The 115,343-nt window shown below is 33.7% G+C and carries 100 protein-coding genes and 2 tRNA genes (2 of these 102 cut by a window edge); 37 read left to right on the top strand and 65 right to left on the bottom strand.

All coding sequences use genetic code 11. The features are described from left to right. The 3 genes from accC to LPC20_RS09960 form a co-directional block, all read left to right on the top strand. A protein-coding gene (accC, locus tag LPC20_RS09970; RefSeq protein WP_229324995.1) for an acetyl-CoA carboxylase biotin carboxylase subunit crosses the window boundary here: on the top strand, nt 1–909 show its 3' portion. Its footprint begins 534 nt before the window's first position; the window shows 909 of its 1,443 coding nt (coding positions 535–1,443); its start codon lies beyond the left edge, outside the window; it ends in the stop codon at nt 907–909. A 3-nt stretch (nt 910–912) separates the two neighbouring features. Beyond that, a complete protein-coding gene (locus LPC20_RS09965; RefSeq protein ID WP_229324993.1) occupies nt 913–2,454 on the top strand; it encodes an acyl-CoA carboxylase subunit beta in 1,542 nt (513 codons plus the stop codon). Nucleotides 2,455–2,895: 441 nt separating this feature from the next. Then, nucleotides 2,896–3,885 (top strand): outer membrane beta-barrel protein, encoded by a 990-nt coding sequence (locus tag LPC20_RS09960; protein ID WP_229324992.1) that lies wholly within the window; start codon nt 2,896–2,898, stop codon nt 3,883–3,885. Nucleotides 3,886–3,973: 88 nt separating this feature from the next. Here the strand turns inward: LPC20_RS09960 and LPC20_RS09955 are convergent, their stop codons facing one another. The 5 genes from LPC20_RS09955 to LPC20_RS09935 form a co-directional block, all read right to left on the bottom strand. Continuing rightward, on the bottom strand, nt 3,974–4,777 hold the full coding sequence (locus tag LPC20_RS09955; protein WP_229324990.1) for an N-acetylmuramoyl-L-alanine amidase: 804 nt from the start codon (nt 4,775–4,777) through the stop codon (nt 3,974–3,976). A gap of 14 nt (nt 4,778–4,791) precedes the next feature. Beyond that, nucleotides 4,792–5,286 carry a hypothetical protein gene (locus tag LPC20_RS09950; protein ID WP_229324988.1) on the bottom strand — a complete coding sequence of 165 codons (495 nt, stop codon included), beginning with the start codon at nt 5,284–5,286 and terminating at the stop codon, nt 4,792–4,794. A 38-nt stretch (nt 5,287–5,324) separates the two neighbouring features. Beyond that, nucleotides 5,325–6,638: a 30S ribosomal protein S12 methylthiotransferase RimO gene (gene rimO, locus LPC20_RS09945; protein ID WP_229324986.1), complete on the bottom strand. Its 1,314-nt coding sequence runs from the start codon at nt 6,636–6,638 to the stop codon at nt 5,325–5,327. 231 nt (nt 6,639–6,869) lie between these two features. After that, nucleotides 6,870–8,372, bottom strand: coding sequence for an OmpP1/FadL family transporter (locus LPC20_RS09940; protein WP_229324984.1), 1,503 nt, complete (start codon nt 8,370–8,372; stop codon nt 6,870–6,872). Nucleotides 8,373–8,408: 36 nt separating this feature from the next. Further along, a complete protein-coding gene (locus tag LPC20_RS09935; RefSeq protein WP_229324982.1) occupies nt 8,409–9,335 on the bottom strand; it encodes a hypothetical protein in 927 nt (308 codons plus the stop codon). Nucleotides 9,336–9,493: 158 nt separating this feature from the next. On the opposite strand from LPC20_RS09935, the gene proS reads away from it, so the two are divergent. From proS to typA, 5 genes are all read left to right on the top strand, one after another. Then, nucleotides 9,494–10,972: a proline--tRNA ligase gene (proS, locus tag LPC20_RS09930; RefSeq protein ID WP_229324980.1), complete on the top strand. Its 1,479-nt coding sequence runs from the start codon at nt 9,494–9,496 to the stop codon at nt 10,970–10,972. A gap of 78 nt (nt 10,973–11,050) precedes the next feature. Next, nucleotides 11,051–11,122: transfer RNA gene (locus tag LPC20_RS09925), tRNA-Glu, on the top strand. A 47-nt stretch (nt 11,123–11,169) separates the two neighbouring features. Continuing rightward, nucleotides 11,170–11,241, top strand: a tRNA-Glu gene (locus tag LPC20_RS09920). A 163-nt stretch (nt 11,242–11,404) separates the two neighbouring features. After that, a complete protein-coding gene (gene rpsT / locus LPC20_RS09915; protein ID WP_229324978.1) occupies nt 11,405–11,656 on the top strand; it encodes a 30S ribosomal protein S20 in 252 nt (83 codons plus the stop codon). Nucleotides 11,657–11,793: 137 nt separating this feature from the next. Beyond that, nucleotides 11,794–13,590 carry a translational GTPase TypA gene (gene typA, locus LPC20_RS09910; RefSeq protein WP_229324976.1) on the top strand — a complete coding sequence of 599 codons (1,797 nt, stop codon included), beginning with the start codon at nt 11,794–11,796 and terminating at the stop codon, nt 13,588–13,590. Between the two features lie 63 nt (nt 13,591–13,653). On the opposite strand, the gene LPC20_RS09905 is transcribed toward typA, so the two are convergent. Then, nucleotides 13,654–17,958: a T9SS type B sorting domain-containing protein gene (locus LPC20_RS09905; protein ID WP_229324974.1), complete on the bottom strand. Its 4,305-nt coding sequence runs from the start codon at nt 17,956–17,958 to the stop codon at nt 13,654–13,656. Between the two features lie 23 nt (nt 17,959–17,981). Next, nucleotides 17,982–19,799 carry a T9SS type B sorting domain-containing protein gene (locus LPC20_RS09900; RefSeq protein ID WP_229324972.1) on the bottom strand — a complete coding sequence of 606 codons (1,818 nt, stop codon included), beginning with the start codon at nt 19,797–19,799 and terminating at the stop codon, nt 17,982–17,984. A gap of 109 nt (nt 19,800–19,908) precedes the next feature. Here LPC20_RS09900 and LPC20_RS09895 point away from each other — a divergent pair, with 109 nt between their 5' ends. Beyond that, on the top strand, nt 19,909–20,973 hold the full coding sequence (locus LPC20_RS09895) for a hypothetical protein (RefSeq protein ID WP_229324970.1): 1,065 nt from the start codon (nt 19,909–19,911) through the stop codon (nt 20,971–20,973). A gap of 44 nt (nt 20,974–21,017) precedes the next feature. Here the strand turns inward: LPC20_RS09895 and LPC20_RS09890 are convergent, their stop codons facing one another. Both LPC20_RS09890 and LPC20_RS09885 read right to left on the bottom strand, forming a co-directional pair. Then, nucleotides 21,018–22,076 (bottom strand): nucleoid-associated protein, encoded by a 1,059-nt coding sequence (locus LPC20_RS09890; protein WP_229324968.1) that lies wholly within the window; start codon nt 22,074–22,076, stop codon nt 21,018–21,020. Nucleotides 22,077–22,182: 106 nt separating this feature from the next. Then, entirely contained in the window at nt 22,183–22,722 is a 540-nt protein-coding gene (locus tag LPC20_RS09885) for a plasmid pRiA4b ORF-3 family protein (RefSeq protein ID WP_229324966.1), read from the bottom strand. 287 nt (nt 22,723–23,009) lie between these two features. On the opposite strand from LPC20_RS09885, the gene LPC20_RS09880 reads away from it, so the two are divergent. Genes LPC20_RS09880 through LPC20_RS09870 form a run of 3 tightly spaced genes read left to right on the top strand, consistent with a single transcriptional unit; the run spans nt 23,010 to nt 25,489 of the window. Further along, entirely contained in the window at nt 23,010–24,344 is a 1,335-nt protein-coding gene (locus LPC20_RS09880) for a 2TM domain-containing protein (RefSeq protein WP_229324964.1), read from the top strand. Nucleotides 24,345–24,364: 20 nt separating this feature from the next. Further along, nucleotides 24,365–24,682: a 2TM domain-containing protein gene (locus LPC20_RS09875; protein ID WP_229324962.1), complete on the top strand. Its 318-nt coding sequence runs from the start codon at nt 24,365–24,367 to the stop codon at nt 24,680–24,682. Nucleotides 24,683–24,733: 51 nt separating this feature from the next. Further along, nucleotides 24,734–25,489: a LytR/AlgR family response regulator transcription factor gene (locus tag LPC20_RS09870; protein ID WP_229324960.1), complete on the top strand. Its 756-nt coding sequence runs from the start codon at nt 24,734–24,736 to the stop codon at nt 25,487–25,489. Here LPC20_RS09870 and LPC20_RS09865 read toward each other — a convergent pair. The 12 genes from LPC20_RS09865 to LPC20_RS09810 all read right to left on the bottom strand — a co-directional run bounded on the left by LPC20_RS09865 (nt 25,486) and on the right by LPC20_RS09810 (nt 38,506). Continuing rightward, nucleotides 25,486–26,256 (bottom strand): CDP-alcohol phosphatidyltransferase family protein, encoded by a 771-nt coding sequence (locus LPC20_RS09865; RefSeq protein WP_229324958.1) that lies wholly within the window; start codon nt 26,254–26,256, stop codon nt 25,486–25,488. The genes LPC20_RS09870 and LPC20_RS09865 overlap by 4 nt on opposite strands. A gap of 28 nt (nt 26,257–26,284) precedes the next feature. Beyond that, on the bottom strand, nt 26,285–27,313 hold the full coding sequence (locus LPC20_RS09860; RefSeq protein ID WP_229324956.1) for a COX15/CtaA family protein: 1,029 nt from the start codon (nt 27,311–27,313) through the stop codon (nt 26,285–26,287). Between the two features lie 60 nt (nt 27,314–27,373). After that, nucleotides 27,374–28,798 (bottom strand): CCA tRNA nucleotidyltransferase, encoded by a 1,425-nt coding sequence (locus tag LPC20_RS09855; RefSeq protein ID WP_229324954.1) that lies wholly within the window; start codon nt 28,796–28,798, stop codon nt 27,374–27,376. Between the two features lie 65 nt (nt 28,799–28,863). After that, on the bottom strand, nt 28,864–29,247 hold the full coding sequence (locus tag LPC20_RS09850; protein ID WP_229324952.1) for a GxxExxY protein: 384 nt from the start codon (nt 29,245–29,247) through the stop codon (nt 28,864–28,866). 41 nt (nt 29,248–29,288) lie between these two features. Beyond that, nucleotides 29,289–29,855 (bottom strand): L-threonylcarbamoyladenylate synthase, encoded by a 567-nt coding sequence (locus tag LPC20_RS09845; RefSeq protein ID WP_229324950.1) that lies wholly within the window; start codon nt 29,853–29,855, stop codon nt 29,289–29,291. A 64-nt stretch (nt 29,856–29,919) separates the two neighbouring features. Continuing rightward, nucleotides 29,920–31,521, bottom strand: a complete 1,602-nt coding sequence (locus LPC20_RS09840; protein ID WP_229324948.1) for a capsule assembly Wzi family protein — start codon at nt 31,519–31,521, stop codon at nt 29,920–29,922. A gap of 18 nt (nt 31,522–31,539) precedes the next feature. After that, nucleotides 31,540–32,532, bottom strand: coding sequence for a glycosyltransferase family 2 protein (locus LPC20_RS09835; RefSeq protein ID WP_229324946.1), 993 nt, complete (start codon nt 32,530–32,532; stop codon nt 31,540–31,542). 36 nt (nt 32,533–32,568) lie between these two features. Next, the gene (locus LPC20_RS09830) at nt 32,569–33,561 is read right to left on the bottom strand and encodes a glycosyltransferase family 2 protein (protein WP_229324944.1); all 993 of its coding nucleotides are present in this window, start codon (nt 33,559–33,561) and stop codon (nt 32,569–32,571) included. Further along, nucleotides 33,561–34,676, bottom strand: coding sequence for a glycosyltransferase family 4 protein (locus LPC20_RS09825; protein ID WP_229324942.1), 1,116 nt, complete (start codon nt 34,674–34,676; stop codon nt 33,561–33,563). The genes LPC20_RS09830 and LPC20_RS09825 overlap by 1 nt, the downstream gene beginning before the upstream one ends. 101 nt (nt 34,677–34,777) lie before the next feature. After that, nucleotides 34,778–35,755: a glycosyltransferase family 2 protein gene (locus LPC20_RS09820; protein WP_229324940.1), complete on the bottom strand. Its 978-nt coding sequence runs from the start codon at nt 35,753–35,755 to the stop codon at nt 34,778–34,780. Between the two features lie 12 nt (nt 35,756–35,767). After that, complete coding sequence (locus LPC20_RS09815) at nt 35,768–36,583, bottom strand: 2,3,4,5-tetrahydropyridine-2,6-dicarboxylate N-succinyltransferase (RefSeq protein ID WP_229324938.1); 816 nt, start codon at nt 36,581–36,583, stop codon at nt 35,768–35,770. Then, nucleotides 36,584–38,506, bottom strand: coding sequence for an acyltransferase family protein (locus LPC20_RS09810; protein WP_229324936.1), 1,923 nt, complete (start codon nt 38,504–38,506; stop codon nt 36,584–36,586). A 400-nt stretch (nt 38,507–38,906) separates the two neighbouring features. Here LPC20_RS09810 and ruvX point away from each other — a divergent pair, with 400 nt between their 5' ends. The 5 genes from ruvX to LPC20_RS09785 all read left to right on the top strand — a co-directional run bounded on the left by ruvX (nt 38,907) and on the right by LPC20_RS09785 (nt 42,259). Beyond that, entirely contained in the window at nt 38,907–39,323 is a 417-nt protein-coding gene (gene ruvX, locus LPC20_RS09805; RefSeq protein WP_229324933.1) for a Holliday junction resolvase RuvX, read from the top strand. Nucleotides 39,324–39,453: 130 nt separating this feature from the next. Next, entirely contained in the window at nt 39,454–40,041 is a 588-nt protein-coding gene (gene def / locus LPC20_RS09800; protein WP_229324931.1) for a peptide deformylase, read from the top strand. 19 nt (nt 40,042–40,060) lie between these two features. After that, nucleotides 40,061–40,519: a DUF5606 family protein gene (locus tag LPC20_RS09795; RefSeq protein WP_229324929.1), complete on the top strand. Its 459-nt coding sequence runs from the start codon at nt 40,061–40,063 to the stop codon at nt 40,517–40,519. Nucleotides 40,520–40,603: 84 nt separating this feature from the next. Beyond that, nucleotides 40,604–41,377, top strand: a complete 774-nt coding sequence (gene mazG / locus LPC20_RS09790; RefSeq protein WP_229324927.1) for a nucleoside triphosphate pyrophosphohydrolase — start codon at nt 40,604–40,606, stop codon at nt 41,375–41,377. Nucleotides 41,378–41,386: 9 nt separating this feature from the next. After that, on the top strand, nt 41,387–42,259 hold the full coding sequence (locus tag LPC20_RS09785; RefSeq protein WP_229324925.1) for a DMT family transporter: 873 nt from the start codon (nt 41,387–41,389) through the stop codon (nt 42,257–42,259). Here the strand turns inward: LPC20_RS09785 and LPC20_RS09780 are convergent. Both LPC20_RS09780 and LPC20_RS09775 read right to left on the bottom strand, forming a co-directional pair. Then, the gene (locus LPC20_RS09780; RefSeq protein ID WP_229324923.1) at nt 42,240–43,553 is read right to left on the bottom strand and encodes a hypothetical protein; all 1,314 of its coding nucleotides are present in this window, start codon (nt 43,551–43,553) and stop codon (nt 42,240–42,242) included. The two genes, LPC20_RS09785 and LPC20_RS09780, sit on opposite strands and share 20 nt — an antisense overlap. Before the next feature lie 549 nt (nt 43,554–44,102). After that, the gene (locus tag LPC20_RS09775; RefSeq protein WP_229324921.1) at nt 44,103–44,783 is read right to left on the bottom strand and encodes a Crp/Fnr family transcriptional regulator; all 681 of its coding nucleotides are present in this window, start codon (nt 44,781–44,783) and stop codon (nt 44,103–44,105) included. 112 nt (nt 44,784–44,895) lie between these two features. On the opposite strand from LPC20_RS09775, the gene LPC20_RS09770 reads away from it, so the two are divergent. The 8 genes from LPC20_RS09770 to LPC20_RS09735 all read left to right on the top strand — a co-directional run bounded on the left by LPC20_RS09770 (nt 44,896) and on the right by LPC20_RS09735 (nt 53,500). Continuing rightward, nucleotides 44,896–47,277, top strand: a complete 2,382-nt coding sequence (locus LPC20_RS09770) for a heavy metal translocating P-type ATPase (RefSeq protein WP_229324919.1) — start codon at nt 44,896–44,898, stop codon at nt 47,275–47,277. A gap of 90 nt (nt 47,278–47,367) precedes the next feature. Then, nucleotides 47,368–47,559: a cbb3-type cytochrome oxidase assembly protein CcoS gene (gene ccoS, locus LPC20_RS09765; protein WP_229324917.1), complete on the top strand. Its 192-nt coding sequence runs from the start codon at nt 47,368–47,370 to the stop codon at nt 47,557–47,559. Nucleotides 47,560–47,561: 2 nt separating this feature from the next. After that, on the top strand, nt 47,562–49,742 hold the full coding sequence (gene ccoN / locus LPC20_RS09760; protein ID WP_229324915.1) for a cytochrome-c oxidase, cbb3-type subunit I: 2,181 nt from the start codon (nt 47,562–47,564) through the stop codon (nt 49,740–49,742). Between the two features lie 5 nt (nt 49,743–49,747). Further along, on the top strand, nt 49,748–49,927 hold the full coding sequence (locus tag LPC20_RS09755; protein WP_229324913.1) for a CcoQ/FixQ family Cbb3-type cytochrome c oxidase assembly chaperone: 180 nt from the start codon (nt 49,748–49,750) through the stop codon (nt 49,925–49,927). A gap of 17 nt (nt 49,928–49,944) precedes the next feature. Further along, on the top strand, nt 49,945–50,844 hold the full coding sequence (locus LPC20_RS09750; protein ID WP_229324911.1) for a cbb3-type cytochrome c oxidase N-terminal domain-containing protein: 900 nt from the start codon (nt 49,945–49,947) through the stop codon (nt 50,842–50,844). A 59-nt stretch (nt 50,845–50,903) separates the two neighbouring features. Further along, nucleotides 50,904–52,322, top strand: coding sequence for a cytochrome c oxidase accessory protein CcoG (ccoG, locus tag LPC20_RS09745; protein ID WP_229324909.1), 1,419 nt, complete (start codon nt 50,904–50,906; stop codon nt 52,320–52,322). A gap of 20 nt (nt 52,323–52,342) precedes the next feature. Then, a complete protein-coding gene (locus LPC20_RS09740; RefSeq protein WP_229327155.1) occupies nt 52,343–52,792 on the top strand; it encodes a FixH family protein in 450 nt (149 codons plus the stop codon). Nucleotides 52,793–52,798: 6 nt separating this feature from the next. Next, on the top strand, nt 52,799–53,500 hold the full coding sequence (locus LPC20_RS09735) for a sulfite exporter TauE/SafE family protein (protein WP_229324907.1): 702 nt from the start codon (nt 52,799–52,801) through the stop codon (nt 53,498–53,500). A gap of 3 nt (nt 53,501–53,503) precedes the next feature. On the opposite strand, the gene hemN is transcribed toward LPC20_RS09735, so the two are convergent. The 6 genes from hemN to LPC20_RS09705 form a co-directional block, all read right to left on the bottom strand. Further along, complete coding sequence (gene hemN, locus LPC20_RS09730) at nt 53,504–54,868, bottom strand: oxygen-independent coproporphyrinogen III oxidase (RefSeq protein WP_229324905.1); 1,365 nt, start codon at nt 54,866–54,868, stop codon at nt 53,504–53,506. A gap of 135 nt (nt 54,869–55,003) precedes the next feature. Next, entirely contained in the window at nt 55,004–56,959 is a 1,956-nt protein-coding gene (locus tag LPC20_RS09725; RefSeq protein WP_229324903.1) for a DUF349 domain-containing protein, read from the bottom strand. A 208-nt stretch (nt 56,960–57,167) separates the two neighbouring features. Next, nucleotides 57,168–57,917: a shikimate dehydrogenase family protein gene (locus LPC20_RS09720; RefSeq protein ID WP_229324901.1), complete on the bottom strand. Its 750-nt coding sequence runs from the start codon at nt 57,915–57,917 to the stop codon at nt 57,168–57,170. Nucleotides 57,918–57,919: 2 nt separating this feature from the next. Beyond that, nucleotides 57,920–59,314, bottom strand: coding sequence for a tetratricopeptide repeat protein (locus LPC20_RS09715; protein WP_229324899.1), 1,395 nt, complete (start codon nt 59,312–59,314; stop codon nt 57,920–57,922). A gap of 113 nt (nt 59,315–59,427) precedes the next feature. Beyond that, complete coding sequence (locus LPC20_RS09710) at nt 59,428–60,615, bottom strand: aspartate aminotransferase family protein (protein ID WP_229324897.1); 1,188 nt, start codon at nt 60,613–60,615, stop codon at nt 59,428–59,430. A 67-nt stretch (nt 60,616–60,682) separates the two neighbouring features. Continuing rightward, nucleotides 60,683–62,251, bottom strand: a complete 1,569-nt coding sequence (locus LPC20_RS09705; RefSeq protein ID WP_229327154.1) for an OstA-like protein — start codon at nt 62,249–62,251, stop codon at nt 60,683–60,685. Between the two features lie 223 nt (nt 62,252–62,474). Here LPC20_RS09705 and LPC20_RS09700 point away from each other — a divergent pair, with 223 nt between their 5' ends. Further along, nucleotides 62,475–64,334 (top strand): alpha-amylase family protein, encoded by a 1,860-nt coding sequence (locus LPC20_RS09700; RefSeq protein ID WP_229324895.1) that lies wholly within the window; start codon nt 62,475–62,477, stop codon nt 64,332–64,334. A gap of 10 nt (nt 64,335–64,344) precedes the next feature. Here the strand turns inward: LPC20_RS09700 and LPC20_RS09695 are convergent, their stop codons facing one another. The 7 genes from LPC20_RS09695 to rsfS all read right to left on the bottom strand — a co-directional run bounded on the left by LPC20_RS09695 (nt 64,345) and on the right by rsfS (nt 69,943). After that, nucleotides 64,345–65,115 carry a superoxide dismutase gene (locus LPC20_RS09695; protein ID WP_229324893.1) on the bottom strand — a complete coding sequence of 257 codons (771 nt, stop codon included), beginning with the start codon at nt 65,113–65,115 and terminating at the stop codon, nt 64,345–64,347. Between the two features lie 7 nt (nt 65,116–65,122). Further along, nucleotides 65,123–65,392, bottom strand: coding sequence for an acyl-CoA-binding protein (locus LPC20_RS09690; RefSeq protein WP_229324890.1), 270 nt, complete (start codon nt 65,390–65,392; stop codon nt 65,123–65,125). Beyond that, nucleotides 65,392–66,045, bottom strand: a complete 654-nt coding sequence (locus LPC20_RS09685; RefSeq protein WP_229324888.1) for a phosphatidylserine decarboxylase family protein — start codon at nt 66,043–66,045, stop codon at nt 65,392–65,394. The genes LPC20_RS09690 and LPC20_RS09685 overlap by 1 nt, the downstream gene beginning before the upstream one ends. Continuing rightward, on the bottom strand, nt 66,035–66,925 hold the full coding sequence (locus tag LPC20_RS09680) for a phosphatidate cytidylyltransferase (protein WP_229324886.1): 891 nt from the start codon (nt 66,923–66,925) through the stop codon (nt 66,035–66,037). The genes LPC20_RS09685 and LPC20_RS09680 overlap by 11 nt, the downstream gene beginning before the upstream one ends. 1 nt (nt 66,926) lies before the next feature. Further along, on the bottom strand, nt 66,927–67,529 hold the full coding sequence (locus LPC20_RS09675; RefSeq protein ID WP_229324884.1) for a lactate utilization protein B/C: 603 nt from the start codon (nt 67,527–67,529) through the stop codon (nt 66,927–66,929). A 110-nt stretch (nt 67,530–67,639) separates the two neighbouring features. Continuing rightward, nucleotides 67,640–69,556 carry an ATP-dependent zinc metalloprotease FtsH gene (gene ftsH, locus LPC20_RS09670; RefSeq protein WP_229324882.1) on the bottom strand — a complete coding sequence of 639 codons (1,917 nt, stop codon included), beginning with the start codon at nt 69,554–69,556 and terminating at the stop codon, nt 67,640–67,642. A gap of 15 nt (nt 69,557–69,571) precedes the next feature. After that, nucleotides 69,572–69,943: a ribosome silencing factor gene (rsfS, locus tag LPC20_RS09665; protein WP_229324880.1), complete on the bottom strand. Its 372-nt coding sequence runs from the start codon at nt 69,941–69,943 to the stop codon at nt 69,572–69,574. Nucleotides 69,944–70,039: 96 nt separating this feature from the next. Here rsfS and LPC20_RS09660 point away from each other — a divergent pair, with 96 nt between their 5' ends. After that, nucleotides 70,040–70,768: a biotin--[acetyl-CoA-carboxylase] ligase gene (locus LPC20_RS09660; RefSeq protein WP_229324878.1), complete on the top strand. Its 729-nt coding sequence runs from the start codon at nt 70,040–70,042 to the stop codon at nt 70,766–70,768. A gap of 51 nt (nt 70,769–70,819) precedes the next feature. Here the strand turns inward: LPC20_RS09660 and LPC20_RS09655 are convergent, their stop codons facing one another. Together LPC20_RS09655 and pyrE are read right to left on the bottom strand one after the other, a co-directional pair. Beyond that, entirely contained in the window at nt 70,820–71,212 is a 393-nt protein-coding gene (locus LPC20_RS09655) for an SRPBCC family protein (protein WP_229324876.1), read from the bottom strand. 17 nt (nt 71,213–71,229) lie between these two features. After that, nucleotides 71,230–71,871, bottom strand: a complete 642-nt coding sequence (pyrE, locus tag LPC20_RS09650) for an orotate phosphoribosyltransferase (RefSeq protein WP_229324865.1) — start codon at nt 71,869–71,871, stop codon at nt 71,230–71,232. Between the two features lie 7 nt (nt 71,872–71,878). Here pyrE and LPC20_RS09645 point away from each other — a divergent pair, with 7 nt between their 5' ends. Then, nucleotides 71,879–72,478: an NUDIX hydrolase gene (locus LPC20_RS09645; protein WP_229324863.1), complete on the top strand. Its 600-nt coding sequence runs from the start codon at nt 71,879–71,881 to the stop codon at nt 72,476–72,478. A gap of 11 nt (nt 72,479–72,489) precedes the next feature. Here the strand turns inward: LPC20_RS09645 and LPC20_RS09640 are convergent, their stop codons facing one another. Continuing rightward, nucleotides 72,490–74,220, bottom strand: coding sequence for a M14 family metallopeptidase (locus tag LPC20_RS09640; protein WP_229324861.1), 1,731 nt, complete (start codon nt 74,218–74,220; stop codon nt 72,490–72,492). Between the two features lie 114 nt (nt 74,221–74,334). Here LPC20_RS09640 and LPC20_RS09635 point away from each other — a divergent pair, with 114 nt between their 5' ends. After that, on the top strand, nt 74,335–75,678 hold the full coding sequence (locus LPC20_RS09635) for a DEAD/DEAH box helicase (RefSeq protein WP_229324859.1): 1,344 nt from the start codon (nt 74,335–74,337) through the stop codon (nt 75,676–75,678). Between the two features lie 190 nt (nt 75,679–75,868). On the opposite strand, the gene LPC20_RS09630 is transcribed toward LPC20_RS09635, so the two are convergent. The 5 genes from LPC20_RS09630 to LPC20_RS09610 form a co-directional block, all read right to left on the bottom strand. Further along, complete coding sequence (locus LPC20_RS09630; protein ID WP_229324857.1) at nt 75,869–76,447, bottom strand: PhnA domain-containing protein; 579 nt, start codon at nt 76,445–76,447, stop codon at nt 75,869–75,871. A 63-nt stretch (nt 76,448–76,510) separates the two neighbouring features. After that, a complete protein-coding gene (gene coaD, locus LPC20_RS09625; protein WP_229324854.1) occupies nt 76,511–76,966 on the bottom strand; it encodes a pantetheine-phosphate adenylyltransferase in 456 nt (151 codons plus the stop codon). 15 nt (nt 76,967–76,981) lie between these two features. Then, on the bottom strand, nt 76,982–77,323 hold the full coding sequence (locus LPC20_RS09620) for a DUF5615 family PIN-like protein (protein WP_229324852.1): 342 nt from the start codon (nt 77,321–77,323) through the stop codon (nt 76,982–76,984). Continuing rightward, nucleotides 77,320–77,544 carry a DUF433 domain-containing protein gene (locus LPC20_RS09615; RefSeq protein ID WP_229324850.1) on the bottom strand — a complete coding sequence of 75 codons (225 nt, stop codon included), beginning with the start codon at nt 77,542–77,544 and terminating at the stop codon, nt 77,320–77,322. Before LPC20_RS09615 ends, LPC20_RS09620 begins: the two co-directional genes overlap by 4 nt. 41 nt (nt 77,545–77,585) lie before the next feature. Beyond that, nucleotides 77,586–78,557 (bottom strand): D-alanine--D-alanine ligase, encoded by a 972-nt coding sequence (locus tag LPC20_RS09610; protein WP_229324848.1) that lies wholly within the window; start codon nt 78,555–78,557, stop codon nt 77,586–77,588. 216 nt (nt 78,558–78,773) lie between these two features. Between LPC20_RS09610 and LPC20_RS09605 the strand changes: the two genes are divergently transcribed. After that, on the top strand, nt 78,774–79,394 hold the full coding sequence (locus tag LPC20_RS09605) for a PASTA domain-containing protein (RefSeq protein WP_229324846.1): 621 nt from the start codon (nt 78,774–78,776) through the stop codon (nt 79,392–79,394). Beyond that, the gene (locus LPC20_RS09600) at nt 79,384–80,421 is read left to right on the top strand and encodes an RluA family pseudouridine synthase (protein ID WP_229324844.1); all 1,038 of its coding nucleotides are present in this window, start codon (nt 79,384–79,386) and stop codon (nt 80,419–80,421) included. Before LPC20_RS09605 ends, LPC20_RS09600 begins: the two co-directional genes overlap by 11 nt. Nucleotides 80,422–80,444: 23 nt before the next feature. Here the strand turns inward: LPC20_RS09600 and LPC20_RS09595 are convergent, their stop codons facing one another. Next, entirely contained in the window at nt 80,445–80,822 is a 378-nt protein-coding gene (locus LPC20_RS09595; protein WP_229324842.1) for an iron chaperone, read from the bottom strand. Between the two features lie 122 nt (nt 80,823–80,944). Here LPC20_RS09595 and yaaA point away from each other — a divergent pair, with 122 nt between their 5' ends. Then, a complete protein-coding gene (yaaA, locus tag LPC20_RS09590; RefSeq protein ID WP_229324840.1) occupies nt 80,945–81,703 on the top strand; it encodes a peroxide stress protein YaaA in 759 nt (252 codons plus the stop codon). A gap of 68 nt (nt 81,704–81,771) precedes the next feature. Here yaaA and LPC20_RS09585 read toward each other — a convergent pair whose 3' ends face one another. The 11 genes from LPC20_RS09585 to clpB form a co-directional block, all read right to left on the bottom strand. Beyond that, entirely contained in the window at nt 81,772–82,179 is a 408-nt protein-coding gene (locus LPC20_RS09585) for a DM13 domain-containing protein (RefSeq protein WP_229324838.1), read from the bottom strand. 65 nt (nt 82,180–82,244) lie between these two features. Continuing rightward, nucleotides 82,245–82,928: a Crp/Fnr family transcriptional regulator gene (locus LPC20_RS09580; protein ID WP_229324836.1), complete on the bottom strand. Its 684-nt coding sequence runs from the start codon at nt 82,926–82,928 to the stop codon at nt 82,245–82,247. Between the two features lie 9 nt (nt 82,929–82,937). Next, nucleotides 82,938–83,843 carry a hypothetical protein gene (locus LPC20_RS09575; RefSeq protein ID WP_229324834.1) on the bottom strand — a complete coding sequence of 302 codons (906 nt, stop codon included), beginning with the start codon at nt 83,841–83,843 and terminating at the stop codon, nt 82,938–82,940. A 193-nt stretch (nt 83,844–84,036) separates the two neighbouring features. Further along, complete coding sequence (gene trpA / locus LPC20_RS09570; protein ID WP_229324832.1) at nt 84,037–84,801, bottom strand: tryptophan synthase subunit alpha; 765 nt, start codon at nt 84,799–84,801, stop codon at nt 84,037–84,039. A 2-nt stretch (nt 84,802–84,803) separates the two neighbouring features. Then, nucleotides 84,804–85,985, bottom strand: coding sequence for a tryptophan synthase subunit beta (trpB, locus tag LPC20_RS09565; RefSeq protein ID WP_229324830.1), 1,182 nt, complete (start codon nt 85,983–85,985; stop codon nt 84,804–84,806). A 12-nt stretch (nt 85,986–85,997) separates the two neighbouring features. Then, the gene (locus tag LPC20_RS09560; RefSeq protein WP_229324828.1) at nt 85,998–86,621 is read right to left on the bottom strand and encodes a phosphoribosylanthranilate isomerase; all 624 of its coding nucleotides are present in this window, start codon (nt 86,619–86,621) and stop codon (nt 85,998–86,000) included. A gap of 117 nt (nt 86,622–86,738) precedes the next feature. After that, nucleotides 86,739–87,518, bottom strand: a complete 780-nt coding sequence (gene trpC / locus LPC20_RS09555) for an indole-3-glycerol phosphate synthase TrpC (RefSeq protein ID WP_229324826.1) — start codon at nt 87,516–87,518, stop codon at nt 86,739–86,741. 109 nt (nt 87,519–87,627) lie between these two features. Then, entirely contained in the window at nt 87,628–88,620 is a 993-nt protein-coding gene (gene trpD / locus LPC20_RS09550) for an anthranilate phosphoribosyltransferase (RefSeq protein WP_229324824.1), read from the bottom strand. Nucleotides 88,621–88,766: 146 nt separating this feature from the next. Then, entirely contained in the window at nt 88,767–89,384 is a 618-nt protein-coding gene (locus tag LPC20_RS09545) for an anthranilate synthase component II (protein WP_229324822.1), read from the bottom strand. Nucleotides 89,385–89,451: 67 nt separating this feature from the next. Beyond that, on the bottom strand, nt 89,452–90,852 hold the full coding sequence (locus tag LPC20_RS09540; protein ID WP_229324820.1) for an anthranilate synthase component I family protein: 1,401 nt from the start codon (nt 90,850–90,852) through the stop codon (nt 89,452–89,454). A gap of 269 nt (nt 90,853–91,121) precedes the next feature. After that, a complete protein-coding gene (gene clpB, locus LPC20_RS09535; RefSeq protein WP_229324818.1) occupies nt 91,122–93,725 on the bottom strand; it encodes an ATP-dependent chaperone ClpB in 2,604 nt (867 codons plus the stop codon). A gap of 144 nt (nt 93,726–93,869) precedes the next feature. On the opposite strand from clpB, the gene ytxJ reads away from it, so the two are divergent. Then, the gene (gene ytxJ, locus LPC20_RS09530) at nt 93,870–94,259 is read left to right on the top strand and encodes a bacillithiol system redox-active protein YtxJ (protein WP_229324816.1); all 390 of its coding nucleotides are present in this window, start codon (nt 93,870–93,872) and stop codon (nt 94,257–94,259) included. Between the two features lie 175 nt (nt 94,260–94,434). Here ytxJ and LPC20_RS09525 read toward each other — a convergent pair whose 3' ends face one another. The 9 genes from LPC20_RS09525 to LPC20_RS09485 form a co-directional block, all read right to left on the bottom strand. Then, nucleotides 94,435–96,858, bottom strand: coding sequence for a TonB-dependent receptor (locus tag LPC20_RS09525; RefSeq protein ID WP_229324814.1), 2,424 nt, complete (start codon nt 96,856–96,858; stop codon nt 94,435–94,437). An 89-nt stretch (nt 96,859–96,947) separates the two neighbouring features. Next, nucleotides 96,948–97,982, bottom strand: coding sequence for a helix-turn-helix domain-containing protein (locus tag LPC20_RS09520; RefSeq protein ID WP_229324812.1), 1,035 nt, complete (start codon nt 97,980–97,982; stop codon nt 96,948–96,950). Nucleotides 97,983–98,077: 95 nt separating this feature from the next. Then, complete coding sequence (locus LPC20_RS09515; RefSeq protein ID WP_229324810.1) at nt 98,078–98,830, bottom strand: phosphatase PAP2 family protein; 753 nt, start codon at nt 98,828–98,830, stop codon at nt 98,078–98,080. A gap of 334 nt (nt 98,831–99,164) precedes the next feature. Next, nucleotides 99,165–99,359: a DUF6132 family protein gene (locus tag LPC20_RS09510; protein ID WP_229324808.1), complete on the bottom strand. Its 195-nt coding sequence runs from the start codon at nt 99,357–99,359 to the stop codon at nt 99,165–99,167. Further along, entirely contained in the window at nt 99,359–99,658 is a 300-nt protein-coding gene (gene trxA / locus LPC20_RS09505; RefSeq protein ID WP_420827825.1) for a thioredoxin, read from the bottom strand. The genes LPC20_RS09510 and trxA overlap by 1 nt, the downstream gene beginning before the upstream one ends. A gap of 5 nt (nt 99,659–99,663) precedes the next feature. Beyond that, on the bottom strand, nt 99,664–99,858 hold the full coding sequence (locus tag LPC20_RS09500) for a hypothetical protein (protein WP_229324806.1): 195 nt from the start codon (nt 99,856–99,858) through the stop codon (nt 99,664–99,666). A 3-nt stretch (nt 99,859–99,861) separates the two neighbouring features. Further along, a complete protein-coding gene (locus LPC20_RS09495) occupies nt 99,862–100,698 on the bottom strand; it encodes a cation transporter (RefSeq protein WP_229324804.1) in 837 nt (278 codons plus the stop codon). Between the two features lie 114 nt (nt 100,699–100,812). After that, nucleotides 100,813–102,231, bottom strand: coding sequence for an MBL fold metallo-hydrolase (locus LPC20_RS09490; protein ID WP_229324802.1), 1,419 nt, complete (start codon nt 102,229–102,231; stop codon nt 100,813–100,815). A gap of 78 nt (nt 102,232–102,309) precedes the next feature. Further along, nucleotides 102,310–103,098 carry a sulfite exporter TauE/SafE family protein gene (locus LPC20_RS09485; protein WP_229324800.1) on the bottom strand — a complete coding sequence of 263 codons (789 nt, stop codon included), beginning with the start codon at nt 103,096–103,098 and terminating at the stop codon, nt 102,310–102,312. 325 nt (nt 103,099–103,423) lie between these two features. On the opposite strand from LPC20_RS09485, the gene LPC20_RS09480 reads away from it, so the two are divergent. From LPC20_RS09480 to LPC20_RS09465, 4 genes are all read left to right on the top strand, one after another. Further along, a complete protein-coding gene (locus LPC20_RS09480) occupies nt 103,424–103,735 on the top strand; it encodes a rhodanese-like domain-containing protein (protein WP_229324798.1) in 312 nt (103 codons plus the stop codon). Between the two features lie 29 nt (nt 103,736–103,764). After that, nucleotides 103,765–105,345 (top strand): NADP-dependent glyceraldehyde-3-phosphate dehydrogenase, encoded by a 1,581-nt coding sequence (locus tag LPC20_RS09475; RefSeq protein WP_229324796.1) that lies wholly within the window; start codon nt 103,765–103,767, stop codon nt 105,343–105,345. A gap of 281 nt (nt 105,346–105,626) precedes the next feature. After that, entirely contained in the window at nt 105,627–115,328 is a 9,702-nt protein-coding gene (locus LPC20_RS09470) for a PKD-like domain-containing protein (protein WP_229324794.1), read from the top strand. Between the two features lie 6 nt (nt 115,329–115,334). Continuing rightward, nucleotides 115,335–115,343 carry the 5' end (the start) of a type IX secretion system membrane protein PorP/SprF gene (locus tag LPC20_RS09465; protein WP_229324792.1) on the top strand. The gene runs 1,002 nt beyond the window's last position, so the window shows 9 of its 1,011 coding nt (coding positions 1–9); the start codon lies at nt 115,335–115,337; the stop codon falls past the right edge of the window.

Below are 115,343 nucleotides of genomic sequence, written 5' to 3'. Positions count from 1 at the left end.
CAAATGGACAGAGCGATTAGTGAAGCTATTGCTGCATTTGGAGATGGTTCTGTTTTTATTGAAAAATATGTAGCATCCCCAAGGCATATCGAAATTCAAGTAATGGCGGATAGTCATGGGAATATCCTCTATCTTTTTGAAAGAGAGTGTAGCGTTCAAAGACGCCATCAAAAAGTTATTGAAGAAGCGCCTTCGTCAGTGTTAACGCTAGAATTGCGCAAGCAAATGGGAGAAGCGGCTGTTTTGGTTGCTAAATCATGTGATTATTTAGGAGCGGGAACTGTAGAATTTTTATTGGACGAAAACAATAATTTCTATTTCCTCGAAATGAATACCCGTTTGCAAGTAGAACATCCTGTAACCGAAATTATAACCGGAACAGATTTAGTAGAATTGCAAATCCGAGTGGCTAGAGGTGAAGTTTTACCACTTCAACAAGATGATTTAAAAATCAAAGGCCATGCTGTTGAATTACGTGTATATGCTGAAGATCCATTGAATGATTTCTTGCCAAGTGTGGGGCATTTGGATGTATATCAGTTACCTGTTGGAGAAGGAGTTCGTGTTGATAATGGTTTTGAACAAGGAATGGACATTCCAATTTATTACGATCCAATGTTGTCTAAATTGATTGCTTACGGAGCAACTCGTGAAGAAGCGATTCAAACGATGATTCAGGCCATTGATAATTATAAAGTAGAAGGTGTTTCGACCACTTTGCCTTTTGGAAAGTTTGTTTTTGAACATGAGGCATTTCGTTCGGGGAACTTTGATACGCATTTTGTAAAAAAATATTACAGCGTTGAAAAGCTAAAAGAGCAAACCCAAAAAGAAGCTCAAATCGCTGCTATGGTAGCCTTGCAACAGTATTTTGAAGATCAAAAAATCGTACGCTTACCAATTCAATAAAGTATGGAATCAAAAATAAAAATAGTACAAGATAAAATTGCTGAAGCTCATTTGGGCGGAGGAAAGAACAGAATTGCTAAACAACATTCAAATAAAAAGTTAACGGCTAGAGAACGTATTGATTATTTGTTGGACGAAGGCACATTTGAAGAAATCGGAATGTTGGTTACACACCGTACAACTGATTTCGGGATCGAGAAAGAGGTGTATTTAGGAGATGGAGTGGTTACCGGATATGGAAATATTAATGGTAGACTAGTTTATGTCTTTGCGCAAGATTTTACTGTTTTTGGAGGATCATTGTCTGAAACGCATGCCGAGAAAATTTGCAAAGTAATGGATATGGCGCTAAAAGTGGGTGCGCCCATGATTGGTTTAAACGATTCAGGTGGTGCGCGTATCCAAGAGGGTGTTCGTTCATTAGGTGGTTATGCTGATATTTTTTACAGAAACGTTCAAGCTTCTGGAATAATTCCGCAAATTTCAGCGATTATGGGTCCTTGTGCTGGGGGAGCGGTTTATTCGCCTGCGATGACAGATTTTACGATGATGGTGGAAGATACCAGCTATATGTTTGTTACAGGGCCTAATGTAGTTAAAACTGTAACTAATGAAACCGTAACTTCTGAAGAGTTAGGAGGGGCAAGTACTCATTCAACCAAATCTGGAGTGGCACATTGTACGTCGGCGAATGATGTAGAATGTTTAGAAGATGTAAAGCGATTATTGAGTTATTTACCTCAATCCAATAAAGAAAAACCTAAAAATCTTGCTTATGAGCTTAATGATGAAGTAAGAGAAAAATTATTGACTATAATTCCAGATAATCCAAATAAGCCGTATGATATGCACGAAGTAATTTCGGGTATTATTGACGAAGATTCGTTTTTTGAAATTCATAAAAACTTTGCAGAGAATATTATTGTAGGTTTTTCACGAATTGGCGGCCGTAGTGTTGGTATTATTGCTAATCAGCCTATGATTTTAGCTGGTGTATTGGATGTGAATTCATCGATCAAGGCAGCACGATTTACTCGTTTTTGCGATTGTTTTAATATTCCTTTATTAGTATTAGTAGATGTTCCGGGATTTTTACCAGGAACTGATCAAGAATGGAATGGTATTATTGTGCACGGGGCTAAATTGTTGTACGCTTTAAGTGAGGCTACGGTACCAAGAGTAACCGTGATTACGCGAAAAGCATATGGAGGGGCTTATGATGTAATGAACTCCAAACACATTGGTGCTGATATGAATTTTGCTTGGCCTACAGCCGAAATTGCAGTAATGGGTGCCAAAGGGGCTAGTGAGATTATCTTTAAAAAAGAAATTAATGAAGCAAACGACCCTGCGGCTAAGTTGTTAGAGAAAGAAGCGGAATATGCCGATTTGTTTGCGAATCCTTATACAGCTGCACAGAGAGGTTTTGTTGATGAGGTAATTTTACCACAAGACACACGCAAAAAATTAATAAAAGCCTTTAGCATGTTAGAAAATAAAGAAAGTGTATTGCCAAAACGCAAACATGGAAACATTCCTTTATAGTATTTTTTAAGCCTAATTTTAAAACCACCTTTATTAAGGTGGTTTTTTTATGGGTTATAATTTTATTTTTAAACAATTTAAAATTGATACCCCTTATTTTTTAGGGGTAAATTATTTTTTAACTTATAATTTTAGAGTAATTTACAGTTTTTTTATGCAAAAAAATAAAATACCCCTAAAATTAAAAGGGTATAATAAATTTTAATGTTATTAATAATGCATTTTAATGCTATTTTTAGCTTTAAATATCTTTTTTTTATGAATTTTAATTCTAATTTCATAAAAATGACTATTTTATTGAATTTAATTTACTTGTTTTTCATTTTCGTTGATAAAAGTTGATAGTTTTGCTTCGGATAAAGGAAATAACTTTAGATAGTATTTTTTGAAAATTATTTCTTTTTCTTAAACAAACGAATTAGTAAATTAAAATCTTTCAACATGAAAAAAGTAATTATCATTTTAGTTTTAGTTTTAACAAGTAGTTATTTATTCGCTCAAGATACTCCACTTGAATTTTCAGGATCTGTAGATGCGTATTGGAAATATGATTTCGCCAAAACTGAAAATATTCAAACAAGTTTTGCAACAGATCATAATTCATTATCATTAGGAATGATTGACTTGGTATTAAAAAAGAAAACAGGAAAGACTTCATTTGTTGGAGAGGTTTCTTTTGGTCCTCGAGGCGCGGGACAATCTATACCAGATGTTGAAGGACAATCTTTTCATATTCAAAATTTATATTCGACCTATGCAGCAACTGATAAGTTAAGTTTAACCGCAGGTTACATGGGAACTTTTATAGGTTATGAGTTAATTTCTCCAGTATCTAATTTTCATTACTCTACTTCGTATTTATTTACATCAGGTCCATTTCAAAATGCAGGAATTAAAGCAAACTATGTAGTTTCAAGTAAAGTTTCAGTTATGGTTGGTTTGTTCAACGATCAATGGAACGCTTACAAGGCTATTCCAGAATTTGGTTTGAATGCTTTTGGAGCACAATTATCAGTTACGCCAGCCGAAGGATTCACTGCTTATTTCAATTTGTTGACTGGTTCTCAAAGCGGCACTATAGTGGATCTGACTGCCGCATATCAACTATCACCAAAATTCAAATTAGGATTAAATGGCGCAGATTATTCAGGTGTTGAAACAGGAACTGGGTATTCTGGAATTGCACTGTATCCTTCTCTATCGCTTTCTGATAGTTTTGCTTTAGGATTACGTGCTGAGTCTTTTAAATCGAAGACAACCGATACCTCTGTTGCCGCATTCACTTTGTCAGCCAACTTAAAATCAGGAGGGCTAACTTTTATTCCTGAGATACGATTAGACAGTGCCTCTGAGAAAGATTTTTATTTGGCTAATGGTAATCCTACAAAATCAGCTTCTCAGTTTGCTTTGGCAATGGTATATGGTTTTTAAAATATAAACAAAAGTTTTTTTGTTTTTAAATGGAGTGTTTTAAATATGAATAACTGCTCAATTACAACATGTTTTTGAGCAGTTTTTTTTATTGCTTTTTGTAAATAGAGTAAATTGTATTTATCGTTTTTTCATTCAATACATCGTCCACTTCATTTTGAATATAATGGAGTTTAAATGCTCTTATGGCTGCTGATAAATTTCGAGTATCATAACCAATTATGCGTAAAGCAAGTATCGCATCAAAATTCTCAGGAGCATTTTCAATAGCGGCATCAGGCCAAATACCAAAGCCTAATTCCGATAGTCTTTTCCATGGAAAAAACGCACTTGGGTCTGATTTTCTTGAAGGTGCTATATCAGAGTGGGCAATTATATTTGTTGTTGGAATATTGTATTCTTTTTTTAATCGAGTAAGTAAAGCGATTAAACTACTTATTTGTTCTTCAGAAAATGGTTCTGAACCGTTATTGTCTAATTCAATTCCTATTGATGCTGAATTAATATCGGTGTTTTTTCCCCATATTGCATTTCCGCCATGCCAAGCCCTTAAATAGTCATTAAGCATTTGAACTACTTTCCCATCATCACTAATTACATAGTGCGCACTTACTTGTGTTCTAGATAGCGTAAATGTTCTTATGGTTTGTTCTAAAGAGTTCTGAGCGGTATGATGAAGGATTATAAAATTAGGTTTTCGTAAATTGAAATTGACCGTATTGATCCATTCCGGATTTTTGCCATTCGATAGAGGGACAGATTCCTTGTGAAAGATTGTTTTCTTTACTTTTCTAAATTGTTTTCGTATGCTATCACTTTCATTTCTATAAATGTTGCTTTTGCATGATACCAATACACCAAAAAATAATGAATAAATAAATAATTTTTTCATACCATTATCTTAGACTAATTAGATTCTTTTTCTTCTTTTTCCTCCTTTTTTTTCTTTTTCTTTTTAGGTGGATTTTTAGCCTCTTCTTGAATAATTTTATATTTCTCCTTTTGGGATTGCGATAAAAGTTGTTTTATTTTAGAATCTGTAATTTCTGAAAGCGTTTGGATTTCTTTGATTTTACTATCCTGACTAATTTCTTGCTTGATTATAGCGGTTTGCGTTTTTATGCTTTGAGTCAATATATTGGAAATTGCCACTTCTTGAAGTGCATCCAAGCCTAAATCAGGCTTTAAGCGCTCCATAATTTGACCTACAGTTACTTCAACTGGAATTTCTTTTGGTTTATCTGGAGTCATAGGTTGTTGCTGATTCATTCTACCCATTCCACCCATTTGATTCATTCTACCATTTCCCATACCATTTCCTCCAAAACCAAATTGAGCATTTGCGGTTGAAAACGAAAGCATCAGAATCAATATATAAACGATTTTAAATAGTGTCTTCATAGTATATAGTTTTATCAAATATAAAAAAAGAAATTAAATTATGCAGGTTCGCCGTACAAATCAAACTCGGTAGCCTCTGTAATTTTAATAGAAGCAAACTCACCAGTTTTTAAATAATATTTGGTCGCATCAATTAATACTTCATTATCTACATCAGGGCTATCAAATTCAGTTCGCCCTACAAAGTGTCCGCCTTCTTTTCTGTCAATGATGCATTTAAAAGTTTGACCCACTTTTTCTTGGTTCAAATCCCAAGAAATTTGCGATTGCAGTTCCATGATTTCGTTGGCACGCTCTTTTTTTACATCATCTGGGACATTATCTTCAAGCAAATATGCCGAAGTGTTTTCTTCGTGTGAGTAGGCAAAACATCCCATTCGGTCAAACTTCATTTCTTGAACAAAATCTTTCAAGATTTCAAAATCTTCTTGAGTTTCCCCAGGATAACCAACAATTAAGGTGGTTCTAATTGCCATTCCTGGAACTGCTGCTCTAAAATCTTTCAATAATTGAGTTGTTTTAGCTTGAGTTGTCCCACGTTTCATGGATTTTAGTATTGAATCAGAAATGTGTTGCAATGGAATATCGATATAATTACAAATTTTTGGTTCACGTTTCATAATTTCCAAAACGTCCATTGGAAAACCGGTAGGGAAGGCATAATGCAATCGAATCCATTCAATTCCTTCTACTTTAACTAAAGCTTCTAATAGTTCGGCTAAGTTTCTTTTTTTGTAAATGTCAAGACCATAATAGGTTAAATCTTGAGCAATCAAAATTAATTCTTTTACACCATCACGAGCTAAACCTTCAGCTTCTTTAACTAATTTTTCAATGGGTTGCGAAACGTGTTTTCCACGCATTAATGGAATAGCACAGAAACTACATGGTCTGTCACAACCTTCCGCAATTTTTAAATAGGCATAATTTTTTGGCGTAGTAGTCAAACGTTCCCCTAATAATTCGTGCTTATAATCAGCTCCTAAAGCCTTCAATAGTTGAGGTAATTCAGTGGTGCCAAAAAACTGATCTATATTTGGAATTTCTTTTTCTAAATCAGGGCGATAACGTTCAGATAAACATCCAGTCACAAAAACTTTATCTACTAATCCGCGCTCTTTTTTATCGGCATATTCTAAAATCATATTTACTGATTCAGCTTTTGCGTTATCAATAAATCCACAAGTGTTAATTACAATAATATTACCTTCTTCTGCTTCAGGTGCTTCATGTTCTACTTCTTTGCCGCTAGCTCGAAGTTGACCCATTAAAACTTCACTATCATAGATGTTTTTGGAACATCCCAGGGTAATCACATTGATTTTATTTTTCTTTAAAGACTTTGTTCTCATAGTGGTAGGCTTTCATTAACTTGAAAGGTCGGCAAAATTACGTTTTTTATTTTTAGGAGCACAAATCTTTACTGTTTTTATGGCGTATGGTCCTGCTGTACGCTGTATCTTTTTATCTGTTAACTTCCCGCGCTCCAGCCAACAGATAAAAAGGATGTCGCTTCCATCAGGGCTAAAAAAAACATCTTGTTTTTCAGTACAAGATGTTTTTAAAATTTTGCAATCTAAAGTTTACAATTCAAACAACAGCGTTAAAGTTACCGTATTGTTTTTTGAATTGATTTTGGCTCCATCGGTTAATCCTTGTTCAAAAAAACCTTGTTGATTATTTCTACTAAATGAGGCATACGATAAATCTAATTTAGTACCGCCAAAATTGTATCCAAAACCGGTCGAATAGCCAGTTAAATCTCCAACTGTGGTTTTGTTTTTATAAGGACTTTGTTCGTAGCGGTAACCTCCTCTTAAACTCCATGCTTGAATTCTATATTCCGCACCAATTCGCAATTCATTTGCACTAGTTAGCAAGTTCGAAATAGCATTGTTTATCCCTGCAAAATAGGCGTCATTAACCGGTTTAAATTGGGTATTACCATAATTTCTTCTGGAGCAATCCACACTAAGCAAACCTTTCTTTCCAAAAATATAGGCAAGACTTCCTGTAATTTTACTTGGAGTTTGTAGTCGGTATGGCTCGTAAAAATTAGTGATATTAGGATCGACAACATCTGGTGCAAGTTCTTCAGTAGTGTTAGCACTAACACCCACTAATTTTTGGCTAAACTCATCATTTAATCTGTGCCATGTCGAAGATTCATAAGCTAATCCTAATCGTAATTCATTAGTTACTTTTGCAATAGCTCCTAATTGAAATGAAAATCCAGTACCATAAGTATATAATTCGTTATCAAATTGTAATCTTGAAATGGTGTATCTAGAAGTTAATGGAGCGTTATTGTCTTCGTAAAATCGAGAAGTCTGTCTGTAATCTGTAAAATGAGAGTTTAAGTTCAATCCGATGAACAATTTGTCTTTATAAGATGTTGCTGCGTTAAATGAAAGCTTACCATTATAGCCATTACTCACTACTGAGTTTTCCTGAAAATAATTCCCACCTCTTGGAACATTCGATGTATATGCTCTGTTATTAGCATTAGTGTTTACTGGATTAATGACATAAGCTTGATAGCCCAAAAATGCTTGTTGAGCGCCATGACCTAAATCTTGGTAATCAGAATCTTCAAGTGTGCTTAATGGGACACCGTTTGCATAATTCAAAAAGTAAGAATCAATAGAATTAGTTGGATTTACTCCAGCCGAAAAGGTTGAATTGTTAAGATTATTGGTGTTTTCATAGTTGATAGCCACAGAAAACTTTTTCCAATTGCTGGATTGCGATTGATTTTTGAACACAAAGACACCACCAGCTTGATTCAAATCAGATGAATTATCTTTTTTATTTGATTGTGTGCCAAAATAATTTGAATTGTTATTAATTGAAGTGGTGTTTATCGAAAAACTCAATTGATTATTCGAAAAAATAGCAGATCCTGCAGGATTAACATTAATTGCAGACAAGTCTCCCCCAAGAGCACCAAATGCTCCACTCATTCCTCTAAAACGAGCAGTTCCATTTATATTGTCTTGTGCATATCGAACAGCATCTCTTACCTCTTGTGCATTCAAATTGGTAATTGAAAGTGCTAAAATTAGAATGAATATATATTTTTTCATAGTAGTCCTATTTAATTGTATTTTTAAATCCAGTAATTATCTTCCGCCTCTTCTTCCACCGCCTCCTGATGATCTTCCACCACCACCGCTGCTACTACCACCAAAGCTTCCTCCTGAATTTCCAGAATTGCTTTCCATCATAGAACGAGATGGAGTGTATCCTTCGTTGTTGTTAGGAGAGGAAGTCCTTGTAGGTCTAGCACTATTGGTTCGTGTTGGATTATTTTCTCTACTGGATTGATTTGAATTGGATCTATTTTGAAACGAATTTTGGTTAAAATTTGTCCGTGTTTCTGTGTTGATGCTATTTCTTCGATTAGTACCATATGCATTATTTCTATCAAAATTGCCTCTATAGTTATCTGAAGTATTTATAGAAGAGCTTCTGCCAATATTGTTTCTATCGGGATTATTTTGAGAAAAACTGGAACCTCTTCTTGTAGGATTGTAATTATATCCTGAATTAAAATTGGAAGTACCATAAAAAGGCATTCCCCAACCCCAGTTATTAAAACCATTTCCCCAAAAACCACTGAAACCACCAAAACCCCAGCCGAAATTCATTGTGTTCCAATATCCAAGAGGCATTCCCCAGCCCCAATTGTTAAATGGCATTCCCCAACCCCAATTATTGAAGGGCATTCCCCAACCTAAGCCCCAATTCATCCCAAAATTATTTGGGAAGTAATTAATGTTTATTCCCTGAGAATTTCCGCCCCAACCAGGGTTTCCGGATAAAGTATTTGAATTAGAATTTTCATCGTAACTATTGTAATTTTCTACGTCTGTGAAAACTTCATTTTCTTGTTGTAAAGAATTAAAATAGCTTTGGTAGGCAATACCTGAGTCGTCATTTGTTTTTTGTTTTCGAACTCTAGTATCTGAACTACCATAAATTCCATCGGTGTCATAAAAGGAACTATTTTGATATGTTCCGCACGAAGCGAAAAAAAATAAACTCAAAAAACCAAAAATTGATTTAAGAGAGGGCTTTGGGAGATTAACACAATAAGTTTTCATAATCTGTAGGTTTTTATTGTTGTACATTACAAAAATAGTTAGTTTTGTCGAACTATTTAGTTAATAAATTGTGAAACAAAATTTGTGCCAAAATAAAATATATGAGTAAGAACCTTACTACGCGATCAGAAGATTATTCAAAATGGTATAATGAATTAGTTGTTAAAGCTGATTTAGCCGAAAATTCAGGAGTTAGAGGTTGTATGGTAATCAAACCCTACGGCTATGCTATTTGGGAAAAAATGCAAGGGGAGCTAGATCGAATGTTTAAAGAGACTGGGCATAGTAATGCTTATTTCCCTCTATTTGTACCGAAGAGTATGTTTGAGGCTGAAGAAAAAAATGCAGAAGGCTTTGCCAAAGAATGTGCTATTGTTACTCACTATAGGTTGAAGAACGACCCGGATAAGCCTGGGAAATTGATGGTTGATCCCAATGCTAAATTAGAAGAAGAATTAATTGTTCGTCCAACTAGTGAGGCAATTATATGGTCTACATATAAAGGATGGGTGCAATCGTATCGTGATTTGCCATTGTTAATTAATCAATGGGCGAATGTAGTTCGATGGGAAATGAGAACACGTTTGTTTTTGAGAACTGCTGAATTTTTATGGCAAGAAGGGCATACGGCTCACGCAACTCGTCAGGAGGCAATAGAAGAATCAGAACGAATGATGAATGTGTACGCTGATTTTGCTGAGAATTTCTTAGCAATTCCGGTGGTTAAAGGATTGAAAACAGAGACAGAACGTTTTGCAGGAGCAGATGAAACGTACTGTATTGAAGCATTAATGCAAGATGGAAAGGCACTACAGGCTGGAACATCTCATTTTCTAGGTCAAAATTTTGCCAAAGCTTTTGATGTTAAGTTTGCCAATGCTGAAGGAAAGCAAGAATACGTTTGGGGAACTTCTTGGGGAGTTTCAACTCGATTGATGGGAGCATTGGTAATGACGCATTCGGATGACAACGGATTAGTTTTGCCACCTAACTTAGCACCAATTCAAGTGGTAATTGTTCCTATATACAAGTCAGATGAAGAATTAGATAAAATTACTTTGGTTGTTAATGATTTAATGGCTCAGTTTAAAAAACTTAACATCTCAGTTAAATTTGATAACAGAACTACTCAAAAGCCAGGATTTAAATTTGCTGAATGGGAATTAAAAGGGGTTCCAGTTCGTATTGCTGTTGGACCTAAAGATCTAGAAAATGGAACTTTTGAAGTAGCGAGAAGAGATACTTTGAGTAAAGAAATAGTTGCTAAAGACGGAATCGTAAATTACATCAGCGACTTATTAGAAACAATTCAGAATGATTTATTCCAACGTGCATTAGAATATAGAAAAGATCATATTACTGAAGTAAACTCTTTTGAAGAATTTAAAGAGGTATTGGAAAGTAAAGGCGGCTTTATTTCGGCGCATTGGGATGGTACTCCTGAAACTGAAGAAAAAATCAAAGATTTAACCAAAGCAACTATCCGTTGTATCCCTTTAGATAGAGTAGAGGAGCAAGGAAAGTGCGTGTTCTCAGGTTCGGAATCTGCTGGTAGAGTGTTGTTTGCGAAAGCCTATTAAAAAAAAATATTTTTTTTCGTTTCTACTATTGTACGTCTAAAAAATAGTTGTATTTTTGCATCCGCATTACAGAAATGAGGTCCGTTCGTCTATCGGTTAGGACGCCAGGTTTTCATCCTGGTAAGGGGGGTTCGATTCCCCCACGGACTACAAAATCTGTTTAATGATAAAGCACTCCTGAGCTTAGAAGGAAAAATGGTCCGTTCGTCTATCGGTTAGGACGCCAGGTTTTCATCCTGGTAAGGGGGGTTCGATTCCCCCACGGACTACAAATTAGTTTTGAAATGGTTTTATGAAACAAATAATGGTGTCTCCTTGTTTGTTTTGTTAGTTAAAACTGAAGTGATTAATTTAAAAATTAATTGTGGGAGGTTTTTCTAATTTTATTTCTAATATATTAATTAGTTATTTACATTTTAAAATATACACCAAATGGCAAATCATAAGTCAGCTTTAAAAAGAATTAGAAGTAACGAAAAGAAAAGAGTATTAAACAGATACCAACACAAAACTACTCGTAACGCTATTAAAGCAATTCGTTTAGCTACAGATAAAGCGGATGCTTCATCTAAATTATCTGCTGTAATCTCTATGATTGACAAGTTAGCTAAGAAAAATATCATTCATGATAATAAAGCATCTAACTTGAAATCTAAGTTAACTAAACACGTTGCTAAATTGTAATCAAATACAATTTTATATTCTAAAGCCTTTCTTATTGAAAGGCTTTTTTTATGGATAATTTTTAGGTTTTAACTATTAAAAAGAAACAATTTTTTATCTCGAAATAAAGTGTACCTTTGCGCCATTAAAATTCACAGATGGAATCTATTAGAAACATTGCAATTATTGCCCACGTTGACCACGGTAAAACCACTTTGGTTGATAAAATTATGTATCACTGTCAGTTATTTCGCGATAACGAGAACACAGGTGACTTGATCCTTGACAACAACGACTTAGAACGTGAAAGAGGTATTACCATTACTTCAAAAAACGTTTCTGTTGTATACAAGGGAACAAAAATCAATATTATTGACACTCCTGGTCACGCCGATTTTGGTGGTGAAGTAGAGCGTGTATTAAATATGGCTGACGGAGTTTGTTTACTAGTAGATGCCTTTGAAGGACCAATGCCACAAACGCGTTTTGTTTTGCAAAAAGCAATTGATTTAGGTTTGAAACCATGTGTGGTTATTAATAAAGTAGACAAAGAAAACTGTACTCCAGAAGAAGTTCATGAGAAAGTTTTCGACTTAATGTTTGAACTAGGTGCTACCGAAGAACAATTGGATTTCCCAACCGTTTACGGATCAGCTAAAAATAACTGGATGTCTGATGATTTCAGAAACCAAACTGAAAACATCGAACCATTATTAGATATGGTAATCAGTAATGTTCCAGCTCCAAAAGTTTCTGAAGGAACTCCACAAATGTTGATTACTTCATTAGATTTCTCTTCTTTTACAGGACGTATCGCTATTGGTCGTTTGGAAAGAGGTGTTTTAAAGGAAGGAATGCCAATTTCTTTATGTAAAAGAGATGGTTCAGTATTAAAATCTAGAATTAAAGAATTACATACTTTTGAAGGTCTTGGACGTAAAAAGGTAACTGAAGTTGTAGCAGGTGATATTTGCGCAATTATTGGTGTGGAAGGATTTGAAATTGGTGACACAATCGCCGATAATGAAAATCCAGAAGCGTTACAAACTATTGCGATTGATGAACCTACAATGAGTATGTTGTTTACAATTAACGACTCACCATTTTTTGGTAAAGAAGGAAAATTTGTAACATCTCGTCATATCCGTGAAAGATTAACTAAAGAATTAGAGAAAAACTTAGCTATGAAGTTAGGAGAAACTGATTCAGCTGATAAATTTATGGTTTTTGGTCGTGGTGTATTACACTTGTCTGTTCTTATTGAAACTATGAGAAGAGAAGGATATGAGTTGCAAATCGGTCAACCACAAGTTATCATCAAAGAAATTGATGGTAAAAAATGTGAGCCTATTGAAGAATTAACCATTGATTTACCAGAATCACTTTCAGGAAGAGCAGTAGAGTTTGTAACTTTACGTAAAGGGGAAATGTTGAGTATGGAAACCAAGGGGGAACGTATGATTATAAAATTTAATATTCCATCTCGTGGAATTATTGGATTGCGTAACCAATTGTTAACTGCTACGGCAGGTGAAGCAATTATGTCACATCGTTTTATAGGGTACGAACCTTTCAAAGGAGAAATTTCTGGACGTAATAAAGGATCTTTAATTTCAATGGAAAAAGGAAAAGCAATTCCTTATTCTATCGATAAATTACAGGATCGTGGTAAATTCTTTGTAGAACCAAATGCTGAAATATACGAAGGTCAGGTAATTGGAGAAAATTCTCGTGGTGATGATATGTGTGTCAATGTAACCAAAGAGAAAAAACAATCTAACGTTCGTTCTTCAGGTAATGATGAAAAAGCGAGAATTATTCCGCCAATCATTTTCTCTCTTGAAGAAGCGTTGGAATACATTCAAAAAGATGAATACGTTGAGGTTACTCCAAAAAGTATTCGTTTAAGAAAAATTTATTTGACAGAAACAGATAGAAAAAGATTCAAAATCTAAGGATTAAAGTATCTTACTTAAATAAAAAACCATCAGCGAAAGTTGATGGTTTTTTTTATCAAATTATCTTTTTAAGCTAAAATGCCCTTTAGCTTCCCGACCATCTTCTAATAGTAGTGTAAACCAATAGTCATCAGAAGGAAGTGGATCGCCATTTAAAGTGCCGTCCCAACCTAAGCTAGATGGTAGCATTTGCTTCAATAATTTTCCATAACGATCAAAAATATAAATTATTGATTTCGAATTAAAAGTCGCATCGATTCCTTTTATATTCCAAAAATCATTAAAACCGTCTTGGTTAGGGGTGAAAAATTTTGGTACGCCTACCACTGCTATTGTTTTTTTAACTGTGCCACATCCTTTAGTATCAATAACATAAACATCACGAATACCGGAAGCAACATTGTCAAAGAAATTGGATTCTTGAAACGGTCCGTTGGGTAAATCTATGCTGAACTCATAATTTCCTTTTCCTGAGATAGTAATTGTGACTGTATTATTTACAGACAAATCCACTATGTCAATATTCTCAATTTTAGCTATATCAGAGGAGGTAACTTTGATAATTCGGTTTCTAAAACATCCTTTAGGCGTATTCACTTTAACTGTGTAAACACCTTCCTGGTTTACATTTAAAATTGAATTAGAACTCAAAATTTCATTGTCTTTAGTCCAAAAATAGAAGTAATTGGATTCTGGACTACCGTCATTTATTCCTGGATTCAATTCAACATAAAATTCAGGCAAATTAGAACAAACTAATTTATCTTCTTCACCGTTTTCATTTGTATCGATACTGGGCTTAGGATTGACAATTAATTTAATGCGTGGTCCTATCCCAAAACATGAATTATCTAAAGTACTTTCTACCCTGACCCAAATATCTTGCTCATTTGGATAGCCAATATTGCGATAGTTGGTACTATTGTTAATAGGATTATTTTCAGCTAAAGCGTCAGCTTCATTTCTGTAATATTTAATTGAATAAGGATTTAATGGATCTGGTGGAGGTAGAATATTTTTAATATCTTGAGTAACACTACTAAAATCAAATTCAGCTATTCCATCTGTATCGGTGCTAATTGCATTAACTGAATCATCACAAAGTTCAAATTTTTTACTAAAACTTGCTGGAATTTGAGTTGTAGATACAATAAGATTTAATTTTGAAACACTAAAACAATTGTTTGCATTCTCCACTCTAACCCAAATAGTAGTTGAACCTGAATTATATGCTGTTGGATTAGTAATTAATGAGGAAATATCTTTAGTATTGGCTCCGTCCAATGAAGTATAGTAGGTGAATGTTTCTGCTAGAGAATTAGTGGAAATTGCATTGTTTTTTTCGGTTAAATTAAAATCTGAAATCCTATCCGAATCGGTATCGCATTGTTTTAAATCTACTGAAGGAATAAGTATGGGTAATGCATAAACTATTAATGTTGTAGCATCAGAAATCAGACTACAACTATTTCCAGTTTTTTGTAATATTACTCTGTAACGGTAATCATTCATTGAATTACGTACTTGATTAATGTTCAAACTACTTGAAGTAACTCCTGAATAGGTAGTGTCATTTGATAAATTATTCCAGTTTGTTCCATCAAATAACTGCCATTGATAGGTGTTTCCACCATTATCGGTTATTAAAATAGAAGTATTTTGCAATTCGCAAGTTGGTTGAGCTATAGGTTGTGTGGTTATAACTATGGGTGCTGCAATGCTATAATCTGTATTTGGAATTGAGTAAGGTGCGCTATTTACTAATCCAAAAGAATTAACCGTTATAGGGGCGACACCATATTCTCCATCTAAATCACCATCTGGAAATCCAGCTTCTATTACATCGTTACAACCGTCATTTTCTCGATCTAGATCACGATAGTTTCTTATGCCATCATTGTCTTGGTCTTGGTCTGTTTCTAATTCGTCCTTGATACCATCATTATCACTATCTAAATCCAAATAATCAGGAATACCATCTTGATCGGAATCTTGCGGTATGGTTCCGGTTCCAAAAACATCATAAATTCCATCTTTATTGGCATCTATTACAGAAGTCCCTACTAGAGTATTAGCTTGCGATTCAATTACATCTAAAATTCGGTCATTATCACTGTCTAGATCTAAATAATCAGGAGTTGAATCCGAGTCAGAGTATCTAGGAATACATTTTGCTTTAATTGAAAAAGAAGCTTTATTGTTTGTGTTTTCTGATAAGTTTTTATGAATAAATGTAAGTGAAGTTGTTAGATAAGATTGAAAACTAAAGGTTCCAGTTCCAGCAGCAAGGGGAGTAGTACTATTGAGTCTGAAACGGATTTCAAAAGAAGAATGTTGTGTAACGCCACTCTCGTATATTCCGTCAGCATTAGTATCAATCAACAATTGATTAGTAGGATTCAAAACTGTTACCGTTTTATTGCTATCTGATTTTATAATAAAATCCCCATCCGAGTTAGTTAAATCAGTTGAATTCCCATTAGCTACATATTCTAAGGTTAGCGCAATTGGATTGGTAAAAGCAATTCTATACTCTGTAGAATTATTTACTCCAGCAGGAACTTCACTTATAAAGTCTCCATTGCTTTTAGCAGATAAAAGAACTGAACTTGTAGTGGGCACATATGTAGTGCTAGTAGAATAAGTATTAGAATAGGTGTTTTTTATAAGGTTTGGTCCTGTAAGATCTACTGCTACACTCCCAAATGACTCTTCGCAATTAGTAATCCCATCATTATCGAAATCCAAATCAACATCATCCGGAACAGAATCTCCATCACCATCTGTAGGACAAGTACTCACAGGAATTTTATCTGAAAGTGTACTTGTATTGCAACTTGGAATACTTCTTTTCACTTGATAATAACCAGGTGATAACGGTTTAAATGTATTTCCTGTTTCGCCATTAATATCTACCCCATTGTTTAACCATTGATAGGTATAATCACTATCAGGTTCTGTTTTAAGAACAACGTTTGGTATACAATTTCCAGAAGTAGATGTTGAATTATCAATAGAAAGTTCGGGTTTGATGTCAAAACCAGAATAATATCCTCCATAAGTAGCATTTACATTTGTTCCATAATAAGAAACATAGACTTGTTTGCTTGATTTGATAGCCACATTTCCAGTAAGTCCCGTAATTGAGAAATAAACAAACTTTGGATTTCCTGTAATTTGTGTAGGAGCTACTCCTATTGGAGTTTCATTAATTAAAACATTAGCATCTGCTTCTGTCACAATATTAACTGTACCATCATAATTTCTACTTCCAATTAAGTTAATTTGAGGAATATAATCTACAATTTTTGGTGTAGAGCAGTTTAAAGGTGGTACAAAAAATAAATTTTGATTGGCATTTGAATTTCTAGCACCTATACTTTGGTAGGCAAATACATTTTTTGAAGTTTTTATATATAAGTTGTTGTTTACAAATCGGTTTCCATCTAAAATATATTTTTCACCAGCCTGAATTGTTGCTATAGATGTATTGTTTCCGTTGACATATATTTCGGTGTTATCTGCATCAGCTATTAGAAGTACCCTCTCTAAAACATCAGTTCCTTGGCCTTTTACAAATATATATTCAGTACCAATTTTATCGGCACCCACGATTTGATCAAATCCAATATCTCTTCCTGCATTTAGATCAGTTGTAGGGTCATTGGTTCCACCAAAAGAACCACTATTGACCACAATATCTTTATCAGATTCGATTAATGCTCCAATTAGATTACCCCCCATATTGCCATTAATTGCTAAGGTGTAACTTTCGTTTTTATTTAGATTAATTATTTCAGGACCTGTGAATGTGTTTCCATTAGCTAAAACAGTTCCATTTGGGATATTTGATATAGTAACTTTTGTATTGTTTTCTGTTGCTAAAACTGAGAAAAAATTTAATAATCCAGTTATATTAGTAGTATTCAACATGGCTCCAGCTCGGAAACGTTTTCCCAAGCCACTAATTCCTTTAGCCACTAATCCTCCTGCTTGATTTCCTCCACCAGAGTTAGTTCTTATATTAGCATAAATTAATCCTTCACTTTCTATTATAAAACCTTTATGTGAACTTTTTCCAGTATTAGAACTAGATTCAAATAGTTGACTATTATCGCCTGAACCAATACTATATCTATACGGGGTGACTTTGTTTACTGTTCCTAAAATAGGAGTACCACCAATTGGGAAAATTTTAAATTTTACATCTTGAATACTGGGTGTGGAGATATATATATAATGATCTTGTGGAGTCACACCAGCGCTACTACTAGAAGTTAATGGTGGAATATAATGCGTTTTGCTAAATTGAGCAAAGCAATTAAACGAAATTAAAAAAATGAAAATAAGTGGTATTTTTTTCATTTTCTAAAAATAGTAAAAATAGTTTACCTTTTTAAACTAAAATGACCATTAACTATTTGGTTATCATTTAGAATTAAACGAAACCAATAGTCATCTGCTGGGAGCGGCAAACCATTTAAAGTTCCGTTCCAGCCCACCGAACTTGCATTCATTTGTTTTAATAATTTACCATAACGGTCAAATATATAGACAACAGATTTTGGAAATTTGATCATATCTGAGATTTTCCATTCGTCATTAATTCCGTCTCCATTTGGAGTGAAAAATGTAGGATAATCCAAAATTGTAAACGGAAAAGAAATAAATTCACAATTTGTAGTATTTCGAATGTATGCAAAATACTTCCCTTTTGGTACATCTGTAAATAGTGAATTCTCTTTATAATTAAAACCATCAATCGAAAACTCTAAATTAGAAGCAGTCCCACTTGTAATTAGTTCAATCGAATTTTTTCCTCCAGCAAATTCTTTAATAATCGGATTTGGCTCACTAGCTGAGTTTTGACTACTAGGGAGTGTTTTTAAGGTTATCTTGGCGGTTTCAAAGCATGTAAATTTTGGATTGATTCCTTTAACATACACCACTTGATTTCCAAGATTTGTTTTCTCAAAAGCTTTTGGATCTGAAATTTCAAACATTAAATCAGCATCTGTATAGAAACCAGAAATAGAGGTTTCACTATCGTTATTAATGACAACTTTTTGAACCGTAGTTAAGTCAAAAATTGCTTTGCCAGTTCCGTTATCATCACATTTAGCTAATTCAACATCTTTTAAATTCATTCCAGCGGCATATTCAATTTTAATTTCTCCTGTAAATGTACAGCCCGAATTAATCACTTCTACTTTATAGGTTCCTTGTTGATTAATTGTAAGGACATTACTGTTTTCTGTCAGTTGGGTAGTTGAGCCTGAATCGGTTTTTGACCATTTATGAACCCCTGTTATTCCAGTAGAAACAGTAATCGTTTCACCATTACATACCGCATTTTTAGTTGCTACCAAGCGGTTTTTTCCTAAGTCTAATTTAGATGCAAAACTACCAGCTTCTATGAATAAGGCTGAGAATTGTGAGCGACTTGGACCTTCAGCAATTACGAATTTAATCCTATATCGATGTCCAATTTCTAATTTACTTTGTGCATTTAAAACCTTCGTTTGACCAGCATAATTGATTGGGCTTGGAATTGTTAAGTTGGTATTGAATTTTTCAAAATACATTTCATTTTTAGCATCACATTTTGTTAATGATGGATCAGAAAGATTAATTCTGGGACGTATATTTCTAGATGAAACCGGAGTGCCATCGGGTAATGTTGCAATGTTGATGTAGTTACCATTACTTGTTACATCTTGTATTAAAATAGCCAATCCATCGGAATAGTTGCATGGATAATCACGAATGTATTCGTTTGAAGCAAAAATATAATTGAAGCTTAAAAAATTGGTTTTAGATTCAAATTCAAATTCTAAAGTTGTTGCGTTAGATGAGTTAACTCCTAAAATAGCATCCATATTACTGTCGCCACCCCAACTACTAACAGTTCCACTAAAACTAGGATTGTATGGTCCTTTTGAATTTTGGCTTTCCCAAGTGCTTAGAACGACTCCATTTGAAAACGGAAAATTTGTTCCATTTTTATCAAAATAAGCAATACTTTTTTTAGTTGTTGCACCAGTTGATGCTTCTGAAAAAACGGATAAACAGCTGTTATTGTTGGTTAACACTTGAACTAATTCATTTGCATCTTTAGTATCATCCACATTAATTGATTGGGCCGAAATCCCGATTGGGAAGCAGCTAATCCATACAATAATAAATAAGGTTTTTGTCCAATTCATCACCTAACAAAGATACTACAATTCTCTTTTTGGTTGTGCTAACGGAAAAGGAAACCAAAAATTATTTTGGAGTATAAATTTCAGTAAATTTGTCTTAAATACATTTTCCATGAGCGATGAACCATTAATGATTTATAAAAAGCCATCTTATCCTATAAACACTGATTTGTTGGATTATTTGGAACGATTTGATCGGATATCCAAATTTCCAATTGCTTACGATGATTTACTTCGTTTTTCAGGTTCTGTTAATGTGTACGACAAAGAGGATCAAGATACTTTATGGATTCGAGTGTATTATAACGAATTTGAACGCGAAGAAATTGATTTGACACTTAAAAAAATCTATTCTTTGCTTCATTCGGATGGTAATTTAGAGATAATCAAATTTTTAAATGTTGACTCAATCGACTATTGTACATTTGGTAATTCAAAGCCATTTCGAATTAAAATACGTAATGTTCTTAATGATAATTATACGCATTTTTACGTAAAAAAAGCGGATGCTTCTCGCGTGTATGGTTTAGAGTTAGAACACATTTTGTCTCCTGATAAAATTAACTTTTTAGTTCATCAAGATACATTAATTGAAGAGCATATTATGGGAATTGCTGGTGATGTTTTTATAAATAATCATCTCAAGGATTGTACCGAAACGGAAAAAGCTCAAATTGCCAAGGAGTTTGTTAAATTTAATGAGCGTTCTATGATTCGTTTACTTGGGGATATGCGTGCTTATAATTATGTAGTGATACCTATTCACGATTTTGATCAAGTTGTGTACAGGATTAGAGCGATTGATTTTGACCAACAATGTTACGAAGGTAATTTTAAAGTGTACAGACCACAGTTTTTCAAAGAAAATTATCCAATGGTACAATTAGTAAAAGATAAATTACAAGAAAGCTCTATCAACCAATATAAAAACGAAGAGCGTTCTGTTTTGGCTAAAAGAATTCACTCAGCTGAAAATAGAATCAAACGACTTTTAAAAATTATGGGAGACGATACCTTATCAACATCGTCACATTTGGAACAATTGAAAATGGAATTGTATCGTTACACCAATGATATGAATTTTAAGAAAGCCAAATCCATGGGAAATATTATGAATGCTTCGTTTTTATATATTACACGAAATTTCAAAAATATGACAATGTTTAAATCGCATTGATTTAAAAAAGAAATCCCTAATGAATACTCGTTGGGGATTTTATTTTAATTTTTCTCTTCTTTATTGAAGTAAACTAAGTAGTAGTACATTTGTTTTTCTTCGTCCCAACCTTTTTCTACAAATTTCTCGGCGCTTTCAGGGTTAATAAAATCCATTTTGATTTGGATGTGTGTGTCTAAATTAATCACGTTCTTGATTGACTTTCTAGCATCAGAAACTGCTGCATTGGCAATAGGGAAGGTGGTAATGTCTTCAATACTGTATTTATCTCCCTTATCTACTTTATAATTTTTAAATTCAGGAATCAAATCAGGATTGTCTAATACTTCGTTGAGGAAATTAGTTTCTTCAAACTGGTCGTTTTTTGCAAAATAATTCACAGAACGATTCATAAACATCACTTCTTCTTTTTTGTCTTCAGCAGGGAAAACCACGTCTTTGGCAAAGCCTTGACAGAACTTTAAATATTTTTTAGTGATGAAATTTTCGTCTTCAAAAGCATCTACAGATAAGAAATGTTCTAACCAATAACGGGCATCGTAACGGTTACTATCTACCGTTAGTATTTTATATCCTTCCTCTTTTTTGTAATTGAAAATCAAACAACCTTTGTCTAATTTATTCAAACTTACCCCGTGTTGTAAAATCATTTCAAGGTGAGTATCTTTTTCTTCAAATTGCAAAAAGTCAGCTTGTATTTCGCTTTTAAATATCCCAATGGCATCGACCACATTGTTGTCAATAGCTAGGTTTGTTAAATAAGTAACATATACTTCGCCATTTTTGATGTGTGGATGATTCGATTGTTCAAATAAATGTTTGGTGATTTGTTTTGAAACCTCATGTACATTAGATGGATTCTCGAATATTTGAGAAGCGAATTTGTACATTTCGTTGTAATCCAAATCTACTTCGTGCGCAAACTGAAAATAATTTTCTTCTTTCTCTCTGAAAGGCTTGAAGAAAAATTCTTTGATCAAAGGAACAATTTCATCGTTTAGATTGAATGGTTGTTCTGATAAAAAAATAGCTTCGTTACGGCTCTTATTTCCTACACGATGTATAGAAAGGGAGTCGATATGGGTATTGAATAAGTTAATCATTTTAATTTAATGTTTAAGAGTGTAATAGGTTAGTAGTTTACTAAGTTGATGCGTTTAAAAGTTTTGTTTTTTTAAACTTTTAACCATGTACCTTTTAACCCTTTTTTTAATTCCAATTTTCTTCGTATCCGAAATCTTCAAAGCTGTCGTCTCCTTCAAACATATCTAGATCGTCTTCGTCTAAATCGTCTTCAAATTCGCCATAAATATCATCGTTCATATCGGCTTCAAAGTTTTTTTCAATAGCTTCATCAGGCATTTCACCATGAGAAAAAAGCGTTTCAGGATATAGCGCTCCTGCTTGTGGTTCTTCAACTGCAGCTAATTCTACTAAGAAAGTCCACATATTGATAAAGTCATATACGTAGATAATTTTAGTATTTTGTTTGTCTAAAAGATCGACTAATTTATAATCGCTCATGATGGTTTGTTCTCCAGGAACATCACCTGCGTCAAACATCGGAATTTCATCTTCTTGATTCCAAGTATCATCACAAGTATAAAAAGAAGCCACTTCCATTCCGTCAAATCCAAATGAATTGAAGATAGCGTTGTGTAAATCTTCTAAAGTGTCTTCGGCAAGGATAGCAATATCTCTAAAAATATCTTCTTCTGCGTCTAGAATTACTCTGAATTTATAAACCATAATCATTGTTTTTATAGAAAGTTCAAAGGTAAATTATTAATTATGACTCGAGCAAAATAAATCAAATTTATTTTTTTGAATTAATGAATTTCATTTACTCTAAATTAGTTTCTTTACAATTCATCTCAGTTTTTTGACAATTCAGTTTATCTTATTTTTATAGTCGGATTCTTTGAACCAAATTTGTCTCATCAAAAAAAAAATAGAAAGTTATGATTCGAATAGTCATTTATATAACCCTAAGTTTGATTGCTTTTTTGCAACAACTTTTATTTTAATCTAAAAGTATGATTGATAAATTAATTAAAGAATTTCCTAGAGCTTTTGTAATTTCAAATTTAGTATTTATTGTACTGTTACTAATTAAATTTGTGACTGGAGCCGTAATTGAATTTAATTATAGTTTACTAGAATTTTACAGCTACACCAATCTGTATAGTTTGAGTTTGTACTTTGCTAATGCCAGTTTATTCATTTTCTTAGATGATAAATTTGCTAACGATCGCTTTTCTTTAAAAAGAATAATTTGGGGTTTTATTCTTTCACTTATAATCTCAATAGCAATTATTTTTTTGCTTCGAATTATTGAAGATGTATTAATTGAAGGAAAGAGTTGGAGTGTTTTCATAAGTAACGAGACTAGGTACAATTATTTTGTTTCCTTTTTTATGACTTTTATTGTTACTCTTCTTTTTCATGTTTTTTATATTTATAAATCATTTCAAGAAAATAAAGTCAACCAACAAAAAATCATTGCTACTACTGCCAATGCGCAATTTGAAAGTTTAAAAAATCAAATTGACCCTCATTTTCTATTCAATAGCCTCAATGTGTTGAGTTCATTGATTGAAGAGAATCCTTCAACTGCTCAAAAATTTACGACTTCCTTGTCTAAAATTTACCGCTATGTGTTGGAACAAAAAGACAAAGAGTTAGTAGCAGTTTCTGAAGAATTGGCTTTTGCCAAAATCTATATGCAATTATTGGAAATGCGTTTTGAGAACAGTATTTCCTATGAATTACCCGAAAGCACCAACGAAGATGCTAAAGTAGTACCATTGTCCTTGCAGCTATTGTTAGAGAACTGCATCAAACACAATGTGGTGAGCAGTTCAAAGCCTCTACATATTAAAATTAGTGTCGAAGACAATCAATTGGTGGTTGAAAACAATTGGCAAAAGAAAGAAGTTCTTTCGGACGGAAAAGGAGTTGGATTGCAAAACATTGTGAATCGTTATGCCTTATTAACGGAACGACAAGTTACAATTATTCAAAATGAAAAATTATTTAAAGTCTATTTACCTATATTAACCAAACAGATTACCATGATGAGAACTAGTCAATTTAACGAAGAAAATAATGCGTATTTACGTGCTAAAAAGCGAGTTGATGAATTAAAAGGGTTTTACGGAAACTTAACTTCCTACTGTATTGTAATACCCTCCCTTGCTTTGATTAATTATATTACTTATTGGGATCACAAATGGTTTATTTATCCCATGTTAGGATGGGGACTGGGAGTTACTTTTCATGCCATTGGCGTTTTTGGATATGGAAAGTCCTGGGAAGAACGAAAAATACAGGAAATAATCAATAAAGATAAATCTAACAGTTGGGAATAATTTTAAAAGAAACAATTACGATGGAAAATACTAATTTAGATCAAATCCGTTATGAAGAGGCGGTAAAAAAAGTAAAAAAATTAAAAGGGTTTTATACACACGCTTTAGTGTATGTGGTAATTAATATTATGGTTATAATTGCTAACGTTCAGAATTATGAACCGGGAGAAAGTTTTTTTCAATTCAAGACTTTTATGACTGCATTTTTCTGGGGAATAGGTTTGTTGGCTCATGCTATGGGAACCTTTATTCCTTATTTCATTCTAGGTAAAGATTGGGAAGAGCGTAAAATAAAAGAGTTAATGGAAAAAGAAAGAAATGTAAATAAGTGGGAGTAATATCATATTGATTAATCAATAACGAATGTTGAATTTTGAAATGTATTTGCAATGAATATTATCATCATCGAAGACGAAAAACCTGCAGCCAGATTATTGCAGCGTAAAATTGAAAAATTAGAATTGCAGGTGAATACATTGTTGCATTCTGTAGAGGAATCAATGAATTGGTTTCAAAATAATTCGCATCCGGATTTGATTTTTTTGGATATCCAATTGTCGGATGGTTTGTCGTTTGAAATTTTTGAACAAATCAATATCAAAAGTGCTGTGATTTTTACCACCGCTTATGATGAATATGCATTACGTGCTTTTAAATTGAATAGTATTGATTATCTATTGAAACCGATAGATGAAGAGGAATTGGCTACTGCAATTGCAAAGTTCAAGAATCAATTTCAGCAGCACAATATTAATTCCTTAGATTTTGAAGCCATCAAACGGATGTTAGTAAATCCTGTTTCGAAGGATTATAGAAAACGTTTTTCAGTTAAAATAGGCCAACAACTCAAAGTAATTGATGTCGCTGAAATCGAATGTTTGTATAGCGAAAACAAAGGCACTTACATCCACACTATAGATAATCGCGATTATTTGATTGATAGTAGTTTGGAAGTAGTGGAAACGGAATTGAATCCGAAAGATTTTTTCCGCATCAATAGAAAATTTATTATCCCGATGCAGTCTGTAAAAGAGATTCAGGTATATTCCAATTCGAGATTAAAAATTAGCCTACCAACTTACAAAGTCGATGAAGTAATTGTTGCTCGAGAACGCGTTTCTGATTTTAAGGAATGGTTGGGTTAGTTGAAATAGGTTTTCCGAATCCCAATCAAAATAAATATCAAGATAGAATACGCAATAAAAAAAGGAATAATCCATTCGATTTGACCTAATGGTAAAAGCACTGCGATAATTAGTAATTGAAATCCTAATCCATACAAGGAAACTAAGGTCATAAACCAATTGGGCAAGGTTTTTACCTTATAGGCATCGCTGTCTAAGGCATGAATAATTTTATCAAAACCGCCATAAACTATAGTATAGATTTTGAATAAAATATTGACTGATTTTTGAGTTTCTCCAGGTAAAGCTCTCGGTGTTTTGTATTCAAATACCTTACTAGTTGTATCACCACCAACCGATTTATTTCTCAGAATCACATAGTAGTAGTTGTACAAAGTACCTTGCAATTGAATGCAAAAAAATGCAATTAAAGTAAGCCAAAATGAAGTTTGAGATACATAACAAATCGTCATTAAAAACAGAAAATTTAAAATAATGTCAAACACACTATCAAGGTACCTACCAACATAGGAGGGCGTGTTTTTTAAACGAGCTAATTCACCATCGGCTGCGTCTATTCCAGACTTTAAAACAATAAAAAAGCCCGCCCATACATAGCTTCGGTTAAAAATACAATACATCGCGATTAGTCCAGTAATGCCAAACAATAATGTGACATGAATAGGAGTAAAGCGCGTATTTTTTAAGCTATTGGCAAGAAATTTTCCAAAAGGTCTTCCGTAATCTGATAAATCTAAAAATTTATCTTGAGCGGCTAGTTTAGACATTGATTATGGTTAAGACGATATTGTGACATTATAGTCGGTTATAATTGTTTGTTTTTTTGAAGTTTTCCAAAACTAAATAGAATTGTAAGCCAAATAAAAGGGTAGCCATTACGATATGAATCGTTTGAGATCCGAATGGGAAATTAAAATAATACATCGCAATTCCAGAAAGAATTTCAATGCAAAGAAGTCCTATTACCCAATTCATTTTAGTAAATCCTAATTCTAGTTTTCTATTTCTCCAAAACAAAAAAGCATTGGCACAAACCACTAAAATTGAAAAACTTCGGTGAGTATAGAAACCTCCTTTAGGATTTTGCAACCAAACCTCTTTAGGTAAACCTGATTCTACAACAGTATCTACAGATTCTCTAACTTGCGTTCCAAAAATGACTTGTAGGATGGTTAAAACCAATGTTATTAATAAAACCCATTTGAATTCTGTATCCAACGATTTTATTTTTTGCTTTTCTTGGACGGAATATATCACATACAATTGCACCGCGACAATCACTAAAGCAGCCAACATATGAGTTGTTATTTTATATGGATTCAAAACGGAATCAACTACTGTTTTACCTAACCAGGCTTGGAAGCCCATTAAAAAACAGATCAACAGATTTAAGAACACTAACTTTTTGTTTTCTTTCCAAAAACCGAAAGAAAATACCAAAGCAATAAGACACGCAATTCCGGCTAAGGCTCCAACTAATCTATTGAGGTATTCTACCCAAGTGTGAAATGGATTAAATACAGCATAATCATGTTTGGTATATTTTACCCAATGTGTACTTTCAAAATTGGTTGGGGCAGTAAAATCATCTTTAGCAACTAAAAGACCTTCGTTTTTAATAATAACTTGTCCTTTTGAATATTCTTTGCCAACAGTATAAAGTAATTCTTTTTCTTCAGTAGGAGGTATGTAATATCCAAAGCATTTTGGCCAATCGGGACAACCCATTCCTGAGCCCGTCATTCGTACCAATGCTCCCGCAAGAATTACTAGATAGACTAGAATTAAAGCTATTTTAGCCGATTTTGGAAAATATTTTTTCATTAATTTTTTTGCAAATCTATTTTAATATTTTTATTTCAAAACTGGAACAAAAGTTAATCTTTACTTATTATTTTTCACTTTTAATCCTAATTTTTCAGCTCTTTTCAATACAAAATTATAAGCAGCATGGTATTCGTTTGGAATTTCTCCTTCTAAAATAGCTTCTTTTACAGCTTCTTTCAAAACACCAATTTCGCGCGACGGTTGTAAGTCAAAAATCGCCATAATTTCTTCACCAGAAATGGGAGGTTGAAAATTACGAACGTGATCTCGAGTTTCTACCTCAATAATTTTCTTTCTAACTAAGTCAAAATTATTATGGTATTTTTTGAATTTTGCTGGGTTCTTTGTTGTAATGTCCGCTTCGCAAAGTGTCATTAAATCATCTACATCTTCGCCTGCATCAAAAACTAATCTTCTCACAGCTGAATCGGTTACAATTTCGTTAGCCAAAACAATTGGTCGGGAACTCATCATGACCATTTTTTGTACAAATTTCATTTTTTGGTTCAACGGCATGTGTAATCTTTCAAAGATTTTCTTTACCATTTTTCCGCCTAAAAATTCATGACCGTGAAAAGTCCAACCTTGTTTTTTGTTAAAACGTTTGGTTGGTGCTTTACCAATATCGTGCAATAAAGCCGACCAACGCAACCATACATCATCTGTATTTGGACAAATATTGTCTACTACTTCCAAAGTATGATAAAAATTATTTTTGTGCGTATGACCTTCAATTTCCTCAACTTGATTCAGTGCGGTCAGTTCAGGTAAAATAATATCCAAAAGTCCTGTTTTATATAACAATAAAAATCCAACAGAAGGTTTTTCGGCAGATAAGATTTTATTTAGTTCGTCAACGATTCGTTCGCCAGAAATAATTTTAATGCGTTCTGCATTTTTCTTGATTGAATCTAGTGAATTTTCTTCAATTTCAAAACCCAACTGGGTTGCAAATCGAATGGCACGCATCATTCGCAACGGATCGTCAGAGTAGGTAATGTCCGGATCAAGAGGTGTTTTTATGGTTTTGTTTTCCAAATCCAAAACCCCATTAAACGGATCGACTAAATCGCCAAACGTATTTTTGTTTAAGGATAACGCTAAAGCATTTATTGTAAAATCGCGACGGTTTTGGTCATCTTCTAATGTGCCATTTTCAACAACGGGATTTCTACTTTCAAAATGATAGGATTCTTTTCGAGCACCTACAAATTCAATTTCGGTATCTTCAAAACGAAGCATAGCTGTCCCGTAGTTTTTGAATACTTGTACTTTTGGTTTTTTTGGAAGCAATTCAGATACTTTTAAAGCCAATTCGATTCCGCTACCCACAGCTACAATATCGATGTCTTTTTTAAATTTTCTTCCTAGAAGTAAATCCCTAACAAATCCGCCAATAACGTAGCTTTCTACATTAAGTTCAACTGAAGCCTTGGATATGACTTCAAAAATTGTATTATGTAAGGCCGATTTGTAGTTCATTTATTTTACCCCTGCAGGATTATGGAATGGTTTATGTAATTCATTTTTTACCGCAAATTCGCAAATTAATATTTAGATTGTACAATTCTTTTGTATTCTAGTGATATAAGATTAAAATTTGCTAGAATTGCTAATTCAAATTTGGCTATTTTTAAATAATTTAAACATTGATTATAATGGCTATTATTGAAGCAATCGACTGTTTTAATTTCAAGAATTATTTTGTCAAAAACTACAAAATCAGCATAAAATTTATGTTTTAAAGTTGTATTTTTATAATTTACAGTAAATTCTTTTTCCCTTACAAAAGGAATATTATGTTGAGTAAATTCGTATTCGAGAGCGTCTTTATAAACAATCTCTGAAAATCCTTTACCAAGATTCTTATGAACTTCATAAAGAATACCTACAATTTTGTAGCTTTCTTCTTTGTGTAAATAATCACCCATAAATAATAGATTATAATTTGCGAATTTGCGGTAAAACTTAATTACTTTCTAATCACTTTTACCTGTGCATCATTTGTCAATTTTATAATTGTAGATGGCTTACCGGCAATTTTTTCGTGGTGCAAATTTACAACATAGTCTACACCTTTTATAATTTCGGGACTGATTTCTTTAAATGATTTAGGAGTCGGTTGCCCCGATATATTGGCTGAGGTAGAAACTAATGGTTTTTTCATGCGCTCCATTAATTTGAAACAAAAAGGTTCTTTAACAATTCGTATGCCTAAGGTTTGATCTGACGCAATTAAATTAGAAGCTACATTTCTTGGATTATCAAGAACTAAAGTCGTAGGATTTTCGGACAAATCTAAAATTTGCCATGCCACCTCCGGAATTTCTTTGAACACATTGTACATCATTTTCTCACCATTCATCAGGCAAATCATACTCTGGGTTTCAGTTCTTTTTTTGAGTTGGTAAACTTTAGCTACCGCCTCAGGATTTGTAGCATCACAACCAATCCCCCATACCGTATCGGTAGGGTAAAGAATAATTCCTCCGTTTTTTATAACTTCAAAAGCGTTGTGGATTTCTTGATTGATGTCCATTAAGGTATTATAATATATTAGATTGTTTTAACTTAAAAATACTTTTCAATTATGTTAAATATGTTTACAGTTGGTACTGAAGTGATAACTGTATTTGGAAGTTATTTTTATTATTAGGAATTTGCCATTGGTAATTTCTCACTACACTATGGGTAAATCGTCCATTGAATCCAAATTTTTTAATTTGCTTAAATACATACACATTAAAGTTTAAATCTACCCATCTGCGATTGTATTCTCCAATAGAATAATCAGTATATACATCATGAGAAAAATCAAGATTATGAGAATATCTTTCCACTTGAAATCCGAATACATCTGTTTTTTTCCATAAACTGATATCTAAAGTTTGCGCATTACTTCCTGGACCTATTCCAGCTCCAATTACTTGGCTCATATGAGTATAGCCGTGTAATACCGATCCATGTTGGTACCAAGCTCCGGCTGGTCTAGCAATTCGAGAAGCGCTTTGTTGAAGTAAGGTATTTTCAAAATTGAATTTAAGATATTTATTTAGCCCAGATTCTAAAGTAAATATTTTACCTAAACCAAAAGTATATGCCCTAGCATGTGATGGATCTTGGAGCAAATCCCAAAAATCTTGTTTATGATCGTTCCAACCATTTTCAAAATAAATCTCTGCCTTAGACTCTTTGAACACCCATCTTAAAAATAGTGAGGCTATTTGATCTCTATTTTTTCCATCTTCATCTGTTACATTCTTTTTTTGAAATGGAGAAATTACAGGGAAATAGTCAGCAAACCCTTTTCCTAAATCATTATTATATAATTGAAATACTCTATTTAATCCAAGATACAAACCTGGAATCCATTTGGGTTGGTAGTTTAAGGTTAATCCTGATAAATAGCGCCATTCTTTGGACTTTAAAACTTTGTGGTTTACACCATTAACCATATAAAATTCTGCTGGAATATCTAAGCCTGACTCAACAAGCCTGCCAGAGATAAGTTGCCATTCAAAGGAACCTATTGGTGTGGAGATAGGTTTAACTGAATTAAAAGTAAAATGAATAAAACCTGGAGCATTATTGCTCATAATTAAAGAATTGTATTTACCTGGACCCCACCATAAGTTTTCATTTGATATCCCAATATTCACTTTCCCGATTCTATAATTCAAAGCGCTCTGTCCCCAAAATATTTTTTTGTAGGGGCTAGAACCTAATCTGTCCGGAATGTCGTAGGTATTTAAATATCTGATATAGTTTAATCTAACGGAACTATTTATGTAGTCGGGAAAAATTTCAAAAGGTAAATTCTCAGCATTTACATATTCTGGATTAAATTGAAAACTTAAATTTTTATAACTCACAAAAAATCCCGCACTAAATTTCATTTGATAGCCTTTTGAAGGAATCATAACCCCATCATTTCTTCCAAGTGGAAGTAATGAATTGTACTGTTGAACGAGAGAGACTGGAAGAATTTTAAAATTAAATTGGTTTGTTTTTTGGGAGTTTTGAGTAGAATCAGATTTTCGTAGTAATGGTCTTATCGTAAATGAACTGTTGTCTACATTAAAATTTAAAAGTTGTTCATTTCGTAAACGTTCGTCCATATAATCAATGGAACCTACAGGTATTGATTGAGCAGTTAAACTAATTGAAAATAAAAATAGAACGAATTGGAATAGGATTTTTTTCATGAATTTAATAATGGTAGATTACAATACTTTTTTCTTTCTGAATAGGAATTTTGAAACTTTTCTAAGCTTGTAGCGATACCAGCTATTTTCTCTTAATTTTTTTTCAGCTTTGTTATAAAGTTTAAGGTTTTCTTGTGCGATTGCATTAAAATCTACGGGTGATTTTTTGTCTTTATAAAAAATGGCAAGAGTGTTAAATTTCTTATAACAATTATAATAAATACGACTAATTCTTCTACATTGTGTAAAACTATTTGGTAGGTATTGATTTGTAATTTGTAAGGTATAAATAAGGTGTGGATGAGGAACTATCACATCGTCTAATTTTTTTCTTCCAATACCAATCTGTTGACTTGTATGGATTCTATATGAGATAAGATTTTCATTAATATAGTCTAAACTATTTCTAGAGGCCAAAATTAAAGCAATCCATTCGTCGTGAAAAAACTTCTTTTTTGTTAAATCTGGAAATGGTAAAATAATATCTCGTATTGATTTTTTTATACATAATGTTGCCCCAGTAACCATATTAGCATGGTGTTTAAGTAAACATAATAAATCAATGGGCTTATCTAAATTTTTTTCAAAAAAATAGAAAGTATCCCACATATTAGTATTTGGAAAAATTTCACCATCATCATCAATTAAGTTTCCATTAGTAAAAATTCCTTCCAAAGATTCATTTGCTTCAAATTTCGTAATTATTTTTTCTACTTTATAGAAGTCCCAAATATCATCCTGATCTGCTAAGAATATATAATCACCTGTACAATGTGAAATTGCATTTTCAAAATTCTTAGTGCTTCTAAGGTTTTCTTTGTTTTGATACAGTTGGATTAAACCAGGATATTTATTTATATAGTCATTAATGATTTCTATGGTATTATCTGTAGAACAGTCATCACAAATAATAATTTCATTAACTGGTCTAGATTGTTCAATGATACTGTTTAATTGATCTTTAATAAATCTTGAACCATTATAGGTACACATAGCTACAGATAATGCCATTATTTACATTTTAAGTTACGAAATGATTTAAATCAATTAAATCCATTTAATTGATTTGTTTTTCAATGAATTTTTAAAAATACTTAAAATATCATCAATACCAATAGTAATATTTAATTCAAGTTGTATTTTTTTTATTTTGGTTATGGATTCTTGTATTTTCTTTTTGTTTTTTAAGAAATCAATTAGACTATAAATAATCCAAAACTCTCCTTTAATTAAGTGCCACAATAGAGTAGAAGTAAATAACTGAGAATACCATATTTTTTTTCTAAACCCATTTAAATGGATAGCGTGTAATATAAAACTATTTCTATAATAAATCCGGTTAACTAGATTTGACTTGTTTAGATTTTTAGTAGTAGCACTTACTTTATGAAAACAAATTGACTGATGCTCGTAATACAGTTTCCATCCCATCTTCCATGCTCGTAATCCTAAATCAAAATCTTCAAAATAAAATGGAGAATATATCTCATCAAAGCCATTTAATGATTTCAATTTTTGATTACATATTAATGCATTTGCCCCAGATAAGTAGGTTGTGAATACTTTTTCAGAAGAATTGGTTGAGTAGTAAAATTTAGTTGCTTTAAGTTTGACTCCTTTAAATCTTGGAAATCGAGCATGATCTTCAGTTTTAAGACTCTCATAATTTTTGATCTGTCCCATTACTCCAAAAGTCTCATTCATTTCGAAATACTTTAATTGCTGTTCAAAATAGTCAATAGAAAGTTTTACATCAGAATTCACTAAAAAAACAAGATCTTTTTTAGCTATTTCAATCCCTCTATTGCAAGTGAAAGAAAAACCTCTGTTGATTTTATTTTCAACCAATATAATTGAAGGAAAATGATTTTTTATATAATCAACAGAATTATCAGTCGATTGATCATCTACAAGAATGAATTCGTATTCAATATTCGAAAAGGTGAGCGCCTCAATAATTGAAGGGATAAATTCTTCAAGCAATTCTCTACCATTAAAATTTGGCAAAATGACAGATACTGTTTTTTTTGAAGTTTTCACTACAACAAAGATTTATAAACATTGTAAACATTAGCAGCAATAAGTTCATCATTGAATTTTTGAACATAATCATAGCCTTTGTTTGCCATTTCGGCTCTTAATTCGTGATTGTTTAACAACAGTTGGATTGAATTCTTGATCTCTTCAATATTGTTTGAGTCAATATATAAGGTGCTTTGGCCACCAGATTCATGAAAAACGCCCCCTTTTGTTGTGATTACGGGGGTTTTAGAGTATAATGATTCTATTATTGGAATACCAAAACCTTCATATAAAGATGGATAAATAAATAAAGTAGCGAGTTGGTAAATGATTGCTAATTCTTCAACATCAACATCATTTAGAAATAGAATTTTATGTTCTATATTATTTTCTACAATGTAATCTTCAACTTTTTTCTTGTATGGTGTTTGATTACCAATAATTACAAGAGATATGTCAATATCTTTTATTGCTTTGACAGCTGATAAAACATTCTTTCTACATTCAACAGTACCAACATTTAAAATAAAATTAACCGGTAAGTTGTATTTCTCAATTACTGTTTCTTTTTGTTTAGTTGAATAATCTTTTTTAAAAGCAGGATTACACCCTTGATAGATCACTTTTATTTTATCCGATGGAACATTAAAATATTTAATCAAATCAATTTTAGTTTGCTCGCTTATTGCGATAACTATATCAGCTTCACGTGTAGATTTTCCAAATTTATAGAAATAAATTACCCTGTCCCAAAATGGATAAAATTGGGGTAATCTCATGAAAATTAGATCATGAACGGTTACAATACTTTTAATTTTAGTTTGCTTAAGTCCTCTCGGTATTTCTCCGGATAGTCCATGAAACAAAATAATTTCATCGGTTACTAAATCTTTTACAACTCCTTTTTGTCTCCAGATGTTATAGAACCTTGAATAAAAATTTGAATTAGGTTTTTTTTCAAAAACACTACTATTATTTGTTTTAAAAAGATTTTTGTTTGTTGGAATTGGATTATATAAAAAATACTTGTTTTCAGGAAAGTATTGACTAAGAATCCTCACCAAATCACGGCTGTAATTGCCCAGACCAGTTCTGTTGTGAAATATTCTTTTTGCCTCAAAACCTATATTCATTTCAAAAATTTTAGATTGGGATTTTTTGTAATTATAATGGGATAATTATATAATAGATTAATTAAACATTCAAAAGTAAGTTTTTTCTCTAAATAGACATCCTATTTTTGTAAGTATTTTACTGATCGAGGGCTAATCCATGTTTTTTTTGAAATTGCATTAATATAATATTTTATTAAATTAATAAAAATAAAAATATTCACTTTTAACTTTGGGATGTAAAAGAAAATTAATCCCAGTATTGCCAAGGTTAATTTTTCAAATAGCAGTGAGGTTACTAATAAACTTTGAATCAAATGCTTTGTTATTCCTGATTTATGTTCACTAAAATAAACATGTTTAGAAATAAGTACTTCAGTTTTAGTTAGCGCCTTAGTCTTTATGTTTATTCTGGTTGAACCACCATGTTTATGAAATATATTTGTGGTTCGAATTAAACAAATTTCTCCATTATTTTCTTTTATTTTCTTGCACAAATCAACGTCTTCAAAATACAACCAGTATTTTTCAGTCCATCCATTTACACTTGCAAACCATTCCTTACTAATGAAAACTGCTGCTCCAGTAACCCAGTCTGGAAAAACGATTTCTTTGTGAAAATTAAACTTATTATTAAGGTGAAAGTAATTTACAATTCTATAAATGACTCTTGAATATCCAAAAAGCGTAAAGAATGAAGGGAAAAATCTTATTTCCGTATATTTTCCATAATTTTCATTGGTCTGACGACAACTAACTATACCATAGTTAGAATTCTCATTAGAAGTTTTCCAAAGTTTAAAAACGGCGTCTTCGTTAATTACTGTGTCTGGATTTAAAAAGAACAAATACTTTCCTTTAGCTATAGAGGCTCCTAAATTACATCCATTAGCAAATCCATTGTTTCCACTATTCTCAATAAACGTAACAGTTGGAAACAATTGTTTGAATTCATTTATTTTATAATCATTAGATTCGTTATCTACGACAATTGTTTCTAATGTAAATCGATCACTATTGATAGCAATAATTGATTGGAGGCAATTATTTAATTCGCTCCAACTTTTGTAATTTACAATAATAATCGAAATATCAATCATTTGAATTTTAATTTAAACCGCTACGTCGTATTCTCTCAACGCATTATTCAATGAAGTTTTTAAATCTGTTGAAGGTTTACGAGTGCCAATTATTAAAGCACAAGGCACTTGGTATTCTCCAGCAGCAAATTGTTTGGTATAACTTCCTGGGATCACAACAGAACGCGCAGGAACAAAACCTTTCATTTCTATTGGTTTCTCTCCAGTTACGTCAATAATTTTTGTTGAAGCAGTTAAACATACATTGGCTCCAAGAACAGCTTCTATACCTACGTGAACTCCTTCTACAACGATACAACGTGAACCAATAAATGCACCGTCTTCAATAATTACTGGTGCGGCTTGTAAAGGTTCTAACACCCCACCAATTCCTACACCTCCGCTTAAGTGAACATCTTTACCAATTTGAGCACAGCTTCCTACTGTCGCCCAGGTATCCACCATAGTTCCTTCGTCAACATAGGCGCCAATATTCACATAACTTGGCATCATGATCACACCACTTGAAATGAAAGAACCATAACGAGCAGAAGCTCCTGGTACAACACGAACACCTTTTTCAGCATAGTCTCTTTTCAATTCCATTTTATCGTGGTACTCAAAAATTCCAGCTTCCAAAGTTTCCATTTTTTGAATAGGAAAATACATTACGACCGCTTTCTTTACCCATTCGTTTACTTGCCAACCGTCTCCTTTTGGTTCGGCGACACGTAATTTTCCAGCATCTAATAATTCGATAACTTCTCTGATGGCATCAGTTGTAGCAGTTTCTTGTAATAAAGCTCTATCTTCCCAAGCTTGTTCGATTGTTGTTTGTAATTGGTTCATTTATTTGGTTTTATTTAATGCTTTCAAAGGGTTATTTTTTTTTGATAAATATTCTTTTCCTAATAACATTGCGCCACTAGTATTTAAGTGATCTGAATTTCTGTATACAATGGTATTATTTAATTGTATATTACAATAATTTCCTTCACAAATCATTTCATTTAAATCAATTATTAAAATTGATGGGAATAGTTTTTTTATTTTATAAATAATATAATCTTTCGGTCTTTGGTATTTTTTAAATGAAAAATTTCTTTCGTCAAAGCTAACAGGAATTCCTGACTTTACTAATTTTGCACGATGAAGATTCATTTCTGTTGTAGCTCTTAACGCGTCAAAAATAATTATTTTTTTCCCGTCTTTTAACAAATTCCTCAAAGTTTCTATAGTATTCAAGTATGTCATCTTATTTTTTTGTTCAGACAAGCTTTCCCAATTAGCAGCTATAAATATATTTTTGAACTTTTTTGCGTAATTAATTCTGTCTACTGCATATTTTTCAGAAAAAAGTGGAGTTCCGTCTTCATTCAATCGATTCATCAAAGGATATCCCCCTGCGGCAGTGTCATGTATATATAATCCGGCATCTTTAGCTAATACATCTAAAAATGCTGCAGTATGATTAGCAAATGAGTCTCCAATTAGTAATCCATCTAAAGTATCTTTTTTAATTCCCAAATAACATTCATCACAATTACCTAATTTAAATTTGTCAAAGCATTGTTTTCTGACAACATTTGGATAATTTTTTTTGGGATTAAATTCTGAGAGTTTTTGAAATCGATCAGGAAATCCATCTTTAGCATCAATAACACCATAAATAATTGCGATTGTAAGCAAAGAGGGCGCTAATATGATTAGAATTGTTTTTCGAAAATTGAAAGTATATTGAACTCTAAAAGGTTGTTCAACGTACTTCCAAGAAAGAAAAGAGAGAATGAATATCAAAACAAGTGCTAAAAGTTTAATTGTTGTACTGAAATCAATCCCTAAATATTTTATTAGTACAAAAACGGGCCAGTGCCACAGGTACAAGGAATAGGATATCAAGCCGACAAAAACAAATAGTTTATTTTGAATTAACATATTTACTACACCTCTTTTTTCTTCGTTTTTACCCGAAAAAATTAAAAAAGTTGTGCCTAAACAAGGTAAAAATGCATTTAATCCGGGAAACAAACTAGACTTATTAAGGAAAGATGCTGGGACTAAAATCAGTATTAATCCGATAATAGATAGGGAATGATTTTTAAAATTGCTTAACTCGGGTAATTTTGACCATGAGACCGCAAGACATGCTCCCATTAGAAGTTCAAAAAGTCGAGCAGGTAGAAGAAAATAAGCCATTCTTGGATTAACATTGGTTTGGTATATTGAAAATAACAATCCAAAGACAAAAAGTAAAATTAGAAATAGCAGTCGAACATTTAAACTTAATTTTTTGTGAAGAAAAAGAAGCAATAATGGAAATATAAAATAAAATTGTTCTTCAATTGAAAGTGACCAAGTATGAAGAAATGGAATTAAATCAGAGTTTTCGGAAAAATAATCTCCAGAATTGACATACAAATGAAAATTATTTGTACTAATCATAGTGTGAATAAGTGTTCTAGAGTAAGCTTCTAAATTATTTGAAAATAAAATAAAACTAGCGGGTATTGTAACAACTAACATAACAAATACCAATACGGGAATAATTCGACGTATACGTCTTAAATAGAATGTTTTAAATGAGAATTTTTGCTCTTTAATTTCGTAATCTATAAGTGAAGTAATTAAAAAGCCAGAAAGAACAAAAAAAACATCTACACCGATAAAACCACCCGGCAGAAAAGAAAAACCTGCATGGTAAATGATTACTAAAATGATAGCGATTGCTCTCAAGCCATCAATATCTGGGCGATATGGGATTTTTAAATTCATTTGAGGTTTTTAATTAGATATAACGGCAAATTCTTCAAATGCAAATATACTATTTACATGTTTTTAGCAGCCAATACACATGTAAAATGTTTTATATTTGTAAATAAACGTATTAATTACCTCATACATTTGATTGTAAGACACAGCTGTTCATAAAAAAAACATTCGTATTTGTATAGCGGTACCGTTAGAAGTAATTATCATTAAGTGTGATATTTCAAAAAAAATCAACATAATTAATCGTTGGAAAATTAAACTATTTAGAGTTAAATCAGGAAGTTTAAATTTATAAGTGACGTTAAAGGATATGGGCTTTTTTTCATCTTATTATAAAATGAAATCATGCAATTATAATTTGATGTTATATTTGCCAATTTAATCAATAGAAAACATACAATTAATGCCCAGAATACTAGCGATAGATTACGGACAAAAGCGAACAGGAATTGCAGTAACTGATGAGCTACAAATCATTGCCTCAGGTTTAACAACTATTCCTTCTGCAACAGCAATTACTTTTTTGAAAGATTATTTTGAAAAAGAAAAAGTAGAAGCGGTGCTTATTGGCGAACCAAAGCAAATGAATGGACTACCATCTGAAAGCGCGTCAATTATTAAAGGATTTGTAACTCATTTTAGCAATCATTTTCCTGAAATGAAAGTGATTCGAGTAGATGAAAGGTTTACTTCTAAGATGGCATTTCAATCAATGATAGATAGTGGCCTAAGTAAAAAGAAACGCCAAGATAAAGCTTTGATTGACGAAATTTCAGCCACGATTATGCTTCAAGATTATTTGACTAGAAAAATGTTTTAATCCATTTAAATTCAATTGTTAAAGAATTTAATTAGTTAAATAGTAGTATTTAGCATGCTATTTTCACTACTTTTGCCAACAATTTTTTTCAAAAAATATTTAAACCGCTAAATTTTAATATAGAGCCACAATGATTTTACCAATAATAGGTTACGGTGATCCTGTTTTAAGAAAAGTAGCTGATGCTATTGTGCCTAGTCATCCAAATTTAAAAGAGATAATTGCAAATATGTATGACACTATGTACAATGCGCATGGAGTTGGACTGGCTGCACCTCAGGTTGGTTTACCAATACGTTTATTTATAATTGATACTACTCCATTTAGTGATGATGAAGATTTATCTGAAGAAGATCAAAAAAAAATGAACGGTTTCAAGCGTACTTTTATTAATGCTAAAATTCTTAAGGAGGAAGGGGAAGAATGGAGTTTTAACGAAGGTTGTTTGAGCATACCAGATGTAAGAGAAGACGTATATAGAAATCCTGTAGTAACAATTGAATACTGTGAAGAGGATTTTGTAATGAAAACAGAAGTTTTCGATGGTTTAATTGCAAGAGTAATTCAGCACGAATACGATCATATAGAAGGAATTTTATTTACCGATAAAATTTCGTCTTTGAAAAAACGTTTGATTCAAAAAAAATTAAAAAACATTATCGAAGGAAAGACTTTTCAAGAATACCGAATGAAGTTTTTTGGTAAAAAGGGAAGATAATTAAATAAAATATTATAAAATGAATATCGAAAAAATACTTGCTATTTCTGGGAAACCAGGTTTATACGAATTGAAAATTCAAACTCGTACAGGTTTTGTTGCCGAATCTTTATTGGACGGAAAAAAAATCACTGTTGATTTAAAGGCTAATGTAAGTTTGTTATCTGAGATTTCAGTATATACCTATGAAGCTGAAACGCCTTTGGCTGAAATATTAAATAGTATTTCTAAAAAAGAAAAAAATGGGCCTGCAATTTCTCATAAAGAAGATCCAGCTACTTTAGCCGCTTATTTTAAAGAAATCTTACCGGATTACGATGAAGAGAGAGTTTATGGGTCTGATATTAAAAAAATTATCAATTGGTATAATATGTTGCAAGCTAAAGGTTTGGTAAATGATGAAGCGCCTAAAGCATCAAGCAAAGAAGAATCAGTTACGGAAGAAAAACCTAAAAAAGCAAAAGCTTCAAAAGCATAATTTTTTGTTTTAAACAGTATTAAATCCTGCTGAGATCAATTTCTTAGCAGGATTTTTTTATTTTTACCAAAACCAATTTTTACCATGAATTCAAGAGAATCACAACTTCAGGCTTTCGACAGATTGTTAACCATTATGGACGAATTGCGCGAGCAATGCCCTTGGGATAAAAAACAAACCATACAAAGTCTGCGTCACCTTACTATTGAAGAGACTTATGAGTTGGGCGATGCAATTTTAGAGAATGATCTAGATGAGGTCAAAAAGGAATTGGGCGATTTGTTATTGCACATTGTTTTTTATGCTAAAATTGGAAGCGAAACGCAAGATTTTGATATGGCTGATGTATGCAATTCCATTTGTGAAAAGTTGATTCATCGTCATCCTCATATTTACGGAGATGTTGAGGTGAAAGATGAAGAAGAGGTGAAGCAAAATTGGGAAAAACTAAAACTAAAAGAAGGAAAAAAATCCGTTTTAGAAGGAGTTCCAAAAGGCTTACCGGCATTGGTAAAAGCGAGCCGAATTCAAGATAAAGTAAAAGGTGTTGGTTTTGATTGGGAAGAACCCCATCAAGTTTGGGATAAAGTCCAAGAGGAATTGGAAGAACTACAGGTTGAAATAGCCGCTGGAAATCAAGATAAAATAGAAGCTGAATTTGGAGATGTACTCTTTTCAATGATTAACTACGCCCGCTTTTTAAATATCAATCCCGAGGATGCTTTGGAACGAACCAATAAAAAATTCATTTCCCGTTTTCAATATTTAGAAAGCAAAGCAACTGAATTAGGAAAACCATTGATGGATATGACTTTGGCAGAGATGGATGTGTTTTGGAACGAGGCGAAGAAAATGTAAAATCAAACTATGATATATTTAATTATTTCAATTGTATTTTATTCATTAAACAACCTGCTCTGGAAAAAAGTTTTACAGCAAGCGAATAGTTGGTTAGTTATGTCCTTAAGGGCACTATTAACTAGTTTTATAGGAGTGGGAGTACTTATTTTTTATTCTCCCGGAATACTATATGAAATTGATTTTAATTCGGTTTGCAGAGTTACAATAGCATCTTTACTTGGTGCTTTTGGATTGATTTGTATGTTATCGGCTCTCCAAAAAGGGACATTAAGACAATTAGGAATATTTAATCTTTTGACAATTGCGTTTACGGTACTCTACCTTTTTCTTTTTGAAAAATTTAATTTTTTAGATTTTCTGTCTGGAGCAAGTATAATTATAGTAGGATTTAGCATTTACATTTTTCAAATACAAAAACAGCCTTCAGAAGAATCCAACATCAAGACTATAATTTATTTTATTTTAATGTCGCTATTCTTTGCATCATCTGAATTGGTACATTGGTATAATTTCAAACAATCAATTCCACCACTATTTTCAGTAGTCAATCAAGAAATAATTGTTTTTTTGGTGGGTGGTATCGGATTGATAATGCAACCTAAATCAGTAAAAATACAATGGTCACAATCGATTGTAAAATCAGGTTATCTTATAGTAATAATGGCTGTATTTATTTTTGCAGCCGTTTGGACTGGTTTTTTAGGATTGAAAATTACTAATCCACTTTTAGCGTCACTTTTCCCATTGGCAACTCCTATTTTAACAATTCTATTTGGCGCAATATTTTTTAAAGAAAAATGGAATAAAATAATGGGTTTCGCTCTTGTATTAATTGCAATTGGAGCCTATGTGTTACATATTAACTTAAATCAGATGTAATCAAGTAGTGTTTCAAGAAATCAACTGAAAATCGTTTGAATCCAGTTTGATCAACAATTGATTCATATTCAGTTTGAATTTCATTTAGTTTTTCTTCATTTAAAGATAAGGCGATTGCTAATTGATACTTGGCAAGTAGATAAAAAAGCTTTATATAATCAGAATACGAAAGACTGAATTTAGACAAATCAATTAAATCAAAACCAATTTTAGCTTCTTTAATTTTATTTTCCCTAATTAAGTGTAATGTTTGAGTCAATAAAATCATTGCTTGAGATGGGTAACCACTCCAATTTTCAATAGTTAAGAGTTCTTCATAGTAATTTTGAATTAAGAATGTAGTTTTTTCAAAATCTTTTAGGAACAGTAATGCTGGAAAAATTTCAATGGTAAATAAATTAACTTGGCCCGATTGATTGATTTTTTTTAATAAATCTTTCCAAGTTTGTTCATATTTAATTTCATCATTTCGTTTGTTAAAATAGAGTAAGTTGTAGGCATAACAACGTCCTTGTAAAACAGAAAAAAAGTCAGGTCGAATCCTATTTAATTCGATAGGAATTAAATTAGTACCATAAGATAAATAATGATTGTAATTTAAAATTAAATCGTAAAACAAAGCTTCATGACTTTCGACTTGAGCATATTTTTTTGCTTCTTTAATGAAACTTCCATAATAGCCGTTAAAGTAGGAGTAATCAACAAACCAATGCAGTATATTTTCTCTAAATATTTTATTTGGGGTTATTTTTTGTATAATTTGGTTGATTTCCTTTTTGTCTAAACTTCTAAACAATAAACAGATGTTAGCTGCAAGTTTAAGTTGGTTAGCTTCGTCAAATTGGAATATTCTTTTGTCAAAAAATTGATTAAGTACGTTGTGTTTTTTTTTATAAACGAACGTTTTAATTATTGAAGCAATCTTAATATGGTAGTCATCCGTTTTTTGTTGTCTTTCAAGCCATTCAAGATCTTCTTTCGTTATCGAATCACTTAATTCTATTTTTATAGTTTGAGTCCATACAAACCAATCCTCGTCTCTTAAATACTCTTTTTGGTAGGCACTATAATTTTTGTAACCCACAAAAACACTAAGTGTATTTAAGGTTTTACTATTTGGAGTTGTACTTTTTAGAAAACCAAAAAATCGTCGAAGTGTATTGAAACCAATTTTTTTTTTGGTTTCCCATTCTATTGCTTCTTGAGCCATTTTTAACTCCGAAAGTTTTTTTATTCGAAATCCAATTTGTTTCTCAACATCGATTCGTAATTGATTGTAATTGTCGGAATTCATGAGTGCGAAGTATTATGGGCTAACAATGGGCTAAATATACAATTTTTCTCTTATAAATTTGTTTCAAATTACAATTCATTGCCCTCGAAGTAAAATTTGATAGAAGGTTTTCAATTAATCAAATACAAAGGGTATGTTTTACACTAAAAATTTAGATCAAATTCAGATAGTTGAATCAGAGCTCCTAATAAATATAAACTTTGTTAATCAGAAGAGAATACCATTAAATGAGATTAAGAAAGTATTTGTTTCAGTAAAAAAGATTCCGCTACAGTATGAAATCTTTTACATTATAATTGGAGGGATTTATATCGGACTAAATTTTAGTTTTTATCCAATTGGCTTTTATTTCTGGTTGGTATCCGGGATCTATTTATTTGGGGAATATGTAGTTCACAATTACAGAACTTGTACTTTAAACGTAGAACTTCAAAATGAAAAGATACAGTTTGGATTTATACCATATGAACTTAAGTATCAATTAGTAAATAAGATTAACGAAATAAAAGTTTGTCTTTCTTAAAGCTTTCTTGATGAGATTTAGATAACCTATTCTGCCATTTTTTTTAATTTACCAATATCTTTCAAAGTGATTTTTTTACCGGCTAACTCAATCAAACCTAGTTTGTTGAAATCAGAAAGTAGTCGGATACAACTTTCAGTTGCAGTACCGATCATACTAGCTAATTCTTCTCTAGATAATTGCACTTTCAAACTGTTGTCTTCATTTTTTCCGAAAGTGTCAGCTAAATAAAGTAGCGTTTCAGCCAATCTTTCTTTAACGGTTTTTTGTGCCATATTTACAGTATGAACATCAGCCTCTTTTAAATCGCCACAAATTGTTTTCATAACGTTCATGGAAAACTGATTGTTTTTTTCAAAAAATCCCATTATTTCAGATTTAGGGATAAAACAAACTTCCATATCTTCTAATGCAACGGCACTAAGATTGACAGGCTCATCACTAATTATAGAACGTTGTCCTAACAATTCCCCTTTGGAGATTAGTTTTACAATATGGTCCTTACCATTGGCACTTAACTTGGACATTTTGCAAACGCCATCTTTAATACAGTAAATTCCATTAATTGTATCTCCTTCCTCAAAAATCACATCGCCCTTTTTTATAGTATAGGACTCTTTGCACTCTGAAAGTTTCACGAGTTCTTCTTTGTTTAACGCTTTCAAAGAGCTGAATTCTCTAACGATACATTGTTCACATTTACTCATAATACAAATAGGTACTTTATTAAAAAACAAATTTAATGAATATTATGACAAATGTCATATTTTAAGTAGTAGCTATTGGTGACCTTTGTCACAGGTAAATTGAGCAAAGAGTATGGACACACAAAACTGTTTCCATTGTGGTTTAGATATTGTAAAAAAGGAAGAAGTTATTTTTGACGACAAATCATTTTGTTGCACGGGTTGTAAGACAGTGTATGAAATATTTAGTCTCAACGATATGACTTGTTATTATGATTTTGAAAAATCACCTGGAGCAACTCCGCAAGACATTAACGGTAAATATGATTTCTTAGATAATGAAAGTATTGTTTCAAAACTGTTGGAATTCGAAGAGAATGCAACCGCTATTGTTTCACTTAGCATTCCTCATATACATTGTAGTTCGTGTATTTGGATTTTGGAAAATTTACAGCGTCTTCAAAAGGGAATAAGTAATTCTCAAGTTAATTTCCCTCAAAAAACAGTCCGTATTACTTACAAACCAGAAGAAGTTTCACTTAAAGAAATTGTCTATTTATTAAGTGGCATTGGTTATGAACCGTATATTAGTTTAGAAAACTATGAAGCGGGTGCTAATAATGTGGATAGAAGTTTAACTTACAAATTAGGTGTTGCTTTCTTTTGTTTTGGTAATATTATGTTGCTTTCGTTTCCTGAATATTTTGAAGTAAAAGAATATTGGTTGGATCAATACCGCGGCTTTTTTCGTTGGTTGATTTTTGCCTTGTCATTGCCAAGTTTTTTCTATTCGGCTAGTGGTTACTATGTTTCAGCCTACAAAAGTATCAAATCTAAAATGCTCAATATTGATATTCCTATCGCTTTGGGAATCATCGTCATGTTTGTGCGAAGTACTGTGGATATTATAATGGATTATGGGTCTGGTTTTTTTGATAGCTTGACTGGATTGGTTTTCTTTATGCTTTTAGGGAAAATGTTCCAAATAAAAACCTATAGTTTTTTAAGTTTTGAACGTGATTTCAAATCGTATTTTCCAATTGCAATTACAAGAATTCAAGGAAACTTAGAAGAAAGTATTCCCGTATATGATATTCAAAAAGGGGATCGATTACTCATTCGCAATCAAGAACTGATTCCTGTAGATGGTATATTAATCTCTGAGTCGGCCGAGATCGATTATAGTTTTGTAACTGGCGAAGCCATTCCGATTACAAAAAAATCCGGAGATAAAGTATTTGCCGGAGGAAAGCAAATTGGCAAAATGATTGAAATGGAAGTGTTGTATTCCGTTTCACAAAGTTATTTGACGCAGTTGTGGAGTAATGATGTATTCCAAAAAAATGTGGAGCAAAAACACAAGACAATTACCGACCAGATTTCGCGCTATTTTACACCTATTTTACTTTTAATTGCCTTTTCGGGCTTTGGCTACTGGATTTTTAAAGATGTTAATATTGCATTTAATGTTTTTACTGCGGTATTGATAGTGGCTTGCCCTTGTGCATTAGCGCTAACTGCTCCATTTACATTCGGTAATATTTTAAGAATACTGGGTAAGAAGAAGTTTTATCTTAAAAATGCTTTAGTAATTGAACAACTAGCTAAAGTAGATACTATTGTGTTTGATAAAACAGGAACAATAACTACTAACAAGAAATCCAATATTTCATTTCAAGGAAATCCACTCTCAGAAAGGGATGTTGTTTTGATTAAAAATGTATTACGCGCTTCCAATCATCCTTTGAGCAGAATGTTGTATGATTTTTTACCGGAAACCCAAAAGTTAAAATTGGATCATTTTGAAGAAATAACAGGAAAGGGTATTCGAGCAACTATTGACGGAGCTAACATCCAATTGGGTTCGGCTTCTTTTGTGGGTTGCAATGAAGAAACCGATATCCAACAAACATCAGTTCATATTACAATCAATGATACTTATGTTGGTAAATATGTCTTTAACAATCAATATAGAGAAGGCTTGTCAACTCTTTTTGTGAATCTAAGTCAACTTTATCAATTGAAAATTTTATCGGGTGATAATGAAGGAGAGCGAGAAGCATTGGAACGATTATTACCTCCAGGTACCGAATTGATTTTCAATCAAAAGCCGGAGCAAAAATTAGAATTTATTAAAAAATTACAAGAAAAAGGACACAATATAATGATGGTGGGTGATGGACTGAACGATGCGGGTGCTTTGGCGCAAAGTAATGTAGGGATTTCCATTTCAGAAAACGTAAATGTTTTTTCACCTGCTTGTGATGCTATTTTAGACGCCAGTGTTTTTGATCAACTAGATGCTTTTATGTTGCTTTCTAAAAAAGCCATTACTACCATAATTATGAGTTTTACAATTTCATTAGTATATAATTTAGTGGGCTTGTTATTTGCAGTTACTGGTAATTTGTTACCACTTGTTGCTGCTATAATTATGCCTTTGAGTACTATTACAATAGTCAGTTTTGTTACTTTAATGAGTAATTATTATTCACAAAAAAACTTACAACAATAGATAGTAATTATCAACTATTTATTGAGGTATGATAAATGTCATATTTTATGAGATTTTGGAGGCTTAATTTTGTTAACATAAATGTAAGTTATGAGTGTTATTTATTTATTGATCTCTATTAGTATCCTTGTTGCCATTGGTTTTTTTATTGCGTTTATACGAGCAGTAAAAACAGGGCAGTATGATGATGATTATACGCCATCAGTTCGAATGCTATTTGACGATGAGCTTAAAATAAACCCAAATAAATCAGTACAAACAACAGAAGAAAAACAAATTTAATTATGGAAATGCAACAATTTTATTACGACAACAAAATTGTAAAGAAATTCATTTATGCTACCATCGTTTTTGGTGTAGTTGGAATGTTAGTTGGACTTATTCTGGCTTTTATGTTTCTTTTTCCCAATATCACCGACGGAATTTCGTGGTTGAGTTTTGGTAGATTGAGACCTTTACATACGAATGCTGTTATTTTTGCTTTTGTGGGTAATGCTATGTTTGCTGGAGTGTATTATTCTTTACAGCGATTGTTAAAAGCAAGAATGTACAGCGATTTTTTGAGTAATCTTAACTTTTGGGGATGGCAATTAATTATTGTTGCTGCAGCAGTTTCACTGCCATTAGGGTTTAGTACTTCAAAAGAGTATGCCGAATTAGAATGGCCAATTGATATTGCGATTGCCTTGATTTGGGTTGTTTTCGGGATCAATATGATTGGTACCATCATAAAAAGAAGAGAGCGTCACTTGTATGTAGCGATTTGGTTTTATATAGCCACATTTGTTACTGTAGCTGTATTGCATATCTTTAATAGTTTGGAATTACCTGTTTCTGCTTTAAAGAGTTATTCAGTTTATGCAGGGGTTCAAGATGCTTTAGTACAATGGTGGTATGGACATAATGCAGTAGCTTTCTTTTTAACTACACCATTCTTAGGATTGATGTATTATTTTGTTCCTAAAGCTGCTAATCGTCCGGTATATTCATATAGACTTTCAATTGTTCACTTTTGGTCTTTAATCTTTATCTACATTTGGGCTGGACCTCATCACTTATTGTACTCGGCACTTCCAAATTGGGCTCAAAATTTAGGGGTTGTTTTCTCAGTAATGTTGATTGCTCCATCTTGGGGTGGTATGATTAATGGGTTATTAACTTTAAGAGGTGTTTGGGATAAGGTAAGAGTAGAACCTGTATTGAAATTTTTCGTAGTAGCAATTACGGGTTACGGAATGGCAACTTTTGAAGGACCTATGTTGTCTCTTAAAAATGTAAATGCTATTGCACATTATACCGATTGGATTATTGCACACGTTCACGTTGGAGCCTTGGCTTGGAATGGATTTATGGCATTCGGTATGATATATTGGTTAATCCCAAGAATGACTAAATCTCCATTATATTCAACTAAACTAGCTAATTTCCATTTTTGGATTGGTACTTTAGGAATTATATTATATGCACTACCAATGTATGTTGCTGGTTTCTTACAAGCATCAATGTGGAAACAGTTTAATCCAGATGGAACTCTAACTTATGGTAATTTCTTGGAAACGGTAACTCAATTAATACCTATGTATTGGATGAGAGCCATTGGAGGAACTATGTATCTTATTGGAATGTTAGTGTTGGTATACAACATTATTCAAACTTTAAGAGTAGGTCAATCAATTGAAGATGAATTAGCACAAGCTCCTGAATTACAAAAAATTAGTAGTGGAAGATTGAAAGGCGAAAAATTCCACCCTTGGTTGGAAAGAAAACCTATTCAGTTGACCATTTTAGCAACAGTAGCTATTTTAATTGGAGGGGTTATTCAAATCGTACCTACTATAATGGTAAAATCAAATATTCCAACAATTACTAGTGTTAAACCGTATTCTCCTTTAGAACTAGAAGGTCGTGATTTATACATTCGTGAAGGTTGTGTAGGTTGTCATTCACAATCAGTTAGACCTTTCCGTAGTGAAGTAGAACGTTATGGACCACAATCCAAAGCGGGAGAGTTTGTATACGATCACCCATTTCTTTGGGGTTCAAAACGTACAGGTCCAGACTTGTTAAGAGTAGGTGGGAAGTACAATGACAACTGGCATTTCAATCACTTTTGGAATCCACAAAGTATTTCAGCTGGTTCTATTATGCCTGGATACAAATGGTTGTTTGATAATGAAGCAATGGATATTTCATTGATTCAAAATAAAATGGAAGCGATGGTTACTCTTGGAGTTCCTTATACAAAAGAACAAGTAGCCAATGCTCAAAAAGATTTAAGAGCTCAGGCTATTACAATTGAAGAAAGCTTGAAAAATGATCCTGACTTTGTAAAAAGTTATGAGGAAAGCAAGAAAAAAGCAGCAGCTAAAGGAGAAAAGTTTGTCCCTATGAACGAAAGAGAGATTATTGCTATGATTGCTTATATGCAACGATTAGGAACTGATATTAAAGTTAAAAATAAATAGAGATCATGTTTGAACAAATTAAACACAATATGGAAACTATCGCCGGAGTTGCGATATATCCAATTCTATCGTTATTGATTTTCTTTTTATTCTTTGTTGGATTAGCATTATGGGTGTTCTCTTATAAAAAAGAGAAAATCGATGAGTTAAGTCAAATTCCATTGAACGATAATCCTACATTATAATTATTAAACTTCTAAAAATGAAAAAAATAATCCCTGTATATGTAAGAGTTCCTCTTATTTTCTTCGCTGTATTCGGCGCAATGGAATTTTTTATTGACTCTGGAGACCGACCTGCATTTATTAAGTTTCCAATGGTGTCTGTTTTTCTATTTGTATTTCTTTTTCTATTGATTGCTATTGAAATAACAGTAAGTGCTATTGATAAAATCACGTATCAGTTATTGTCTGATGAACAAAAAGCAAAATTAGAAGAGGTGAACTCTATCTCTATTGCAGAAAGCGAATGGTTTAATAAGTTAATGAAATTATTAACTAAATCAGAACCAATTGAAAATGAAGGGGAGTTATTGTTAGATCATGATTATGATGGTATAAAAGAATTAGACAATAATTTACCACCATGGTGGATTTATCTATTCTATGCTTGTATTGGTTTTGCTGCAATCTATTTAGTTCGATTTGAAATTTTGGGTGCCGATGATCAAGAGATGGAATTGAAAAAAGAAATGGCTCAAGCAAAAATTGAAGTAGCTGAATACATGAAAACTGCTCCAGATTTAATGGATGAAAAGACAGTTACTTTATTGACTGATGCTCCTTCATTGGCTGAGGGAAAAACAATCTATACAACTAATTGTGCTGCTTGTCATAGAGCTGATGCTGGTGGTCAAATTGGCCCTAACCTAACCGATGACCAATGGATATTAGGAGGTGGAATCAAAAATATTTTCCACACACTTGTAAATGGAGGTAGAGATGGGAAAGGAATGATTTCTTGGAAGGGAACATTAAAACCAAAAGAAATGCAAAAAGTAGCGAGTTACATTATTTCGTTAAAAGGAAGTAATCCAAAAGAACCAAAAGCTCCAGAAGGAGAAGTTTGGGTAGATGAAACTCCTACAACAAATGCAAAGTAACAGCACTAACTAAAAGACCAATTTCGAATTTGAAATTGGTCTTTTAAAATTACAATACCATGTCAAATATACAAGACGAATCATTTAGAGATAGTATCGGAACTATTGATGAGACCGGAAACAGAAAATTCATCTTTCCAAAAAAACCTTCAGGTAAATTGTATGAATACCGAAAGATTGTTAGTTATTTTTTGTTAGCTATTTTGATTGCTAATCCATTTATTAAAATTAATGGGAATCAATTTATGATGTTTAATGTTTTGGAACGTCGTTTTAATATTTTTGGTTTTCCGTTTTGGCCTCAAGATTTTTACTTGTTTGTTTTGTTTATGATATTGGGTGTGGTATTTGTCATTCTCTTTACCGTAATTTTTGGACGTATCTTTTGTGGGTGGATTTGTCCGCAAACTATTTTTTTGGAAATGGTTTTTCGCCGAATTGAATATTGGATAGAAGGAGATAGAGGGGCTCAAATTAGATTAGCCAAACAAGAATGGAACGCTGAAAAAATCAAAAAAAAAGGATTGAAATGGTCGGTATTTTTGGTTATTTCTTTTTTCATTGCCAATGTGTTTTTAGCGTATTTAATCAGTAGCGACGAATTATTTAAAATGATTGAAGATGGACCTGAAAGTCATTTAAGTACTTTAATTGCGTTGTTAATTTTTACGGGAGTATTCTACTTTGTTTTCGTTTGGTTTAGAGAGCAGGTATGTATTATTGCCTGTCCTTATGGTAGATTACAAGGTGTACTTTTAGATAATAAATCAATAAACGTAGCTTACGATTTTGTTCGCGGAGAAAAAGAAGCTGGTAGAGCTAAATTAAATAAAAATGAGGATCGTGCTGCAACTGGAAAAGGTGATTGTATTGATTGCCATCAATGTGTACATGTTTGTCCAACGGGAATCGATATTCGAAACGGAACGCAATTAGAATGTGTAAACTGTACTGCTTGTATTGACGAATGTGATTCAATTATGGAAACAGTTGGTTTGCCAAAAGGATTAATTCGATATGCTTCTGAAGATGAAATCGAGAAAAAGACCAAGTTTCAATTTACTGCTAGAATGAAGGGGTACTCTGCCGTTTTAGTAATTTTAATTGGTGTATTAACTGGACTTTTGTTTTTAAGAACCGATGTTGAAGCAACAATATTACGTTTACCAGGACAATTGTTTCAACATAAAGGGGAAAATATCAGTAATGTATATACCTTTAAAATAATTAATAAAACAAATGATGAGTTTAAAGACATTCATTTTAAATTAGTAGGTATAAATGGAACATTGAAATTAGTAGGTAAACAAGATTTTAAAGTCCCAAAACAAGGTATGAACAGTGGTACTTTATTTATTGAAATCAATCAATATCTGTTGGATACGGATAAAACGAAATTAGATATAGAGGTATATAACGGAAATAAAAAAATTGAAACAGCTACGACAAATTTCCTTAGTCCAAGAAGTTTTGATTAAAAATCACATAGAAAATGAAAATTAAATTCAATTGGGGAACAGGTATTGTAATTGCCTTTGGTTTATTCATGACCTTCATTTTGTATTTTGTTGTTGAGGTACAATCCAATTCCAAATACGATAATGATTTAGTTGTTGAAGAGTACTATAAACACGACGCACGATTTGGAGAAGAAATGCAACGTTCTCAAAATGCTCAGAATTTAGCACAAAAACCAACAATTGTATTGACTTCAGAAGGGGCTGAAATTAGATTTCCTGCAACTTTTGTTCCCAATAAAATCAAAGGAATGGTATCCCTATATAGGCCATCTAACAAGAAATTTGATTTCGAAATTCCGATTTCGATTTCTGAATCAACTTTGCTCATACCTAAAAAAAGTTTGATAGATGGCCGCTGGGATATTAATATGGAATGGCAATACGAAGGAAAGGCTTATTTAACTAAAGAAATTATTTATATTCGTTAGTAAAGTATGTTGTATTCTGCATTCATCTTTGGTTTAATTAGTAGCCTGCATTGTATTGGAATGTGCGGGCCAATTGCCTTGATGATCCCAGTAGACAGAACAAATCCTGCTAAAAAGGTAACTCAAATAATAACGTATCATATAGGACGATTGTCTGCTTACGCTACTATTGGATTGATTTTTGGTTTGGTAGGAAAAGGCTTTTTTTTGGCAGGAATTCAGCAACGATTATCAATCTTTATCGGGATAGCTATGATTATTACAATTGTAACTCCCGAAAGAGTTTTGGCGAATTACAATTTTTCTAAACCCGTTTACCGTCTCATTTCGAAAATTAAATCTTCTTTAGGAAAGCAATTTAAAAACAAAAGCTATCAATCGTTATTTACAATTGGTTTGCTCAATGGATTTTTACCTTGTGGAATGGTCTATGTCGCTTTATTTGGTGCCATTGCCATGCAAAGTGTACCGTTTGGAGTACTTTATATGTTACTTTTTGGAATAGGTACAATTCCAATGATGAGTAGTGTTATCTTTTTTAATTCTATAATGACTGTCCGTTTTCGAAATAAAGTGCAAAAAGTGATTCCCTATGTTGGAGTTATTATAGGTGTCTTATTCATTTTACGAGGTTTAGGATTGGGAATTCCTTACATTTCACCTGCTAATATGAGTTTGTTTGTTCAAGACACACCAAATTGTCATTGATGATTAAACTGTCATTGAAAACAATGCAGTATCGGGTGCTTTTCGCTTTAAAAGCAAGTCAAAAGCCATGCAAATATTACGCACAAATGGTTTTCCTTCTTCTGTAACTTGAATCCCATTAGGGATAAAATGCACTAATCCATCTTTTTCCATTTCTTTTAGTTGCAGTACAATTTCAGGAATCTCCTTGAAATAGTTTTTTGGGTTAGCCCAAGAAGTTTCAAACTGACACATTAGGTTCAAAATATGTCTTCGAATGATTAAATCTTCATCTGTCAACACATGTCCTCTAAAAACAGGAATTGTATTGGTATCCAACAATTGGTAATAGTCTTCAATAGTTTTTACATTTTGAGCAAAACTATACCAACTATCACTGATCGACGAAACGCCTAAACCAATCATTAATTGCGTTTTAGAAGAACTATAACCCATAAAATTACGATGTAATTTACCAATTTCGAAGGACTCAAATAAACTATCAGTTGTTAAAGCAAAATGGTCCATACCAATTTCGTGATAGTCATTTTTATACAATAATTCTTTGCCGGTTTCGTATAATTCTCGTTTTATCTCATCCTTTGGAATATCATCATCATTAAAACCACGTTGTCCATTTCCTTTGATCCACGGCACATGAGCGTAGCTGTAAAACGCTAAACGATCCGGTTGTAACGATTTAGTCTTTTCAATAGTATCAATTACATCTTCTTTTTTCTGAAAAGGTAAACCAAATATTATATCGTGTCCTATTGAGGTATAACCAATTTCTCTTGCCCATAAAGTGACTTTGGCAACATTGATAAAGGGTTGAATACGATGAATCGCTTTTTGTACTTTTTCTGAATAATCTTGTACACCAAAACTAACACGTCTAAATCCTAAATCATATAGTTTTTGTAATTGTTCTCGTGTTGTATTATTGGGATGCCCTTCAAAGCTAAATTCATAATTATTAGCTTTATTTGCTTTCGCCAAAATCCCGTTAATTAGCAACTCTAAGTTGGCAGAGGAGAAAAAGGTTGGGGTTCCTCCACCCAAATGAATTTCTTTAATGTTGGGTCTTTCTCCAAGAACCTCACAGTACAAAGTCCACTCTTTCAAAATTGCTTGAATGTAAGGATGTTCTACCTCATGATTTTTTGTGATTCGTTTGTTGCAACCACAAAATGTACAGATGCTTTCGCAAAATGGCAAATGAATGTACAAACTAATACCCTCAGTTGTGTTGCTTTCTTCAAATGATTTTTTGAGTGTTGCTAACCAAATTTTATAGCTAAAGTTAAGTTCATTCCAATAGGGAACTGTTGGGTAACTTGTATACCTCGGGCCAGGTACATTGTACTTTTGGATTAGTGAATGAGTCATAACATAATCATTTGAAAGATCAAAAGTAAACCGACTTTCAGCCAATTAAAATGATATTTATCATTCCTTCATTTTTTTGCATAAAAAAACCTCAATCTTTTGAATTGAGGTTTTGAGAATGTATTGATCAGAAAATTATTCTTGTTTTAAATTGCGTAATTGCTTCAATTTTTCTTTCCAAACTTCTAAACTTTCTTTGTGAATGGCGATATTCTTACGAACCTCTAACACAATAGAATTTTCTTTTTTAGCATTTTTGGTATTGGTAAAAAACTGAATATTATTTTCTAACTGAAAAATTTCGTTTTGTACTTCTTCGATTTTACGAATCAAAAATATTTTTTCGCTTTCTAATTTGCGTGAATCATTGCTTTCTGACAATTGATCGATACGGTTAGCAAAACGCATCATATCCGAATCTTTTTTACTTAAACTTAATTTTTCAAAAAGGGCATCTAATATTTTATTGAATTTACCTTCAATATGACGTCTTGCAAAAGGCACTCTTCCATAGCCTTTCCAGTTTTGAATATGTAACTTAATACCATCCAAATCGGTTTTATGGTCTCCAGTTAGTTGAAACGCTCTCAAGGTTTCTAAATAGGCTTTTTTGTTTTCAAAAGCAGCTACTTCTTCACTATTTTCTTCGTTCTTTTGCTCTTTTAATTTATCGAAATAATGGTTGCAAGCATCTTTAAATTCTTTCCAAATACTATCCGAATACTTTCTTGGTACATGTCCAATTTTCTTCCATTCCTCTTGAATTTGTTTCATAATAGGAGTAGAAGTAGCAAAATCAGTACTTTCTTGTAATTCTTTGGCTTTAGCCACCAAAGCTTGTTTTTTACTCAAGTTATCGTTTTGATCTTTCTTGATGTCTTTGTAAAACGAATTCTTGAAAGAATTAAAGTTACGTACTGCAGTTTTAAAAGCACTCCAAGTAGCTTCATTGACATCAGCGGGAACTTTACCTGCTGCAAAAAATGCAGCTCTCAAAGCTTCAACTTTTTCTATTTGTGCTAACCATTGCGTGTGAGCATTTACTTTTTCAGTTGCCAACACTTCAATTTGAGCAATAATTTCATTTTTCTTTGCTAAATTTTCTACTTCGGCACCTCTTAGCTTTTCAAATAACAATTCGCGTTTATCATGCATTTGTTTTGTTAATTCACTAAAACGGTTCCAAATTTCTTCACGGTGTTCTCTAGAAACAGGTCCAATTTCTTCTTTCCAAATGCGGTGTAAATCTTGTAATTCACGGAACGCTTTGTTGATGTCTTCTTCTTTTACTAATTCTTCTACACGAGCTACAATTTTTTGTTTTTGCTCTAAATTGTGTTTGAAATCAATGTCTCTCGCTTCACGATCTAAGTGCAAATAATCATAAAAATTTTCTACATGAAAATGATAGTTATTCCAAACGTGGTTGTATTTATCTTTTGGAATTGGACCTGCATTTTTCCAACGCTCTCTTAAATCATTAAAATGTTTTAAGATGTCTTTAATGTTGGCTTGCGGATTAATCAATTCTTTTAACTCTTCAACAATAGCCAAACGATTTTCTAAATTAGTTTTTAGGTTCGCTTGCAAACTCTTGAAATGTTCGTTTTTATGGTTTCTGTAAACAGAATAGATGTTGTCGAATTTTGATTTTAGAGGAAAATGATACTGGAATTCTTCATTTGGATCTTGATTCTCAGCAAGGAATTCTTCTTTTTTCTCCTCAATAAGATGATTGTATTTGGCTAAAAAAGCCTTTTTGATTTCTTCTACATGGTCTTTAATTGAAGACACTTTCTCGTTGGATACTAATGTGTTCAATTCTTCTACAAGTGATTCCATCGATAATGCATCATAGTCTTGCATCGGAATATCGTGACGCTCTTTCAAACTTTCGTCTTCGCTTTCTTCTGCATTACTGTCGGCGATTGCTTCAATAATGGTTTGATTTTCATTGGTTTCAGCAATTTCTTCAACTGATTCCGATGCAGTTACTACTACTTCATCTGGTGTAGCTGTTGGTGTTGATTCTACTGAATCAGCAGTGTTTCCGTCTGCATTTAGCAGGTTATCATTCTTTTCTTCTAACATTTTTAAAATGTGTAAGGTTCCTAATTATTCAAGTCGAAAGATAGTAAACCCGACTGGAATTGCAAAATAAATCCCTTATTTATCATCGTTTTACGTTAAAATAAAGATGTTTTTAGAATAGGTTAATTCTATTCATGTGAATTGAATGAAGCACTATGAGAAATTAATTTACTGGAATTTAACTGAGAAATTAAAAAGGAATAGTTTTTTATTTATTCCAAATCTTCCATGCCTTTTCTGCTTGAAAAATAAGCATATCCAATCCGTTTTTAGTTGTAGCACCTTGGTTTTGTGCTTTTTTCAAAAATTGTGTTTCGGCAGGATTGTAAATCAAGTCGTAAGCAATGTGTTTTTTTGTAAAAAACTCGTAAGGTATTTCAGGATAGGCTTCGGTATTAGGACTTGTGCCTACTGGGGTGGAGTTAATTACAATTTGGTATTCTTCAAAAACTAAGTCTGTTATTTGGTTGTAACCCAAAACAGTTTCGCTAGCTTGTCTTGAAACAAAAGCATACTCAATTCCTAATTCTTCTAAAGCAAAAGCTACTCCTTTTGAAGCGCCGCCAGTACCAAGAATTAAAGCTTTCTTGTGGTGGGATTCTAATAATGGTTCTAAGGATTTTTGAAAGCCGTAATAATCAGTATTGTACCCTTTTAGTTTGCCTTTTTTAGTAAATTTAATAGTGTTAACTGCGCCAATTTTGGTTGCTTTTTTCGATAATTTATCCAAGAATGGAATTACCTCTTCTTTGTAAGGAATAGTAACATTAATTCCGCTTAAGGGGTCATTATTTTTGATTACGTCCCAAAAAGATTCAATAGTTGGAATGTCAAAATTTTCGTAAGTGTATCCTACTAATTTTTCATTCTCAAATTTCTCCGTAAAATAGCCTTTGGAAAACGAATAGTTGATGTTCCGTCCCAGTAAACCAAAACGTTTTTTGATAGGTGGCGTCATCTTTATTTCTTATGTTTTGCAATGTAGTTTTGAACCGTTTTTTCTTCCCAAATCATTGGAAATAATTCTTCCATAAGGATGTAATTATCAAAGTTCAAACGCAAACCATTGCTCAAATGAAATTTTGCTTTGGTTTTATCTTGTATCATGAAATACAAACCTGCCAAACGGTATTCAATTTCGTTTTCTTCAGGGAAATATTCAGTAGCTTGCAATAAGGTTTGAATGGCACTATCAAATTCTCCTAAAAACTGCAAAATATCTACCCAAAACAACCAAGTATCTAATTGGTAGTCGCCAAATTCTACCGCTTTACGGTATCCAAATTCAGCTTCTTCAAAGAAATTCATTTGCTTGTTGATGGTAGCATAACGCTTCCAATACATTTGATTTTGATTGTCAATTGCCAATGCTTTATTAACGTAAAACAAAGCCTTTTGGAAGTTTTTTTCGCGAACGTAAAAGTCCGTGATTGCAATCCAACCTTTATCTAAAAGCGGGTCTTCGTGAACCGTTTGATTGTAGTATTTGATTGCTAAAGCAGTATTCCCTAGTCGTTCGTGGCATTTTCCAATGCGAAGCAAAGCATATGAAGTAGCGTCGTCTAATTCAATAGTTCTTTCATAGCTTTCAATAGCTTCAGCATACATTTTTAAGCGCTCCAATGCTTTGGCTTTTTCCATAAAAGCACCCATGAATTCGTCGTCAATTAAAGTAGCATAATTAAAAGCACGCAATGCTTCTTCGTATTCTTTTAATCCATAGTGTAAGCGACCAACTTGATGCCAAGCAATTTCGCTATATGGGTTTTTATCGATGTATTGATTCAAATAGGCGATGGCTTCTTTGTTTTGGTCTAAAAATTCAAAACAATATACCACGTTATACAAGGCAGATTGATCTTCTAAATCCTCTTCCAAACATTTGATAAAACTGTCTTTTGCCATTTCTAAATTGTCCATAAAAAGGTATTCCATCCCAATTAAGTTATAGACATCGGCGAAATCATCAGTATATTGTAAGGCAATTTTTAAAAGTTCAACCGCTTTTTCGTGTTGATCTCTTTTGGAACAGATATTGGCTTTCTGAATGTAAATTTCTTCGTTATTAGGCTCAATGGCATACAACTCATTTAGCATTTTATCTGCCAAATCCAATTGGTCTTCATAAACCAACATTTCAACTTGAACCAATTTTAAACCTGTAGATTTCGGGTGTTGTTCCAAAGCTAACTTTAAAGCTTTTTTAGCCAAAGAAGTTTTTCCCGAATCGATATAGTGAAGGATAATTTCTTCAAATTCTTCGGAGTCAAAAAATAAGACTTTATTGGTCTTTAACATCGACTCAAATTTGGAAAGAGATAAGTTGTAATCTTCTTCTTCGTTGCTTAATTGCATGCTTTTTGTTTTTGATTTTGGCCTAAATAAAATTAGGAAAATAGAATCGTCTCTTGAGAAAAAGCAAGAATTGTTGTGAACAATTTAATTAACAAAAACCGAGTTGAAATCAGCTATACTTTTTGAGCGACTTCGTCCATTACTTCTAGTAAAATGGCGCAACCTTCTCTGATTTCTTCTTCTGAAATAGTAAGTGGCGGTGTAATTCGAATAGCACATGCTTCAAAAAGCAACCAGAATAAAATCAACCCTCTGTCTTGACATTTCAAAATTACTTCGTTGGTAATATCGGCATTTTTTGTCATTGCGGCCAACATTAATCCTTTTCCTCTGACTTCCTCTATCAAAGGATGTACCAATAGTTCACGGAAGAGTTTTTCTTTAGCTAAAGCATCGGACATGAGTGTAGTCTCAGTTATTTCTTTCAAGGTCGCTAAACAAGCTGCCGCTATGACAGGATGTCCGCCAAAAGTAGTAATGTGTCCTAATTTCGGATTGTGACTTAACAAATCCATTTTAGTAGCCGAAGCGGTAAAAGCTCCAACAGGCATTCCGCCGCCCATTCCTTTACCCATGACTACAATGTCAGGAACAACATCGTAATTTTGGAAACCAAAAAGTTTTCCAGTTCGACCAAAACCAGGTTGAATTTCGTCCAAAATCATCATGGCACCGACTTCGTCGCAACGTTGACGCACTTTTTTCAGAAAACCATTTTCAGGTTGGATAAATCCTGCGCCACCTTGAATAGTTTCGAGTAAGATTCCCGCAGTTTTGGTGGTGATTTTTTCTAAATCAGCTTCGTTATTGAAAGTGATGAATTCGACATCTGGAATTAAAGGACGAAAGACTTGTTTGCGTTCTTCAAATCCCATGACACTCAAGGAACCCATGGTGTTGCCATGATAGGCATTATGACACGAAATTAATTGGCTACGTCCTGTAACGCGTCGGGCTAATTTTAAGGCTCCTTCAATTGCCTCGGTACCTGAATTGACTAAATAGGTTTTGTCTAAAGGAGCGGGCAGGAGCGAAGCCATCAATTTGCAGTATTCCACCGCCGGACTTAGCGAATATTCGCCATAGACCATCACGTGCGAATACAAATCCAGTTGGTCTTTAATGGCTTGATTTACTCTTGGATGTTGGTGTCCTAATGAACAAGCAGAAACTCCCGCTACAAAATCCAAATAACGATTGTTGTTTGTATCGTAAATGTACGATCCTATAGCATGTGACACCTCCATTCCTAAAGGATAAGGAGAGGTTTGTGCTTGGTATTGTATAAAATCGTTGTTCACTTTAATATGATTTAATTGCTCTTAAAATTGATATTGCAATTGATTTTTGCGATTGCTATTTCAACCGCTATTTCTTCTTCTTTTTATCGTAATCCAAAGTTTCTTTTCGCACTTTCATCGGGACATTTTTCTTGTCTTTTTGTGCTTTAGCTTGTTTGGCTATTTTTTCATTATCCTTATTTTCTTCGGGAGGAAATATATCGTCTTTGGATAGAATCCGTTCGTCGCCACGCCAAATAAATCCTTTTAACTTTCTGTCGTTTTCTGGCAAGTCTTTTTCAGGAAATAAATCGCCATCCACTTGCTTAAAAAAGGTAATTTCATCTACCTCATTTTTATTGAATAAAATATTGATTTTACTGCTTTTATTTTTGTTGATGCCAATGAGTTCCTGAGCCTTATTTCGCATATAATAAATGACTTCGGTGTTTTTGATGATATCTACATCGTGCAGTTTTCCTTCTTCAAATTTGCCAAAGAGATTCTGTCCTTTAATTTGATTGTAGCCTGTTCCAAGAGTATCTTTTGAGATGAGAAAGGCGTTGTTCAATACTTTGAGCGAGTCTAATTTTTGCGAAGTGTTGTTGCCAATGAGATGCATAATATCTCCCGTAATTTGACTCTCTCCGTTCCATAGAATGGGATTTCCAATTAATTTGGTCAGCGCTATTTTGGAACTCGAATGAATCGAATCACATTTGCCACTCATATCTTTTTTGAAAAAGCGCACATTATTGAAGGCGCGAATGATTCGGTCTCCTTCTTTTCCTGTTACCATTAATTTTTTCCCATGAATATACACCGAGTCATTTTCGACAAAGTTAATAGCAACGGCTCTTTTGGTTACAAAAAGAGAATCTTTTTTCTTGTACATTTCGGCATAATGCCCTTTGACAATGCCACGATTGATGGAATCCGTAATCTTAACATTTCGCGAAGCCGAAGCAAATTCTTTATTTCTGTCGTAATACAAACTATCACCCCGAATGATTCGGTCATCGTATTTGATATACGATTTGTTCAGGAAATGTGCTTTGTTTTTCTTGGTATCGTAAAATCCTTTTTCCGTATAAATGTAGTTGGCTTTACTTGTAATAGTAGACGGACCTAATAAGTAGGAGTGACCTGAATTACTGTAATAATCCAAATGATTGGACTTGATAACGTAAGTAGGATTGGTAATTGTGACTTCGGTTAGGAATTGGAATTTTTTCTCAGGAACATAGTATTTTCCCGACTTACTGATTAAGGTGTTTTGTAAGTTGGTAATCGTTCCTTTGGTGTTGTAAAAAACTTCTTGTGTGTTTCGGTCAAAGTTGATCGTATCTGTTACCAAAGTCGCCTCAGGAGAACTCATTACGGCATCACCTGTTGCAAATGCTTTTTTTACATTTCCACTGTATTCGGCATATTTACTATTTAGGAAGAGTGTGTCGCCTTGAACTAACTGTACGTTTCCGAAAGCTTTGATATAGTTTTCTTTTTGAAAATAGTAGGCTTTGTTACAGGTTAAAACTACTCCGTCATGATTGACACGAACATTACCAGTAAGTAAAAAAGCATCTGGTATTTCTACCTGGTTTACATCGGCAAAATCAGAATGTTCTACTATGATTTTTTTAGGTACCTGTCCCATTACTTTTGGAGCAAGGACAAGTGACAAAACAAAATAGAGTGCTAATCGAAATTTTTTCAAGATGAATAATTTTGGGTATAAAATTAATCAAATTGTATGAAGAGCAAGGGTATTTAAGAAATAATTATAAAGCATTTGATGAGTTTATGTCAGCAGTAATTCACAAACCTTGTCAATGCCTTAAAATAATTTATATTTGTTGCTAATTACCATTTAGAATAGTATGAAATCATTTTTACTTTCCGTTGCTTGTCTGATTACTTTATCAACTGTTGCACAATCAAATACAGACAAAAAGAAACAAATAAATACATCAAATTCCAAACAAAAGCTTGTAGTATATCAAGTATTTACAAGGTTGTTTGGAAATACCAATACTACTAATGCGCCTTGGGGAACCATAGAACAAAATGGGGTAGGGAAGTTTAATGATTTTACAGACAAAGCATTACAAGAAATCAAAGATTTAGGGGTAAGTCATGTTTGGTACACGGGAGTGCCACACCATACAGTGATTAGAGATTATACACAATTCGGAATAGCTAATGATGATCCTGAAGTGGTAAAAGGGAGAGCGGGTTCTCCTTATGCTGTTAAGGATTATTACAATGTAAATCCCGATTTGGCAGTGAATCCAGCGAATCGTTTGCAAGAATTTGAAGCCCTGATTGCACGTACTCACAAAGCGGGGTTAAAGTTGATTATCGATATTGTTCCGAATCACGTTGCTAGAAAATACGAAGGAAAGAATAATCCAATAGGTGTTAGCGATTTTGGTGCTGATGATGATGTAACGGTTGAATACCATAAAGACAATAATTTCTATTATATTCCTAATACTAGTTTTCAAATACCTGACGGAATTACTCCTTTGAATGGAGAAAACAATCCATTAATTGATGGGAAATTTGATGAATTTCCGGCTAAATGGACTGGAAATGGCTCACGTTTAGCAAAACCAGACAAAAACGATTGGTACGAAACGGTTAAAGTCAACTACGGAATTCGCCCTGACGGTACAAAAGATTTCCCAACACTTCCTGCTAGTTTTGAAACTAAATCGTGTGAAGATCATTTTGCTTTTTGGAAAGACAAAGAAGTACCCAATTCTTGGAAAAAATTTCGCGCTATTGCCGAATATTGGTTGGCAAAAGGAGTTGATGGTTTTCGCTATGATATGGCCGAAATGGTGCCCTATGAGTTTTGGAGTTATATGAATTCAGCTATTAAAGTACAAAGACCTGATGCGTTTTTATTAGCAGAGGTTTATAATCCAAATGAATATAGAAATTACATTCATTTTGGCAAAATGGATTATTTATATGACAAAGTCGAATTGTACGACAAGTTGAAAGAAATTGTACAAGGCAAAAGTCAAACGGATCCGATTACCAATATTCAAAAGGGATTGGCTGACATTGATCATCATATGCTGCATTTCTTGGACAATCACGACGAGCAACGATTAGCAAGTCCTGAATTTGCAGGTTCAGCAGAAAACGGAAAACCGCTAATGGTGGTTTCTGCTACTATTAGTACTTCTCCAACTATGATTTATTTCGGACAAGAAGTAGGCGAGGCAGGAAATGAAAATGGAGGTTTCGGTTCTCATTCTAGAACATCCATCTTTGATTATGTTGGAGTTCCTAATCACCAACGCTGGATGAATGACGGGAAATTTGACGGCGGCCAATTGTCTAAATCTGAAAAAGAATTGCGTGATTTCTATAAAAAAGTATTGAATTTTAGTTTGAAAAGTTCAGCTTTGATGGACCAATTTCAAGAAATTCACTCCGCTAATACTACTAGTAAAAAAGGATATTTACCCGAAATGTATTCGTTTGTACGATGGTCAGATACTCAAAAATTGATTATAATTGCTAATTTTTCGACATCCAAAGCGAGCCAATTTGAATTAATCATTCCTAAAGAGATTATTCACCAATGGAATTTGAAAGATGGTAGATACACTATTGTTGATCAATTGTATCAAAGTAAATCCACTTTAAAAGTAATTAATGGTCAAGGAAAAGCAAAAATAGAGATGAAACCTTCGGAATCTTTTATCTATGAATTAAAGTAAAATTAATTTGCTATTGTGCAATAGCTTCTTCATAATTTTCTTCCACTTTTCTCCAATTGATTATAGTAAAGAAAGCATCAATGTAGTTTTTTCTTTTGTATTGGTAGTCCAAGTAATAGGCGTGTTCCCAAACATCTAAAGCTAAAATAGGTTTACCTTGTACTTTAGCATTTCTCATTAAAGGGTTATCTTGGTTAGCTGTACTTGTGATTTGTAATTTTCCAGAACGGTCTACAATCAACCAAACCCAACCCGAGCCAAACAATTTAGTTGCTTCACCTTTGAATTGAGTAACAAAATTATCGAATGATTCAAAATCTTTTTCTATTGCTGTTGCTAAAGAATCTTTTGGTTTTCCTGCTGATTTGGCTCCTAGTATCTTAAAATACAAAGAGTGGTTATAATACCCACCTGCATTGTTTTTTTGTTCTTCATTATTGGTGTCTAATTGATTTAAAACCTCTTCAATGGTTAGATTTTCTAAATTAGTACCTGCAATGGCTTCGTTTAATTTATTGGTGTAAGAAAGATAATGTTTTGAATAATGATTTTCTAAGGTCATGGCAGAAAGGTGAGGGGCCATTGCATCGTAACCATAGTTAAGCTTTTCCAATTGGAAAGATCCATCATCAGCAACAACATCATCAGGAACACCCATCGTTATTTTTTCTGTTGCACTTGGCAAAGGAACTTCTACTACTTCAGTTAGTTTTTTCTTATTACAAGAGAATAAAATAAAAAAGAATACTACATAAGATACTTTTAAAAAGTGCTTTTTCATGACTTGATTATTTTTTCAATAAAGAATTTATGATGGCTATATATTGTTCTTTTGCTTCCTCTACAGATAAATGACTAATTTGCATCCATGCATTAGTTTTAAACGCATTTCTTAAATCAAAATTATCAGATTGATTGTATTCTGCCGAACCAAATGTGGCTTGTTTATAAAACGCATACAAACGCAATTGTACATCTTGTGGCAAAGAAGCTTGCGTCATTTTTGAGGCAGCATTAACCGCCTCTTCAAAACGTTTTTCTAAATCATTTTGAATCATTATGCTTTAGTTGCAATAATGGTTTTTCCTCCAATTGCTTTTTGGTTTAACACTACATTTATTGGCGTTCCCAAAGGTAAAAATAAATCTACTCTTGAACCAAATTTAATAAAACCAGCATCAGTTCCTTGAATTACTTGCATTCCTTCTTCGGCGTAGTTCACAATACGTTTGGCTAAAGCACCCGCAATTTGTCTGTACAATACTTCTCCAAATGATTTATTTTCAACTACAATGGTAGTTCTTTCATTTTCTTCACTCGCTTTTGGGTGCCAAGCCACCAAAAATTTACCAGGGTGGTATTTACTAAAATTGATTTTACCTCCCATTGGGTAACGGGTAACATGCACATTGATTGGTGACATGAAAATAGAAACTTGTAAACGTTTGTCTTTGAAATATTCGGCTTCATAAACTTCTTCAATAACTACCACTTTTCCATCTACAGGAGATAAAATTTGATCTTCGTTTAAGATAAAAGTACGTTTTGGATTTCTAAAGAATTGAAGAATGATGATTAAAAAAAGTAGTGTGATGAGTTGGATAGTCATCTTAATCCAGTTGGTGTCAATTAAATTGTCACTTACGAGTAAAACAATGGCGGTAACGAATATACCTAATAAAATAGAGGGAGTACCTTCTTTATGAAACATATGATAAAATTTGATAAAATAAATATACAATTGGTGCTACAAATATAACACTATCTAGACGATCTAGTATGCCTCCATGACCAGGCATTATTTTTCCACTGTCTTTAACTTCTGCAATTCGTTTGAATTTGGATTCAATTAAGTCGCCAATAGTTCCAAATACACCAACAATCAATGCAATAATTGTCCAAATTAATATCGAAGTATCGCTAAAATCAGGATTTGGTTTGATGTATAGTTTTGAAATCAAATAACCTGCAAAAACGGCAAAGACTACCCCGCCAAGAAAACCTTCAATTGTTTTCTTAGGAGATATTCTTTCATATAATTTATGCTTGCCAATTGATTTACCAACCAAGTACGCAAAGGTATCATTAGTCCAAATCAAAATAAACAAACCAATAATAATTTTTGGATTGTAATCAATAATTCCAAAAGATATCTTCACTATAAATATAAAAGGCATTAAAATATAGCCCAATAAATACAAGTACTTCCAAATAACCGATACGGTTTGAACTTTATTATCAAACAAGAAAAACAAACATTTTGTAAATACTAATAAGCTAATAATAAGTAAACTGATATTCAATCGATCAATATTTACGCCCAGATGTATTGGTTTTTCTAGTACATACGAAAGGTATTCGTCAGTTTGATTTTTGTAGTAACTTAATAAACTGATTACAGAATATGCAATTGTTACAAAAGATATTGGAATTATGTTTTGAAGCTTTACCAAACTACAAAATTCATAGGTTGCAATAACCAAAAAAATTCCAAATAACAAAATGAAACTTTCTGTAGAGTAAAGGATTGAGGATAATAATAGAGTGATGTAAACTACACCTGATAATCCTCTTTTAAGCGTTTCATTCATTTTAAAGATCTTCTAGAAGCAATAGATATAGATTCTTAGCTGAACTTCCATATTGTGTAAAGTCTTCTTCCTTAGCTTTTTCGAAGTATTTTATGGTTGTTATATTGGTAGGGTAGTCTCTTTCGTATTTCTTTTTTATAGCACTTAAACCATCACTTTTAGTACCAAGAATTTGGCTAGTAGTTGCAATTACAATAATGTTTAAAGGCAAAACATCCGGTTTTAGTTGTTTAATTTGCTTTGATGAAAATAATATAGAACCTTCATCAGCGATTAAATTTTCACAGCTAGCAAGTAAAAATGTTGGGTTAGCAGGGTTTTCGAAAGGTAATTTGTTTTCTTCTAAAAGGTGGAATAAATTAGTATCAAAACACAATACTTCATTTTCATACCAATCATTCTCTTCAAGAATATTTTCAAACTGTTCAGATACTTCTGACTTATTTTCGCAATAAATAAATTTCCCTCCATTTTTTTTGAAATGGTAGATAAATGCCTCGTCAACAGCCAAAGTTACTTCAGGTAAAAATTGACTTTGTTCGTTGTCTTTATCCTCATCTGAGGAAGGATTATTAGAACCAAAAAATTTTTTAAAAAGACTCATATCCGTATTTGAACTACTAAAATAGTATAGAAAACGTTCAAAGATAAAAAAATCTTAATTCAAAAGTTATTTTTGAATTAAGATTTTCTAAATAATTGAAATTAGTTAATTTAAGAAACTACTTCCTCTAGGTTTGCATCAAAACTTCGTTTACCAAAAATAGCTTCCAAATCATCTTTAAAAATAACTTCTTTTTCGATTAGAATATCAGCTAATTGGTTTAGTTTCTCTTTGTTTTCTTCTAATATTTGAATTGCTCTTTGGTATTGACCTTCGATTAATGCTGAGATTTCCTCATCAATTACTTTGGCAGTTTCATCAGAATACGGCTTAGAAAAACTGTATTCACTTTGTCCAGAAGAATCGTAATAGGTAACATTTCCAATTTTTTCATTCAAACCATAAACAGTTACCATAGCTCTCGCTTGACGAGTCACTTTTTCTAAATCACTCAATGCACCTGTAGAAATTCTGTTAAAAATCACCTTTTCAGCTGCTCTTCCGCCCATGGTAGCACACATTTCGTCTAACATTTGATCTGGACGAACGATTAAACGTTCTTCAGGAAGATACCAGGCAGCACCTAAACTTTGTCCTCTTGGTACAATTGTTACTTTGATAAGCGGAGCAGCATGTTCTAGCATCCAACTTACAGTTGCGTGACCTGCTTCGTGAATAGCAATTGCTTTTTTCTCCTCAGGAGTTACAATTTTATTTTTCTTTTCTAAACCACCTATGATTCTATCAACGGCGTCTAAGAAATCTTGTTTGTCAACAGCAGTTTTGTTATTTCTTGCTGCAATCAAAGCCGCTTCATTACAAACATTAGCAATATCTGCGCCAGAGAAACCAGGAGTTTGTTTTGCTAAAAAGTCTACGTCTAATCCTTCTACTTTTTTCAAAGGAGCTAAATGCACTTTAAATATTTCTCCGCGTTCGCGAATGTCTGGTAAGTCTACAAAAATTTGTCTATCAAAACGTCCAGCACGCATTAACGCTTTGTCTAAAACGTCAGCACGGTTGGTAGCTGCTAGTACAATAACATTCGAATTCGTTCCAAAACCATCCATCTCAGTTAACAACTGATTCAAGGTATTCTCACGTTCGTCATTACCACCTGACATATTATTTTTACCTCTCGCTCTACCTACCGCATCGATCTCATCAATGAAGATAATAGCTGGCGATTTTTCTTTAGCTTGTTTGAACAAATCTCTTACACGAGAAGCTCCAACCCCTACAAACATTTCAACAAAATCAGAACCTGATAATGAAAAGAAAGGCACCTGAGCTTCACCAGCTACAGCTTTAGCCAATAAGGTTTTACCTGTTCCTGGAGGTCCTACTAATAGCGCTCCTTTTGGGATTTTACCTCCTAAATTAGTGTATTTTTCAGGGTTTTTTAAGAATTCAACAATTTCTTGAATCTCTTCTTTAGCCCCTTCTAAACCAGCAACATCTTTAAATGTTGTTTTGATATCTGTTTTTTCGTCAAATAGTTTGGCTTTCGATTTGCCAATATTGAATATTTGGCCACCGCCACCGCCACCGCCACCTGACATTCTTCTCATGATGAATATCCAAACGGCTATGATGATTATTATTGGTAACAAACTAACAAAAATGTCCGTCCAATTGCTTTTTTGCAAGAAGTTAAAATCTTTTAACTTTCCTTCTCCAACAGCTTTCTCTAATTTATTTTGAAAAATTTGATCGTTTCCAATTTCTAAAGTATAATGGGGTCCTGCGTTAGGACGATCAAAAACATCTTTGGCAACTTTTGCATGTGTTTTATCTTTCAAAGAAGCAGCTGTTAAATAGACTTCTGCTTCACTTTTATTGTATACAATCACTTTTTCAACCTGACCCTTTTCTAGGAAATTGTTGAATTTAGACGATGTTAATTGTGCTGGTTCTTCGAAATTACTTCCTCCAGTTGCAAAACTGATGAAAAGAAAAATTAGAAGAATTCCTGCGTAAACTAACCAAGGACTAACTTTAAATTTATTTGGATTATTATTCGCCATTACTAGTGTATTTCTTTAGTATTTGTTTTCGATTGTAGTGATTTTTGCATCTCCCCAAAGGCTTTCAATATTGTAATATTCACGGATGTGTTTTTGGAAAACATGCACCACCACATTCACATAGTCCATCAAAACCCATTCTGCATTGTCTGTTCCTTCAACATGCCAAGGCTTGTCTTTCAATTCTTTTGAAACTGTTTTTTGGATAGAACTTACAATTGCATTAACCTGAGTATTTGAAGTTCCATTGCAGATAATAAAATAGTCGCAAACTGCGGTATCTATTTCTCTTAAATCAAGGATATCAACATCATTTCCTTTTACCTCTTCGATTCCTTTGATAATGTTTGCAATAAGTGCATCATTATTTATAGTCTTTTTCGCCATAAATTATTTTAATATAAGTTGGTAAAGTTACCATTTTTTGTGATTATTTTTGAACCATTAACAGAATATTAAGTTCTGTATTATAAATAAAGTTAAATGAAACTAATCAAACTCGATGCCATAGATTCTACTAATGATTTTCTTAAGGGTATATCAGCTCAACAAGATCCAGAAAACTTTACAGTTGTTACTGCTGAAAACCAAACCAAAGGTAAGGGGCAAATGGGAGCTGTTTGGAATTCAGAAGTGGGTAAAAATCTAATAATGAGTGTATTAGTTAAAGACTTTTTAATTGAAATCAATGAAATTTTCAATTTAAATATAGCCGTATCTTTAGCTGTTATTACAACTCTTAAAAAGAATAACATTCCTGATTTGAGTATCAAATGGCCAAACGACATTCTGTCAGCCAATAAAAAAATTAGTGGAATATTGATTGAAAATAGCATTAAAAGTGACGGTTCTATACATTCAATTGTAGGTTTAGGATTAAATGTGAACCAAACTAATTTTGAGGGATTACCCAAAGCGTCTTCTTTGGCAGTAATAACAGGTCAAGAGTTGGACAAAGAGGAGTTGCTTTCAGCTATTGTAACTCAACTTAAAGCCAATGTGAAAGAGAGTAAACAAAATCCAGCTTCGTTACGTCAACAATTTGTAGACTGTTTATATAAAAAAGATATTCCAATGCCGTTTACGAATCAAAAAGAGGAAAAATTCATGGGAATTATCCAAGGTATATCTCCAATTGGGAAGTTGCAAGTTTTGTTAGAGGATGATTCGGTTTCCGAATTCGACATTAAAGAAATTCAAATGTTATACTAATAAAAAAGGGCTGTAATTTCAATTACAGCCCTTTTTTATAATAAATTGATATTATAGTTTGTGCATATTCTCTGCCAAAGTTTCAATGAATTTTTGGATAGGACCTTTAATCATCATTGCCATCATTGGGTTGAAATCCCCTTCGAAATCTAATTTTATGTCTGAACTAGTATCACTAACAGCGTCAATTGAAGCTGTTAAAGTAAAAGGTAGTTTGTCACTTGCTGCACCTAAAACGAGTTTATTTGGAGCTACTTTTTCTTTAATGACTAATTTGATTTCAGGCATTCCTTTTAAACCAAAAATAAAAGCATCAGCGCCAATCACTTCAAATTTTGCAATATTTTCAGGCATTAATTGTTCAAAGTTTTTTACATCAGACAACAAATCAAATAGATTTTGAGCTGATTTTTGAACGCTAACTTTTGGGCTTTCTAAATTCATCTATTTTTTATTTCAAATTATACATTCCAAGTCGAAGGATTCACGTTCCATTCGCTCAAAGTTTGTTCTTCTTCTTCAGTGATATAGGTTTTGGCAACAGCCAAGTTCAATAAGTTTTTATAATTACTTAAAGTGTAAAGCTCTACATTGGCATTTTTGAAATTTTGTTCAGCAACATCAAACCCATAAGTAAAAATTGCAGCCATTCCTTTGATATTAGCTCCCGCTTCTTTTAAAGCTTCAACAGCAAGTAAGCTACTGTTTCCAGTACTAATTAAGTCTTCTACCACAACCACATTTTGACCTTTTTGTAAAAAACCTTCTACTTGGTTTTGTCTTCCGTGCTTTTTTGGTTCAGGACGAACATATACAAAAGGCAATCCCATACTTTCTGCAACAAGAATACCAATTCCAATAGCTCCAGTTGCTACTCCTGCAATTACGTCGGGTTTACCAAATTGTTTTTCAATATTTTTGGCAAACTCATCGCGAACATAATTTCGGATGGCTGGAAATGAAAGGATTAAGCGGTTGTCGCAATAGATTGGCGATTTCCATCCAGAAGCCCAAGTGAATGGATTTTTTGGATTCAATTTAATTGCATTTATTTGCAAAAGCAATTCGGCTGTTTTTTCGGCTGTTTCTTTATTAAAAATCATAGTGCAAATGTATAAAGTTTTTGTGAACGACAAACCACTTTTTTTAACAAATCATATCTCTAAGGAGACCGATTTCCAATTGTTTTTGTTAGAAAGTATTGACATCGAACAGCTTATTGTAAAAATATTTCAAAATAAAATTCAAAAAGCCTATTTGTATCATCCCGATGAAAAGGAAATTTTGAAAACTTTAAAAGAAAAAATACCTGTAAATAAAGCGGGTGGTGGCTTGGTTTACAATAAAAAAGGGGAGGTGCTTTTTATTTTTAGAAATGGAAAGTGGGATTTGCCTAAAGGCGGAACAAATAAAGGAGAAGAAATTGAGGACACTGCTATGCGCGAAGTCGAAGAAGAAACAGGAGTTGGAAAACTTAAAGTGACTAAAAAGCTTCAGAAAACCTATCATGTTTTTAAACGCAACGGCAAGTACCGACTTAAAATCACGCATTGGTTTGAAATGACTTCTGATTATGATGGGACATTGGTGGGCCAAGCCGAAGAAGGAATTGAAAAAGTAGCTTGGTTGAGTCCAATACAAATTAAAGAGGCTTTGAAGAACTCCTATGAAAATATCAAATTATTATTTGAAGAAGAAAAGCTCCCGTAAAGGAGCTTTTTTTATTTAGTTATTCTGAACACAGGATAGTTCAAATGCGCTTTTTCGTAATACATAGATTGCTTGTAAATCCAATCCAATTGCGCTTTAGGATTGTTCAGGAATTCGGGTTCCTTTTGTTTTTTTGCCTCCAAATCACTTTTTAATTTCGGATTGTCTTTTAACAATTGTGCTGCAGTATCTTCAAATACATAATCGGAATAGCCTTCTTTTTGTTGTAAAATGGGATCGAAGAAATTCCAATTGAAATACGAATCAACGGCTTCTGGCTCTAATGTTTCCAAAATGTATTTAATGCCTTTTTGTTGGGTTGGAATAATATAATCTCCTTTTGCGAAAGCTCTTTTTTCGGTCTTTGAGTTGACCACTGTGTTTCGGTGATTGTAATGTCCTTCGTAAGCCGAAGTTGTAGTTTTGAAATCAATAATTCGGTAACTTTCTACTTCAATAATCGTATCTTTTTGAATAGTTTGACATACAACTCCATTACTTTTCATAAGTTCAATCAAAGTCCAAAAACCACGCGGAATGACATAAGCTTTTGGAATGGTTATGTCTTTGACTGACTTGTATTGCGGAAAGAAAGGTACTTCTTTTTTGAAGGGTTTGCTTCGGTCGTAATACAAACGTTTGCCTGTAGTGGCTTCACTTTTTTTATAACCCGCTTCATAGCCTAAAAAAGTGAAGGGTTCTTGAATATTTTTGTCCACTTCCCACTGTAAAGTGTAGTTTTTGTTGGGTTGAAATTGCGCTTCGTTGTCTTTTCTAATCTGCTTTATTTTGGAATAATTTGCATCGGTGAATTCTAAAGTAGATTTCATGAATTCGTAGGTGACTTTGACACGATCTGCGTATTTTTTTAGCATATGCGTTTCTACTACAAATCCAATGGAATTGAATAGGGAAGTATAGCCAGTTGTGTAGCGCGGACTGTCAAAAAATTGAGCAAATCCTTGGTCAGGTGTTTCGTGAAAGGTATTGACATAAGGAGTCGTTTCGATTTTTTTCTTTTGTAAATCCGAAACCAAGCTGGGCATCATTTCTTTTCTTAAATACGAACCTAAAACAGAACCTAATTTACTCGGTTCGGTCATGATGTAAGTCAGTTTGTATTGGTAATCTGAACCATTACTCACGTGGTTGTCAATAAACACATCTGGATTAGTGGTATGGAAAATTTCCACAAAACTTTTAGTATTTCTCGTATCCGATTTAATGAAATCCCGATTCAAATCATAATTACGAGCATTACCTCTAAAACCATATTCTTCTGGTCCGTTTTGATTGGCTCTGGTGGAACTGTTTCGGTTCAATGCACCGCCAATATTGTAAACCGGAATACACACGATTACAGTGTTTTTAGGCGCTTTTATTTTGCCTAAAGCCAAATCTCTAAAAAACTGCATCGAAGCATCAATTCCGTCAGGTTCGCCTGCGTGGATTCCGTTGTTGATTAATACTACGGCTTTGTTTTTTTGAATAGTCTCAAAGTCAAAAGTGGCATCCGAATTGAAGGTAACCATGTGCAAAGGTTCGCCACTGTCGGTTAAGCCCATTGTTTTTATATCGATGGTTTCAAAATCATTTGCCAATAATTGAAAATAAGCAATTGTCTCTTGGTAAGTTGCCGATTGATTGCCGTTTCCTTTTTCAAAAAAAGTATCGTATTTCGTTTGTTTTTGTGCCAAAATAGTCAAGGAACACAGGAATAAAAGTATCGTTAGAAATCTCATTTTTGGTAGTTTTTATAAAAATCAAATGTAGCTTTTTTTTAAATTATCAGTGAAAAAGAATCAAATAAAGACTTGGGTTTTCTTATTCGCAAACCAAAGCACTATCTTTGCGCCATGAATACAAAACACCATTCTAACAATATCCTTTTTAATTTAGGCATTGAAAGTCTAAATGAAATGCAAGAAGTAGCCCAAGACGCTATTCTAAACGATAACAATGTTTTATTGCTTTCGCCAACGGGTTCCGGAAAAACATTGGCTTTTTTATTGCCAATTTTCGAATTATTACAACCCGAAATTCTTTCAGTGCAATGTTTAATTTTAGTTCCTTCTCGTGAGTTGGGTTTGCAAATAGAACAGGTTTGGAAAAAAATGGGTACGGATTATAAAGTAAATACCTGTTATGGTGGTCACTCTATTGATACAGAAATCAAAAACTTAAGTAATCCGCCAGCGGTGCTGATTGGAACTCCAGGTCGAATCGCTGATCATATTGACCGAGGTACTTTCCGAGTGGATAAAATTCAAACTTTGATTTTAGATGAATTTGATAAATCCTTACAATTAGGGTTTCACGAACAGATGTCGTTTATCATTGGCAAATTAACCAAACTAAACAAACGCGTTTTGGTATCGGCTACTTCCGATATTGAAATTCCAAAATACACTCGAGTTGTCAATCCTACGGTTTTGGATTTTATTCCCGAAACACAAGAGGAGAATAACTTAAGTATGAAAATGGTAGTTTCTAAAGAGAAAGATAAAATCAATACTTTGTTTCAATTGATATGTACGTTGAAATCGCAAGCTGCGATTATTTTTTGTAATCATCGTGATGCGGCTGAACGCATTAGCGACACTTTAAATACTAAAGGAATCTATGCGACTTACTATCATGGCGGAATGGATCAGGACGAACGAGAACGAGCTTTAATTCAGTTTAGAAATGGAAGTGTGAGCTATTTAATCACTACTGATTTAGCGGCACGTGGATTGGACATTCCAGAGATGAAACACGTAATCCATTATCATTTGCCTTTGAAAGAAGACGAATTTACACACCGAAATGGGCGTACGGCTCGTATGCAAGCTTCGGGAACGGCTTACATTATTGCACATGAATCAGAGAAAAAAATGGAGTATTTGGATTATGGTATGGACGTACTGAAAGTAGATTCGGCTTCGGTTTTACCCAAACCACCTGAATTCCAAACGATTTACATTAGCGGTGGAAAGAAAAACAAACTGAATAAGATTGATATTGTAGGTTTCTTTTCTCAAAAAGGGAAATTAGAAAAAGGGGATTTAGGATTGATTGAAGTCAAAGATTTCATTTCGTTTGCAGCAGTCAAATTCAACAAAGTGAAAGATTTACTTCATAACGTGAGAGACGAAAAAATGAAAGGGAAGAAGTTCAAAATTGAAGTCGCTCGAAAAGTGATTAAGAAAGAAGAATAATTCGATATACGATTTACGATATTCGATGTATGATTATAAATAATAAAAGGTGTTTAAAAAAAACACTAAACTTGTCAAGCTGAACTTGTTTCAGCTTCTATATAGTACCATTATTTATAGATTCCGAAATAAATTCGGAATGACATAACATTTAATTTTTAAACCCCTTTGTTTTAGTTGTAATTGAAAATTATATTTTCTTCACGTATTGTGTGATGATTACAATTTGTTGACCATCAACTTTTCCTTCAATGTATTCTGCATTTTCGTGATCCAAACGAATGTTACGCACTGCAGTTCCTTGTTTAGCCACCATACTTGACCCTTTAACTTTCAAGTCTTTGATTAAAACTACAGAATCTCCGTGTTCCAAAATAACACCATTACTATCGCGGTGGATGATTTTGTTTTCGTCTTCTTCTCCTTCGCCGGTGGCTTGCGCCCAAGTTAAAGTATCTTCGTCAAGGTACATCATGTCTAATAATTCTTGTGGCCAACCCGCTGCACGCATACGGCTTAACATTCTCCAAGCCACAACCTGAACTGCGGTTTGTTCGCTCCACATGCTGTCGTTCAAACAACGCCAGTGGTTTAAATCAACATTATCTGGATTTTCAATTTGGTCAATACATGTAGCACATGCAAAAACGCTTTCGTCAATTCCGCCTTTTTGAGTAGGTAAAACGGTATATACTTTTAAGTTTTCAGTAGCAGCACACAATTCACATTGACCGCCACTACGTTTGTTTAATTCTCTATCTAAACTCATTAATTTGTTTTTTGGCGAAAGTAATGCTATATAGCGCTTATCACAAATATTTAGGATAAAATGCTATAGTACTCGAACGGCTTCAGGAACTAATAGCTCGTATTCGCCGTGATTACGAATCACATCACGAACAATGCTCGAACTGATGTACGAAGTTTTAGCAGCCGTTAATAAAAAGACAGTTTCGATTTTAGATAAACGTCTGTTGGTGTGTGCAATGGCTTTTTCAAATTCGAAATCGGCAGGGTTACGCAAACCGCGTAAAATGAAGTTAGCATTGATTTTATGACACAAATCAATCGTCAAACCTTCGTAGGTAATCACCGAAATTTTAGGTTCGTTTTTGAAAGTCTCTTCAATAAAACGTTTTCTTTCTTCTAATGAAAACATGTATTTTTTATCGGCGTTGACTCCAATTGCAATCACAATTTCATCAAACAAAGGCAAGGCTCTGTTGATGATGTCTTCGTGACCTAAGGTAATCGGGTCAAATGAACCTGGAAATATAGCTTTTCTCATTTTTGTAGGAGATAATTATTTGATTTCTAAGCAAGAAATTGCTGAATAAGCTTCAGATAGAATGAAATCTTGGATAATAGAACTTTTTGAGTTGATTACTTCTGCAAGAAAATCTGTTTTTGTGTTTCCGAAACGCAACCAAATAATTTTGGGCGGATGTCCTCTGAAATTTGATAAATCAAAAAAATCGGCATCAAAAGTAACAATAGTGTAGTGGTTTTCTTTTGCAAATTTCCAAATCTCAATATCAGAATAATTTTCAATTCCTAATTGCCTAACTTGTTTAGCTTTTGGAAATAAGGAACTGATTTTCCCTATTATTCGGAAAGAGATATTTTGGTCGAACAACAAATTCACGATGCAATTTGAATTTTATGTTCTCTGTCAGCTGCATAAGCAAGACAAGCTTTGATTTGAGTTTCATTTAATTCTGGAAAATCTTCTACAATCTCGTCTGTAGTCATTCCATTGGCTAGCCAACTTAAAATATCAAAAACCGTAATTCGGGTACCGATTATAGTTGGTTTTCCGAATCTTACGTTAGCATTCATTTCTATATAGGATTTATAATCAACCATGCTATTTAATTTTTTTACAAAGTTAGTTAAATTATTGATTTTTAAGCTAAAGCCAATTCAATCGCATTAGAAAACAAATCTTCTAATGAAATTCCTGCTTCTTTGGCTTGTTGTGGCAGTAAACTTTCGGTGGTTAAACCTGGAATAGTATTCATTTCTAGCATGTGCGGTTCGCCATCTACAATGATGAATTCAGAACGAGAGAATCCTTTCATTTTTAAGGCTTTGTAGGCACGTTTGGCAATTTCGCCCACCTTTTGCGTCATTTCATCTGAAATGCGAGCCGGTGTAATTTCTTGTGATTTCCCTAAATACTTGGCTTCGTAATCAAAGAAATCATTTTCAGAAACAATTTCAGTGATTGGCAATACTGTAATTTCGCCTTTATAGTTGATAACTCCCACAGAAACCTCAGTTCCGTCCAAGAAACTCTCAATGATTATTTCGTTGTCTTCTTTGTAAGCTACTTCAATGGCAATAGGCAATTCGGCAGCAGTTTTTACTTTGGATATTCCAAAACTAGAACCCGCTTTATTGGGTTTTACAAAACAAGGCAAACCAACTTTTTCCACAATAGCGTTCGTGTCGATTAAATCGCCTTTGTTCAAATAATATGAAGTAGCCGTTTTGATGCCATAGGGTTTTAAAACGGATAGTAAATCACGTTTGTTGAAAGTCAAGGCTGCTTGGTAATAATCGCAAGCGGTTTGTGGAATGCCAAGCAATTCGAAATAGGCTTGCATCAATCCGTCTTCGCCTGGAGTGCCGTGAATGGCATTGAAAACACAATCAAAAGTGATTTTCTTTCCGTCAACGGTTACTGAAAAATCATTTCTATCAATAGGGAATTCGGAATCATTGGCATCTACATAGACCCATTTTTCTTTGAAAATGTGGATTCTAAATCCGTTGAATTTAGTTTTGTCTAAGAATTGGTACACGACGTTTCCGCTAATTAGTGAAATTTTATATTCGCTAGAATAGCCGCCCATGATGATGGCAATGTTTTTCATTTAGAATGGTTTAAGTCTTTTTTATTTTCAATAGCTGTTGAAGGTTTTCCCTAGCCCCGGTCCCGAAGTTTCGGGACGGCATCCTTTTTTTTATGGCTTTTTGCCAAAAAAAGATAAAGCGGATAGCGGGAAATAGCTCCAACCAACTAGTAAACAAAATTATCATTTTTTTTGAAACGAAATAGGTTTATCTTTGTGCCTACTAAAAATAAATTTATGAGTTTACGTAAGTATCTAACTAGTCGGGTGTTTGTGGGTCAAGTTTTGGCTGCTCTCGCTATTATTGCAGTTTTGGGTTATTTGTTTATGCATTGGTTGACTTTTACAACTGATCACGGACATGAAATTGCCGTGCCGAATTTAAGTAAACTAACCGAAGAGCAGGTAGAGGACAAGCTAGACGAGTTGGATTTGGACTACGTACTTTTGGATAGTGTTGATTTTAGAGGCGATTATCCTGCATTTACTGTGGTAGAGCAAGATCCATTGCCAGGCACGAAAGTGAAAGTGGGTCGTAAAGTATATATTAAAATTAACGCATCGGGTTATTCTTCTGTGAAGTTGCCTGATTTGATTGATAAAACCTACCGTGAGGCAGTTCCAACATTAAAAGCCATTGGTTTAGAAGAGGGAACGATTACCTATGAGCCTAGTTTAGGAAAAGATATGGTGCTAGCCATGCGCTACAAAGGACGTAACTTAAAACCAGGAGAGCGTGTGATGAAATCGTCTAAAATTGACTTGGTTTTAGGAGATGGGAAAATGAGTTATGAAGAGGAAGTACAAATTGACAGTACGGCAACACCTGAAGAAGAAACCCCATTAGATGAACAATAATACCGAATCCTTCGACTTAGAAGACGAATTATTTGAGCATTTTAAATTTGAAGTTCCCAAAGGGCAAGCCTTTTTGCGAATAGACAAATACTTGATGGGATTGATTCCTAATGCGACTCGAAATAAAATTCAGAATGCCGCTAACGACGGTAACATTTTTGTTAATGACGAAATTGTAAAATCCAATTATAAGGTCAAGCCGTTGGACGTGATTAAGGTGATGTTGTCGCATCCGCCTTTTGAAAATCATGTCTTACCTGAGAATATCCCTTTGAATATTGTGTACGAAGATGAGGCGTTGTTGTTGGTCAACAAAGAGCCTGGTTTAGTTGTGCATCCTGGTCACGGGAATTACACTGGTACTTTAGTGAATGCTTTGGCGTTTCATTTTGAGAATTTACCGATGAACAGCAGTGAGCGTCCGGGATTGGTACATCGCATTGATAAAGATACTTCGGGCTTGTTAGTGATTGCTAAAACGGAAGCAGCCATGACGCATTTAGCCAAACAATTTGAAGCCAAAACGACCGAAAGAGAATACATGGCGCTCGTTTGGGGGAATGTGGCTAATGATGCTGGAACGATTGAAGGTAATTTGGCGCGACACTTGAAAGACCGTATGCAAATGGCGGTTTTTGCTGATCCCGAAATTGGTAAACCTGCGATTACGCATTATAAAGTTTTAGAACGTTTTGGGTATGTGACGTTAATTTCGTGCCAACTGGAAACGGGACGTACGCATCAGATTCGTGCGCATATGAAACACATTGGACACCCGCTATTTAATGACGAACGCTACGGCGGTCATTTGATTTTGAAAGGCACTACCTTTACCAAATACAAACAATTTATAGACAACTGTTTTAAAGCCTTACCAAGACAAGCCTTACATGCTAAGACCTTGGGCTTTATTCACCCGAATACGGGCGAAATGATGCGTTTTGATACCGAATTGCCAGACGACTTCAAGGATTGTTTGGAACGTTGGAGAAATTACTCTAAATCGCATACTGCAGATGAAGAATAAAAAAAGCCCCGATTGGGGCTTTTTTATTTTTTCTTCTTTTCCAAATTACCCGCAACTCGATAGCGCAGTATTTTTTGAAGTAGTTCTTCTGGAATTGGTTTGTCGGGAGTGAATTGAATGGTTCCTGCTGAGGTTTTGAAGTCTTTGAGTTCGGCAGCAAAGTCAATTATAGTTTGCGCATTCCAAGGAAAGAAACTGCAGTGGTTTTTAAATGCAGCAAAGCTACCAATCATGCCATGAAAATGGTAAGCAGGCTTACTATAACTAATGAATTCTTGTGCTTCGGGAACGGTGTTTTTTATGATATGGCGCATACGCTCCAAAGCGATTTGTTGCTCTAGGGGTAAGTTGGCAATGTATCTGTTTACGCCTTCAGTATCGTTGGGTTTTGTTTTAGCCATTATCATTCAATTTATTTCAAAAATAATAAAAGTTTTGAGTGGCACGAAAACAAAGTTTGATTTTCGGTATATCTATTTGTACTTTTGAATTCAAATCAAACACAGATTAATCGTCGTTTATCATGAAAATAGTAATTTCCCCAGCCAAGTCGTTGAACTTCGAAAAAGAATTGCCTACCACGCAATTCACACAACCGAGTTTATTAAATGAATCTAAAAAAGTACATGCGGTTTTGAAACAGCAATCACCAGCCGAATTATCGCAATTGATGTCAATTTCGGATAAGTTGGCCGACTTGAATTGGCAACGCAATAAAGCATGGAAAACGCCTTTTAATCCTACTAATTCACGTCCTGCAGTTTATGCTTTTGACGGAGAGGTGTATAACGGTTTGGATGCCTATTCCATTCCAATGGAGCAATTGGACTTGTTGCAAGATCGTTTACGCATTTTATCGGGTTTGTATGGCGTTTTAAAACCTTTGGATTTGATGCAAGCCTACCGATTGGAAATGGGAACCAAATTGCCTATTGGCGAAAGCAAAAACTTATATGATTTTTGGAAAACTACAGTAACGGCTTCATTGAATAAAGAATTGAAAAAAGGGGAGTTGTTTGTGAACTTAGCAAGCAATGAATATTTTTCGGTTGTCGATACCAAAGCGCTAAAAGTACCAGTCATTTCGCCCGACTTTAAAGATTACAAAGACGGCAAACTAAAGATGATTAGTTTCTTTGCAAAAAAGGCGAGAGGTATGATGGTGCGTTATATTATTGATACAAATGCCGAAACTATAGACGACTTAAAAGGCTTCAACTACGAAGGTTATCAATTTGATGACAACTTATCGAAGGGGAATAATCTGGTTTTTACGAGATAAAAAAAACGCAACATTTTGTCGCGTTTTTAAATAGAAATCGTGGATTTTCTCCCAACAAACACAATTTCTTAAGGGGCAAGAACGGCATAGCCAAAATTCGCATCAAAATCGACACACCAAACTACAACATACTTGTATTTGGCATAATCAATGGTATTATTTACAGTATAAGAATAGTTTCCGTTGAGTCCTTTAATATCACCTAAATCAATATGATCTACCTTGATGGTGGTTAAATTTGCAGCCAAGTAAATATTCAAATCCGGTCCGTCATCTGATTTAAACCCTTCTAATAACAGTTGTTTTTTGTCTTTACTAATTTTGGCAATTCCAGAAGTTGGATGCGAAGAAGAAACAAAATTTCCTTTGTAACTATAGTCTGAAGAAGTAGTTTCATTAGTTGAATTATTGGAGTCATCGTTACTACATGAAAATAAGGCAATTAAAACCAAGCAACTACACAATATTTTTTTCATTTTCTAAAATTTAGGGATTAGTAATTATATAATCCAAAACTAGCTCTCCAAAATTGGATAAGCTGTTAGCTATCTAACAAAAATGAATTTTTTAATAATATCTTATTCTTTTGATAGACAATACGTCCTTCTTTCTCTAGTTCATTAATAATAATATTGAAGGTGGGTCTTGAGGTTCCTACAAGTTTGGCAATTTCTCCCTGAGAATAGGGATTGTTGACAAGAATTTCGCCGTTAATTAATTGGATTGTACCAGTCACGTCTTCTTTCAGTTCTTTTATGAACTCAATAATTCGAGTCCGGGTATCTCTAAAGAGCATGATTTGATATCTCCGTTCTATTTTTTTGAGTTTAAGTCCAATGAATTTGTAGATACTTGTAGTGAATGATTTATTTCCTTGTAATAGTTCTTCCGCTTGTTGTAATGTTACCGAACAAAGGGAGGTGTTTTTCTCAACTGCTTGTGCAAATTCTTTCCGATGTGTTTCATTTAATAAAATATTTTCGCCAAAAATTTCTCCCTTTTTAAGATAGGCAGTAACATATTCTTCACCTTTGTCATCGACAAAACCAATTTTTACTTTTCCTGAGTTGACAAGAAATATAGTGCTGGATACATCGCCTTGAAAATAGATGTAATTTCCTTTCTGGAAAGAAATGAATGGATGATCTTGTTCATAACCTTTGTATTTGTGCGGACAAATCAAAGAGAATAAATTGACATCTTCAAAAACCCAATAGTTGTTCATATTGTATAATTAGAATTGGAATTTGTATTCTAATGTTGCAATGAAACCTCTTGTGAGTCCATCTGGTCTTTCGTCTCTAACTACCAGTGGCATTCCAATATTGAGTTGCAAACTGTTAGTTGTATTTAGGGCATAATCTAGAAATACATTACCATTAAGGGTTAGCCCTTTTGAACCCTCAATAGATTTTTCTTTACCGCTTAGATCAATATAACGGTCATTGTCCAGATGGTAAATTGGTAATAGACTGGTCGTGAATTGAAGATCATTGGTCAGTGCTAATGGGTAGGCTACACGAAAAAGTACATCGCCACTTCTCTTGAATCCATTTGTAGATTGAAATTGTTTTAAAATAGTAGGGGTGTTACTATTTTCTGCCAAAAATTGATTTTTATTTTGGGTAAGCGGCTGTTGCCAAGCCAAAACGAATTGGAGTTTGTTTATTTGGTAGCCCAAACCCACAATAGCATCCAATGTTCCTAAGCTGGATTGGTAATCCATAGGAAGTGAAACTCCATTTTCTTTTTTGTTGCCATTGGTCATCGGAATTTTTGTTCCAACCGTTACTGTCCAATTTGGGTTTAACTTATAATTGGAACTCAAAAATAAGTCGCCTAAACCGAAACTAGTATAACCGTTTCCATCTTGAGCTAAGGAAGTTAGTTTTGTGTCAAAACTAAATTGGTCTGATAACTGCGTATGGTATTCTATATAATTTCCCCAAACTGAAACGGAATTATCAGCGCTACCAGTAAACATTCCAAGTTTAAGGTGGTTCTTTTTAGCGGCAATTTCTGAATTGGGTTTTAAGCTATTAATGGTGCAAAAACCAGCATCGCTGCAGCCTTGCGAATAGCTTTTCAATTGGAAGATTAGGAACAAAATAACAATAATTTTCCCTTGATTTTTTTTCATAGTTATACATTTAAGTTAAAAGATTAAAATTTACCTCTTAAAAAATAGTATAAAAAATGAACAGGGGAATAGCAATTACTGCTTGTTAATTTTTCAAACTCAAACAAATGTAGCCTAATTTTGATTTGTTTAAAACAGTCAAAATGTTAATTATTAGATAAAATCACCTAACTGAGTACTAGAATTTAATTGTCTATTCTCTTATCCCTTTCACAAACTCCTCGATTTTTCCAGTGCCATTTTCGGTTAAATGCGTAATAAAAGCACTTCCAATGATGGCGCCTTTGGCAAATTGAGTCGCTTGGTTGAATGTTTCGGCATTATTGATTCCAAAACCAATGATTTGTGGGTTTTTCAAATTCATGTCGGCAATACGTTTGAAATAGTCTTCTTGTGTACTTCCAAAACCCGATTGCGAACCCGTCACGCTGGCTGAACTCACCATATAGATAAATCCGTCAGACACGCTATCAATAAAACGGATTCGTTCGTCAGATGTTTGCGGTGTAATTAAAAACACATTGATAAGTCCGTATTTTTCGAAAGTAGCTTTGTATTCGTCTGCATAGACATCTACGGGTAAATCCGGAATGATCAATCCGTCAATACCAATTTCAGCACATTTTTTACAGAAATCTTCTATTCCATATTGCAACATTGGGTTGAAATACCCCATAATTACTAACGGAATTGAAACTGTTTTACGAATGTCTTTCAATTGGTCAAACAAAACTTGGGTTGTCATTCCGTTATGTAAGGCTTGAGTAGAACTCGCCTGAATGGTAGGGCCATCAGCCAAAGGATCGCTAAATGGCAGACCAATTTCGATCATATCGACTCCACTTTTTTCTAAATCTTGTATAATTTGCACCGTATCATTCAGGCTTGGGTATCCCGCTGAAAAATAGATAGATAATATTTTTTTTGTTTCTTGTAATTTTTGATTGATTCTGTTCATTGCTATAATTTAAAATAATCAATATAAGTATTCAAATCTTTGTCGCCACGTCCCGAAAGATTAATCACAACTATATCAGTCGGTTTGAATTTCATTTCGTCCAAAACCGCAAAGGCATGAGCGGTTTCAATTGCCGGAATTATACCTTCTAATTTGGATAGTTGTAATCCCCAATCCATCGCTTGCTCATCAGTTATGGAGATAAATTGCGCTCTACCTGTAGCATATAAATTTGCGTGCATGGGTCCTACACCTGGGTAATCCAATCCTGCTGAAATAGAGTAGGGTTCGGTAATTTGTCCGTCGGGGGTTTGCATCAATAAAGTTTTACTTCCGTGAATAACACCCACTTTTCCTAAAGCTGAGGTAGCAGCACTTTCACCTGAATGCACTCCTAAACCAGCAGCTTCCACAGCAATAATGTTTACTTCTTTTTCATCCAAAAAGTGATAATACGCTCCTGCAGCATTACTTCCACCGCCTACACAGGCAATTACGTAATCAGGATTTTCTTTGCCTTCTTTTTCCAATAATTGGCTTTTAATTTCTTTCGAAATCACCGATTGGAAACGCGCCACCATATCAGGATAAGGATGAGGTCCCACCACAGAACCAATGATGTAATAGGTATCCACCGGATTGTTAATCCAATCACGAATCGCTTCGTTTGTTGCGTCTTTTAAGGTACGAGATCCCGACATGGCCGGTCGTACTTCTGCGCCTAACATTTTCATACGTGCTACATTAGGTGCTTGACGCTTGATGTCAATTTCGCCCATGTACACAATACATTCCAAGCCCATCAAGGCACAAACGGTTGCCGTAGCTACACCGTGTTGACCTGCGCCTGTTTCGGCAATGATTCGCTTTTTACCCAAACGTTTGGCTAATAAAATTTGACCAATTGTGTTGTTTACTTTGTGTGCTCCTGTATGGCACAAATCTTCTCTTTTAAGATAAACTTTAGTATTGTATTTTTCAGACAATCGTGATGCAAAATAAAGCGGAGTAGGGCGACCTACATATTCTTTCAATAAATCGTCAAACTCAGCTTGAAACTCAGGTTCGGCTGTTATTTTTAAATAGTTTTGGCGCAATTCTTCTACATTGGGATATAACATTTCTGGAATGTAAGCCCCACCAAATTCTCCGTAATAGCCTTTTTCGTTGACGTTGTAACTCATGATTGTACTTTTTTAAAAGTTTATTTTTTGTTTAAAACGATGCAATTCTTCTTTGTTTTTTAATCCGGGTTCAATTTCAAATTTACTATTTACATCAATGGCGTAAATAGGTAAGTCAGTTTTTACTATTTCGTTGACCAAATCAATTTCGTCTAGTCCAATGCCGCCACTCAAAAAGAAGGGTTTTTGCGATGGATATTTTTCTAGCACTTTCCAATCGAAAGTCGTTCCGTTGCCTCCAGGTAATTTTCCTTTGGTATCAAAAAGGAAATAATCACAAACTGTTTCAAAAGGTTTCAACTCGTCAAAATCAAAAAATGAATCCACTGAAAATACTTTGATGATTTCAATGCTTTTCGCCAATGTATTTTTTAACTCTTGGCAAAATGCCACCGACTCATGTCCATGCAATTGAACCGCTTGCAAATCGTATTGGCTTAGTTTTGACACAATATCTTCTTGACTGGCATTGACAAAAACTCCTGTTTTTTTGATGTTTTGCGGTAAATTTGGAAGTACTCCATCAAAATAGCGTGCCGACTTTTCCCAGAATATAAAGCCCATATAATCGGGTAGGAGCGATCCTACTTCTAGAATATTGTCGGGGTATTTCATGCCGCAGATTTTGAGTTTCATATTTTTGTTTTTATTTGCCACAAAGACACTAAGAATCAAAGGTTTTTTATACTGTGTAAACTCTTTAATCTGTGTTTAACTTTTTCCAATTCGTGATAATTCGTGTAATTCGTGTCGTTACAATTGCGCTATAAATTCTTTTGCCGCTTGACCAGCATTATCCGTTTTCATGAAGTTTTCACCAATTAAAAATCCTTGGTAACCAAATGGTTTTAATTCATTTATTGCTTCGATAGACGAAATACCACTTTCGGATACTTTTACAAATTCGTTCGGAATTTGGTCAGCCAATTCTTTACTGAAATCCAAACTCACTTCAAAAGATTTTAAATTTCGGTTATTGACTCCAATCATATCCAAACTTGGCATTATTGATTTTTCTAATTCTTCTTGATTGTGGACTTCCAAAAGGACTTCCAATCCTAAACCATGTGCGAACTCGGATAAACTTTTGATTTCCTCTCGGCTCAAAACCGCAGCGATTAGCAGAATTAAATCGGCACCGTGGGCTTTGGCTTCCAAGATTTGGTATTCGTCCACAATGAATTCTTTTCGCAATAGCGGAATATTGACCGTGGCTCTTGCCAATAACAAATCGTCTAAAGAACCACCAAAATATTTTCCATCCGTTAAAACCGAAATACCACAAGCGCCCGCTGTTTCATAGCCTTTGACTACTTCTTCAACGGTAAAACCGTAATTGATTTCGGATTTTGAAGGCGAACGACGTTTGTGTTCGGCAATAATTCCTGAACTACTGTTGCGTAAATTATGGCTTAACGAAATGGTTTGTCTTTCAAAAAACACCGATGCCTCCAATTGTGAAACCGGAATAATCGATTTTTTAAGAACTACTTCTCTTCGTTTGTCTAGTATTATTTTATCTAATATGTTCATTTTTTTGCCGCTAAGGCGCTAATGCGCAAAGGTTAAAAATTGATATTTAATTCATTTGTGCTAATTCGAGCAATTCGAGCAATTCGTGTAATTCGTGTAATTCGTATTTCTATTTACTTAATTCTTGTAACGTTTGTAAGGCTTGCAATCCTTTTCCTGAGAACAAACTCTCTTTAGCTAATTCAAATCCTTCTAACGGACTGCATTGTGTTACCGTTTCAATCGCCATTGCAGCATTGGCGCAGACCACATTATTTTGGGCTTCAGTTCCTTTTCCTGAAATGATATCGGTAAATAATTGGGCTGATTCTTCAATAGTTTTACCGCCTTCAATTTCGGTTTGTGACAAAAGACGAACGCCAAAATCGTCTGGATTCAGCATCAGTTCTTTTGTGTTTGTAATACATTTGGTCGGACAGGTTAAGGAAACTTCATCATAACCGTCCAAGGAATGTAAAATCGTAAAATTTCTATCGGTGTTTTGGTACAAATAGGCATACATTCGAGCCAATTCCAAATTGAAAACTCCCACCAATTGATTCTGAGGAAAAGCTGGATTTACCATAGGTCCCAACATATTGAAAAAGGTTTTTACACCCAACTCTTTTCGAATAGGTCCCACATTTTTCATAGCAGGGTGGAAAAGTGGTGCGTGTAAAATACAGATGCCTGCTTTTTCCATACATTTTTCCAAGAAACCAGCTTCATTACTGAATTTGATTCCCATTTTTTCCATCACATTACTCGATCCCGAAATCGACGAAACACCATAATTTCCGTGTTTAGCTACTTTGATTCCCGCTCCTGCAGCTACAAAAGAAGCCAAGGTCGAAATGTTAAAGGTATCTTTTCCATCGCCACCCGTTCCGCACAAATCAATGGTGTTGTAGCCTGATAAATCGACACGAATACACAAATCCAATAAGGCTTCACGAAAACCCGCTAATTCTTCGATACTGATGCTACGCATCATGTAGACCGTTAAGAAAGAAGCTATTTGGCTTGTATTGTATTCCCCATTGGATATTTTGACCAAAACGTTTTTAGCTTCTTCTTTTGAGAGCATTTCGTGATTGATTAATCTGTTGAGTATGTTTTTCATTTTTATTTTTTTTGCCGCTCAGGCACTAAGTCGCAAAGATTTTTGTTTTATTTAATCCCAATTTTCACATGGGTACTATTTGAATAATTTCTATAAAAATTGGAAGATCCAATCATCTAACCATCTAAATTATCTAACAATCTAACTTAACTTTTTACCCAATTTTCTAACATTTTTTTTCCGTTTGGTGTTAATACACTTTCTGGGTGGAATTGAACTCCTCTAACATCGTAAGTCTTGTGTCGTAGCGACATTAGTTGTCCGTTTTCGTCAAAAGAAGTCGCTTCCAAACAATCTGGTAAATTAGCGTCTACCACCCAAGAATGGTAACGTCCCACTTCAAATTCGTTCTCCAATCCTTCAAAAAGGATTTCGTCATTGACTGATTTAGTAACCTTGGTTGCTACACCATGATACACTTTGTCCAAATTCGAAAGCGTTCCGCCATACACTTCGCCAATGGCTTGTTGTCCTAGGCATACGCCAAAAATACTTTTGGTAGGTCCGTACTGCTGAATGACTTGTTTCAATAATCCCGCTTCATCTGGAATTCCTGGGCCTGGGGATAATAAAATTTTGTCAAAATGAGCAATTTCGTCCAACTCAAATTCATCGTTTCTGTACACGGTTACTTCACAATCTAAATCTTCTAAATAGTGGACTAGATTGTACGTAAAGCTATCGTAATTGTCTATGACTAGTATTTGCCCCCTAGTCCCCGAAGGGGGAACAGTGGGAATAGAATTAGCATTAGTATTGTTCATCGTTATTTTTTGTTTTTGTTTTTTAATTCCAATTTACTTCAAATTCCCCCTTTGGGGGTTAGGGGGCTTAAATTGTTTCTGCCAAATCCAAAGCCGTATTTAAGGCTCTTAATTTGTTGTACACTTCTTGCATTTCGCTTTCTTCATCTGAATTTGCTACAATTCCTGCTCCTGCTTGAGAATGCAATTGGTGGTTTTTACTTAAGAAAGTACGAATCATAATCGCGTGATTGAAATTGCCTTTAAAATCCATAAATCCGATGGCACCTCCATAAAAGTTACGATTGGTTGTTTCATACTCTTCAATCAATAGCATGGCGCGGTGTTTTGGTGCACCACTCAAGGTTCCCGCAGGGAAAGTATCGACAACCACTTGCATCGTCGAAGCTTTCTCATGTAAATGCCCCGTAACTTTGGAAACTAAATGAATCACATGCGAAAAGAATTGTACTTCTCGGTATTTTTCTACTTGTACATCGTGACCGTTTCGGCTTAAATCATTTCGAGCCAAATCGACTAACATCACGTGTTCGCTATTTTCTTTTTTGTCTTCTGATAATTGTTTGGCTAAACCAGCATCTTTTTCATCATCACCTGTTCTTTTGAATGTTCCCGCAATAGGATGAATCTCTGCTTTTCGGTCTTTCACGATGATTTGGGCTTCGGGAGACGAACCAAATATTTTGAAATCTCCATAATCAAAAAAGAAGAGGTAAGGTGAAGGATTGATGCTTCGCAACGCGCGGTATACATTGAATTCGTCGCCTTTGAATCCTTGCGTAAAACGTCTGGATAAAACCAATTGGAACACATCGCCACGGTAACAATGTTTTTTGGCTAAAGCCACATTATGCTTGAACTCCTCATCGGTTAAATTAGAAAAACCTTCGCCGTATTTGGTGAAAGAATACGAAGCAATATTTCTAGATTGAAGTAATTGTTCGATTTCTGCAATATTATTTTTTCCGTCCAAACTATGACAGAAAATATACGCTTCATTTTTGAAATGGTTAATCGCAATGATGTTTTGGTACACCGCATAATACACATCAGGAATGGTATTGCTATTTTCTTTTTTTGCAATGTTTACTTTTTCAAAGTAACGTACCGCATCATAAGAGATATAGCCAAATAAGCCATTATTAATGAATTTAAAATCGTTTTTCTTTGATTCAAATTGGCCTGAAAATTCTTGGATTACTGTAGGAATATCTGTTGAAGCATCGATAGCTATTTTTTCAGTACTTCCGTCAGGATAATTTTTTGAAATCGTTTCATTTTCAATTTTGATAGCTGCAATTGGATTGCAACAGATGTACGAAAAACTATTGTCGTTTCCGTTGTAGTCGCTACTTTCCAAAAGCAAACTATTCGGGAATTTGTCGCGTATTTTCAAGTACACACTCACCGGCGTAATGGTGTCGGCAAGGATTTGTTTGTATTTTGTATTTAAAATAAAAGATTTCAAAATGGTCTTTTTTATAATGTTATAATTAGTATGCTTAAGGATATGAAAAAAGGCTTGTCGTGATGACAAGCCTTTTATATTTATAGCAATACTATAGGAGCTCTGTTCACGACGTCTGACGTAAATTATTCCACCACCAAGTATTGTTTGTTATTGTTTTCATATTGATATTCTTCGATTACAAATATAGAAAGGTTATTTGGTTAATTCAATACAAAAAAGCGAAAAAAAATATATTTTTCTCGCTTTTTTGTTAAATTAAGATTGGATTAAGAAACCAATTCGCCTTGATTTCTAAAGACCAATTGTCCGTCGAAGGCGTCTAAAAGAATGATACTTTCGGTTTTGATGCTACCTGCCAATATCTCTTTAGATAATTGGTTCAATACTTCCCTTTGAATAACACGTTTTACGGGTCTGGCTCCAAATTGCGGATCGTATCCTTTTTCAGACAAATAGGTTATTGCTTCAGGAGTAGCGTCCATCGTAATGCCTTGTTGCGCCAACATTTTGGTCACCGATTTCAGTTGTAAACCTACAATTTGAGCAATATTAGCATGAGTCAAAGGTGTAAACATTACAATTTCGTCAATACGATTAATGAATTCAGGTCGTACGGTTTGTTTCAATAAACCTAACACTTCCACTTTAGCTGACTCTGTTGCCGCTTCAATTCCGCCTTTCAAGTTTTCGAATTTATCTTGAATGATTTGGCTACCCATATTCGATGTCATGATGATAATCGTGTTTTTGAAGTCGGCCAAGCGTCCTTTATTATCCGTCAAACGTCCTTCGTCTAGGACTTGTAGCAGGATATTAAACGTATCCGGATGCGCTTTTTCAATTTCGTCCAACAAAATTACAGAGTAGGGTTTTCTGCGCACGGCTTCGGTCAATTGTCCGCCCTCATCATAGCCCACATAACCTGGAGGCGCACCCACTAAACGACTCACAGAGTGACGTTCTTGGTATTCGCTCATATCAATTCGCGTCATGGCATTTTCATCATCGAAAAGGTATTCGGCTAATGCTTTCGCCAATTCGGTTTTACCCACACCCGTTGTTCCTAAGAAAAGGAAAGTACCAACAGGCTTTTTCATGTCTTGTAAACCCGCGCGACTTCTACGAACGGCATCACTTACCGCTTCAATAGCTTCTTCTTGTCCCACTACACGTTTGTGCAATTCGGCTTCCAAATGCAAGAGTTTTTCTCTTTCGCCTTGTAGCATTTTCATCACTGGAATCCCAGTCCATTTGGCTACTACTTCGGCAATATCTTCTCGGGTAACGACTTCTTTGATCAAGGAAGTACCTGATTGATTTTCTTGCAATTGTTTTACCAAAGCATCCAAACGTTCCTGTGCTTCTTTGATTTTTCCGTAACGAATTTCAGCTACTTTTCCATAGTCGCCATCTCGTTCCGCACGTTCGGCTTCGTATTTGAAGTCTTCAATTTCGGTTTTCACGGCTTGGATGTTATCTACCACATCTTTTTCCGATTTCCATTTGGCATAAATCTCGTTGCGGTCTTCTTTTAAGTTGGCTAACTCCATTCCCAAGACTTTCAACTTGCTTTCGTCTTTTTCACGTTTGATGGCCTCAATTTCGATTTCTAATTGCATGATTTTTCGATCCAAAACGTCTAATTCTTCGGGTTTTGAATTGATTTCCATTCGCAATTTAGAAGCCGCTTCGTCCATTAAATCGATGGCTTTATCAGGTAAAAAACGATTGGTGATATAACGCTGCGATAATTCTACCGCTGCAATAATAGCTTCGTCTTTGATTTGCACTTTGTGGTGCGTTTCGTATTTTTCTTTGATCCCACGTAAGATAGAAATAGCACTTTCGGTATCGGGTTCTTCCACTATTACTTTTTGGAAACGTCTTTCTAGGGCTTTGTCTTTCTCAAAATATTTCTGGTATTCGTCCAAAGTCGTTGCACCAATAGCACGCAATTCGCCACGCGCCAAAGCGGGTTTCAGAATATTAGCGGCATCCATGGCTCCTTCGCCACCGCCAGCACCTACTAAAGTGTGAATTTCGTCTATGAAAAGTACAATGTCTCCATCGGCAGCAGTAACTTCTTTCACCACTGATTTCAAACGTTCTTCAAATTCTCCTTTGTATTTGGCACCCGCAATCAAAGCGCCCATGTCAAGAGAGAAGATAATTTTATCTTTTAGATTTTCGGGTACGTCGCCATCTACAATTCGGTGCGCTAAACCCTCTGCAATGGCTGTTTTACCTACACCAGGTTCGCCCACTAGCATTGGGTTGTTTTTAGTTCGTCTAGTTAAAATTTGCAACACACGACGAATTTCTTCATCACGACCAATAACAGGATCTAGTTTGCCGCTTCGAGCTAAATCATTCAGGTTTTTGGCATATTTGTTTAAGGCGTTGTAGGTTTCTTCGGCAGAGGCAGAGGTCACCCTTTCGCCTTTTCTCATTTCTTCAATGGCGGCTTTTAATTCTTTTTCAGTTACGCCTTGGTCTTTTAGGATTTGAGCGATTTTACTTTTGGAACCAAAAATTGCCAATACCAAATGTTCAACCGAAACAAATTCGTCGTTCATTTTTCCTGCTAAAATCTCCGCTTCGTTCAAAGTAGCGTTAGCTGTTCTGGACAACATAATATCGCCCCCCGAAACTTTTGGAAAACTTTGAATGGTACTTTCCAAGATTTGTTTGAAAAGCGGGACATTCACGTTTAATTTTTTCAATAGAAAAGGCGTCACATTTTCGTCGACTTCCAAAAGCGCTTTGAAAAGATGTTCATTTTCGATTTGTTGCTGACCCAATCCTTGCGCGATTTGTTGCGAAAGTTGGATGGCCTCTTGCGATTTAGTAGTAAATTTATTGATGTTCATTTTTGTCTTTTTTTAAATTCATTTTTGGGGTTAAATAATTAACTTTGAAGAAAATTCGTCAATTCTTGTTCCATACCTAAATTTACGACAATTTGGCTTTAATCAAGGGTTTACGAACGACAAAATGACTTAAAAAACGACAAAATGACTTTATTTACTTCTATTTTTGGAGATTCAGAAAATAAAAACAATAATGTATCCAAAATCAATTGGATTCCATTGACTGATTTGGGACAATTGAACGAGATTATGGAATTGTCTCATCAACAACCTGTAGTGATTTTTAAACACAGTACGCGTTGCAGTATTAGCCGTATGGCGTTGAAACAATTTGAGAATGAATTTAATCTAGAAGGCAGTGTAACGCCTTATTTTTTGGACTTACTCAATCATCGGGATATCTCAAATGAAATTGCGACTCGTTTTGATGTCTACCACCAATCACCGCAATTGCTTTTGATTAAAGAAGGAAAATCGGTCTACGATGCTTCGCATAGCGATATTGACGTGGTGGAGTTGAAGGGGATGGTGTAGATTATTTAATAACCAAACTAACGTTCCGCCGCTTCTCGTCAGTTATAAAGTTAGGAACTTTTTATTTTCTATTAAAGTTAATATTCTTGCGAAAAAAAAACGTTAACTTATCATAAAATTCGTGATTGCGAAAAACGGCTGTTACCCGCTGGCGTTTTTCGGGTGTTCTGTTTCGTTAAAATTTATAACTATATCCAAGCCTTATTACTTGTGTTTCGTAATAGTCATTACTGGTATAATTAAAGCCTTGTCCGTTGATTTCTTTTTTGATTTTCATTGTGTTTAACAAATCTGTTGCGTTAAAATAGAGCTCGCCTTTTCCTTTTTGAATTGCTTTTTTTAGTCCAAGATCTAATGAAAATCTCGATTTAATTTTTCCTTGTGGAATAATATCGGGCGCTAAATAAATACCTGTTAATTGCACATCCATGTTTTTAGGGAAATGAAAAGTACTGTTTAGTTTTAAATTTCCTGAAGATATTTCTTGTTTGTCTGCCGAAAAAGTGTGGGTCGTTGGGTATTTGTTTTCAACTGTAAACGCATCAATTTGATTTCTATATGCGTTCAAATTAATATTGAATGCGAACAATTTAGAAATTTCTTGTGCTAAAACCATTTCAATTCCGGTGTTGTAACTTTTATTTACGTTTTGAAATGTTGCATAAATTAAATTACTTGGTGGAACAGTACTAGAAATTCTTGTAATCGTTCCGTCAGCAAATCGGTGATAAATGGCGTTATATAAACTTCCTTTTTTCCAACTTTTTTTATAGCCTAATTCTATTGAATTTGTAAATTGTGGTCGCAATGCAGGATTACCAACTTTAATTATTTCTGCATCATCATATTTTGGAAAAATACGAATATCAACTTCGTTAGGTCTGTCAACTCTTCGGCTGTAGAAAATAGAAACTCTGTTATTGTCGTTAATTTTATATGCCAAACGTAAATTTGGAAATAGTTGTGTGTAATTATAACCATCACTTTTATAAACTATATGATTAGGATTAACGTCATATTGAATTTTTACATATTCAATTCGTAATCCTAATTCGGCTTCCCATTTTTTGTTTTCAAAAATGTAGTTTCCATAAACGGCAGGAATTAATTCTTTGTAAGTTGCCCAACCGCTTGCATTGGTGTCTAAAACTGAATTTAAACCAGGAATAAATTGCATATTTGTCGGTATATTCCTGTTGCGAAGTTTTATGCCTGTTTCAATTCGACCGTATTTAAGTGGTTTTATGTAGTCAAAATTTAAATCATAAACTTGCTCGTCAGACAATAATTTAAACGCATCCGTTCCTGTGGATGTAGGCAAATAATTGTCGTAAAAATATTTTTCATCTTCTCTGTGAAAAGTGTAATTGAAACCAATATTCAGTATATGTCCTGCTTCTTTAAATTTGTGTTGATAGCTAGCAGTAGTCATTATGGTTGTTTTTAATTCATCTTCCAAAAATTGCCAAAGTCGGTTACGTTGTGAAAAATCGCTATTAAAAAAGGGTTGGTCACCTCTGTCAATTATTTTTTCACTTCCAAAAAGTCCTGAAATGGTCAAAGAATTTTGGTCGTTAATTGCATAATCAAAGCCACTTTTCAATGTAGTAAAATGTGTGTTTCTGTTGCGTTTTAATTGTGAATTAATTACAACGCCATTGTCGTAATTTCTTGTTACAAATTCATTTTTGTTAAGCGTTTCAGTATATAAGTAATCGCCTTGAAAAAAGACATTGACTTTGTTTTTTCTATAATTGAGTGAAACGCTTGGGTTGATTTTTGGCGTATAAGTATATTGTTGTCTTATGTTTGGTAAATTTTCTTTTCGCACCCATAGAGAACCAACACCCGTTGTAAAGCCAACCTTTCCATTAAAACCATCTTTTTTGTTTTTTTTGTAAATAATATTGATAATTCCTGCGTTTCCATTTGCATCATATTTGGCAGATGGATTGTTAATAATTTCAATTTTTTCAATCGCAGATGCAGGAATATTGTCTAACCCTGTCTGGTTTCCAAAACCTGTCAAGGCTGTTTGTTTGCCGTCAATAAGTACGGTTACTTTATCATTACCGCGAAGTTGGACTTTTCCGTCTTGTACAGTTACACTTGGCAAATTTTGCATAGCTTGTAAAACCGAACCACCATTTTGACTAATGTTGTCTTTCAAAGAAAATGTTTTTTTATCCATTTTCTCACTTATCTCGGCTGTTTTTCCTGTTACAAATACTTCTTGCAATGAAGTTGTATTTTCTTCTATTTCAATTGTTTTAATATCTAAAAATTCGGTGAGGTTTCCGATAAATAACGACAGTTTTGTAGTTTTGTAGCCAATGTATGAAACTTCTAAATAGTAATTGCTTGACTTTACTTTTGATAGTAAAAATCGTCCTTCTTCGTTGGTAATTGTTCCACTTACAAAAGTGCTGTCCTTTTCGTTTTTCAAAACTACGTTTACAAAAGGCAAAACAGCTTTGCTGTTTTTGTCCTTTATAAGTCCCGAAACAGTTACACTTGTTTGTGCATAAGAAAATGAGAAGAATGAAAAAAATAAAAATAAAGAGCTAAGTACTTTTTTTGATTTTTTTTGTAAAGACATATTTGAATTATTTAAATTTTTCTGCAAAGAACGAAAGCAACTACGAATAAATAAAAAAAGAGTAGTGCAGAATAATTTTTTTGTACAAGTTAGCCGTTCTGTTCAAGATTTTTTCTGAATTGAGTTGGTGTTAAACCCTTAAATTTCTTGAATATAGAATTAAAAGAAGATTTAGAATTAAATCCTACTTCTGTGGCGATTCCTAAAAGTGTAAATTGATTATTTTGATCGTTTTTTATGCGATTTATAAATTCTTCTACTCTGTATTCATTAATGAAATCTTGGAAATTGGTGTTCATATGTTCATTTAAAACTTCCGAAATATACTGTTTAGGAATATTAAGTTTTTCAGAAACATCTTGAATGGATAATTTTCCATTTAAGAACAATTTATCTATTTCCATTGCATTAATTAAATCCGACTTATATTGTTCAATCAGTTTTGTGTTAAGATTAGAATTATTGTATTTGCCTATTTCGTTTTTTGGTAAAATATTTTTGTTATTAGTCAATAATTTCAAAGAAATAAAGTAAAATAAAAAAGCGACAATTAATAAAAGATAGGTGTTAAAGTTTTGATTTAAGAAAAAATGCAATTCTTGTAATCCAATTATTTTAAGAGTATCATTTATACAAGAAAAAACAAGTAAAATAACAATTGGAATAACAAAATAAGTAGTCCAAATTCTTCTTTTATCTGTAAAAACAGAATATAATATTAAGCATAGATAAATCACAAAGGTTAATTCCAAAAGCACTTCTAGAATTTCAATATTAAAGTTTTCTTTAGTTAATTTTATTTCGAGTAATTCAAGAATTAGATAAAAAATGTTGGGAAGAAAAAATAGATAATTGGATTTTATAAATTTTTCTCTTTCGCTTTTGTAATACTTGAAAAACAAAAAGAGAAAGGTTACAAATAAGGTGTTATCAAAAAGAAACCAATCTTTATTTTCAAAAAAAAGATTGTTATTGTCATCACCTAAAATATAAAGCAAAACAGATAGCAAACTTCCAAAAAGCAACCAAAAAGTTATTTTTTTATAATCTTTTCGCCTTTGATATAATGCAAATAAAACAAAAACTCCTTGAATTAAAGCAATTAATTGAATGGTTTGGAGCATTTTTACTTAAGTGTAATGTATAAATTTAGTGAAATATTTCATGGTTTTACTGTTTATTTTAGAATGAACCTGTATAGTATTCATGACTATCTTTTTTAAAACTTGACTACCATTCCAAATCCAATTTTATTATCATTATAAAATGGGAAAATAGCACCATTTAGATTTTCTTGTTTTTTGAATAGTACTTTTTTCATCCATGGATGTATCCAATAGGCAATTTTTGTACTAAGAATTCCTATTCCTGCACCAGCAGCAACATCTGTTAACCAATGTCTATTATTATACATTCTGAAAAAACCTGTTCCAGCTGCAACAACATAGCCAGATATACCATACCAAATAGATTCATATTTGTATTCTTGAAATAAAAATTCTGCTCCCATAAAAGCTGTTGCTGTGTGTCCTGATGGAAATGAATTTGTAGAACTTCCGTCTGGTCTTTCAACATTTCCAGTATGTTTAATTATGTTAACAGTTGCACCCATAATTAAATAAGCAGTTCCAAATATTATAGTTCTATCTTTAAAGTCATTTTTTCCTTTAATTCCAGCAAGATTAAGAGCATATACAGTAACAAATGGCGAATATTGTGAGAAATCATCCATAGTTATTTTATTATCAATATTTTCAGTAATTTCTTCTTTTACTTCATAATTTAAATTTAATAAACTATGACTTTCAAGTCCAACTATTCCATATCCAATTAAAGAAGTTGGTATAATGAGAGATTTGTAGTTAAATTTTTTCTTTGTTACTACATTTAAACTGTCAGTATTTTTATTCTGTCCCTGAAATTTAGAACAATAAAAAATTATTAGTATTATCGTTATAAAATATTTTTTCATTCTATTATTTTATTTAACTAACTTTAAGACTTTCAAACTATTTTATAAATTATAATTATATATCCATTTGTTTTCAAAGATAGTAAAAATGTTTTCTGATTTGCCAACCGATTGTGTTGGTGGGTGCCGTTCGGTAAGCTTGCAGATAACTAGTATATATGTCTGACAAAACCAAAATTAATCACCCAATTTTGCATTTATGTGTTTGATAAATTTCGTTTCAAATAGTTATCAAAAATATAAAAAATACAAAAAATGATTGTACAAAAAATCAAAAAGGGCTTTGATTATAAATTATGGAAATATCTTTTATAATAACTTCAATTTAAAGATTTTACTTTTTAGTCTCCTTCATAAACATATTAAAAACTAAACCTCCCATTAACGCTCCGTATAGTGTGGAGTTGAGTGGTTTTGAAGTAATGGCGCAAGTGCCTGAAGCACAACCTACATAAAAATAATACCCATATCCGGCAAGGGCGCCAATGGCAACTCCGATACCGGTTAGTAGTAAGGCCTTTTTAGTCATTAGTTGCTTTTTTCAAGGATTACTTTTATCAGGTCTTCTTTAGAAAGCACCCCTGATTGTCGCCATAATGGTTTGCCATTTTGAAATAAAATCATGGTTGGTACTCCGCGAACTTGATATTGAGCAGCCACGGCTTGGTTTTTATCTACATCAATTTTAATAATGGAGATGCGTTCTCCTAAATTGGCTTTTACTTCTTTTAAAATAGGGGCTAACATTTGGCAAGGCCCACACCAAGTAGCAAAAAAGTCCACTAAAACTGGTTTGTCTGATTGTATGATTTGATTAAAAGAGCTCATAATTTTTATTTTTTTGAGTAGGGAACAGCACAACCATTGGCACCGCAACCCATATTAAAAATAACTTGAATCAAGAAAAAGGCTCCAAAAAATACAAAAGTCCACTCTCTCAATATATAGGCCTGACTGAAAAGAAAAATGGCAAAAGCCAAACGCACCCAGCGCATGAGGTGCCAATTGGTTAAAAGTAAGTTTTTCATAGTTTAGTAATTCGCTTTTATGATTTTGTATTTTTCATCAAAAGAAACCGTGTCTTGTAATTTTTTAAGAGCTACTTCTTCAGTACTGGTAATTACTACTTCGCTAAAATTGGAATTCATATTAACATTTAAAACGGTGTCTAATGACGTTAATTTTTCAGAAACAGTGGCTTTACAACCACTACAAGTGATGCCTTCAAAATTGTATAAATGAACTTCGGCAGCGGTGTTTTTTTCTAATTCAATAAACAATTCAGAATTGGCTCTTGGCACAACCGAATTGGTACAAACGTCCATTTTTAGAATAGTAAAAGCGCCAGAAAATAAATTGATATATTCAACTTTGTTACCACCAAATGGAGGTCCTTCTTCAAATTCGCGATTAAACAACAATCCTGCTATTTTTCCTTTAGGAGCTAACAATTGGTGCATTTTCCAAACGTATTTTGGTCGCATCGTTGGCGGAAGCGCACAGAAAAAAGTTTGTTCAATGATCCAGTCGTATTGTCCTTGGTGTTCAAAGAAATCGCTTAAAATGATTTTGACATGGGGCTGATTGACAAATTTTTGTTGCAATACTTCTATTAAAGTGGGCGCAATATCAATTACAGTTATATTGGTAAAACCTTGCTGTAGCAAGTATTCTGCCTCATACGAATTCCCCCCTCCAGGAATTAAAATGGCACTATTTTTATCTTCGATGGTGTCAATAAATTCTTGTAAAGGAGGGGAAACGGTTCCTAAATCCCAGCCAGTTGCCTTAGCCTTGTATTGGGCATCCCAATAGGCTTGGTCTAAAGGCTTGTCGCAAGAAGTCACACAACATTTTAAGTCTTCCATGATGTATTTTTATTTTTTGCCACGGATTACACAGATTAATTTAAATTAAACATTCTAATCCCTTAATCTGTGGCAAATATTTGAGGTAATAGGTAAGTACTAAAAAGCAAATTTTTATTGTTTCAGAACCTTACTTTGACACACAAAATTAGTTTTTGGAACAGTAGTTTTTGCAATTGCATTAAAACCGCCTTCTACTTCGCTGAAGTTTCTGAATCCACGTGCCTCTAAAATAGAAGCTGCAATCATAGAACGATAACCACCAGCACAATGCAAGAAAAAATGATCCTCTGGATTGATGTCTTTTACCCATTCGTTGATATAAGCCAAAGGTTTGCTATAGGCTTCTTCGATATGTTCCGCTTCGTATTCACTTTCTTTACGAATGTCGATAATTTTGCTTTCGCCAATGGTTACTTGTTTTTCAAACTCTTCAGCTGAAATTCGGTTTACAGTATCTATTTCGTGACCAGCGTTTTTCCAAGCCTCGAATCCTCCATCTAAATGTCCGATTAAGTTGTCAAAACCAACGCGGCTTAAACGAGTTACCGTTTCTTCTTCACGTCCGTTAGCTGTTACTAGTACAATAGGTTGTTTCACATCGGCAATTAAAGCACCTACCCATGGCGCAAAATCGCCATCGATTCCGATATTGATGGATTGAGGAATGAATCCTTGAGCAAACTCGGCATTGTTACGTGCATCAAGGATTAACGCTCTAGTTTCTTCCACCATCAACTCCAATTGAGTTACAGGAATAGCGCGCATTCCGTTGTTTAAAACCGTTTCGAAACTTTCGTATCCTTTTTTATTCATGGCTACATTCATACCAAAATAAGCAGGTGGAGGCAACAAACCATCTGTTACTTCTTTGACGAATTCAGCTTCAGTCATATTAGCTCTCAACGCATAATTAGTTGCTTTTTGGTTACCCACAGTAGAAACTGTTTCCTTACTCATGTTTTTTCCACAAGCACTTCCGGCACCGTGAGCAGGATATACAATTACATCATCTGCTAACGTCATAATTTTATTTCGAAGCGAATGAAATAAAGTAGCGGCCAATTCTTCTTGTGTCATTGAAGCTGCTTTTTGAGCCAAGTCAGGACGTCCTACATCTCCAATAAACAAGGTGTCTCCAGAGAAAATCGCGTGGTCTTTTCCGTTTTCGTCAATTAATAGATAAGTAGTACTTTCCATAGTATGACCAGGAGTATGCAATACTTTTATTTTTATTTTACCAATTTCAAAAATTTGTTCGTCAGAGGCTACAATAGCTTCAAATTCTGGATTAGCGGTTGGCCCATATACAATTTTAGATTGGGTTGCTTTAGCTAAATCTATATGACCCGATACAAAATCAGCATGAAAATGTGTTTCGAAAATGTATTTTAATTTGACGTTATCGCGTTTTAATCGATCCAAATACGGTTGTATTTCTCTCAATGGGTCAATAATTGCTGCTTCTCCATTAGAAGTAATATAGTAGGCACCTTGTGCTAAACATCCTGTATAAATTTGTTCTATTTGCATGATATATTGTGTGATTTTATTTTTTCTACAAAAGTAATTTAGAATTACTATTTGATTTGTGACATTGGTTACAATTAATTAATTAAAAAAAACTTCTTTAGTGATGATGTAAATCCCCATAATTAAAACGAACCATCCAAAAATGGGTTTTAATTTAGCGCCATCTATTTGTTTTGATAATTGAGTTCCAATAAGCATTCCGATAAAGGCTATGCCTGATATGATAAACAAAAAGCCATAATCTATTGGAGTTCCAATATACAAATCGCCGCCAAATCCAATACTTGAATTGATGAAAATGATTAACAATGAAGTTCCTATGGCTTGTTTCATTGGTAATTTTGCAAAAAACAACAAGGCCGGAATAATTAAAAATCCGCCTCCAGCACCCAAAAATCCAGTGACAATTCCAACAAAGAAACCAATGATTCCTAGCTGAATATAGTTGGTTTCCCCAGTAGTTGTAGTGAACTCATTTTTTCTTATCATAGATACTGAGGCTGCAATCATAAGCAAAGAGAAAACAATCATAATTAGAAAACTCTTTGAGACTTGGTAAGAAGCTATAGAAAATAGTGTTTCAGCAATTTGCGGAAAAATTACTTCGCGAATTATCAAAATTGAAACAATTGAAGGAATTGCAAAATACAGTGCTGCTTTTATTTGTAAATTTCCCATTCGGTAATGGCTAATACAACCCATTAATGAGGTAATTCCAACAATAAATAAGGAATAACTTGTGGCTAGCTCAGGATCAATTTTAAATAAATAGACTAAAATAGGAATAGTTAAAATAGAACCGCCACCTCCAATTAAACCAAGTGAAAGCCCTATAATTATTGACGCAAAGTAACCGATGTATTCCATGTTTTGATATTTTTAATTACAAAAATGAACATTTTGAATCATATCAAATGTAACATTTGTCACAGTCTTAAAAATTCTAATTTACAAAAATTAAATAAATGAACCTCAAGATTAAGTGATTTAGATGATTTATTTTTAATCAAAAAAGGAAAAATTTAATACAAACCATTCCCTATTTCTTATAAATAATGTTGCTTAAAGCACTATTTAATAACAATAATGAAAACTGGAAAACGTTTTCGTGAAATTACTTTTCAATTCGTAACTGTCTCATTTATTGTTTGCTAAAAACATCGTATTTTTACAGAAATTAAAATTATTTGATATGAATTTAACACAAGAAGATTGGATTGCTCAATATGAGTCAGACGAAAACGCTGTGATACTTGATGTAAGAACAGCAATGGAATTTGACGAAGGGTTTATTGCAGGAGCTATCAATTATGATTTTCATCAAGGAGCGGGATTCGTTGCTGATTTAGAAACATTAGATAAATCCAAAAACTACTATGTTTATTGTCGTTCTGGTGCTAGAAGTGCCAATGCATGTGCGATTATGAACGAAATGGGTTTTGAAAACACTTATAATTTATTAGGTGGTATCATAGAATGGGACGGAGATATCGTTGAACCCTAAATTACTAAACAACAACACAACAACATATTATGAGTACAATTCCTCAAGAATTTCAAATTACTTCTCCTTTAACACAAGATACGTACTTGGTTAATGGCGAATTAAAAAAATGGACTGGCGTAACTACACCGGTTTATTCGACTATTTCTTCTACAGCAGATTATGCGCCTACTTTGTTAGGTACTATTCCTGCTATGGGAGAAAAAGAAGCTATGGAAGCAGTTGAGTCAGCTGATTTAGCTTTCAACAACGGTCAAGGTTTATGGCCTACTATGAAAGTAGGGGATCGCATTAAGTGTATGGAAGATTTTGTAACCAAAATGAAAGACACTCGTGCCGAAGTAGTCAAATTATTAATGTGGGAGATTGGAAAAACCCTTGGCGATTCTGAAAAAGAATTTGACAGAACGGTGGAGTACATTTACGATACGATTGATAGTTTGAAAGAATTGAACAGTAGAAGTGCTCATTTTAGTAAAGTTCAGGGTATTCATGCCATGGTGCGAAGAGGGCCTTTAGGCGTTGTATTGTGTCTAGGACCTTATAACTATCCTTTGAATGAAACTTTCTCCTTGCTGATTCCTGCTTTGATTATGGGAAATCCTGTGGTTTTTAAACCAGCAAAACATGGAGTTCTATTATTAACTCCGCTATTGGAAGCGTTTAGAAGTAGTTTTCCAAAAGGCGCCATTAATATTTTATATGGTAGGGGTAGAGAAGTAGCTACGCCAATAATGAAATCGGGTAAAGTTGGTGTTTTGGCTTTGATTGGAAACAGTACATCAGCGATTGCCTTGCAAGACCAACATCCGAATAAAAACAGATTGCGTTTGATTTTAGGCTTAGAAGCCAAAAATCCTGCGATTATTTTACCTGATGCCGATTTGGATTTGGCTATTCAAGAATGTATTACAGGTTCGTTGTCCTTTAACGGTCAGCGTTGTACAGCTTTAAAAGTCTTGTATGTTCACGAATCGATAGCACAAGAATTTAATACTCGTTTTGCTGCTAAAGTAGACGCATTGGCTTTTGGAAATCCTTGGGAAAAAGGAGTGATGCTAACACCACTTCCTGAGAAAGAAAAACCGGCCTACATTCAAGAATTGATTGATGATGCTAAAGCCAATGGTGCTCAAATTTTGAATGCAAAAGGAGGAGAGCACAGCGACAACTTCATCTTTCCAGCGGTTTTATATCCTGTGAACAAAAACATGCGTGTTTACCACGAGGAGCAATTTGGCCCTGTGGTGCCAATCATTTCGTTTAAAGACATTCAAGAACCATTGAATGATATGGCGGAGTCGAATTATGGACAACAAGTGAGTTTGTTTGGAAAAGACATAAAAACGATCGCACCACTAATTGATACTTTGGTGAATTTAGTCTGTAGAGTAAACTTGAACAGTTCTTGTCAACGTGGACCAGATGTATTCCCGTTTACAGGTCGTAAAGACTCAGCTGTAGGAACTTTGAGTATTCACGATGCTTTGCGATCGTTTTCTATTCGAACATTCGTTGCCTCTAAGGACAACGACTACAACAATGCCATCTTACAAGAACTATTGAATAGCAAGGAGTCTAACTTTATCAACACAGATTATATTTTATAGTCTGATTTTTCAAATATTTAAAAGCGTCTTATTTGTAAGAATAAGTCGCTTTTTTTATATGTAGTTATTAACAAAAAAATGTTAATAAATCATTTTTTTTTTTAATTTATACGTACTATTTTTTTAATCAATCGTAAAATATTTAAATGTGCCATTGAGATAAAGTAATTTAGTAGAATTATTGTGTTTAGTGACTAAAATCTAGTAATTTATTAATCAGTATAATATTTTTTTTAGTGTTTTAGTTACGAACTCTTTATTGAAATAAATTACTAAATAGTATGAAAAAACCCCACAAGTTTCAGTCTGTTCTTATATCGTTATGTCTATTAGTTAGTACTCTATCTTTTTCTAGCGAGAAGTTCGAATTAAGTAATAGTGATAACATTCATCGTGCTTTTAATCATATAATTTCAAATTCAATTCGATTTACTTTGAAGTCTGAAATTGCAAAAGTTTCAGCTGTACCTAATATTACTGCTCAACCCCAATCACAATCTGTCTGTGCAGGAGATAATGTGACTTTTTCCGTCACAGTAACTGGAACTGGATCGGGAAATTTAGTTTTTTTATGGAAAAAAAATGGTGTAACAATAACTAATGCAGTTGGCAGAATAAGTGGTGCAACTACAGCTTCATTAACATTATCCAATATTTCAATTAGTGATGCAGATAATTATACTTGTGTTATCACTGATGATATTGATTCTACAAACACAATTACATCAGATCCTGCTACATTAATAGTTAAATCACCACCAGTTTTGAGTAGTCCATTAACCGCTACTGTTTGTTCAGGAATAGCAAATACATATATAGGTCAGAGTTCAGATAATAGTTCAGTTTTGAAATGGGTCAGAAGAGCGGCAACAGGAATAAGTCCAGCTCCATTATCTACATTATCTGCCAATGGCAATATAAATGAGGTATTAACTAATACCACTAGTGCACCTATTGATGTTTATTATGATTACACATTAACTTTAAATGGTTGTACTAATACTCAGAGTGTAAAGGTTACAGTTAATCCTAAATCTCAATTAACGAGTTCATTGACACCAGCGGCTGTTTGTTCAGGTTCAACATTTAGTTATACCCCATCAACTAATGTAACAGGAACAACTTTCAGTTGGACACGCGGTGCACAAACGGGTATATCGGAATTATCAAGTAGTGGAACCGGTTCGATATCTGAGGTTCTAAGAAATACAACAGATGCATCAATCGGAGTTATATACAACTATACATTGACGACACTTTCGAATTGTGTTTCAACAGGTACAATTACGGTTGATGTAAAACCAGTTCCATCATCTGCGGTTTCTATCAATGGAGCTAGTACAGTTTGTAGAGGGAGTGAAATTGATTATAGCACTACAGCTATAACAAATGCTACAGGTTATAGATGGACTTTACCGGATGGAAGTATTACAGATACAAATTCAACGACACTTAGTATTAACTATGCTATTATGACAAGTTCAGGGAACTTAAGTGTAGCAGGTTTGAATGAGTGTGGAGTAGGTGTTTCTTCTCCAGCAGTGGCAATTACGGTATTGGCACCACCAGTTTTGAGTAGTCCATTAACCGCTACTGTTTGTTCAGGAATAGCAAATACATATATAGGTCAGAGTTCAGATAATAGTTCAGTTTTGAAATGGGTCAGAAGAGCGGCAACAGGAATAAGTCCAGCTCCATTATCCACATTATCTGCCAATGGCAATATAAATGAGGTATTAACTAATACCACTAGTGCACCTATTGATGTTTATTATGATTACACATTAACTTTAAATGGTTGTACTAATACTCAGAGTGTAAAGGTTACAGTTAATCCTAAATCTCAATTAACGAGTTCATTGACACCAGCGGCTGTTTGTTCAGGTTCAACATTTAGTTATACCCCATCAACTAATGTAACAGGAACAACTTTCAGTTGGACACGCGGTGCACAAACGGGTATATCGGAATTATCAAGTAGTGGAACCGGTTCGATATCTGAGGTTCTAAGAAATACAACAGATGCATCAATCGGAGTTATATACAACTATACATTGACGACACTTTCGAATTGTGTTTCAACAGGTACAATTACGGTTGATGTAAAACCAGTTCCATCATCTGCGGTTTCTATCAATGGAGCTAGTACAGTTTGTAGAGGGAGTGAAATTGATTATAGCACTACAGCTATAACAAATGCTACAGGTTATAGATGGACTTTACCGGATGGAAGTATTACAGATACAAATTCAACGACACTTAGTATTAACTATGCTATTATGACAAGTTCAGGGAACTTAAGTGTAGCAGGTTTGAATGAGTGTGGAGTAGGTGTTTCTTCTCCAGCAGTGGCAATTACGGTATTGGCACCACCAGTTTTGAGTAGTCCATTAACCGCTACTGTTTGTTCAGGAATAGCAAATACATATATAGGTCAGAGTTCAGATAATAGTTCAGTTTTGAAATGGGTCAGAAGAGCGGCAACAGGAATAAGTCCAGCTCCATTATCCACATTATCTGCCAATGGCAATATAAATGAGGTATTAACTAATACCACTAGTGCACCTATTGATGTTTATTATGATTACACATTAACTTTAAATGGTTGTACTAATACTCAGAGTGTAAAGGTTACAGTTAATCCTAAATCTCAATTAACGAGTTCATTGACACCAGCGGCTGTTTGTTCAGGTTCAACATTTAGTTATACCCCATCAACTAATGTAACAGGAACAACTTTCAGTTGGACACGCGGTGCACAAACGGGTATATCGGAATTATCAAGTAGTGGAACCGGTTCGATATCTGAGGTTCTAAGAAATACAACAGATGCATCAATCGGAGTTATATACAACTATACATTGACGACACTTTCGAATTGTGTTTCAACAGGTACAATTACGGTTGATGTAAAACCAGTTCCATCATCTGCGGTTTCTATCAATGGAGCTAGTACAGTTTGTAGAGGGAGTGAAATTGATTATAGCACTACAGCTATAACAAATGCTACAGGTTATAGATGGACTTTACCGGATGGAAGTATTACAGATACAAATTCAACGACACTTAGTATTAACTATGCTATTATGACAAGTTCAGGGAACTTAAGTGTAGCAGGTTTGAATGAGTGTGGAGTAGGTGTTTCTTCTCCAGCAGTGGCAATTACGGTATTGGCACCACCAGTTTTGAGTAGTCCATTAACCGCTACTGTTTGTTCAGGAATAGCAAATACATATATAGGTCAGAGTTCAGATAATAGTTCAGTTTTGAAATGGGTCAGAAGAGCGGCAACAGGAATAAGTCCAGCCCCATTATCAACATTATCTGTCAATGGTAATATAAATGAGACATTAACTAATACCACTAGTGCTCCCATTGATGTTTATTATGATTATAGTTTAAGTTTAAATGGTTGTATCAATACTCAGAGTATAAAGGTTACGGTTAATCCTATATCAAAATTATCAAGTACATTGACTCCACCTACTGTTTGTTCGGGAGTTTCTTTTGAATATACACCAAATTTTACTGTATCGGGTACTACCTTTAGTTGGAGTAGATCTGCACAGGCTGGTATATCGGAATTATCAAGTAGTGGAACCGGTTCGATATCTGAGGTATTAACCAATACAACAAATGCATCAGTAGGAGTAGATTATATTTTTAGTTTAACAAGTCCCTCAGGATGTACATTTACAGAAACAGTTCGCGTTAATGTTACACCACTACCATCAGCTCCGATTACTATAACAGGCGACAAAACAGTTTGTATTGGTATTCAAAGGACATATAATATAACTGCTATTCCTAATGCTACTTCTTACCGATGGACATTACCTAACGGTAGTACTACAGATACCAATATCACCTCACTTATAGTAGATTATTCAGTAGTAACTAGTTCGGGTAATTTAAGCGTTGCAGGTGTCAATTCCTGTGGAGTTGGAGTTGCTAAGACAGAAGTTATAACCGTACTTGCTCCACCAGCTTTAAGCAGTTCATTAACTGCTACGGTTTGTTCAGGAAGTCCATTTGCATATACAGCTACAAGTTCTAATAGTAGTTCTACAATGAGTTGGTCTAGAGCGGTTGTACCTGGTATTTCCAATGTATCAGCTACATCAATTACAGGTAATATAAGTGAGACATTGGTCAATACTACTAGTTTGCCAATAGAGGTTGTTTATGTATATACTTTAACATTAAATGGTTGTACCAATACTCAGATAGTAACAGTTACGGTTAATCCGAATGATTTACTTTTAAATATCCCGAGTGCTGTAGAATTATGTTCAGGTGCTACATTTAATTTTACGCCCACTACAAGTATAGATGGATCTATATTCAGTTGGAATAGAGGCACAGTTGTAAGAATAACACCAACTATTAATGAGAGGTTAGATAATAATGGAACTACACCTATAAACGTTGTTTATAATTATAAGTTAACAACAGCAGAGGGTTGTATAAGTCCAAATAGGAGTTTTACGGTAAAAGTAAATCCTTCACCTAAATTAATTAACATTCCAACAACCTCTTTTTGTACAACATCAAACCAATCCGTAACATTTACATATAATCCTACAGCCAATATACCAGGAGTTAATATTTCTTGGACCAGAGCTGCCAAAGATGAAATCCAAGAATCATCAAGTTCAGGAATAAATAGTGAAATTTCAGAAACACTTACAAGTACTTCAACTACTAAAACTGTTTTTGCTGATTATTCCTTTGTTCTTGATGATACTGTTAATGGTTGTGATGCAACAGATAGTTTTTCGGTAAGATTAGAGAAAATACCTGACGGGATACCCGTAATTGAAGGAGATCAAATGGTTTGTGCAGGAAGCAGCAATAATAGATATAAAGCGAGTTTCAGCACAAATACTTCTAGATATGTATGGACATTACCTAATGGTAACGAAATTACAACCTCTTCGGATACTATTAATCTAAATTTTCCAACCACGACCACTTCTTATTTTTTAAAAGTTGAAGGTATAAATACATGTGGGAGAAGCACTATTTCGGATAGTTATCCTATTACGGTAATTCCTCCGCCTACATTAAGTAGTCCCAAAACGGCTAGCATATGTTCAGGTTCTTTATTTGCTTATACACCGAATAGTTCGGATGGAAATGCTAGATATACTTGGAGTAGGCCTGCGATTGATGGTATTTCAAATCCACAATCAACAGATATTACTGGAAATATCGAAGAAGTATTAGTGAATACAACTAATTTACCGATTGATGTACTTTATAGGTTTACAATATTTACAACAGGAGGTTGTAAAAATATCCAAGATTTGATTGTTACAGTTAAACCAACGCCTAACTTAATCGAGCCTACTTTAGATCAAGTTGCTTGTTCAGGAAATGTATATAGTTATATACCAAGTTTTAGTTTGCCAGTAACAACATTTAATTGGACAAGAGTTGCTGTTGTAGGAATTACTCCTTTTACACCTCCAGTAGTAGCTTCAGTGAGTTCATTAACAGAAACCTTAACTAATACTACATCTTCACCAATTGAGGTTGTTTATCAACTTACGGCTACAAGTGGTGGTTGTAGTAAGACATCGGAGTTAAGGGTTTTAGTTCAACCTTCACCATCGGCAGCTGGAACAATTACAGGTCCAACAATAATTTGTTCAGGGTCATTAAATCAAGAGTTTAGAGTTCCTGTAATACCAAATGCAACTACATATGACTGGACGTTGCCAACAGGCGCAGTTATCACAGATGGTTTAAATACAAATGTTATCAAAGTTAATTTTGGTAGCGGAGTTGCATCGGGTAATGTTGTTGTCAAAGGATTAAATTCGTGTGGAGAAGGTATAAGTACTACATTACCAATTACAATAGTTCCATTACCTACATTGAGTAGTCCACAAACGGCTAATATTTGTTCAGGTTCTGAATTTACCTACACCCCAATTAGTTCGGATAGCAGTACAGCTTTTAGATGGAGTAGAGCTACAATGATAGGTATTTCCAATCCAAGTGCTACAGGTACAGGAGTAATAGTTGAGACATTAATCAACACAACTGGTCTTCCGATAAATGTTGTTTATGAGTATGAATTAGAAAATGAACAAGGATGTATATCGACACAACAAGTCACGGTTACAGTTAAACCAACGCCTAACTTAATCGAGCCTACTTTAGATCAAGTTGCTTGTTCAGGAAATGTATATAGTTATATACCAAGTTTTAGTTTGCCAGTAACAACATTTAATTGGACAAGAGTTGCTGTTGTAGGAATTACTCCTTTTACACCTCCAGTAGTAGCTTCAGTGAGTTCATTAACAGAAACCTTAACTAATACTACATCTTCACCAATTGAGGTTGTTTATCAACTTACGGCTACAAGTGGTGGTTGTAGTAAGACATCGGAGTTAAGGGTTTTAGTTCAACCTTCACCATCGGCAGCTGGAACAATTACAGGTCCAACAATAATTTGTTCAGGGTCATTAAATCAAGAGTTTAGAGTTCCTGTAATACCAAATGCAACTACATATGACTGGACGTTGCCAACAGGCGCAGTTATCACAGATGGTTTAAATACAAATGTTATCAAAGTTAATTTTGGTAGCGGAGTTGCATCGGGTAATGTTGTTGTCAAAGGATTAAATTCGTGTGGAGAAGGTATAAGTACTACATTACCAATTACAATAGTTCCATTACCTACATTGAGTAGTCCACAAACGGCTAATATTTGTTCAGGTTCTGAATTTACCTACACCCCAATTAGTTCGGATAGCAGTACAGCTTTTAGATGGAGTAGAGCTACAATGATAGGTATTTCCAATCCAAGTGCTACAGGTACAGGAGTAATAGTTGAGACATTAATCAACACAACTGGTCTTCCGATAAATGTTGTTTATGAGTATGAATTAGAAAATGAACAAGGATGTATATCGACACAACAAGTCACGGTTACAGTTAAACCAACGCCTAACTTAATCGAGCCTACTTTAGATCAAGTTGCTTGTTCAGGAAATGTATATAGTTATATACCAAGTTTTAGTTTGCCAGTAACAACATTTAATTGGACAAGAGTTGCTGTTGTAGGAATTACTCCTTTTACACCTCCAGTAGTAGCTTCAGTGAGTTCATTAACAGAAACCTTAACTAATACTACATCTTCACCAATTGAGGTTGTTTATCAACTTACGGCTACAAGTGGTGGTTGTAGTAAGACATCGGAGTTAAGGGTTTTAGTTCAACCTTCACCATCGGCAGCTGGAACAATTACAGGTCCAACAATAATTTGTTCAGGGTCATTAAATCAAGAGTTTAGAGTTCCTGTAATACCAAATGCAACTACATATGACTGGACGTTGCCAACAGGCGCAGTTATCACAGATGGTTTAAATACAAATGTTATCAAAGTTAATTTTGGTAGCGGAGTTGCATCGGGTAATGTTGTTGTCAAAGGATTAAATTCGTGTGGAGAAGGTATAGCATTTTCATTACCTGTTACTATCTATCAAAACGCAATGGTTAGTTTAGTTTCAGGAAATCCAAACACAACATTGTGCATGGGGTCTTCATTTGTTACCCCTATTAAATATGCTATATCACCTTCAACAGAAGAGTTGAAATTGACTGGTAAATTGCCTGCGGGTGTTGATTTTACATCATCAACAGGAATAATCACAGGTACTCCAACTGAGAGTGGTTCTTTTCCATTTACAATCACATCTACTTCAAACTGTAGTAATAGTTTGTCAGGAATTATTGTAGTGAATCCATTACAATCGATTGCTAAATTGTCTGGAACAGTTAATCAAATCGCTTGTATCAACACCGAGATAGATCCAATCGTTTATTCAATTGCTAAAGGAACAACAGGTGTGTTAATAAATCCAGTATTGCCTTTAGGAATAGTAGCAACTGTAGATGAAGTTAATGGATTAGTTTCAATTTCTGGAACACCAACTGTAGCAACAAGTTTAGCACAAAACTATGTGATAACGACACAAGGTAGTTGTGGTTCACCTGCTAGTACAACTATCAGTTTTGATATAAAACCGGCAGTGATATTGGATTTTATAAGTCCAACAGCAACATTAAATCAAGCAGTTTGTTTAAATGGTCCAATTATACCTATTCGATTCAGTGTCGGTGGTGGCGCCACTGGAATTATTACACCTGTTTTACCAGCTGGTTTAACTATTTCTCAAGATCCACTAACTTTGGTTTACACCATACAAGGTAATCCAACCGCCAATGGTACATTTACAATCCCAATAACAACAACAGGATGTACCAAAACGGAGATAATTACAATTTCAAACGTTAATACTGCCGTATCAATTGATTTATTGTCAGCCTCTGGAACAGATCAACAAACTTTATGTCAGACTAATTTTAATTCTCCAATAGTACCAATTCAGTATACTATTGTTGGTGCAACTTCAGTACAAGTTTTGGGTTTGCCTTCAGGAGTCAATTTTGTATATGATTCAGCTATAAGTAAGCTAGTTATTAGTGGTACTCCAATACAAACAGGAATATTTAATTATACAATTACTTCCTTGCCATGTAGTATTATAAAAACTGGAGTTCTTAAAGTTTCAATTCCAATGTTTATTTCAAGCGAGTCTGTTAAAAATGTTAGTTGTAGTAAAGTTAATGATGGAGAAATTGCAGTTACGATTATTGGAGGTGTGCCTTTGTCGGGCTCATATTCGGTTCAATGGACTGGACCTAATAATTTTCAACAAAATAGATTGAATATAACTGGACTTCAAGCAGGGGAATATACTTTAACAGGAAGAGATGCAATAGGTTGCTTAATCCCCTCAAAAAAATACACAATATTACCTGCATCGCCAATAAATATCTCACTTGTTTCTACTACAAATATTAGTTGTAACGGTTCTTTAGGTTGTGCAAACCTAAATTATACGGGTGGAACGGGTATTTATACTAATTTCGTTTTACAGTTTTTAGACCCTTCATTACAAATGTGGACATCAGTACCGAATCCTTCAAATAATTATTTCAACGTTTGTAATCTTAAAGCAGGTTTGTATAGGATTGCAGTTACAGATAGTAATTCTTGTACCACAGAACCTTTTCAATTCACCATTTATGATTATGGATCACTGAAAATTGATTCTGTAAATTTAGATAATAAACTATGCTCTACCTCTGGTGGTAAGGTAAGAGTTTCACTTTCTACTTTGGATCCAAATCTTACATTTTTTTATAATAATGTAGTAGTTCCTTTTACAAAAATTGGAAATAAACTTTATGAATTATCTATTAGTAATCCTACTTCTCCTACAGGTAATATTAAAGTTACAAATAATGAAAACTGTTGGGATACAATTACATTAAATACAACTGTAATTAATCCTAGCTTAAGTTTTACTTCATTGAATTTAACTACTTATGGAAATGTTTCTGTTAATGAAAGCATTAAGTTTACTAATGGTTTAACAGCCACTACTATTCCTCCAGAGTACGATTACTTAGTTTGGGATTTTGGAGACAATAGTCCGTTGAAGGTGTTTTATAACCCTGAGGATATTAACCCAAATAGTGATGGAGAGAGTTTGACGACTGTATTTCATTCTTATGCAAAGGATGGACTGTACACTGTAACATTGATAGCCTATAATCAATTTGGTTGTTCTAAATCAATAACAGAAGTAATTACCGTGGGGCAAGGTGCTAGTATAATGGCTCCAACTGCCTTCTCACCAAACAATGATGGAATTAACGATTTGTTTAGACCTTCATTGTTAGGATTAAAAGAAGTGAATGTAAATATTTATGATCATTGGGGTAATCTAATTTATGAGATTACTTCCGATACCGCTTCACTTCCAACCGATTGGGGTTGGAATGGTCTCGAGAATGGCAAGTCGGAACCTGTTAATGGAACCTATCGTTATTACATCATGGCTAAAACTATCAATGATTTAATTATTGAAAAAGAGGGTCAGTTTATTTTAATTAAATAATTATAGATGAAAACT

The sequence above is a fragment of the Flavobacterium ammonificans genome, from assembly GCF_020886115.1.
In the GTDB taxonomy this organism is placed as follows: Bacteria; Bacteroidota; Bacteroidia; order Flavobacteriales; family Flavobacteriaceae; genus Flavobacterium; species Flavobacterium ammonificans.
This window is presented reverse-complemented; position numbering and strand designations above follow the sequence as displayed.

Excerpts from the sequence above, each read along its gene's own strand:
- LPC20_RS09575 (WP_229324834.1), bottom strand. The coding sequence starts at position 83,843 with ATGAAAAAAAATCAAGGGAAAATTATTGTTATTTTGTTCCTAATCTTC.
- LPC20_RS09780 (WP_229324923.1), bottom strand. The coding sequence starts at position 43,553 with ATGAATTCCGACAATTACAATCAATTACGAATCGATGTTGAGAAACAA.
- LPC20_RS09865 (WP_229324958.1), bottom strand. The coding sequence starts at position 26,256 with ATGTCTAAACTAGCCGCTCAAGATAAATTTTTAGATTTATCAGATTAC.
- LPC20_RS09680 (WP_229324886.1), bottom strand. The coding sequence starts at position 66,925 with ATGAATGAAACGCTTAAAAGAGGATTATCAGGTGTAGTTTACATCACT.
- LPC20_RS09495 (WP_229324804.1), bottom strand. The coding sequence starts at position 100,698 with ATGGAAGACTTAAAATGTTGTGTGACTTCTTGCGACAAGCCTTTAGAC.
- LPC20_RS09700 (WP_229324895.1), top strand. The coding sequence starts at position 62,475 with ATGAAATCATTTTTACTTTCCGTTGCTTGTCTGATTACTTTATCAACT.
- LPC20_RS09955 (WP_229324990.1), bottom strand. The coding sequence starts at position 4,777 with ATGAAAAAATTATTTATTTATTCATTATTTTTTGGTGTATTGGTATCA.
- mazG (WP_229324927.1), top strand. The coding sequence starts at position 40,604 with ATGAATTCAAGAGAATCACAACTTCAGGCTTTCGACAGATTGTTAACC.
- LPC20_RS09685 (WP_229324888.1), bottom strand. The coding sequence starts at position 66,045 with ATGTTTCATAAAGAAGGTACTCCCTCTATTTTATTAGGTATATTCGTT.
- LPC20_RS09825 (WP_229324942.1), bottom strand. The coding sequence starts at position 34,676 with ATGAATATAGGTTTTGAGGCAAAAAGAATATTTCACAACAGAACTGGT.
- LPC20_RS09820 (WP_229324940.1), bottom strand. The coding sequence starts at position 35,755 with ATGATTGATATTTCGATTATTATTGTAAATTACAAAAGTTGGAGCGAA.
- LPC20_RS09720 (WP_229324901.1), bottom strand. The coding sequence starts at position 57,917 with ATGACGCCACCTATCAAAAAACGTTTTGGTTTACTGGGACGGAACATC.
- LPC20_RS09470 (WP_229324794.1), top strand. The coding sequence starts at position 105,627 with ATGAAAAAACCCCACAAGTTTCAGTCTGTTCTTATATCGTTATGTCTA.
- LPC20_RS09475 (WP_229324796.1), top strand. The coding sequence starts at position 103,765 with ATGAGTACAATTCCTCAAGAATTTCAAATTACTTCTCCTTTAACACAA.
- LPC20_RS09580 (WP_229324836.1), bottom strand. The coding sequence starts at position 82,928 with ATGAACAACTATTGGGTTTTTGAAGATGTCAATTTATTCTCTTTGATT.
- LPC20_RS09810 (WP_229324936.1), bottom strand. The coding sequence starts at position 38,506 with ATGAATTTAAAAATCCCATATCGCCCAGATATTGATGGCTTGAGAGCA.
- LPC20_RS09860 (WP_229324956.1), bottom strand. The coding sequence starts at position 27,313 with ATGAAAAAATATTTTCCAAAATCGGCTAAAATAGCTTTAATTCTAGTC.
- LPC20_RS09480 (WP_229324798.1), top strand. The coding sequence starts at position 103,424 with ATGAATTTAACACAAGAAGATTGGATTGCTCAATATGAGTCAGACGAA.
- typA (WP_229324976.1), top strand. The coding sequence starts at position 11,794 with ATGGAATCTATTAGAAACATTGCAATTATTGCCCACGTTGACCACGGT.
- ruvX (WP_229324933.1), top strand. The coding sequence starts at position 38,907 with ATGCCCAGAATACTAGCGATAGATTACGGACAAAAGCGAACAGGAATT.
- LPC20_RS09885 (WP_229324966.1), bottom strand. The coding sequence starts at position 22,722 with ATGGTTTATAAATTCAGAGTAATTCTAGACGCAGAAGAAGATATTTTT.
- LPC20_RS09960 (WP_229324992.1), top strand. The coding sequence starts at position 2,896 with ATGAAAAAAGTAATTATCATTTTAGTTTTAGTTTTAACAAGTAGTTAT.
- LPC20_RS09725 (WP_229324903.1), bottom strand. The coding sequence starts at position 56,959 with ATGTTAGAAGAAAAGAATGATAACCTGCTAAATGCAGACGGAAACACT.
- LPC20_RS09835 (WP_229324946.1), bottom strand. The coding sequence starts at position 32,532 with ATGGCATTATCTGTAGCTATGTGTACCTATAATGGTTCAAGATTTATT.
- LPC20_RS09510 (WP_229324808.1), bottom strand. The coding sequence starts at position 99,359 with ATGACTAAAAAGGCCTTACTACTAACCGGTATCGGAGTTGCCATTGGC.
- LPC20_RS09630 (WP_229324857.1), bottom strand. The coding sequence starts at position 76,447 with ATGAGTTTAGATAGAGAATTAAACAAACGTAGTGGCGGTCAATGTGAA.
- LPC20_RS09615 (WP_229324850.1), bottom strand. The coding sequence starts at position 77,544 with ATGGTTGATTATAAATCCTATATAGAAATGAATGCTAACGTAAGATTC.
- LPC20_RS09905 (WP_229324974.1), bottom strand. The coding sequence starts at position 17,958 with ATGAAAAAAATACCACTTATTTTCATTTTTTTAATTTCGTTTAATTGC.
- proS (WP_229324980.1), top strand. The coding sequence starts at position 9,494 with ATGAGTAAGAACCTTACTACGCGATCAGAAGATTATTCAAAATGGTAT.
- LPC20_RS09770 (WP_229324919.1), top strand. The coding sequence starts at position 44,896 with ATGGACACACAAAACTGTTTCCATTGTGGTTTAGATATTGTAAAAAAG.
- trpC (WP_229324826.1), bottom strand. The coding sequence starts at position 87,518 with ATGAACATATTAGATAAAATAATACTAGACAAACGAAGAGAAGTAGTT.
- LPC20_RS09965 (WP_229324993.1), top strand. The coding sequence starts at position 913 with ATGGAATCAAAAATAAAAATAGTACAAGATAAAATTGCTGAAGCTCAT.
- LPC20_RS09815 (WP_229324938.1), bottom strand. The coding sequence starts at position 36,583 with ATGAACCAATTACAAACAACAATCGAACAAGCTTGGGAAGATAGAGCT.
- LPC20_RS09880 (WP_229324964.1), top strand. The coding sequence starts at position 23,010 with ATGATTGATAAATTAATTAAAGAATTTCCTAGAGCTTTTGTAATTTCA.
- pyrE (WP_229324865.1), bottom strand. The coding sequence starts at position 71,871 with ATGATTTTTAATAAAGAAACAGCCGAAAAAACAGCCGAATTGCTTTTG.
- LPC20_RS09855 (WP_229324954.1), bottom strand. The coding sequence starts at position 28,798 with ATGAACTACAAATCGGCCTTACATAATACAATTTTTGAAGTCATATCC.
- rsfS (WP_229324880.1), bottom strand. The coding sequence starts at position 69,943 with ATGGCGAAAAAGACTATAAATAATGATGCACTTATTGCAAACATTATC.
- LPC20_RS09795 (WP_229324929.1), top strand. The coding sequence starts at position 40,061 with ATGAATATCGAAAAAATACTTGCTATTTCTGGGAAACCAGGTTTATAC.
- coaD (WP_229324854.1), bottom strand. The coding sequence starts at position 76,966 with ATGAGAAAAGCTATATTTCCAGGTTCATTTGACCCGATTACCTTAGGT.
- trpA (WP_229324832.1), bottom strand. The coding sequence starts at position 84,801 with ATGAACAGAATCAATCAAAAATTACAAGAAACAAAAAAAATATTATCT.
- ccoN (WP_229324915.1), top strand. The coding sequence starts at position 47,562 with ATGGAAATGCAACAATTTTATTACGACAACAAAATTGTAAAGAAATTC.
- LPC20_RS09560 (WP_229324828.1), bottom strand. The coding sequence starts at position 86,621 with ATGAAACTCAAAATCTGCGGCATGAAATACCCCGACAATATTCTAGAA.
- def (WP_229324931.1), top strand. The coding sequence starts at position 39,454 with ATGATTTTACCAATAATAGGTTACGGTGATCCTGTTTTAAGAAAAGTA.
- hemN (WP_229324905.1), bottom strand. The coding sequence starts at position 54,868 with ATGACTCATTCACTAATCCAAAAGTACAATGTACCTGGCCCGAGGTAT.
- LPC20_RS09890 (WP_229324968.1), bottom strand. The coding sequence starts at position 22,076 with ATGATTAACTTATTCAATACCCATATCGACTCCCTTTCTATACATCGT.
- LPC20_RS09735 (WP_229324907.1), top strand. The coding sequence starts at position 52,799 with ATGTTGTATTCTGCATTCATCTTTGGTTTAATTAGTAGCCTGCATTGT.
- LPC20_RS09775 (WP_229324921.1), bottom strand. The coding sequence starts at position 44,783 with ATGAGTAAATGTGAACAATGTATCGTTAGAGAATTCAGCTCTTTGAAA.
- LPC20_RS09690 (WP_229324890.1), bottom strand. The coding sequence starts at position 65,392 with ATGATTCAAAATGATTTAGAAAAACGTTTTGAAGAGGCGGTTAATGCT.
- LPC20_RS09645 (WP_229324863.1), top strand. The coding sequence starts at position 71,879 with ATGTATAAAGTTTTTGTGAACGACAAACCACTTTTTTTAACAAATCAT.
- LPC20_RS09545 (WP_229324822.1), bottom strand. The coding sequence starts at position 89,384 with ATGAACAATACTAATGCTAATTCTATTCCCACTGTTCCCCCTTCGGGG.
- LPC20_RS09900 (WP_229324972.1), bottom strand. The coding sequence starts at position 19,799 with ATGAATTGGACAAAAACCTTATTTATTATTGTATGGATTAGCTGCTTC.
- LPC20_RS09755 (WP_229324913.1), top strand. The coding sequence starts at position 49,748 with ATGTTTGAACAAATTAAACACAATATGGAAACTATCGCCGGAGTTGCG.
- trxA (WP_420827825.1), bottom strand. The coding sequence starts at position 99,658 with ATGAGCTCTTTTAATCAAATCATACAATCAGACAAACCAGTTTTAGTG.
- LPC20_RS09715 (WP_229324899.1), bottom strand. The coding sequence starts at position 59,314 with ATGCAATTAAGCAACGAAGAAGAAGATTACAACTTATCTCTTTCCAAA.
- LPC20_RS09785 (WP_229324925.1), top strand. The coding sequence starts at position 41,387 with ATGATATATTTAATTATTTCAATTGTATTTTATTCATTAAACAACCTG.
- clpB (WP_229324818.1), bottom strand. The coding sequence starts at position 93,725 with ATGAACATCAATAAATTTACTACTAAATCGCAAGAGGCCATCCAACTT.
- LPC20_RS09525 (WP_229324814.1), bottom strand. The coding sequence starts at position 96,858 with ATGTCTTTACAAAAAAAATCAAAAAAAGTACTTAGCTCTTTATTTTTA.
- LPC20_RS09640 (WP_229324861.1), bottom strand. The coding sequence starts at position 74,220 with ATGAGATTTCTAACGATACTTTTATTCCTGTGTTCCTTGACTATTTTG.
- LPC20_RS09610 (WP_229324848.1), bottom strand. The coding sequence starts at position 78,557 with ATGAAAAACATTGCCATCATCATGGGCGGCTATTCTAGCGAATATAAA.
- LPC20_RS09605 (WP_229324846.1), top strand. The coding sequence starts at position 78,774 with ATGAGTTTACGTAAGTATCTAACTAGTCGGGTGTTTGTGGGTCAAGTT.
- rpsT (WP_229324978.1), top strand. The coding sequence starts at position 11,405 with ATGGCAAATCATAAGTCAGCTTTAAAAAGAATTAGAAGTAACGAAAAG.
- LPC20_RS09490 (WP_229324802.1), bottom strand. The coding sequence starts at position 102,231 with ATGCAAATAGAACAAATTTATACAGGATGTTTAGCACAAGGTGCCTAC.
- LPC20_RS09675 (WP_229324884.1), bottom strand. The coding sequence starts at position 67,529 with ATGAGTCTTTTTAAAAAATTTTTTGGTTCTAATAATCCTTCCTCAGAT.
- LPC20_RS09840 (WP_229324948.1), bottom strand. The coding sequence starts at position 31,521 with ATGAAAAAAATCCTATTCCAATTCGTTCTATTTTTATTTTCAATTAGT.
- trpD (WP_229324824.1), bottom strand. The coding sequence starts at position 88,620 with ATGAAAAACATACTCAACAGATTAATCAATCACGAAATGCTCTCAAAA.
- LPC20_RS09520 (WP_229324812.1), bottom strand. The coding sequence starts at position 97,982 with ATGCTCCAAACCATTCAATTAATTGCTTTAATTCAAGGAGTTTTTGTT.
- yaaA (WP_229324840.1), top strand. The coding sequence starts at position 80,945 with ATGAAAATAGTAATTTCCCCAGCCAAGTCGTTGAACTTCGAAAAAGAA.
- LPC20_RS09750 (WP_229324911.1), top strand. The coding sequence starts at position 49,945 with ATGAAAAAAATAATCCCTGTATATGTAAGAGTTCCTCTTATTTTCTTC.
- trpB (WP_229324830.1), bottom strand. The coding sequence starts at position 85,985 with ATGAGTTACAACGTCAACGAAAAAGGCTATTACGGAGAATTTGGTGGG.
- ytxJ (WP_229324816.1), top strand. The coding sequence starts at position 93,870 with ATGACTTTATTTACTTCTATTTTTGGAGATTCAGAAAATAAAAACAAT.
- LPC20_RS09705 (WP_229327154.1), bottom strand. The coding sequence starts at position 62,251 with ATGGGACAGGTACCTAAAAAAATCATAGTAGAACATTCTGATTTTGCC.
- LPC20_RS09940 (WP_229324984.1), bottom strand. The coding sequence starts at position 8,372 with ATGAAAAAATATATATTCATTCTAATTTTAGCACTTTCAATTACCAAT.
- LPC20_RS09950 (WP_229324988.1), bottom strand. The coding sequence starts at position 5,286 with ATGAAGACACTATTTAAAATCGTTTATATATTGATTCTGATGCTTTCG.
- ccoS (WP_229324917.1), top strand. The coding sequence starts at position 47,368 with ATGAGTGTTATTTATTTATTGATCTCTATTAGTATCCTTGTTGCCATT.
- LPC20_RS09870 (WP_229324960.1), top strand. The coding sequence starts at position 24,734 with ATGAATATTATCATCATCGAAGACGAAAAACCTGCAGCCAGATTATTG.
- LPC20_RS09515 (WP_229324810.1), bottom strand. The coding sequence starts at position 98,830 with ATGAAAAAATATTTTATAACGATAATACTAATAATTTTTTATTGTTCT.
- ftsH (WP_229324882.1), bottom strand. The coding sequence starts at position 69,556 with ATGGCGAATAATAATCCAAATAAATTTAAAGTTAGTCCTTGGTTAGTT.
- LPC20_RS09585 (WP_229324838.1), bottom strand. The coding sequence starts at position 82,179 with ATGAAAAAAATATTGTGTAGTTGCTTGGTTTTAATTGCCTTATTTTCA.
- LPC20_RS09635 (WP_229324859.1), top strand. The coding sequence starts at position 74,335 with ATGAATACAAAACACCATTCTAACAATATCCTTTTTAATTTAGGCATT.
- LPC20_RS09895 (WP_229324970.1), top strand. The coding sequence starts at position 19,909 with ATGAGCGATGAACCATTAATGATTTATAAAAAGCCATCTTATCCTATA.
- LPC20_RS09500 (WP_229324806.1), bottom strand. The coding sequence starts at position 99,858 with ATGAAAAACTTACTTTTAACCAATTGGCACCTCATGCGCTGGGTGCGT.
- LPC20_RS09845 (WP_229324950.1), bottom strand. The coding sequence starts at position 29,855 with ATGGACATCAATCAAGAAATCCACAACGCTTTTGAAGTTATAAAAAAC.
- ccoG (WP_229324909.1), top strand. The coding sequence starts at position 50,904 with ATGTCAAATATACAAGACGAATCATTTAGAGATAGTATCGGAACTATT.
- LPC20_RS09595 (WP_229324842.1), bottom strand. The coding sequence starts at position 80,822 with ATGGCTAAAACAAAACCCAACGATACTGAAGGCGTAAACAGATACATT.
- LPC20_RS09875 (WP_229324962.1), top strand. The coding sequence starts at position 24,365 with ATGGAAAATACTAATTTAGATCAAATCCGTTATGAAGAGGCGGTAAAA.
- LPC20_RS09695 (WP_229324893.1), bottom strand. The coding sequence starts at position 65,115 with ATGAAAAAGCACTTTTTAAAAGTATCTTATGTAGTATTCTTTTTTATT.
- rimO (WP_229324986.1), bottom strand. The coding sequence starts at position 6,638 with ATGAGAACAAAGTCTTTAAAGAAAAATAAAATCAATGTGATTACCCTG.
- LPC20_RS09655 (WP_229324876.1), bottom strand. The coding sequence starts at position 71,212 with ATGAATTTAGAAAGCCCAAAAGTTAGCGTTCAAAAATCAGCTCAAAAT.
- LPC20_RS09850 (WP_229324952.1), bottom strand. The coding sequence starts at position 29,247 with ATGGGTGATTATTTACACAAAGAAGAAAGCTACAAAATTGTAGGTATT.
- LPC20_RS09485 (WP_229324800.1), bottom strand. The coding sequence starts at position 103,098 with ATGGAATACATCGGTTACTTTGCGTCAATAATTATAGGGCTTTCACTT.
- LPC20_RS09600 (WP_229324844.1), top strand. The coding sequence starts at position 79,384 with ATGAACAATAATACCGAATCCTTCGACTTAGAAGACGAATTATTTGAG.
- LPC20_RS09660 (WP_229324878.1), top strand. The coding sequence starts at position 70,040 with ATGAAACTAATCAAACTCGATGCCATAGATTCTACTAATGATTTTCTT.